The sequence below is a fragment of the Helicobacter sp. 13S00482-2 genome, from assembly GCF_002272795.1.
In the GTDB taxonomy this organism is placed as follows: Bacteria; Campylobacterota; Campylobacteria; order Campylobacterales; family Helicobacteraceae; genus Helicobacter_J.
The window spans coordinates 1-115343 of sequence record NZ_MLAT01000006.1 but is presented as its reverse complement, the minus strand read 5'-3'; the positions used below and the strand labels follow the sequence as shown (position 1 = coordinate 115343).

The 115343-nt window shown below is 34.2% G+C and carries 106 protein-coding genes, 1 tRNA gene, 3 pseudogenes and 1 CRISPR repeat array (1 of these 111 running past the window's edge); of the genes and pseudogenes, 57 read left to right on the top strand and 53 right to left on the bottom strand.

The features are described from left to right. Positions 1 to 4, top strand: partial view of a ribulose-phosphate 3-epimerase gene (rpe, locus tag BKH42_RS04625; protein ID WP_095295378.1) — the end only. It extends 635 nt beyond the left edge of the window; the window shows 4 of its 639 coding nt (coding positions 636-639); its start codon lies beyond the left edge, outside the window; it ends in the stop codon at positions 2 to 4. After that, a complete protein-coding gene (locus BKH42_RS04620) occupies positions 1 to 747 on the top strand; it encodes a 3'-5' exonuclease (protein WP_095295377.1) in 747 nt (248 codons plus the stop codon). Before rpe ends, BKH42_RS04620 begins: the two co-directional genes overlap by 4 nt. 3 nt (positions 748 to 750) lie before the next feature. Here BKH42_RS04620 and BKH42_RS04615 read toward each other — a convergent pair whose 3' ends face one another. The 12 genes from BKH42_RS04615 to hisF all read right to left on the bottom strand — a co-directional run bounded on the left by BKH42_RS04615 (position 751) and on the right by hisF (position 13113). After that, positions 751 to 1890, bottom strand: coding sequence for a glycosyltransferase (locus BKH42_RS04615; RefSeq protein ID WP_095295375.1), 1140 nt, complete (start codon positions 1888 to 1890; stop codon positions 751 to 753). Beyond that, complete coding sequence (locus BKH42_RS04610) at positions 1890 to 2870, bottom strand: class I SAM-dependent methyltransferase (protein ID WP_095295373.1); 981 nt, start codon at positions 2868 to 2870, stop codon at positions 1890 to 1892. Before BKH42_RS04610 ends, BKH42_RS04615 begins: the two co-directional genes overlap by 1 nt. 1 nt (position 2871) lies before the next feature. Continuing rightward, positions 2872 to 4968, bottom strand: a complete 2097-nt coding sequence (locus BKH42_RS04605; protein WP_095295371.1) for a hypothetical protein — start codon at positions 4966 to 4968, stop codon at positions 2872 to 2874. Then, on the bottom strand, positions 4965 to 5783 hold the full coding sequence (mreC, locus tag BKH42_RS04600) for a rod shape-determining protein MreC (protein WP_095295369.1): 819 nt from the start codon (positions 5781 to 5783) through the stop codon (positions 4965 to 4967). Before mreC ends, BKH42_RS04605 begins: the two co-directional genes overlap by 4 nt. Positions 5784 to 5799: 16 nt before the next feature. Next, positions 5800 to 6837 carry a rod shape-determining protein gene (locus tag BKH42_RS04595; RefSeq protein WP_095295367.1) on the bottom strand — a complete coding sequence of 346 codons (1038 nt, stop codon included), beginning with the start codon at positions 6835 to 6837 and terminating at the stop codon, positions 5800 to 5802. Next, a complete protein-coding gene (clpX, locus tag BKH42_RS04590) occupies positions 6837 to 8105 on the bottom strand; it encodes an ATP-dependent protease ATP-binding subunit ClpX (RefSeq protein WP_095295365.1) in 1269 nt (422 codons plus the stop codon). Before clpX ends, BKH42_RS04595 begins: the two co-directional genes overlap by 1 nt. Further along, positions 8098 to 8907, bottom strand: coding sequence for an acyl-ACP--UDP-N-acetylglucosamine O-acyltransferase (gene lpxA / locus BKH42_RS04585; protein ID WP_095295363.1), 810 nt, complete (start codon positions 8905 to 8907; stop codon positions 8098 to 8100). Before lpxA ends, clpX begins: the two co-directional genes overlap by 8 nt. 1 nt (position 8908) lies before the next feature. Next, on the bottom strand, positions 8909 to 9364 hold the full coding sequence (gene fabZ / locus BKH42_RS04580) for a 3-hydroxyacyl-ACP dehydratase FabZ (RefSeq protein ID WP_095295361.1): 456 nt from the start codon (positions 9362 to 9364) through the stop codon (positions 8909 to 8911). Positions 9365 to 9424: 60 nt separating this feature from the next. After that, the gene (locus BKH42_RS04575) at positions 9425 to 10585 is read right to left on the bottom strand and encodes an epoxyqueuosine reductase QueH (RefSeq protein ID WP_095295359.1); all 1161 of its coding nucleotides are present in this window, start codon (positions 10583 to 10585) and stop codon (positions 9425 to 9427) included. Between the two features lie 101 nt (positions 10586 to 10686). Next, positions 10687 to 11799, bottom strand: coding sequence for a 23S rRNA (adenine(2503)-C(2))-methyltransferase RlmN (gene rlmN / locus BKH42_RS04570; RefSeq protein ID WP_095295357.1), 1113 nt, complete (start codon positions 11797 to 11799; stop codon positions 10687 to 10689). After that, positions 11796 to 12341: a purine-nucleoside phosphorylase gene (locus BKH42_RS04565; RefSeq protein WP_095295355.1), complete on the bottom strand. Its 546-nt coding sequence runs from the start codon at positions 12339 to 12341 to the stop codon at positions 11796 to 11798. The genes rlmN and BKH42_RS04565 overlap by 4 nt, the downstream gene beginning before the upstream one ends. Before the next feature lies 1 nt (position 12342). Continuing rightward, complete coding sequence (hisF, locus tag BKH42_RS04560) at positions 12343 to 13113, bottom strand: imidazole glycerol phosphate synthase subunit HisF (protein ID WP_095295353.1); 771 nt, start codon at positions 13111 to 13113, stop codon at positions 12343 to 12345. A gap of 48 nt (positions 13114 to 13161) precedes the next feature. Here hisF and rsmA point away from each other — a divergent pair, with 48 nt between their 5' ends. Genes rsmA through BKH42_RS04540 form a run of 4 tightly spaced genes read left to right on the top strand, consistent with a single transcriptional unit; the run spans position 13162 to position 17262 of the window. After that, positions 13162 to 14019 (top strand): 16S rRNA (adenine(1518)-N(6)/adenine(1519)-N(6))-dimethyltransferase RsmA, encoded by an 858-nt coding sequence (rsmA, locus tag BKH42_RS04555; protein ID WP_257874270.1) that lies wholly within the window; start codon positions 13162 to 13164, stop codon positions 14017 to 14019. Then, the gene (locus BKH42_RS04550; RefSeq protein WP_095295351.1) at positions 14009 to 16042 is read left to right on the top strand and encodes a ribonuclease J; all 2034 of its coding nucleotides are present in this window, start codon (positions 14009 to 14011) and stop codon (positions 16040 to 16042) included. Before rsmA ends, BKH42_RS04550 begins: the two co-directional genes overlap by 11 nt. Positions 16043 to 16050: 8 nt before the next feature. Continuing rightward, entirely contained in the window at positions 16051 to 17013 is a 963-nt protein-coding gene (locus BKH42_RS04545; protein WP_095295349.1) for a KpsF/GutQ family sugar-phosphate isomerase, read from the top strand. Between the two features lie 9 nt (positions 17014 to 17022). After that, a complete protein-coding gene (locus BKH42_RS04540) occupies positions 17023 to 17262 on the top strand; it encodes a DUF2443 family protein (protein ID WP_095295347.1) in 240 nt (79 codons plus the stop codon). Here the strand turns inward: BKH42_RS04540 and BKH42_RS04535 are convergent. The 8 genes and pseudogenes from BKH42_RS04535 to ilvD form a co-directional block, all read right to left on the bottom strand. Then, complete coding sequence (locus BKH42_RS04535) at positions 17248 to 18687, bottom strand: TolC family protein (protein WP_095295345.1); 1440 nt, start codon at positions 18685 to 18687, stop codon at positions 17248 to 17250. The two genes, BKH42_RS04540 and BKH42_RS04535, sit on opposite strands and share 15 nt — an antisense overlap. Positions 18688 to 18689: 2 nt before the next feature. Beyond that, positions 18690 to 19751: an HlyD family secretion protein gene (locus tag BKH42_RS04530; RefSeq protein ID WP_095295343.1), complete on the bottom strand. Its 1062-nt coding sequence runs from the start codon at positions 19749 to 19751 to the stop codon at positions 18690 to 18692. A 19-nt stretch (positions 19752 to 19770) separates the two neighbouring features. Continuing rightward, positions 19771 to 21441 (bottom strand): MFS transporter, encoded by a 1671-nt coding sequence (locus tag BKH42_RS04525; protein WP_095295341.1) that lies wholly within the window; start codon positions 21439 to 21441, stop codon positions 19771 to 19773. A gap of 486 nt (positions 21442 to 21927) precedes the next feature. After that, on the bottom strand, positions 21928 to 22194 hold the full coding sequence (locus BKH42_RS09470) for a hypothetical protein (RefSeq protein WP_180673975.1): 267 nt from the start codon (positions 22192 to 22194) through the stop codon (positions 21928 to 21930). Between the two features lie 418 nt (positions 22195 to 22612). Then, positions 22613 to 22927, bottom strand: coding sequence for a hypothetical protein (locus BKH42_RS09465; RefSeq protein ID WP_180673974.1), 315 nt, complete (start codon positions 22925 to 22927; stop codon positions 22613 to 22615). Between the two features lie 57 nt (positions 22928 to 22984). Next, positions 22985 to 23122 carry a DNA cytosine methyltransferase gene (locus BKH42_RS09855; RefSeq protein WP_257874269.1) on the bottom strand — a complete coding sequence of 46 codons (138 nt, stop codon included), beginning with the start codon at positions 23120 to 23122 and terminating at the stop codon, positions 22985 to 22987. Then, a pseudogene (gene dcm, locus BKH42_RS04515) lies at positions 23106 to 23868 on the bottom strand (DNA (cytosine-5-)-methyltransferase). The gene BKH42_RS09855 and the pseudogene dcm overlap by 17 nt, the downstream one beginning before the upstream one ends. A gap of 48 nt (positions 23869 to 23916) precedes the next feature. After that, positions 23917 to 25608: a dihydroxy-acid dehydratase gene (gene ilvD, locus BKH42_RS04510; RefSeq protein WP_095295339.1), complete on the bottom strand. Its 1692-nt coding sequence runs from the start codon at positions 25606 to 25608 to the stop codon at positions 23917 to 23919. A gap of 131 nt (positions 25609 to 25739) precedes the next feature. On the opposite strand from ilvD, the gene glmS reads away from it, so the two are divergent. After that, positions 25740 to 27527, top strand: a complete 1788-nt coding sequence (gene glmS, locus BKH42_RS04505) for a glutamine--fructose-6-phosphate transaminase (isomerizing) (RefSeq protein WP_095295337.1) — start codon at positions 25740 to 25742, stop codon at positions 27525 to 27527. Between the two features lie 2 nt (positions 27528 to 27529). Here glmS and BKH42_RS04500 read toward each other — a convergent pair whose 3' ends face one another. Then, positions 27530 to 28240, bottom strand: a complete 711-nt coding sequence (locus BKH42_RS04500; RefSeq protein WP_095295335.1) for an outer membrane beta-barrel protein — start codon at positions 28238 to 28240, stop codon at positions 27530 to 27532. A gap of 593 nt (positions 28241 to 28833) precedes the next feature. On the opposite strand from BKH42_RS04500, the pseudogene BKH42_RS04495 reads away from it, so the two are divergent. The 5 genes and pseudogenes from BKH42_RS04495 to BKH42_RS04475 all read left to right on the top strand — a co-directional run. Then, positions 28834 to 29610, top strand: a pseudogene (locus tag BKH42_RS04495) (MlaE family lipid ABC transporter permease subunit); the annotation flags it as partial. Next, complete coding sequence (locus tag BKH42_RS04490) at positions 29607 to 30377, top strand: ATP-binding cassette domain-containing protein (RefSeq protein ID WP_095295333.1); 771 nt, start codon at positions 29607 to 29609, stop codon at positions 30375 to 30377. The pseudogene BKH42_RS04495 and the gene BKH42_RS04490, both read left to right, overlap by 4 nt. Beyond that, entirely contained in the window at positions 30362 to 31150 is a 789-nt protein-coding gene (locus BKH42_RS04485; RefSeq protein ID WP_095295331.1) for an MlaD family protein, read from the top strand. The genes BKH42_RS04490 and BKH42_RS04485 overlap by 16 nt, the downstream gene beginning before the upstream one ends. Beyond that, on the top strand, positions 31147 to 31713 hold the full coding sequence (locus tag BKH42_RS04480; RefSeq protein WP_095295329.1) for a hypothetical protein: 567 nt from the start codon (positions 31147 to 31149) through the stop codon (positions 31711 to 31713). The genes BKH42_RS04485 and BKH42_RS04480 overlap by 4 nt, the downstream gene beginning before the upstream one ends. Positions 31714 to 31717: 4 nt before the next feature. Beyond that, positions 31718 to 32149, top strand: coding sequence for a hypothetical protein (locus BKH42_RS04475; RefSeq protein WP_095295327.1), 432 nt, complete (start codon positions 31718 to 31720; stop codon positions 32147 to 32149). On the opposite strand, the gene recG is transcribed toward BKH42_RS04475, so the two are convergent. Beyond that, the gene (gene recG, locus BKH42_RS04470) at positions 32139 to 34025 is read right to left on the bottom strand and encodes an ATP-dependent DNA helicase RecG (protein WP_095295325.1); all 1887 of its coding nucleotides are present in this window, start codon (positions 34023 to 34025) and stop codon (positions 32139 to 32141) included. The two genes, BKH42_RS04475 and recG, sit on opposite strands and share 11 nt — an antisense overlap. A gap of 54 nt (positions 34026 to 34079) precedes the next feature. Between recG and queF the strand changes: the two genes are divergently transcribed. Then, complete coding sequence (gene queF, locus BKH42_RS04465) at positions 34080 to 34568, top strand: preQ(1) synthase (RefSeq protein ID WP_095295323.1); 489 nt, start codon at positions 34080 to 34082, stop codon at positions 34566 to 34568. Between the two features lie 101 nt (positions 34569 to 34669). Here queF and ybeY read toward each other — a convergent pair whose 3' ends face one another. Further along, positions 34670 to 35104, bottom strand: coding sequence for an rRNA maturation RNase YbeY (gene ybeY, locus BKH42_RS04460; RefSeq protein ID WP_095295321.1), 435 nt, complete (start codon positions 35102 to 35104; stop codon positions 34670 to 34672). A 113-nt stretch (positions 35105 to 35217) separates the two neighbouring features. Here ybeY and speA point away from each other — a divergent pair, with 113 nt between their 5' ends. Then, entirely contained in the window at positions 35218 to 37071 is a 1854-nt protein-coding gene (gene speA, locus BKH42_RS04455; protein WP_095295319.1) for an arginine decarboxylase, read from the top strand. A 15-nt stretch (positions 37072 to 37086) separates the two neighbouring features. Here speA and BKH42_RS04450 read toward each other — a convergent pair whose 3' ends face one another. After that, entirely contained in the window at positions 37087 to 38448 is a 1362-nt protein-coding gene (locus BKH42_RS04450; RefSeq protein ID WP_095295317.1) for an outer membrane family protein, read from the bottom strand. Positions 38449 to 38648: 200 nt separating this feature from the next. Here BKH42_RS04450 and BKH42_RS04445 point away from each other — a divergent pair, with 200 nt between their 5' ends. Then, positions 38649 to 39743 carry an alpha/beta hydrolase gene (locus BKH42_RS04445; RefSeq protein WP_095295315.1) on the top strand — a complete coding sequence of 365 codons (1095 nt, stop codon included), beginning with the start codon at positions 38649 to 38651 and terminating at the stop codon, positions 39741 to 39743. A gap of 74 nt (positions 39744 to 39817) precedes the next feature. On the opposite strand, the gene BKH42_RS04440 is transcribed toward BKH42_RS04445, so the two are convergent. The 3 genes and pseudogenes from BKH42_RS04440 to BKH42_RS04430 all read right to left on the bottom strand — a co-directional run bounded on the left by BKH42_RS04440 (position 39818) and on the right by BKH42_RS04430 (position 47362). Further along, positions 39818 to 41218 carry an outer membrane family protein gene (locus tag BKH42_RS04440; RefSeq protein ID WP_095295313.1) on the bottom strand — a complete coding sequence of 467 codons (1401 nt, stop codon included), beginning with the start codon at positions 41216 to 41218 and terminating at the stop codon, positions 39818 to 39820. 439 nt (positions 41219 to 41657) lie between these two features. Then, positions 41658 to 46533 (bottom strand): annotated as a pseudogene (locus BKH42_RS04435) (type ISP restriction/modification enzyme). 738 nt (positions 46534 to 47271) lie between these two features. Then, positions 47272 to 47362: transfer RNA gene (locus tag BKH42_RS04430), tRNA-Ser, on the bottom strand. 149 nt (positions 47363 to 47511) lie between these two features. On the opposite strand from BKH42_RS04430, the gene fabD reads away from it, so the two are divergent. From fabD to BKH42_RS04410, 4 genes are read left to right on the top strand one after another with little or no spacing between them, the layout of a single operon-like run. After that, positions 47512 to 48438 (top strand): ACP S-malonyltransferase, encoded by a 927-nt coding sequence (gene fabD, locus BKH42_RS04425; RefSeq protein ID WP_095295311.1) that lies wholly within the window; start codon positions 47512 to 47514, stop codon positions 48436 to 48438. Positions 48439 to 48449: 11 nt separating this feature from the next. Next, the gene (locus BKH42_RS04420) at positions 48450 to 49142 is read left to right on the top strand and encodes a 5'-methylthioadenosine/adenosylhomocysteine nucleosidase (RefSeq protein ID WP_095295309.1); all 693 of its coding nucleotides are present in this window, start codon (positions 48450 to 48452) and stop codon (positions 49140 to 49142) included. A gap of 10 nt (positions 49143 to 49152) precedes the next feature. Then, the gene (locus BKH42_RS04415; protein ID WP_257874268.1) at positions 49153 to 49596 is read left to right on the top strand and encodes a prepilin-type N-terminal cleavage/methylation domain-containing protein; all 444 of its coding nucleotides are present in this window, start codon (positions 49153 to 49155) and stop codon (positions 49594 to 49596) included. A 52-nt stretch (positions 49597 to 49648) separates the two neighbouring features. Next, positions 49649 to 50005: a hypothetical protein gene (locus tag BKH42_RS04410; protein ID WP_219349829.1), complete on the top strand. Its 357-nt coding sequence runs from the start codon at positions 49649 to 49651 to the stop codon at positions 50003 to 50005. Positions 50006 to 50090: 85 nt separating this feature from the next. Here the strand turns inward: BKH42_RS04410 and BKH42_RS04405 are convergent, their stop codons facing one another. The 7 genes from BKH42_RS04405 to BKH42_RS04375 form a co-directional block, all read right to left on the bottom strand. After that, the gene (locus BKH42_RS04405) at positions 50091 to 50660 is read right to left on the bottom strand and encodes a YceI family protein (RefSeq protein ID WP_095295305.1); all 570 of its coding nucleotides are present in this window, start codon (positions 50658 to 50660) and stop codon (positions 50091 to 50093) included. Positions 50661 to 50788: 128 nt separating this feature from the next. Next, positions 50789 to 51631, bottom strand: a complete 843-nt coding sequence (locus BKH42_RS04400) for an ankyrin repeat domain-containing protein (RefSeq protein ID WP_095295303.1) — start codon at positions 51629 to 51631, stop codon at positions 50789 to 50791. A 3-nt stretch (positions 51632 to 51634) separates the two neighbouring features. After that, a complete protein-coding gene (locus tag BKH42_RS04395; RefSeq protein ID WP_095295301.1) occupies positions 51635 to 52123 on the bottom strand; it encodes an HIT domain-containing protein in 489 nt (162 codons plus the stop codon). Positions 52124 to 52131: 8 nt separating this feature from the next. Beyond that, positions 52132 to 53616, bottom strand: a complete 1485-nt coding sequence (gene murF / locus BKH42_RS04390; RefSeq protein WP_095295299.1) for a UDP-N-acetylmuramoyl-tripeptide--D-alanyl-D-alanine ligase — start codon at positions 53614 to 53616, stop codon at positions 52132 to 52134. 18 nt (positions 53617 to 53634) lie between these two features. Further along, positions 53635 to 53907 carry an acylphosphatase gene (locus BKH42_RS04385; RefSeq protein ID WP_095295297.1) on the bottom strand — a complete coding sequence of 91 codons (273 nt, stop codon included), beginning with the start codon at positions 53905 to 53907 and terminating at the stop codon, positions 53635 to 53637. Further along, on the bottom strand, positions 53904 to 54617 hold the full coding sequence (locus tag BKH42_RS04380; RefSeq protein ID WP_095295295.1) for an alpha/beta hydrolase: 714 nt from the start codon (positions 54615 to 54617) through the stop codon (positions 53904 to 53906). The genes BKH42_RS04385 and BKH42_RS04380 overlap by 4 nt, the downstream gene beginning before the upstream one ends. Continuing rightward, positions 54617 to 55675 carry a D-alanine--D-alanine ligase gene (locus BKH42_RS04375; RefSeq protein WP_095295293.1) on the bottom strand — a complete coding sequence of 353 codons (1059 nt, stop codon included), beginning with the start codon at positions 55673 to 55675 and terminating at the stop codon, positions 54617 to 54619. Before BKH42_RS04375 ends, BKH42_RS04380 begins: the two co-directional genes overlap by 1 nt. A gap of 207 nt (positions 55676 to 55882) precedes the next feature. Between BKH42_RS04375 and BKH42_RS04370 the strand changes: the two genes are divergently transcribed. From BKH42_RS04370 to BKH42_RS04305, 14 genes are read left to right on the top strand one after another with little or no spacing between them, the layout of a single operon-like run. Beyond that, positions 55883 to 57049, top strand: a complete 1167-nt coding sequence (locus tag BKH42_RS04370) for a hydrogenase small subunit (RefSeq protein WP_095295291.1) — start codon at positions 55883 to 55885, stop codon at positions 57047 to 57049. Positions 57050 to 57059: 10 nt separating this feature from the next. Next, positions 57060 to 58796, top strand: coding sequence for a nickel-dependent hydrogenase large subunit (locus tag BKH42_RS04365; RefSeq protein ID WP_095295289.1), 1737 nt, complete (start codon positions 57060 to 57062; stop codon positions 58794 to 58796). A gap of 10 nt (positions 58797 to 58806) precedes the next feature. After that, positions 58807 to 59505 (top strand): Ni/Fe-hydrogenase, b-type cytochrome subunit, encoded by a 699-nt coding sequence (gene cybH / locus BKH42_RS04360; RefSeq protein ID WP_095295287.1) that lies wholly within the window; start codon positions 58807 to 58809, stop codon positions 59503 to 59505. Then, the gene (locus BKH42_RS04355) at positions 59502 to 60038 is read left to right on the top strand and encodes a HyaD/HybD family hydrogenase maturation endopeptidase (RefSeq protein WP_095295285.1); all 537 of its coding nucleotides are present in this window, start codon (positions 59502 to 59504) and stop codon (positions 60036 to 60038) included. The genes cybH and BKH42_RS04355 overlap by 4 nt, the downstream gene beginning before the upstream one ends. A 1-nt stretch (position 60039) precedes the next feature. Then, entirely contained in the window at positions 60040 to 61695 is a 1656-nt protein-coding gene (locus tag BKH42_RS04350; RefSeq protein WP_095295283.1) for a hypothetical protein, read from the top strand. 8 nt (positions 61696 to 61703) lie between these two features. Further along, positions 61704 to 62951: an EAL domain-containing protein gene (locus BKH42_RS04345; protein WP_095295281.1), complete on the top strand. Its 1248-nt coding sequence runs from the start codon at positions 61704 to 61706 to the stop codon at positions 62949 to 62951. Between the two features lie 25 nt (positions 62952 to 62976). Next, positions 62977 to 63342 carry an aspartate 1-decarboxylase gene (gene panD / locus BKH42_RS04340; protein ID WP_095295390.1) on the top strand — a complete coding sequence of 122 codons (366 nt, stop codon included), beginning with the start codon at positions 62977 to 62979 and terminating at the stop codon, positions 63340 to 63342. Position 63343: 1 nt separating this feature from the next. Next, a complete protein-coding gene (locus BKH42_RS04335) occupies positions 63344 to 63649 on the top strand; it encodes a YbaB/EbfC family nucleoid-associated protein (protein ID WP_095295279.1) in 306 nt (101 codons plus the stop codon). Next, on the top strand, positions 63649 to 64701 hold the full coding sequence (locus BKH42_RS04330) for a PDZ domain-containing protein (protein ID WP_095295277.1): 1053 nt from the start codon (positions 63649 to 63651) through the stop codon (positions 64699 to 64701). Before BKH42_RS04335 ends, BKH42_RS04330 begins: the two co-directional genes overlap by 1 nt. Beyond that, positions 64702 to 65568, top strand: coding sequence for a polyprenyl synthetase family protein (locus BKH42_RS04325; protein WP_095295275.1), 867 nt, complete (start codon positions 64702 to 64704; stop codon positions 65566 to 65568). 10 nt (positions 65569 to 65578) lie between these two features. Continuing rightward, the gene (gene surE / locus BKH42_RS04320; RefSeq protein ID WP_095295273.1) at positions 65579 to 66364 is read left to right on the top strand and encodes a 5'/3'-nucleotidase SurE; all 786 of its coding nucleotides are present in this window, start codon (positions 65579 to 65581) and stop codon (positions 66362 to 66364) included. A 51-nt stretch (positions 66365 to 66415) separates the two neighbouring features. Then, positions 66416 to 67057, top strand: coding sequence for a hypothetical protein (locus BKH42_RS04315; RefSeq protein WP_095295271.1), 642 nt, complete (start codon positions 66416 to 66418; stop codon positions 67055 to 67057). A gap of 9 nt (positions 67058 to 67066) precedes the next feature. Further along, positions 67067 to 67684 (top strand): 6-carboxytetrahydropterin synthase, encoded by a 618-nt coding sequence (locus BKH42_RS04310; RefSeq protein WP_095295268.1) that lies wholly within the window; start codon positions 67067 to 67069, stop codon positions 67682 to 67684. Beyond that, the gene (locus BKH42_RS04305) at positions 67681 to 68430 is read left to right on the top strand and encodes a 7-carboxy-7-deazaguanine synthase QueE (RefSeq protein WP_180673976.1); all 750 of its coding nucleotides are present in this window, start codon (positions 67681 to 67683) and stop codon (positions 68428 to 68430) included. The genes BKH42_RS04310 and BKH42_RS04305 overlap by 4 nt, the downstream gene beginning before the upstream one ends. A gap of 221 nt (positions 68431 to 68651) precedes the next feature. Here the strand turns inward: BKH42_RS04305 and gpmI are convergent, their stop codons facing one another. Both gpmI and BKH42_RS04295 read right to left on the bottom strand, forming a co-directional pair. Then, the gene (gene gpmI, locus BKH42_RS04300; RefSeq protein ID WP_095295264.1) at positions 68652 to 70130 is read right to left on the bottom strand and encodes a 2,3-bisphosphoglycerate-independent phosphoglycerate mutase; all 1479 of its coding nucleotides are present in this window, start codon (positions 70128 to 70130) and stop codon (positions 68652 to 68654) included. Positions 70131 to 70163: 33 nt separating this feature from the next. Next, entirely contained in the window at positions 70164 to 70868 is a 705-nt protein-coding gene (locus BKH42_RS04295; protein ID WP_257874267.1) for a hypothetical protein, read from the bottom strand. A gap of 57 nt (positions 70869 to 70925) precedes the next feature. Between BKH42_RS04295 and glyS the strand changes: the two genes are divergently transcribed. Next, positions 70926 to 72971 (top strand): glycine--tRNA ligase subunit beta, encoded by a 2046-nt coding sequence (gene glyS, locus BKH42_RS04290; RefSeq protein WP_095295260.1) that lies wholly within the window; start codon positions 70926 to 70928, stop codon positions 72969 to 72971. Between the two features lie 19 nt (positions 72972 to 72990). Here glyS and BKH42_RS04285 read toward each other — a convergent pair whose 3' ends face one another. Then, positions 72991 to 74388, bottom strand: a complete 1398-nt coding sequence (locus BKH42_RS04285) for a PhoH family protein (protein WP_180673972.1) — start codon at positions 74386 to 74388, stop codon at positions 72991 to 72993. A gap of 137 nt (positions 74389 to 74525) precedes the next feature. Between BKH42_RS04285 and tpx the strand changes: the two genes are divergently transcribed. Beyond that, on the top strand, positions 74526 to 75023 hold the full coding sequence (gene tpx / locus BKH42_RS04280) for a thiol peroxidase (RefSeq protein WP_095295256.1): 498 nt from the start codon (positions 74526 to 74528) through the stop codon (positions 75021 to 75023). On the opposite strand, the gene BKH42_RS04275 is transcribed toward tpx, so the two are convergent. Continuing rightward, positions 75024 to 76184, bottom strand: a complete 1161-nt coding sequence (locus BKH42_RS04275; protein ID WP_095295254.1) for a putative peptidoglycan glycosyltransferase FtsW — start codon at positions 76182 to 76184, stop codon at positions 75024 to 75026. It abuts the gene before it with no gap. A gap of 285 nt (positions 76185 to 76469) precedes the next feature. Here BKH42_RS04275 and BKH42_RS04270 point away from each other — a divergent pair, with 285 nt between their 5' ends. The 14 genes from BKH42_RS04270 to traF all read left to right on the top strand — a co-directional run bounded on the left by BKH42_RS04270 (position 76470) and on the right by traF (position 96539). Beyond that, positions 76470 to 81623, top strand: coding sequence for an autotransporter outer membrane beta-barrel domain-containing protein (locus tag BKH42_RS04270; RefSeq protein ID WP_095295252.1), 5154 nt, complete (start codon positions 76470 to 76472; stop codon positions 81621 to 81623). Positions 81624 to 81692: 69 nt separating this feature from the next. Beyond that, positions 81693 to 82910: a hypothetical protein gene (locus BKH42_RS04265; RefSeq protein ID WP_095295250.1), complete on the top strand. Its 1218-nt coding sequence runs from the start codon at positions 81693 to 81695 to the stop codon at positions 82908 to 82910. A 52-nt stretch (positions 82911 to 82962) separates the two neighbouring features. Continuing rightward, positions 82963 to 83400, top strand: coding sequence for a flagellar basal body rod protein FlgB (gene flgB, locus BKH42_RS04260; RefSeq protein ID WP_095295388.1), 438 nt, complete (start codon positions 82963 to 82965; stop codon positions 83398 to 83400). Positions 83401 to 83413: 13 nt separating this feature from the next. Continuing rightward, the gene (gene flgC, locus BKH42_RS04255; RefSeq protein WP_095295248.1) at positions 83414 to 83908 is read left to right on the top strand and encodes a flagellar basal body rod protein FlgC; all 495 of its coding nucleotides are present in this window, start codon (positions 83414 to 83416) and stop codon (positions 83906 to 83908) included. Positions 83909 to 83927: 19 nt separating this feature from the next. Further along, positions 83928 to 84230: a flagellar hook-basal body complex protein FliE gene (fliE, locus tag BKH42_RS04250; protein ID WP_095295246.1), complete on the top strand. Its 303-nt coding sequence runs from the start codon at positions 83928 to 83930 to the stop codon at positions 84228 to 84230. A 9-nt stretch (positions 84231 to 84239) separates the two neighbouring features. Further along, a complete protein-coding gene (locus tag BKH42_RS04245; protein ID WP_095295244.1) occupies positions 84240 to 86003 on the top strand; it encodes a penicillin-binding protein 2 in 1764 nt (587 codons plus the stop codon). A 58-nt stretch (positions 86004 to 86061) separates the two neighbouring features. Then, positions 86062 to 86766 (top strand): hypothetical protein, encoded by a 705-nt coding sequence (locus tag BKH42_RS04240; protein WP_095295242.1) that lies wholly within the window; start codon positions 86062 to 86064, stop codon positions 86764 to 86766. Positions 86767 to 86993: 227 nt separating this feature from the next. Then, a complete protein-coding gene (locus tag BKH42_RS04235) occupies positions 86994 to 89144 on the top strand; it encodes a TonB-dependent receptor (RefSeq protein WP_180673971.1) in 2151 nt (716 codons plus the stop codon). Between the two features lie 142 nt (positions 89145 to 89286). Further along, the gene (locus tag BKH42_RS04230) at positions 89287 to 91434 is read left to right on the top strand and encodes a TonB-dependent receptor (protein WP_095295238.1); all 2148 of its coding nucleotides are present in this window, start codon (positions 89287 to 89289) and stop codon (positions 91432 to 91434) included. Between the two features lie 159 nt (positions 91435 to 91593). Continuing rightward, entirely contained in the window at positions 91594 to 92796 is a 1203-nt protein-coding gene (locus tag BKH42_RS04225; protein ID WP_095295236.1) for an HD domain-containing protein, read from the top strand. After that, positions 92796 to 93560 (top strand): flagellar biosynthetic protein FliR, encoded by a 765-nt coding sequence (gene fliR / locus BKH42_RS04220; protein WP_095295234.1) that lies wholly within the window; start codon positions 92796 to 92798, stop codon positions 93558 to 93560. The genes BKH42_RS04225 and fliR overlap by 1 nt, the downstream gene beginning before the upstream one ends. Before the next feature lie 11 nt (positions 93561 to 93571). Further along, positions 93572 to 94798 (top strand): molybdopterin molybdotransferase MoeA, encoded by a 1227-nt coding sequence (locus BKH42_RS04215; protein WP_095295232.1) that lies wholly within the window; start codon positions 93572 to 93574, stop codon positions 94796 to 94798. A gap of 11 nt (positions 94799 to 94809) precedes the next feature. Next, positions 94810 to 95226 (top strand): universal stress protein, encoded by a 417-nt coding sequence (locus BKH42_RS04210; RefSeq protein ID WP_095295230.1) that lies wholly within the window; start codon positions 94810 to 94812, stop codon positions 95224 to 95226. 50 nt (positions 95227 to 95276) lie between these two features. Continuing rightward, positions 95277 to 96539, top strand: a complete 1263-nt coding sequence (gene traF, locus BKH42_RS04205; RefSeq protein ID WP_257874266.1) for a conjugal transfer protein TraF — start codon at positions 95277 to 95279, stop codon at positions 96537 to 96539. Positions 96540 to 96607: 68 nt separating this feature from the next. Here the strand turns inward: traF and rplS are convergent, their stop codons facing one another. The 6 genes from rplS to ffh all read right to left on the bottom strand — a co-directional run bounded on the left by rplS (position 96608) and on the right by ffh (position 100162). Further along, positions 96608 to 96964: a 50S ribosomal protein L19 gene (gene rplS, locus BKH42_RS04200; protein ID WP_095295228.1), complete on the bottom strand. Its 357-nt coding sequence runs from the start codon at positions 96962 to 96964 to the stop codon at positions 96608 to 96610. Further along, entirely contained in the window at positions 96954 to 97667 is a 714-nt protein-coding gene (trmD, locus tag BKH42_RS04195; RefSeq protein ID WP_095295226.1) for a tRNA (guanosine(37)-N1)-methyltransferase TrmD, read from the bottom strand. The genes rplS and trmD overlap by 11 nt, the downstream gene beginning before the upstream one ends. Next, entirely contained in the window at positions 97667 to 98230 is a 564-nt protein-coding gene (rimM, locus tag BKH42_RS04190; RefSeq protein WP_095295224.1) for a ribosome maturation factor RimM, read from the bottom strand. The genes trmD and rimM overlap by 1 nt, the downstream gene beginning before the upstream one ends. Beyond that, complete coding sequence (locus BKH42_RS04185) at positions 98214 to 98465, bottom strand: KH domain-containing protein (RefSeq protein WP_095295222.1); 252 nt, start codon at positions 98463 to 98465, stop codon at positions 98214 to 98216. Before BKH42_RS04185 ends, rimM begins: the two co-directional genes overlap by 17 nt. Before the next feature lie 2 nt (positions 98466 to 98467). Beyond that, on the bottom strand, positions 98468 to 98701 hold the full coding sequence (gene rpsP, locus BKH42_RS04180) for a 30S ribosomal protein S16 (RefSeq protein ID WP_095295220.1): 234 nt from the start codon (positions 98699 to 98701) through the stop codon (positions 98468 to 98470). 126 nt (positions 98702 to 98827) lie between these two features. Next, complete coding sequence (ffh, locus tag BKH42_RS04175) at positions 98828 to 100162, bottom strand: signal recognition particle protein (RefSeq protein WP_095295218.1); 1335 nt, start codon at positions 100160 to 100162, stop codon at positions 98828 to 98830. Between the two features lie 150 nt (positions 100163 to 100312). Here ffh and BKH42_RS04170 point away from each other — a divergent pair, with 150 nt between their 5' ends. After that, the gene (locus BKH42_RS04170) at positions 100313 to 100726 is read left to right on the top strand and encodes a transcriptional repressor (RefSeq protein WP_180673970.1); all 414 of its coding nucleotides are present in this window, start codon (positions 100313 to 100315) and stop codon (positions 100724 to 100726) included. Between the two features lie 34 nt (positions 100727 to 100760). Here the strand turns inward: BKH42_RS04170 and BKH42_RS04165 are convergent, their stop codons facing one another. Genes BKH42_RS04165 through hemH form a run of 4 tightly spaced genes read right to left on the bottom strand, consistent with a single transcriptional unit; the run spans position 100761 to position 107267 of the window. Continuing rightward, on the bottom strand, positions 100761 to 102779 hold the full coding sequence (locus BKH42_RS04165; protein ID WP_095295214.1) for a hypothetical protein: 2019 nt from the start codon (positions 102777 to 102779) through the stop codon (positions 100761 to 100763). A 14-nt stretch (positions 102780 to 102793) separates the two neighbouring features. Next, a complete protein-coding gene (gene ccsA / locus BKH42_RS04160; protein ID WP_095295212.1) occupies positions 102794 to 105664 on the bottom strand; it encodes a cytochrome c biogenesis protein CcsA in 2871 nt (956 codons plus the stop codon). 8 nt (positions 105665 to 105672) lie between these two features. Then, a complete protein-coding gene (locus BKH42_RS04155; protein ID WP_095295210.1) occupies positions 105673 to 106311 on the bottom strand; it encodes a thioredoxin fold domain-containing protein in 639 nt (212 codons plus the stop codon). Continuing rightward, positions 106308 to 107267: a ferrochelatase gene (hemH, locus tag BKH42_RS04150; RefSeq protein ID WP_095295208.1), complete on the bottom strand. Its 960-nt coding sequence runs from the start codon at positions 107265 to 107267 to the stop codon at positions 106308 to 106310. The genes BKH42_RS04155 and hemH overlap by 4 nt, the downstream gene beginning before the upstream one ends. A gap of 95 nt (positions 107268 to 107362) precedes the next feature. Here hemH and BKH42_RS04145 point away from each other — a divergent pair, with 95 nt between their 5' ends. Together BKH42_RS04145 and BKH42_RS04140 are read left to right on the top strand one after the other, a co-directional pair. Continuing rightward, complete coding sequence (locus tag BKH42_RS04145; RefSeq protein ID WP_095295206.1) at positions 107363 to 107776, top strand: hypothetical protein; 414 nt, start codon at positions 107363 to 107365, stop codon at positions 107774 to 107776. A 14-nt stretch (positions 107777 to 107790) separates the two neighbouring features. Continuing rightward, positions 107791 to 108462 carry a 16S rRNA (uracil(1498)-N(3))-methyltransferase gene (locus tag BKH42_RS04140; RefSeq protein ID WP_095295204.1) on the top strand — a complete coding sequence of 224 codons (672 nt, stop codon included), beginning with the start codon at positions 107791 to 107793 and terminating at the stop codon, positions 108460 to 108462. A gap of 367 nt (positions 108463 to 108829) precedes the next feature. Here BKH42_RS04140 and BKH42_RS04135 read toward each other — a convergent pair whose 3' ends face one another. Then, positions 108830 to 109057 carry a hypothetical protein gene (locus BKH42_RS04135; RefSeq protein ID WP_095295202.1) on the bottom strand — a complete coding sequence of 76 codons (228 nt, stop codon included), beginning with the start codon at positions 109055 to 109057 and terminating at the stop codon, positions 108830 to 108832. Between the two features lie 563 nt (positions 109058 to 109620). Next, a CRISPR array of direct repeats spans positions 109621 to 110117; the repeat unit is 36 nt; unit sequence ATTTTAGCATGAGAAGATTTAAGAACTGCCTAAAAC. Positions 110118 to 110155: 38 nt separating this feature from the next. On the opposite strand from BKH42_RS04135, the gene BKH42_RS09300 reads away from it, so the two are divergent. Next, the gene (locus tag BKH42_RS09300) at positions 110156 to 110554 is read left to right on the top strand and encodes a hypothetical protein (RefSeq protein ID WP_143428561.1); all 399 of its coding nucleotides are present in this window, start codon (positions 110156 to 110158) and stop codon (positions 110552 to 110554) included. A gap of 4 nt (positions 110555 to 110558) precedes the next feature. Beyond that, entirely contained in the window at positions 110559 to 111461 is a 903-nt protein-coding gene (locus BKH42_RS04125) for a hypothetical protein (protein WP_095295198.1), read from the top strand. A 23-nt stretch (positions 111462 to 111484) separates the two neighbouring features. Here BKH42_RS04125 and BKH42_RS04120 read toward each other — a convergent pair whose 3' ends face one another. After that, positions 111485 to 112108, bottom strand: a complete 624-nt coding sequence (locus BKH42_RS04120) for a hypothetical protein (protein ID WP_095295196.1) — start codon at positions 112106 to 112108, stop codon at positions 111485 to 111487. A gap of 140 nt (positions 112109 to 112248) precedes the next feature. On the opposite strand from BKH42_RS04120, the gene BKH42_RS04115 reads away from it, so the two are divergent. The 3 genes from BKH42_RS04115 to BKH42_RS04105 are packed head-to-tail and all read left to right on the top strand — an operon-like array spanning position 112249 to position 113435. Then, positions 112249 to 112665 carry a hypothetical protein gene (locus BKH42_RS04115; protein WP_095295195.1) on the top strand — a complete coding sequence of 139 codons (417 nt, stop codon included), beginning with the start codon at positions 112249 to 112251 and terminating at the stop codon, positions 112663 to 112665. Further along, positions 112658 to 113224, top strand: a complete 567-nt coding sequence (locus tag BKH42_RS04110) for a hypothetical protein (protein WP_095295193.1) — start codon at positions 112658 to 112660, stop codon at positions 113222 to 113224. The genes BKH42_RS04115 and BKH42_RS04110 overlap by 8 nt, the downstream gene beginning before the upstream one ends. A gap of 1 nt (position 113225) precedes the next feature. After that, on the top strand, positions 113226 to 113435 hold the full coding sequence (locus BKH42_RS04105) for a hypothetical protein (protein WP_095295192.1): 210 nt from the start codon (positions 113226 to 113228) through the stop codon (positions 113433 to 113435). A 1010-nt stretch (positions 113436 to 114445) separates the two neighbouring features. Here BKH42_RS04105 and BKH42_RS04100 read toward each other — a convergent pair. From BKH42_RS04100 to BKH42_RS09455, 3 genes are all read right to left on the bottom strand, one after another. Then, complete coding sequence (locus BKH42_RS04100) at positions 114446 to 114673, bottom strand: hypothetical protein (protein ID WP_095295190.1); 228 nt, start codon at positions 114671 to 114673, stop codon at positions 114446 to 114448. A gap of 130 nt (positions 114674 to 114803) precedes the next feature. Next, positions 114804 to 114995: a hypothetical protein gene (locus BKH42_RS04095; protein ID WP_095295188.1), complete on the bottom strand. Its 192-nt coding sequence runs from the start codon at positions 114993 to 114995 to the stop codon at positions 114804 to 114806. Next, positions 114985 to 115152, bottom strand: a complete 168-nt coding sequence (locus BKH42_RS09455; protein ID WP_180673968.1) for a hypothetical protein — start codon at positions 115150 to 115152, stop codon at positions 114985 to 114987. The genes BKH42_RS04095 and BKH42_RS09455 overlap by 11 nt, the downstream gene beginning before the upstream one ends. Positions 115153 to 115343: the final 191 nt, after the last annotated feature.

Sequence of the window (115343 nt, the reverse complement as noted above, 5' to 3'; positions counted from 1 at the left end):
ATGACTTATGATAAGCTTTATAATAAACTTAGAAATTCTCCAATTTCTAGAGAGGATTTTTTGAATTATGTTTCCGATATTGCTAGTTTCTGTGGGGATATTGAAGAAGAATTTGAAATGCTTAAAGCTTGTGGATTTCCGCTGAAAAAAGAAAATGAAAACATAGTTCTAAGCACTACTCAAACAAAACTTGAAGATGAGATTTTTTGTTTTGTGGATATTGAAACTACAGGTTCTAAGCCTGATCAACACTCTATAATCGAAATAGGTGCGTTAAAATATCAAAATGGAACAATCATAGATAAGTTTGAAAGTTTTGTGTATGTTGAAGAAATTCCAGAAAAAATCATTGAACTTACAGGTATTAGTACGCAAAATGTTTTAAAATCCCCTTCTTTAGTTGATGTGCTTAGGGATTTTAGAATTTTCTTGAGTGGGTGTGTTTTTGTTGCACATAATGTGAGTTTTGACTATGGATTTATCAGTTATCAAATGGATAGAATTGGATTAGGAGAAATCCTTAATCCCAAATTATGCACAATTGATTTGGCACATAAAACCATCCTTTCCCCACGTTATTCTTTGCCATTTCTAAATGAATTTTTAGGTATCAATACCCCTGTTTCTCATAGGGCATATGCTGATGCTTTGACCTCATTGAAGGTTTTTGAGATCTCTTTATTTAGCATTCCTGAATGGATAAATAGCACACAAGATTTATTGGATTTTTCTAAAGGCAAAAAGTAGATTTTACTTCAGTAACAGATCGATGATTTCCTCTAGTAGTTTTTTGTTGCTATTTAGATTTAGCTTTTTTGCAGCATCTGAGGAATTGTGTTTATATTTTTGAATCGTTTTTGCATCTAGTGTGTTGATTGCTTGTGCCATTGATTTGGCAGAGAAATCTTTGGCGATGATGGCATTGTGGTATTGTTGAACAAAAGGTATCATCTCTTCACTTGGGGTTATTGCCAAAGCGAGTCTAGCTTGAATGTATTCAAAAAATTTATTAGGCAAAGAGTGTTTGATGTTAAAATTTGATGGGGGAATATGATAAAGACCTATGTCATAAGAAGAACTAAATGGGATAATATTTTCAAATGATACAGGTGGAATGATCCTGATTTTTTTGCCTTTGCGTTGTTTTTGATGAACAATTTTTTTTAAATATTGCATGTACTCATTATCAGTACTGACCAGCATCATATCAAGGGAAAATCTATCATCTAGATAGTCAATTATCTTGATGCTCTCTTGAATCTTTCTGCTTGGATTGGCACTACCGTGATAAATCAGTTTAATATCTTCTTGGTTTGATATGCTTGGAGTTATTTTATGATAATTAGGGAGTGAGAAAAATAATTCACAATCCACTCCATAATCTTGTTTGTATCTTTTTTTTAATCCTTCTGAAACAGTGACAATAAAATCAGCTTTGGGGAGATATGTTTTGCAAAGATAATGATTGAAGTTCGCAAAAAGCAATCTCCATCTTAGGTTAGCACTGTTTTGAGCGGGATAGAATTCTCTTGCGTCAAATAGAACTTTTGCGTTTTGTTTGTGTGATAGCACAATGGGTAGAAGCACTAGATCATGGCAAATAATGACATCAAAACGATGAGATTTTAATACCTCAATAATCTTGAGACGATTGGGGGTGTGAATGAGCTTTTCCCATTTTTTCAAAATCACATTCAGATACAGTTTGGCTTCCCCAATCATATTTCGCTTTTTATAGGGCATATAGCTAAAAACCTCTACTTTTTCTATAGGGGTGGCATTGATACCCATTGCCCAAACCTTGTGTTGATGTTTTAATAATTCAATCATGCGGTTGGGTCTTGGATTGATTGCAGGGTTTGCTGCACAGAGCACTAGAACTTTTGCCATTATTTTTTAATCGCGTGAAAATAAAATATTTTCGAATTCTGATTGAGTTTGAGTTCAAAAAAATCTAAAAAGTCTATGATTGATTCATACCTTTTTTTGATTTCTTGAATGTCTTCAAAAATCCTTATATGGCTTTGTGAATAGAAGTTCGGGACTGATCCAATGATAGCAGTTTTAGGTTTGATTTTTGATAGAATTTCTATATCTTTATGAATGTGTTCTAATATTTCAAATATGATGATGTGCGTGTAGCTTTTTTCAAATATTTTGCTTTCAAAAATATTTTCTTTGATAAAGAAGTTTGCCCAAGAAGGGATATTTTTTCGGGCAATTTTTAAACCTTCATCGCTGAAATCAATACCCGTGTATGAGCAAATATGGTTTTCATAAAGCATCTTGGCAAATGCTCCATTTCCACAACCAATATCTACAATTTTTGCTTTTTTCAATCCATAGTCCTGAAGGATTTTTAAAGCATATTTCCAGCCTAAATAATAAGGACTTTGAGTATAGTCCTTGAAATACATTTCGTTTTGAGTATAAACGCTATCGTAAAAATTGACCTTCTCTTCTACTTTTGGTATATCCTCAAAAGCAATTTTTAAGATTTTTTTTAGTTCTGCTAAAAAGGCTGTGTCTTTTGACAAAAATTCAATCAAACTATGGGTAAAATATTTTTTGATGGAAGATTTGAGACAATATGAAGCATAAAAGCACTCTGTATAAAAACGTACTTTTTTTTCTTCTATTCCTAGTGTGATGGTTTTGATAAAAAAGTCTTCACGTAAAGATTCTTTGGCAGTACAAATCACCACAATATCACATTTTTTTAACTCTTTCTCATCTACTCCAATCATTGAACTGTTTGTGTTGGTTGAATAAAAATCATCATAGACATACACACAAGCATCTAAATCCTTGCACAAAGCATAAAAATTCTGGCCTACCTTGCCATAACCTAAAATTCCTATTTTATTCATTTTATTTGATAATCCTTAAAAAGGAATCAATACCCTGATTTTTACGAATGCCTTCATAAATACTTCTGATAAGTTCTTTATTTTGTTTTAGATTTTGCTTATCTTGTTTTGTAGCATTTAGCAATATAAACGCTTTGTTGAGATAATCATTTTCATCAAAGGCTATATAGGAAAGCTCTTTTATTAGTATTTTTTTGAAAAAATCCAATGTAATATTTTTATTTTTACATTCTGTTTCTATGGCCTTGAGATTGTTTTGTATCCAATTTTGAAGCCTTTTTGTCCTGTCTTGGAGATTTTCTTTAGAAAGAATCAGAAGCAATCCACCCTTTGCATTGAATTCAATCTTGCTTTCTCCTTGTTGCATCGGAAAGCTATCAGGCCAAAAATCAATAATGTGTCCATAAATTGCACTATTAACATAACCTGGAAAATAAAATCTTTCTGTCATATCTGGATTTATTGAGGTGATTTTTTCTTTGATTTGATGTACATTCCCATTTCCGCATGCCAAAAAGATTGTATTGGGATATTCTTGCATTATTTTGATGATGACTTTAAGATATGCTATGGAGTCGATTTTTGTTAGACGTCCTATGATTCCAATTATCAATTTGTCCTGAGGATATTTTTTACGTTCATTTTGAATTATTTCAGGGGGAATGAATGGATTGTAAAATTTATTATCCATTCGCACATTGATACCTATAAATTCAAAACCTTCGTGATGAATTATGGGTAAATTTCCACAAATATGAGTTAGTTTAAGGTCGATTTGAGGAACATCATAGACAAAATTTCCATGACTCCAAAAAATTTGAGTGAGTGCGACTCTACAAGCAAGAATAAAATCACTGATTCCATATCCATTGTTAGGACTGATGAGTATATCAACATTATCTGCTATCATCCTTTCAAGGATACATAAAGCCTTTGCTAGATGTGAATTATAATAACCATCACGATTAAAACTAGAAGCTATGTCAATGACCTCAATTCCAATATCTTCATAGCTTTTTTTAATACTAGAATCATCATCACTTTTTTCTATGAATGACATATTGTAGATTTTGATTTCATAGGATTGTTTGAACACACTGTTTTCTAGCAAATCTTTTAAAAAACTGTATTCAACTTTATAAGGAGAGTTTTCTACAAGTCTATCGCGTAAAAATGCAATAATTTTTTTTGGTTTTTTTATGGGTTTGGGTTTGGGCAGATTGAATGTATGTGAGAATTCTTCATAAATCAAACTTGCTTTTTGTGAGATATTTTTATTGAAATCTTTCCATTGTTCTTGCGATGTAAAGCTATTTCCACACATATGATAAATAAAAAAATGCACATATAGTGCCTCATCTATTTTCTTAGAATCTGAAGGATCTAGGAGTTCATAGAGTATCTTTTCCCAAAGAGGATAGAGTTTGAGCCAATCACGATGATTAAAAAAATGTTTTATATTCCAAAACACCTGTAATTGCCAGTTAAAAATTGATCGCCTACGTTTTGCTTCTAAGGACATAAAATAGGATATTTCTAGTAATTCGCTTAAAGCCTCTATGAGGAGTTCAAAAGGGATTTGCAATATGTCAAAAAAATTCAATATAAAACTAGCTGATTTGTCAGCAGAAGAAACTTGCATATCTATTAAGGAAATATTTTTGATGTAATATTTTATACCCTCATCTTTTTTTCCAGCTAAAATTCTAGCAATACTCCCTAGCTCAATGAGCATGATATTCTCTTCTTCATTGACCCCATTTTTTCCAAAGAGATGATTGTCTGCGATCTGAATGAGACTTTCAAATCTGTTGTCTTGTTTTTTGTCGATAAATAAATACACAATCATATATGCACTTGAAACGATATCCCCTTTTGAGAATATCAAATCATATATTTTGTCTCTGAAGAGTTTGCAAATGAGTTCTGTTTCTTGAGATTGAATTTTAAGAGTGTCCTGAATTTCTTTGATTGAAACATTGCTTGTTAAATTTAAAAGTTCATTGATAGCACAATCAATATGCTGCTTCTGATTAGAGTTGTGTAGAATGTTGGATACATTTTTAATACAATTTTGCACCAAGGGATTTGGATTCATTTCTCAGTGCCCTGATTGTCAAAACCAAAATTGCTTTGTATCTTTTTTGTGTCAATGAGCCACATATAACTCAAATCTTTTTTTTGTGCATAAGGAGATAGCTCTGCAGTATTGTAACCATAATTTTGCATCACAGATGTGATTTTGCCCACTTTGATATTGGGTGTAAAAACACCATCAAGGCCACTTGTGATGACCTCATCATCTACATTTACCTTTAACCACGCAGGGATAAAATCAGCTAGAATTTTTTGAGGATTTGAGCTATCATATCGAATGATTGCAGGAATTTTTTCTTTTCCAATATACACAGCGTAACTACAATTTTCATTTCCATTCAGTAGCCCCATCAGACGATTATTTTTGATAATTGCTATTCCTAATGCATTGCCATTTTGAACAATCCCAAAAATCTTATTTTTTGGATATGTGGAAATATCCAAATCCATCCAAATGCGATCATAATCGCCCATTCCAACATAAGAAAATGCCTTTGTAGGTATAAAATCTGGATGTTGATCATTTCTTTCTTCGCCTAAAAAATTAGATATTTGCTCTAGTTGGGTTTGCATAGCTTGTAATTGTAGCTCTAGCTTCCCGTAGTTTTTCAGTTTTTCTTGATATTTTTCAATGTTTTGTGCTTGATGGATATATTTTGTGTAAGAAAGTTTGATGTTTTCTTTTGTGTCAAAAAACCAAAATTTAATTTCGTCACTTACTTGCAAGGTCTGATGGCGTAAAAACTGATTTGAATCAAAAATGACAAACAACAGAGCCACCACAATAACGATAAATGACAGTGGCTTGTATCTCATTGTTTATCCTACCTACTCAAGAGAAATTAATATGGTGCAATAAATCAAGCTCTTCTATTGCTTTACCTGTTCCTTTTGCTACAGCCAATAGTGGCTCATTTCCAATATATACAGGAAGCTTGACAATATCAGATAGGTATTTATCTAGCCCTCGTATCAAAGCCCCGCCTCCTGTGAGAACAACTCCATTTTCTACAATGTCTCCTGCTAAATCTGGTGGAACAGATTCTAGCACACTCTTAAGTGCATTGCTTATTTCCCTGAGTTGGTCTTTGATGGCATCTCGTATATCTTCGCTAGTGAGTTCTACGGTATTAAGAAGACCACTAACTTGATCACGTCCTTTTACTTGCATCAATAAAGGAACTTCTAAAGGAGAGGCTGATCCGATTTGGATTTTAATTTCTTCGCCCGTACGTTCTCCAATTAGGAGATTGTATTTTTTTCGTATGTAATCCACAATGGCAATATCTAATTTATCTCCAGCAACCCTGATGGATTTACTGATAACTAGACCCCCTAGAGAAATGACTCCAATTTCTGTTGTCCCTCCTCCAATATCTACAATCAAGCTTCCCTGAGGTTCTCTAACGGGCAATCCAGCACCAATAGCAGCTGCCATTGGTTCTTCTATCAAGAACACTTCCCTAGCCCCTGCACTCATTGCAGATTCTTTGACAGCTTTTCTTTCTACTCCAGTAAGTCCATATGGTACGCAAACCATTACTCTAGGACGAATCAAGGTTTTTCTTTTGTGGGCTTTTTCAATAAAATAACGGATCATTTTTTCAGTCACATCAAAATCTGCAATGACTCCGTCTTTCATAGGGCGGATTGCTTGAATTCCTCCAGGTGTTTTCCCTATCATTTCCTTTGCTTCGTGTCCTACAGCCAGTATAGTCCCATCTCTATCATATTTATCTGTTTTTACCGCTACAATGGAAGGTTCGTTGATGATAATCCCCTGTCCTTTTAGTAAAACAATCGTATTTGCTGTGCCTAAATCAATAGCTATATCATGTGAAAATAGCCCTATTATTTTATCTAATACCATTATGCTCCTTTGTCTTTTTGAGAGGTTTTTTTCTTTTTAATCAAAATAGGTTCCCCTGTCTTTGTGATGCACTCTTTTGTTATTATAACTTCATAACCCTTTAAGTCAGGAAGATCAAACATAATATCTGTCGTGAATTCTTCTACGATGGCTCTAAGTCCTCTAGCACCAGTTTTTCTAGCTATTGCAAGTTCTGCTATATTTTCAATGGCTTCTTTTTGAAATACCAACTCTACCCCATCCATTTTAAATAACTTTTGATATTGTTTGATAAGGGAGTTTTTTGGTTTGATTAAAATATCAATCATGGCTTCTTTTGTGATTTCTTGGAGTGTTGTGATGACATGTAATCTTCCAATGAGTTCAGGAATGAGTCCATAACTTACTAAATCTTGAGGTTCTACAAGGCTAAGTACGTCATCTTGTTGAAGTTTTGTTTTTTTCTCGCTACCAAATCCTAAAATATTATTACCAGAGCGTTTTTTAATAATATCATTCAGACCTTCAAACGCTCCTCCGCAAATGAATAAAATATTACTTGTATCAATTTGTATAAATTCCTGATTGGGATGTTTCCTTCCACCTTTTGGAGGAATATTCACAACACTTCCTTCAACAATTTTTAAGAGTGCTTGTTGCACTCCTTCACCTGAAACATCTCTTGTAATAGATCTGTTTTCTGATAATCTAGATATTTTATCAATTTCATCAATGAAGACAATCCCCTTTTGGGTTTTTTCAATGTCCTCATCAGCAGCTTGAAATAACCTTGTGAGAATATTTTCCACATCTTCACCAACATAACCAGCTTCTGTGAGGCTTGTAGCATCGCATATAGCGATTGGTATATCTAGAAATTTTGCTAATGTTTGTGCCATCAGGGTTTTTCCACTTCCTGTTGGACCAATGAGTAGAATATTTGATTTTGATATTTCTACATCATTTTCCACATCCGCAACAATGTTATTTTTGCTGAATATCCTTTTGTAATGATTATATACGGCTACGGAAAATACTTTTTTTGCGTTTTCTTGACCGATAACATATTCGTCTAGTGCTTTTTTGAGTTCTTTTGGAGAGAGTGATTTTTCTAGAAAGACTTTCTCTGGTAATGGATTTAAATTGACCTTCCCAAAGATCCCATCATATAAACATTTGATGCAGTAATTGCAAATATGAGCTTCTTTGTTGGCTTGTATGCCATTAAAAATCAATCTATCCTCTGATTCTTTATTTCCGCAAAAATCGCAGATTCTTTTCTTATTCATCTAATACACCTTTTTTGATCGGAATGCCCCGTTGTGATTGTAGTATAAAATTGCATATTCTTAGCACATATTCATTTTGAGGGTTTTGTTCAAGTTCATTTTGTACCAATTCTCTCATAGGCGCAGAACAAGAAAAAATTCTTTTGTAAAGTTTGCTAATAAAATCAATATCTTCATGAGAAAAAAGTTTCCTCATTCTATGTTTATTCAAACCTCTGATGATTGCTCGATTGCCCTCAGCCATACAAAATGGCGGAATATCTTGTGTCAATACGCTTCCCCCAGCTATCATTGAACCATCCCCTATATGGACAAATTGATGCACAGGAGTCATTCCCCCAATATTGACATAATCCCCCATTTCAACGTGCCCACCTAATGTAGCATTGTTTGCTAGAATACAGTGATTTTTAATGATGCAATCATGTGCGATGTGAACAAACGCCATTAAGAGATTTTCATTTCCAATGATAGTCTTGCTACCCCCACCTTTTGTGCCTGGATTTATCATGCAATGTTCGCGAATAAGATTTTTATCACCAATGATGAGTTCAACTTCTTCCCCATCATATTTAAGATCTTGAGGAATTGTGCCTAGCACAGCATAAGGGAATATTGTATTATTTCGTCCTATTTTTGTATTTCCTAAAATAGTCACGTTGTTGTAAAGTTTGCTTCCCTCCCCTATTTCGACATTTTCACCAATAACACAAAAATCCCCTATTTCGACATTTTCAGCAATTTTAGCACCTTCTTTGATAATGGCAGTGGGGGCTATCACTTTTTTATGTTCAATTGCCATATTACTCCTTTTTTGCTTCTGTAACCATAGCTTTGATCTCAGCTTCTGCAACTAATTTATCTTCTACCATTGCTTTACATTCAAGTTGCCATACGGTTCCTTTATGCTTGATAACATTTATCTCATATTCTAGTCTATCGCCAGGTACCACAGGTATGCGAAATTTTACTTTATCAATAGTCATAAAATAAACAAGCTTGTCTTCTGCCATACTTAAATCATCTCCCCAAGTACTCACAAATGCTAATAATCCACCTGCTTGTGCCATTCCTTCTACAATCATTACTCCAGGATAGATAGGTTGATTAGGAAAATGTCCTAAGAATACTTCTTCATTGGCAGTGACATTTTTGTATGCTTTGATACTTGCTTGAGGTACAATATCAGTCACTCTATCGACCAAAAGCATAGGGTATCGGTGTGGAAGTATTTTTTTGATTTTGTTTATATCCATCATTTTTTCAAACCTCAATCTTTTATATTTATTGATTCACAATTTTAGCAAAATATATTTTAATTACAAATTTTGAATGACTCTAAAAATAGCCTCTTCTTGAAAGATGCATTTGATATTCACTTTGACACTCTCTGTATAGATTTCATCAATAACAATAATTGGATTGATACTATCATCTCCACATAGAAAATTTCTAAAAAAAATCTCATCACTGTATTTGGGTGGATTATATAAGAGTTCTTTAATATTTTTATATGAAGTTCCTAAAATTAGATTGAACATATCCAGATGAACAAACACGCTATCATCTTTTTTGCTATATCCAACTAAATATTTTTGAGTAGGAGCATTTTCGTATTTTAAAGCTTTCTGCTCAAGATTATAAAATTTTGATGTATCTTTGAATATATTTGGCTTAATCCAAAATATAGTTCCCGTTCGTGCATCTTTTTTATTCTGAGATTTTGCGAGGATATAGCTAGGCATATGACTCCCTCCTCTTTCAATTTTTGCACTTAATAATCTCCAAACTAAATATTTTCTCTGAGTGAGGATATACTCTTGGTTTTGTTTTTCAAGTTCATTTCGACGAGTGAAGATTTCCCTTCTTTCTTCAATGCTTCCAGGAAGAATTTGCGATCCGATATGACTCATCATTTCTAAAGAAAATCTTTTTTGATTATTTCTTTGTTGCTCAAGTGCAAAATGACACCCACAATAATTTTGTCTGTAAAGGTTATCTGTTTTTGCAAGTTCATTTTGTTTTTGGGTTCCTCCATTAGATCTTACGTCTATTTTGACAAATTCCAAAAATTCTTTTTCCGCGATAGAATCTCCTTGTGCATAAAGAATTTTTTGTTCTTTCATAGGGCTCGAAAGCAGAGTGGTGGTGAATTTTTTTTCTCCCAATTCCTTTGCCATAGAGGCAGTTTTAATCAGTCTGATATCAAAACATTGTATGCATCTATCTCCTTTTTCTGGTTCTTTCTCTAGCCCTTTGACTCCATTAAACCAGTTGTTTGTATCATATTCTCCTTCAATCAATTGAATGTCTAACATATCACAACTTCTTTTGACATCTGCAAGTCTTAAATCGTATTCGTTTTTTGGATGAATATTTGGATTATAAAAAAACCCTATAAATTTTTCATTTGGATAAATCTTTGTCAATTCATTTAAGAAATAATGACTATCAACAGAACAACAGATATGAACGAGCATTTTCTAATCCTTATTTTTTAGTACAAAATATATATAAGCACCTATTCCAATCACAAACACCAAAAATAAAAATACTAATAATAAAATATCTAAAAGATCCATCACAACTCCTTGCCAATTGTTCTACGTGGAACATTTTCATTTTCCAACAGTTCTTTTTCTCTTAGTTGTCCGCAAGCAGCACTTATGTCAATACCCTTTGATTCTCTAATAGTGCAAAGAAGACCTTTGTTGATAAGAAAATCCGCAAATTTTTTTACTTGTTCTATATCAGGTCTTTTGAATTGTGATCCTTCGTGTGGATTAAATAGGATAAGATTGACTTTTGCCTTAATTCCATCAAGAAGTTTTAGAAGTTTTTTTGCACTCATTAGATCATCATTTATATCCTTGATCACTAGATATTCAAACATCACTCTTTTTCGAGCATCAACAGGGAATGCCTTTACGGCATTGATGATACTTTGTATGTTGTATGCTTTATTCATTGGAATAAGTTGACTACGAAGTGTGTCATCAACTGCGTGAAGAGATATAGCCAACTGAACTCCTAGATTCATTTCTCCTAGCTTGATAATTTTTGGAGCAATACCGCTTGTAGATATTGTTTGTCTTCTTGCAGATATGGATAGACCTTCTAGGTCACTCAATATTTTTATGGCTTGACTTACATTTTGGAGATTATCAAGTGGTTCTCCCATTCCCATATAAACAATATTAACTCTTTTTTCAGGGAGTATATTGTTATCTTTTTTCAGTTGAACAACCTGTTCTACAATTTCGCCACTACTCAGATTTCGAACAAATCCTCCTTTTGCTGTGTAGCAAAAAGCACAGCCAACCTTGCAACCAACTTGACTTGATAGACAAAAAGTCCATTTTTCGCTTTCTGTAATTTTGCCATTTTCATCTTGTTTTTTATCTCTCATTTTTATGAGAACGCTTTCAAAGCTTAATCCATCTTTGGTTTTAAAGAGGTATTTTTTCGTCCCATCTTTGCTTGTTTGTATTCGGATGATTTCAAGATTTTTTATTTCATATTCATTTTCTAATTTTTCTCGCATATCTTTGGGTATATTTTGCATTTTAGAAAAATCATTTTCATATTTAACGTAAAGCCAATTATAGATTTGTTTAGCACGAAAAGTAGGCTTAAAAATTTGTTGTAACTCCTCAAGCATATAGTCATAAATATTTTTTTTCGATTCTCTCATAATGTGTAATTTTTCCTTATAAAATCTTCTAGAATTATTTTTGCTTTTTGATGATTTTGAATAAAATCTTGATGTGCATTTTTATCACAATAATTTGTAATGCAAAAGATGCCATAACATTTTATATCAAAAGCTTGTGCAACCTTCAGTACAGAAAAAAACTCCATATTTTCTAGCACAATACCTGCCTTGGATATTTTTTGTGATACTTCGAGATTTGTGTTGATATAATTACTTGAATTCACTACTACATTTTTTGTTCCACGTGGAACATCTTCAAAATCTATTTCGATTTGGTTATCAATTGGCGTATATGCATTTGAGTTGAGATAGCTCATCTCAATTTGAGTCGCTTTTGTGCTAAGGCAAATTTCAAATGGTTGAATGTCATAGCTATATGATCCAGCAGATCCAATGAAGATAATATTATCTATAATCTCTCGAGAACAGATCCTACTTAGATTAATAGCACTTTCTATCATTCCAATACCAATTGATTTTGCAAAACTAAAGCTTTCGATTTTCCCTGCACAAACAAACATATCATAGCCTTATAGGAATCTGATTCTGATGAAGATAAAATTTTAAATCTTTAATGCTGATTTCATCAAGATGAAAAATACTCGCCGCAAGAGCCGCATCTGCGATTTCAAGTTCAAAAACTTCTAATATGTGTTCTTTTGTTCCTGCCCCCCCACTTGCTATGATTGGAATATTCACAGCTTCATTCAGAGACTTAAGAGCTTCAATATCATAACCAGATTTTGTTCCATCAGCGTCCATACTTGTCAAAAGGATTTCTCCTGCCCCCATTTGAGAAATTTGCCTTGCCCATTCAATCATATCTTTGCCTGTATTTTCTCTCCCGCCTTGTATATAAACTTCCCATTTATTTTCCTGTGCAGAGTGTCTTTTTACATCTATAGCCACGACGATACATTGAGTACCAAATCTTTTTGCTCCTTCTTCAATCAGAGATGGATTTTTAACGGCGGCACTATTGAGGCTGATTTTGTCAGCTCCTGCATCAAGAAGGCTATAAATATTCTTCATATCTTTTATTCCCCCTCCAATAGTAAGTGGCATGAAGGTTACTTTCGCGACAGAAGAGACGATGTCGATCATTGTATTGCGTTCTTGATGTGAAGCACTTATATCCAAGAATACAAGTTCATCAGCTCCTGCATCGTTGTATTTTTTTGCCATCATAACAGGATCTCCCATATCCTTTAATCCAACAAAATTGATTCCTTTGACAACTTTGCCCTCATTAATATCAAGACAAGGAATGATTCGCTTTCCTAAATGACCCATTATTTCTCCATAATTTATAAGGGATTATAATATCTCATACCTTTAATTTTGCTATTTACAAATTGTCCAAAAATAGATAAAATAGAGGGAAAGTTTAGGAGACTGGCGATTCAGCACAGGGCGAAAAAAAGATTCGGACAGAATTTTTTAAAAGATTTTAGCTATGTCAATAAGATTGTCCAATCTATTCCCAATATATTTCGGGGTGAGAAAGTCATAGAAGTTGGGGTTGGCTTGGGTGATTTAACGGATAAGTTGCTTGAATGTTATCAGCTCAAGGCATATGAAGTTGATGTTGATTTATGTTCTTTTCTTACACAAAAATACAAGGCCGTTATTGATTCTGGAGATCTGATTCTTGTTTATCAGGATGTTTTGAAGCTTGTCTTCAAGGAAGGTTGGCTTGATGATGAAGAGTATATACTCGTCTCTAACTTGCCTTATTATATAGCTTCAGCGATCTTGTTGCGAGTCCTTAAAGATCCAAAATGTAAAGGCTTTGTCGTGATGACTCAAAAAGAAGTCGCACAGAAGTTTTGTGCTTTGAGTGGGGATAGGAATTTTTGTGCTTTGAGTGTGATAACCCAAACTCTCGGAGAGCCAGAAATGCTTTTTGATGTTCCTAAAGAGGCATTTGAGCCTATGCCTAAGGTAATATCATCGGTTTTTAGAATAAGAAAGAACAGCAATTCCATTCAACAAGACTTTGAAGAAATGCTTAGAGTTGCGTTTTGCTCCCCTAGGAAGAAACTATTGAGCAATTTTGCTAGTAGGTATGATAAAAAGATTGTGGAAAGCTTGTTTGAAGAACTTTCTATTGATCTAGATATCAGGGCACATCAGATTTCAGCAACGATATATCACCAAATATACAATAAACTAAAGGTAGAAAAATATGGAAAATAATAACGATAATATTAACCAAAACCCATCATCAACAGAGAGACAAAAGAAAAGGTTTTTTAAACCACGTTTCAAGAAAAATCCAGAAAATGCTGATAAAAATATCAACCCAAATTCTCAAAATAATTTGAATACTGATGATACACAGAAGCCACGTCCTAGAAGATGGGTAGGTAAAAATAAAAATACTCACACCAACCCTTCTCAGCCTCAAGATATGGGGGCTAAAAATGGAGTACGTGAAATTCAAAGTGTAGATGAGCGGGGTAATTTAGGATTTCACAAAGATCTCAAAAAAGGAGTGGAGGCAAATAATCGTATCCAAAAAACTAGTCTTAATCCTCATCATAAACTTAACCTAAGCACAAAGGCCAAAGTCCGTATCACTCCATTGGGTGGACTTGGAGAGATAGGGGGAAATATGATGGTGATGGAAACAGAAAATTCTGCCATTATCATTGATGTTGGTATGAGTTTTCCTGAGGAAAATATGCACGGAGTTGATATTTTGATTCCAGATTTTAATTATTTATATGCCATCAAAGACAAAATAGCAGGTGTGGTTATCACACATGCACATGAAGATCATATCGGGGCGGTTCCTTACTTATATAAACAGATGCAATTCCCTCTTTATGGAACCCCACTTTCTTTAGGAATGATAGGGAATAAATTTGATGAGCACGGTCTCAAAAAATTTCGATCATTTTTTAAGATTGTTGAAAAACGCCATCCTATAAAAATAGGTGATTTTGAAGTAGAATGGATCCATATCACACACTCTATTATTGATGCCTCTGCTCTTGGTATTCGAACAGAAGCAGGGATTATCGTACATACAGGAGATTTTAAGATTGATCACACTCCTATTGATAATCTGCCCACAGATTTGCATCGATTGGCTCATTATGGAGAAGAAGGAGTTATGTTGCTTTTGAGTGACTCTACTAACTCTCATAGAAGCGGAGTGACTGCAAGCGAGGCTAGCGTAGGACCTACTTTTGACTCTTTATTTAAGAGTGCTGAGGGGAGAGTGATAATGAGTACTTTTTCTTCCAATATACATCGTGTTTATCAGGCGATAACTTATGGTTTAAAGTATAATCGTAAGGTCGCAGTGATTGGTCGTTCAATGGAAAAAAATCTTGATATTGCCCGTGAGTTGGGCTATATAGATTTGCCTCATAATATTTTTATTGAAGCACACGAAGTGGCTAAGTATCCCGATGAAGAGGTCTTGATAGTCACTACGGGTAGTCAAGGTGAGACGATGAGTGCACTATATCGAATGGCGACAGATGAACACAGACATATTAAAATCAAACCGACTGATATGGTCATTATTTCTGCAAAAGCAATTCCAGGAAATGAAGGCTCAGTCTCCACAGTTTTGAACTTTTTAATGAAAGCAGGTGCAAGGGTTGCTTATCAAGATTTTAGTGAGATTCACGTGAGTGGCCACGCTGCACAAGAGGAGCAAAAATTAATGTTGCGTTTGATAAAACCAAAGTTTTTTCTTCCTGTGCACGGAGAATACAATCACGTTGCTAAACATAGAGATACTGCCATTAAATGTGGCGTTTTAGAAAAAAATATTTATTTAATGGAAGATGGCGATCAAATTGAAGTGAATCCGAGCTATATTAGAAAAGTTCGCACAATTAAAAGTGGTAAAACTTATATTGATAATCAAGTCAATAGACAAATTGATAGTAATGTTGTGGCTGAGAGGCAAGCTCTTGCGGATTGTGGGGTTGCTATTTTGAATATTTTTATTTCACCTAGAGATCAAAAAATTCTCAAAGAAACCAATATAATGTCTCTTGGAATTGTTAATATCAGGGAGGAAAAGGATCTTTGCAAAGAGATTGAAGTGGCACTAGAGATGTATGTCAAGAGTGCCAAAAAAGAAGTTTTAGAAAACAAAAAAACTTTAGAGAATGAGATTAGAAATATAGCTCGAAAGCTGATGTTTAAAAAACTCAAAAAATATCCAACCATTGTTACAAATATCTTTTTATCTTAGGAGGGATTGTGGATTTTAGGAGTATTGCCAAAAAAGTTCTCAAAGACGAAGCTAAGGAACTCAATCATTCGGCTATAAAATGTGAAGATATTCAATGGGAAAAAATTGTTGATATGATCGTTAATGCAAAGGGAAAATTGATTGTTAGCGGTGTTGGAAAAAGTGGTTTGATAGGAGTAAAAATTTCCGCGACACTTTCAAGCACAGGAACTCCTAGCTTTTTTCTTCATCCTACAGAAGCGATGCATGGCGATTTAGGTGCTATCAGTAAAGAAGATATTGTTTTGGCTATTAGTTATAGCGGAGAGAGTGCGGAGCTTGTCTCTATTATGCCACATTTAAAAAGATTCAGTGGAGGGGTTATCACAATGAGTAAAAGTGAAAATAGTTCTGTTTCAAGATTTGGGGATTATTTTATACCTATTGAGATTTCTGAGGAAGCTTGTCCATTAGGCATAGCTCCTACTAGTTCTACGACTTTAACATTGGCTTTAGGGGATGCTTTGGCAGTTTGCTTGATGGAAAAAAGAGGATTTAAAGAAGGTGATTTTGCTTCTTATCATCCAGGGGGCAGCTTAGGAAAAAAACTTTTTGTAAAGCTCAAAGATTTGATGCAAACAACTGATTTGCCTATCATTGATCCCAATATATCTCTAAAAGAAGCCATCATCAAAATGACTCAATCAAGGTTAGGAAATGCCATCATTGAACAAGATGGAAGATTGCTTGGGGTTCTGAGCGATGGAGATTTACGTCGAGCGATGATGCGTGAAGATTTTGACTTGAATCACCCTGTTATTTCTTATGCTTGTAAAAATCCAAAATATTGTGATAACCCAAATTTGTTAGCAGTACAGGCATTGAGATATATTGAAGATAATAAAATTCAATTTCTTGTTGTTACTGATAAGGATCAAAGAATACAAGGTGCTATTCATTTACATACACTTATTAGTGCAGGGATCGAATAGGAAATACAGATGTTTGAAAAAATTGATGAAATTTTTAGAAATGTTGAATCAATCAGAGATGAAATACAAATATTATTGAATATGGCAAACATTACTCTTATAGATTATATTATGATAAAAAGGGGTTCACAGGATATGCCAGAAGGTCTTAGCATGTCATTATTTTCTCAGCTTAATGAGCAAATTGACGCACTCAAAAAGCAGATTGATGCCTTAAATAAACTTAAAAGAGAGTTATTGGTTTTTTGATTCCTTGTTATTTTTGTTTTGTTTTTTACTGTCGGTAGGTAATTTGACTTCCTCGATATTGAATCCACCTCCAAGTGATTGATATAAATTGATAAGTGATTCAATATAGGCGGTTTTTAATATGATGATTTGTCCTTCAAGATCAAGTAAGGAACGTTGAGCATCTACAACCTCTAGATATGAAGAATAGCCATTCTCATATCTACTCTTTGCGTATTGTAATGTTTTTATGGCAGATTCCCGTTCATTTTGCAATAAGATTTGTTGCTCCGTGAGCCATTCAATACTCGCTTGAGCGTTTTTCACTTCCTTATAGGCATTCAAGACAATTTTTTTATAAGTGTAGGCTGCCTCATCTCTTTTTGCATTTGCTATTGCAAATTCGCCTTTAAGTTTTCCTCCTTCAAAAAGAGGTGCTAAAATACTCGTTCCAACTGCTCCTGTGAATATATGACCTGCTGTAGTAAAAAAATCAGTAAAACCTGCCACTCCTAGATTTGCTATCAGATTAAAATCGGGCAAAAAATTTAATCTTACTTTTGCCAAAGCTTCAGAACTTGCGGCAAGTTCAAATTCAGCATAGGCTACATCAGGTCTATTTCTTAATATTGAAGAAGGAATTTTTTTTGGCAGTGTGGGTTCATTTAGTTGATCAAGACTTTTGATTGTCTTGAGTTCTTTTGCACTGATTCCTGTGAGTTCTTCCAATGCATTTTCAGTTTTTTCTATGCTTAGCTTAGTTGATGGAATTTGAGCCTTTGTGGCTTCATATTGAATTTTTGCTTGTTGTTCATCATATTGACTGCTATAGCCTGTTTTTGCCTTGCTTTGTGCTATATCCAATTCAATTTTTCGAGCTTTTAGGGTATTTTCAAGCACGGAAAGCTTATCTTTTAAAGCAACGAGGTTGATGTAGGTTTTTGCTACTTCTGCATCAAGAGAGATTTTTGTTGCATATGCTTGGGCGATTATTGCTTGAGCTTGATAAGTTTTGTTCTTGCGTTCTTTTTTGTTTTTACCAAAAAAATCAAAATTATAACCGATGTTTAACGTTGGATCTATTGTTCCAATAGGTGTGTTGAATCCAAAAATGGGAGTGAGCATACTTTGTGTATATTGGGGACTCATTGTTATGTTTGCAGTTGGAAAGAGCGTTGATTTTGCAATTTTTAGTATCCCCATAGCCTGTCTTATTCTTGTTTGAGCGATTTGAATATCGCTATTGTAGGTTCTTGCTTTTTGAATTAGAAATATAAGGCTAGGATCATTGAAATTTTTCCACCAATTTTTTTGGATCTGCTGTTCTGAAACCTCATCTAAAGCTAGTGTGACTTTACTGTCTTTTGGCAATTCTTCAATTTTTGGCATACAGCCTACAAGTAAGATACCTAAACCAAATGCACCAAATGTACTACTCCAATGCATTTTTAATCCTTTTGAGTGTGAATAGTGGCTATGACGCTCATACCTGCTTTTAGATCTTTGAAGTGTGGATCATTAGGGTTAATTTTTATTCTAACAGGGATTCGTTGAATAATTTTTATAAAATTCCCTGTCGCATTATTAACTCTCACAGAACTAAATTCGCTTCCTGTAGCTGGAGATATTCTTTCAACAGTGCCCTGTAAAATTGCTCCACCTAGAGCATCTACGCTAAATGTTACTTTCTGACCAATATGCACATCCTTCATTTTTGTTTCTTTGATATTGGCTTCCACCCATTTGAGATCGGGTATTAAAAATGCAAGGGGAGTTCCCTGTGTCACCGCTTGGCCAATCCTTGCTCCAATTTGTCCAAGCACACCATCTACAGGAGCTTTTATCAATGAATATTCAAGATTTATTTGAGCAAGTTCCAAAAGTGCTTGAGCCCTTTTCACATCTGCCTGCAGGGCAGCTTTACTGATTTTGTATGCTTGGAGTTCTTCAATAGCTTTTTGATATTGGGCTTGTGACTGTGCGAGAGCGTATAGAGATTTTTTGAGAATGGTTTGAGTATCTTCATATTCTCTAGCACTCAAAGATCCTTTTTTGACAAGTTTTGAAACACGTGTGTTCTGACTTGTTGCATTTTCAAGTGTTGCCTTATCTGCATCAATGATTGCTTTTTTTTCATTCACGATTGCCTCTCTTAAGCGATAATTTTCATCATAAGCATCAAGTGAAGATTGCATACTTTGCAAATTTGCCTCAGCTTCATTGACCTTTTGAACAAAAATCCTTCTATCTATTTGTAAGATAGGATCTCCTTGCTTGACAGAACCAAAATCATGAACATATATATCTGTTACATATCCACTTACCCTTGGTGAGAGCAAGGTTGTTTTTGTTTGAATATAAGCATCATCTGTGCTTACAACGCCACGAAAAAAAGGTGGTAATTGCCAGGCATACAAAATAGACAAAATTCCACAAATAACAGCAATAATACTAATGATTGTCGCAATGAGTTGAGGTTTTTTAGGTGTCCAAGATTTTAAATAAGGCATAGGGATTCCTTTTTATGGATTAAAGATGCGTATCATTATTTTGATTTTCTTTTAGATTTCTTTTTTCTAACTCATCTAAGAAAGTTTTGGTTCGGAGGTTTGCAATAGCTGTTCTGCGGCCTAGTATCGCAAGTTCTCGATCAACAGCAGTTTTTTTACCAACTGCAAAATAGAGCCAATGCAACACCAAAAATAAAAAGATTCCAATTGCTATATAACCAACGATGCAAAATAAATCACTATAGGCCATCACCCCAGCTTGTTTAGTGATTTGGGTGATAAAATCAGGATTGATATTTAATGCTAGATTTGTTTCTGGAGTGTGATTGATAATATCTTGAAGTCTGCTAGCTGTACGAACTTTTATAAAATAGCTCACCAATGCAGATCCAAATTGTCCAAACACGCTTTGAGAAAAACTAAAAATAGCAATAAAAGTCAATACGTATCCCCCACCTCGTGAAAGCGAAACAATAATCCCTTCAGCAAATAAGGGTCCGATAAAAAATACACTTGCTGCAGCTATAAGAAACTGAGGAATATATAATTGAGCAGGAGTTATTTGTGGGGATAGGTTTGTAGAAGCAAAAGAGCCGACAATAAGCATTGCAAAAGAGAGAATCAAGATGATTGAAGTGCGTTTATATCCCATCACCACAATACAAGATAATCCACCAAACAGTGCACCTAAAGTCACAATCCCATAGTAATCTGCAAGTTGATAATCTGAATACCCTAAAACATTTCTAAACAATCCTGTGGCTCCTGTGGTTTGCTCAGTCAGACACATTCTAGCAAAAGCACCAGCAAGAGCAAGTTTGAATACTTGAAGTGTTCCTACGAAAGAAAAATTTATTAGAGGTCTGGTTCTGTTAATTTCAATCAGAAAAAATCCTACAATGCAAGTGACTCCAATACATGTTCCATATGCAATCCAAGGTTTATCCCACCAAATGATGGTTCCTAAGCTAAAAATCAAGCAACAAGTCGCTGTGCCTATTGCATAAAGACTCAAAGATGGAATATCCCTTATGGAAAAAGCTTTACCTAACTGAGAAGGAGGAAGCTCAATGAGTAAATATGCCGCTAGAACAAAAAGTGTGGTACCTGTATCAATAAATGCAACTAAGTGAGCATCTTCTCCTAACATTAAAAATGGATCTAGCCATCTTGCAAATGGAGAACCCACCTGCATAAGTCCTACACTTACGCACATAACAAGATAGGTCTTGGTTTTTGGAAGCATTTGCATGGCATAGTAGGCACAAAAAGTTGATAGACCGCTTCCTACGAGTCCATTAAGAAAACGACTGAATGCATAAACATAGAAATTATTGCTAAACATCTGTATGATATGTGCAATACACAACACAATTACGACGCCACCAAAAAAAACTCTCATTCCAAATTGTTGACGTATTTTAAAAAGCACCACGCTTGTCCAAGCATAACCCATATAATAACAAGCTGTTAATATAGCTCCTTCAGCAGGTGTGATACCTAAATAGCCTTGAATTTGATTGATATTTGCAATGGTGAGATTATTTTGTAGTCCAGCTGCAAATAGTGCAACCAACCACCCTAGTGCATATACAAGCTTTATTTTTGTAGGAAGCTCTGGTCTTGCTACAGATCCCCAAAAAGAAGGCATTTCGTTGGGTTTGAGGACTTCGTTCAAATTCTGTGGCATATCTTACCTCTGTTTTAAGAGTTTTTGCTGTATTTTTAAAATACAAATCGCACGATCAATGAATTAGAATCAGTAATATTAGTAAATTAGAACTCTAAAATTTCTTGTCAGAACATCTAGATGATTATTCCAAATCAAAGAAGAAAATCTGTTATTGTTGTTAAGAACAAAACAACATAATTAGTAATTGGACACATTATACATCTTTTTTATTAAATCAATGTGCTATTGATCCTTATTTTCGAACAAGGGATTTGAGATGGCATTAGAGGTATTGTGCTTATTTTGATACAGCTAATGATAAGATTATAGTGCTTTATGTCTAGTTCTGGTTAAAATCCTAATCAAAGCTCAACCCTGTTATCACAGATGATCCTGCAGATATGGCTTCATTGCTATAGATTGAATCTTTTCTGTATTTCTTTGAAAGAGATTGGCATTGTTAAATCATATTAAAAAGACATTGATGAAAAAATAAAAAATTATTTATTTTAATACTTTGAATTTTATTTCAAAACCATTAAATAAACTCTCAATTTCTTTTATCATGATACTTTTTAGTTTGTGGTTGTCAGGAACATTAAAGTATTTAACATAAGTTTCGTGGAGTTTGTAATCAAACTCATTGATTGTCTTCATAATAGTACGATTAAGTACAGATAGATCTAATGTAACGCTTCTCTTGCAGGATTCTATCAATTTTGTTCGATTGATTCTTATGCTATTACCTTCCCATCTATTGATAATGCTCAATAGCTCATCAACATTAGAAATTCTTTTGATTACTAGTATCTATCAGTTCAGAACCTTTAAAAAAATATAAATACAATCTATTTGTATCCTTTATAGCTAGGATCAAATCATCTGAAAAGATAAAACTAAACATCTTGGCAAATCGTTCTTCAAAAACTGCATAAAAACCATTATCAGAAATTTTTTGTAATAAATTTCTAAGTCTGGGAATTGAACCTAACCCAATTTCGCTCTCAGTTTTTCTTTCTGTAAGATAATGAGAGACATTAAGCCCATCAAATAGAACTTTTTTTCAAACGAACCCATGTTGATTTCAGAGTTATTCATCATGAGGGTTTTAAGAGATATTCCATATTTTTTGTCAAACAAGAGATCAATTTTCTCTCTCTTGTTCCCTGCTACTTTATCTTTTGATAAATTAAAATAAGCTGGAACTTCGCTTTTGATATTTTCCCTTTTTTTTATTGTCAGCAACCTCTCCATTAAATATTATTGCCAACAAATCTTCAAAAATTCTAGCAGAAGTCTTTCTTTTTGCAACGTCCTCATCAACTATGTATTGATTGATATAGTTTAGGATATATAGAGAATTGAATTTTTCTCTACTATCGGGACTTGATAGATATTTGAAAAATATATACAACTCATCAATATTTGATATTGTGCTTGAAATAACCCCTTTATTCTCTAAATAATCCCTAATCAGTTTAATCGAATAAAGTTCTTTGTGCATCATATATTCCTATAATTTTATTTTTGTATGGTAATTCCCAATCCAAATGATTGAAATTCATCTTTTTTTTCCAAATAATTCTCTAAATTCATTTGCAATAAAAAAAGACATAATCGGGGGAACTGCATTGCCAATCTGAGAATAACATGCTCCATTACTTCCCTTAAAATAAAAATTATCAGGAAAGGATTGCATTCTTGCACATTCTCTTTACGGCACCACCACTTCTACTTCCTCTGCCTGTAATTGTAGGAGATGGTTTATCCCAATCAAGATGCCTATTGCCAACATAGCCATTGATTTTAACTTTATGTTTATTTCCTATATGGTTTGGGATTGCTTGATTATGTTCTCTAGGTAAATCAAAAATAGCATCTCTCAATGTTATTTTACCTTGAAGATGGCAAGTTGGAAAACTAGGTTCAACAATAATATCGCTCCTTGTTCCAAAAATGATTATTCTTTTTCTATTTTGCGGGACTCCATAATCTGAAGCTGTTAGTATTTTATATTTTATTTTATAATCACCATTTGCCCCTGATTTTTTAAATTTTTCTAAAATAACATTATGGAAAAAATCATTAAACTCCCTGCCACTTTTAATTCCCGTGACATTCTCTACTACAAAATATTTTGGTTGTTTTGCTTTTAGCACCCTTGCATATTCTTGAAAAAGTTGATTATATTCGCAGTCTAAATTTCTGTTTTTTTGCTACTGTAAATCCTAGACATGGAAAACCACCTATTAATACATCCGCATCAGGTATATCATCTGTGTTGATATCATAGATACTCTTACAAACTATATGATTACCAATATTTCTCCTATAGCTTTCAGTCGCTTCTTTGTCATAATCATTTGCCCATAAAATTTTGAATCCAGCTTTAATAAACCCTAGATCTAAGCCTCCACACCCTGAAAATAGCGATATCGCTGTCACTTTCAAATCCTTATAATCTTGAAATGATGTTTTTGTGCTAGAACTTCTTTAGTCTAGCTCTGTTTTTAGCATTGCTCCATTGCTTGCATTTCCTACTAGCAAGGCATAACGTTTGAGCCATTTGCTTTCTATTTTCTTGCATTTAGGTTGCCATTTTTTTCTTCTAGCATCAAGAACTTCCTGATTTACGAGGAGTTCGAGTATTCCATTATTGACATCAATTTTGATTTGATCACCATTTTCTACTAGTGCTATTATTCCACCTTCTGCGGCTTCTGGACTGACATGTCCAATGCAAGCACCCCTTGTAGCTCCACTAAATCTCCCATCTGTGACAAGTGCTACAGATTCTCCAAGTCCCATTCCCATTATGAGGCTTGTGGGACTTAGCATTTCTGGCATACCTGGACCTCCTTTTGGACCTTCATAGCGAATAATAACAACATCCCCAGATTTTACCTTACCTGTTGAAATTCCTGTTATAGCTTCATCTTGAGAGTCAAAAACCACTGCAGATCCTGTGAAGTTTTTCATCCCTTCTACCATTGCACCAGCTTTAATGACAGCTCCTTCTTGAGCGAGATTTCCATAAAGTATTTTTAATCCACCTGTCTGCGAGTATGCAGTTTCATTTGTATGAATAATGGCAGTATCTTTGATAGAGGCATTTTTGATACGTTCTATCGTGCTTTCCCCGGTGATGGTTAAAGTGTCATAGATAATCCCACCCCTTTTATTCACTTCATTCATTACAGCACTCACGCCTCCAGCACGATTGATATCTTCCATAAATACATTTGTGACTGCAGGTGCTATTTTTGTGAGATGAGAAACATTTTTTGCGATTTCATTTATATTTTTAAGATTGAAATCCACATCCGCTTCTTTGGCAATAGCCAACATATGTAAGACTGTATTGGTGCTACCTCCCATTGCCATATCAACCACAAAAGCATTGTGAATGGCTTTGTGATTAACGATATTTTTCATTTTGAATTTTTCAGATTTTGCTTCATCAAGGGCAATTTCTACGATTCTTCTAGCTGCTTTTCTTAATAGTTCTTCTCTTTCCTTGGTAAGAGCAGGGATAGTTCCATTTCCAGGAAGAGCTATGCCCATCGCTTCACAGAGTGTATTCATAGAGTTAGCTGTGAACATGCCACTACAACTTCCTCCGCTTGGACAAGCTTTGCATTCAATTTCATAGAGTTTATCTTTATCTATTTTTTTAGCTTCATAAGCTCCTATAGCTTCAAATACCTGTGAAAGACCAATACGACTTCCATCATTGAGTGTTCCTGCCAACATTGGTCCACCGCTTACAAAAATAGTAGGAACATTTACTCTCAGAGCACCCATTAGCATTCCTGGAACTATTTTGTCACAGTTGGGAATACAGATCATTGCATCAAGCTTGTGAGCGTTCATAACTGTTTCTATGCAGTCCGCGATAAGCTCTCTGCTTGGCAAACTATAAAGCATTCCACTATGTCCCATTGCTATGCCATCATCCACTCCTATTGTATTAAATTCAAAAGGAACGCCACCAGCTTTGCGAATCTCTTCCTTCACGATTTTTCCATATTCAGGCAGAAAATAATGACCAGGTATAATATCAATATGGCTATTTGCTACTCCAATAAATGGCTTATCAAAGTCTTCATCTTTGAGCCCCACGCCTCTAAGCAAACTTCTATGAGGCGTTCTTGAATGTCCTTTTTTAATGGTATCGCTTCGCATTTTCTATCCTTAGTTTATAGTGTGGGAATATTATACTTAAAAAGGTTTCTGTTTTTTGAATAAATCTTTTTTTAAGAACAATAAATGAGTTTATTGTAAAATGCTAAAAATTGAAATTTTGGAGGTTTTGAATGTGTGGTATTGTGGGCTATATCGGCAGTAGCGAAAAAAAAGAAATACTCATCAATGGTCTCAAAGAGCTTGAATATAGAGGTTATGATAGTGCTGGTATAGCCGTTTTATGTTCTGATGAGCTTAAAACATTTAGAGCAGTGGGAAAGATCTGCAATCTTGAAAATAAATGTTCAGATTTTCTCTCCAAAGGATTTGGTGTGGGGATAGGACATACACGTTGGGCAACACACGGAAAACCCACAGAAACTAATGCTCACCCCCAAATTGCTGAATTTAGTAATATTGTTCATAATGGAATCATAGAAAATTATCAAGAAATCAAAAAAGATCTTGAGCAAAAAGGACATTCTTTTTTAAGTCAAACAGATACGGAGGTTGTCGTACGTTTATTTGAAGAATCTTTAAAACATACAGAAGATGGACTTGAAGCTTTTAAACAAACTATTCAATCTCTCAAGGGAGCTTATGCGATTTTACTTATCAGCGTGAAATATCCTGGCAGGATTTTTTATGCCAAAAATGGATCACCATTGGTTATTGGTAAAGGAGATGATGGAGTATATTTTGGAAGCTCAGATGCTTGTGTGATGGGATATGTTAATAAGGTTGTTTATCTTGAAGATGGAGATATGGGATATATGGATGTTGATTCTTTTGAGTCTTTAAAAAATATCAGATCTTTAGAGAAAAATAAAGCATTTGCACAAAAAGATGGTTTCAGGTATTTTATGGAAAAAGAAATCTATGAACAACATAAGGTTTTACTTGAAACGATGATGGGAAGGGTAAATGAAGAAGGGGTTGTATTAGAATCTATTCCTGAGGATTTTCTTGAGGGCATCAATGAGCTTACTATTTGTGCCTGCGGAACTAGTTATCACGCAGCTATGAGCGGAAAATATCTTTTAGAGAGAATTGCAAAAATCAGAACCAATGTATTGATGGCGAGTGAATTTAGATACGCAAATCCAGTGATGAAAAAATCCGAACTTTTTATTGTTATTTCTCAAAGTGGAGAAACTGCAGATACTCTAGAAGCACTTAAACTCGCTAAGGAAAATCGTCTAAAAACTTTAGCAATTTGCAATGTTGATAACAGTTCGATTGTGCGTGAAAGTGATGCAGTGATTTTAACTCGTGCAGGGATTGAAAAAGGTGTGGCTTCTACAAAAGCATTTGCCACGCAAATGATGGTTTTATGGATATTTGGGGTGTATATAGCAACTCAAAAAAACTTGCTTGATAAGGAAGGTTTCCAAAAGCAGTTCAAATCCATGGTACGAGCTATAAAGGCCACAGAGGTTGATCCTAAACTTCATGAAAGATTAAAACGTCTTTCAAAGAGATATTTGCACGGACATGGCTTTTTCTTCATTGGTAGAGATGTATTTTATCCTTTGGCTCTAGAAGGTGCATTAAAACTCAAAGAAATTAGCTATTTGCACGCAGAAGGCTATCCAAGTGGAGAAATGAAACACGGGCCCATAGCATTGGCTGATTCTTTGTTATTCACTATTGCCTTGGTGCCTCAACATTTGTTGAGTGAAAAAATCAAAAGCAATGTGGAGGAGCTTAGTGCAAGGGATTCTACGATTTGTGTTATCAGTTCACAAGAAGTACAAGCTGCTGATGATATGGTTTATATTAACCCTGCACAAGATTATATGGAAGAGTTTTTTTCTATGATGGTGGCATTGCAACTTTTGGCACTAGAGGTTGCCATTAAGCTAGGAAATGATGTGGATATGCCTAGAAATTTAGCAAAAAGCGTGACGGTAGAATAAATTTAGAATTTATAATTATACATTACATATGGCATCAGACTTGTTTGGAAATCTCCGTTGTTAAGTAGGCTTTTTGAAGTTGGAAGAACTTTTATCCCCAATTCTATTCGATGTTTCACAAAAATATCAAGCGTTACTCCAGCTTCAATAATAAGGCCTGCAACATAAATGGAATTTTTGATAAGTTTAAAATTTTGGTTATCTGCATAAATCAGTGCACCGCCACCAAGTCCAGCAAATGCTCCTAAAAAATGCTTGTAGCTTTGATTGAGAGGAAATTCAGCTATCACATCAATCCCTAGAGAAATCATAGCAAAAAACGAGTTGCTATGATCGGGTTCTAATTTGTAATTGGCAAATCCACTTGCCAAATCCAAACCAAAGAATCCTCGAATCCCTATATTTTTGTTAAAAAATGTTTGAGAGCCTGTTTTTAAAGACAACATTGCAGGGAGACCTTGCTGAATTTCTTGATCATATTTTTTTTTGATTTCAAAAACTCCTATTCCCACACCAATGTATTTTCCACTTTTTTTACGAATAAGTGTTTGTTTTTCTCTGATTTGAGTGACTCCATAGCCTTCGTTTTTATATTTTGTTGTTTGATTGGTTATCTGCATTGCTTTATCACTGGATAAATCTGGAGTTTCTTGGGCACATGCAAGAATATGAAAGAAAGCTAATACCACAGCAATTTTTTTAATTCTATTCATTTCTTGACCCTTAAATGAATGGTTGCTTATGCAACTTTTTTTGTTATAATCTTAGCAAAAATATCGAAGGAAGGACAATGTCAAAAACCTCTTTGAGAATGTTAAAAGATTCTCAAAAATTGATTGTTTGTCTTGATAGGGACTGGGATTTTCAAATTCACTCCCAAGATATACATGCGAGTATGCAAAATATCAAAACATCCTTTTCATCGCCATTGAGAATTATGGAAGATTCTCAAAGACTAATTATTTGTCTTGATGGAAATTGTAACTTTCAAACTCACTCTAAATATCTCAATGCCTTAAGATCTAATATCAAAAATACTTCAAAAGAGTTGATAATTGATTTTGAGCATACAGAAAATTTTGATTTTATGTTCGCAGTTTCATTGTTCAGGATTCTAAGATTTTATAATCTAGACACAACTTTCATCAATGCTTCTGAGAAGATTTGCAAAATTTTAGAGACCATATCTGCAGTTTTGCCAAAAATCCTTCAAAATAATCGCTTAGATACACACGCATCAAGCAAAAATCCTTCCCAAAATACCATAAAAAAGACATCAAAAATATTTTTAACTCCTATGGAGTCTTTGGGGAAGAGTATTTGTGGTGCTTTTACCAAGACATTAGATTTTTTTAATTTCACAGGAATAACGCTTTATTTTTTTTGCCAGTCTATATTGCATCCATCAAGAATACGCATCGCGCCACTTTTTTATCATATCAATCAATCAGGTTTTAAAGCATTGCCTGTAAGTATTTTAACAGCACTCATTGTGGGGTCTGCTATTACATTACAAGGAGCTATACAACTTCAGAGTATGGGAGTACCAATGATGAGCGTTGAAACCACAGCCAAGCTTTCGCTCCGAGAGATGGGTCCTTTTATACTTGCACTAGTGATTGCTGGGCGAAGTGCCTCTAGTTTTACAGCACAAATTGGAGTAATGAAGATTACCGAAGAGCTTGATGCGATGAAGACAATGAATTTTAATGTATTTGAGTTTTTGGTGTTACCTAGAGTTTTAGCATTAGTTATCGCAATGCCTTTAATGGTCTTTTTGGCTGATGGCTTTGCATTATTTGGAGGAATGTTGGCTATTAAATATCAATTGGGTGTTGGTTTTGGACAATATATTGATAGATTCTATGACACGGTAGGTTGGAATCATTTTTGGGTTGGAATTATCAAGGCACCATTTTTTGGTTGGGCAATAGCGATGGTAGGTTGTTTTAGGGGATTTGAGGTGAAGGGGGACACAGAAGAGGTTGGCAGATTAACCACCGTGAGTGTTGTGAATGCGTTGTTTTGGATCATCTTTATCAATGCAATCTTTTCAGTTATCTTCACAAAGTTGGCCATATGAAACCAATCATAGACATTAAAAATCTCTACACTGCTTATGGAAAACATATAATTCATAATAACATTAGTTTTGCAGTCCAAAGAGGAGAGATCTTCGCCATATTAGGAGGGAGTGGTAGTGGTAAAAGCACGTTGCTTCGCACTATGATATTATTGAATTATCCTAAGTCTGGAAAGATTGAGATTTTTGGTGAAGACATTTGGAGTCTCAAGGAAGACAAAAGAAGAATATTTTTGAATCGTTGTGGCATACTTTTTCAGTTTGGAGCTCTTTATAGTTCATTAACCGTTTTGGAAAATGTAGGCATTATGCTTGAAGAATATAGCGTTTATTCAAAAAAAGAAATTCAAGAGGTTTCTAAGATATGGCTAGAAATGGTAGGATTAAACAAAAGGGTGTATGATTTATATCCTTATGAACTCAGTGGGGGGATGAAAAAACGAGTGGGACTTGCTAGAGCAATGGCGATTGGTCCTGAAATCTTATTTTTAGATGAGCCAACAAGTGGTCTAGATCCAATGAGTGCTGGGAAGTTTGATGAACTCATTTTGAAACTAAAAGAAATGCTTAATTTGACGATTGTGATGATCACGCACGATTTAGATTCTATTGCTGATACTGTGGATAGATTTATACTATTAAAAGATGGTCATATTGATTTTGATGGAAATCTTAGAGAATTTAGTTTTAAAGCCAGGACAGAAGGTCTGACAGAAGACAACTTATTTAACTCAACACGAGGAGATAAATTTTGGAAAGAAATATAAATTATACGGTCATTGGAAGCGTATTTTTTGCCGTAGTTGTGTGTATGGTTATTTTTATATTTTGGATCGGTCGTATTGGGGTAAATGATAATAAATATCAAGCCTATGAGGTCTATACAGATAATGAAATTTCTGGCATCACTATAAATACACCTGTAAAGTATAAAGGAATCACGATAGGAAGTGTGAGTAGTGTTTCTTTTGATAAAGATAGACTAGGAACAGTAAAAATAGGACTTAATCTTTTATCTAATATTCCCATTCATAAAAATTCCTTCGTAACTCCAAATTCTGAGGGATTAGCAGGTCTTGGATATTTGGCTTTGGAGCAGAGTGATGATGCCTCATTTGTAGGTAAGGATGATCCGCATATTTTGAATTTCAAACAAAATTTTATGGGGAAAATAGCCTCTCAAGCTGATGAGGTGACTAAGGAATTGCTTGGCGTACTTAAAAATATCAAAGATCTCACCGACACTGAAAATATCAAAAGTGTTTCTAACATCATCAAATCCTTGGATTCACTATCTGAAACTCTTGTGCAAACAAAAGATGAAATCAATAGACTCTCAAAAAATTCTAATTTACTTTTATCAAATATCAATCATAAGCTTGAAAGCGGTGAATATGATGTGAAACAGATGTTAAATCCTGTTGTCATAGAGCTTGAAAGAAGCCTAAAAAGCATGAATCAATTTTTCCAAAAAGGTTCAGGAGTGATAGATAATTTTGATTCTAACCCCTACAATACACTATTTGGAGTCCAAAAATGAAAAAATCAACCACCTCTTTTCTTGTTGTACTTCCCTTGTTGTTTGCAGGGTGCATCAGTTTAAAGATAAAATCAGAATTACCAATCATCCAATCTTATGATTTTAATCCTACAGTTCTTCCTAATTCTTGTAGGGCATATAAAAATATTGCACTCATTGATATTGATAGTCTAGGTATTTATGATAGTAAAAAAATTATCATCCATGGTGATGATGGGAAAATATCGAATCTACAAGGCAAGGAATGGATTGATTTTCCTAAAAATATTTTCAAAGACTTATTTATTCAAGAAGCTTTTAAGCATTGTGTTTCAATTGATTTGCCTCCATTTGGGACACAACTTCCAGGAAATATTTTAAAACTCACCTTGCTTTCATTAGAGATTCGTGATGAACCCAAGCCTGTAGCTCAGATAGCTTTGAGTTATAATGTTCTCAAATCTGGAAAAAAGATGAATGGATTTTTGATACAAACACAAGAAGTCAAAGCTGATGAGGTGAAGGCACTCCAAGAGGTAACAAAAAAAATTATTGATAAATTAATTGGAATATTTGGAGAGTAATAAAATGCTGAATTCAAAAATATTGTTAGCGCTGCTATTAGCATGGATATTTTTATTAGGATGCTCAGATAAACAAAGTAGCGATGAAGGTCAAAGCGAACTCAAAGAATCTGCTAAAGCAAATTTTTTAAATGTTAAGTATATGATGAGCCTCACTGATACTTCTTGGGAAAAAATGCAATTAAATCAATTAGAAAACAATAAATATGTTTTAACATTTTCTCTTATCACGCCTTATGAGAGTAGGGATTGTATTTTTGAAGGAGAAGGAAAGCAAAAGGGGGATGAATTTTATTTTTTTAGTAAGAGTAATAATGTGAAAATTTTATTTAAACATGCTGATGATGGTATTGAAGTGAGCATAGATGAAGAGAAGATTGAAAATATTTGTGGGAAAGATCATCACATAAAAGGTATTTTTGCTATCAGTCAATAAATTTAGATCCTGCTACACGGCTTGTGCGATGGATGTGGTCTTTTACTTCAGATAAAATTTGCTCATCAGTGCTCATATTAAAAAATTTAAATTCTGCTCCACTTTGCCTCTCTCCCATCAAAAGATCCCCACTATTTCGGTATTTTAAGTCGAGTTCTGCGATGTCAAAACCGCTCAGATGTTTTGAAAAATCTTTGAGTCTTTGAGAATCCTTGGTGTTGGTGTATAAAAAACAGTATCCCTTTAAGCCGTTTCTGCTAACTCTTCCACGCAATTGGTGAAGTGTGGCAAGTCCTAACCTCTCTGGTGCTACAATCACAATACTAGAGAGTTTTGGAAGCGAGATGCCTACTTCTATTAGGGTGGTTGCTAGTAAGATATTGCCATTATCTCTAAAATCTTGTAAAATTTGTTCTTTGTCCTTATCTTGCCCAGAGGTTACATACACGTTTTTGAAATGTTTTTTCCAAAATATCATACCTTCCTTGAGTGAGAGATAATCAAAACTTTCACTCTCTTGTACTAGCGGATAAACAATTGCGATTTGCCTATTTTCATTGATTTCTGAGTGAATATGAGAGATTAGTGAAGGAAAATCATTTTTATCAATAATTTTTGTGGTGATGTCTTTTTTGAATGGGATATCTTTGATATAACTCACATCTATGAGGCTTGAGTTTAACATAGCCATTGTTCTAGGGATTGGGGTTGCAGAGAATTGTAATACGTGAGGCTTTTTAGTATGCTCAGAAGTTTTTTCTTCAGTACTCTTTTCTAGTTGATGGCGTTGTTTGGTTCCAAATCGGTGTTGTTCATCACTCATCACAAGGGCTAGATCCTCTGTTTGGAAATCCCTGTAAAGTAGAGCTTGGGTTCCAATGATAAAATGCACTTGCTCTCCAAAAATATCCTTGTGTATTTCAACATCCTTTGTGTCTGTGGTAATCAGTTTTGTTTTGATCTCTGCAGGGAGATATTTTTGGGCTTCTTCATAGAGCTGTCTAGCTAGAATAGTTGTAGGTGCCATCAATACAGATTTTTGAGGATAAGCCATCATGACAGCACTTAAAATAACTATTGTTTTTCCACAACCCACATCTCCCATAATCAAACGCTTGGCAGCAATAGGTTGTGCTAAATCTTTTGCGATGGTTTCTATGGTTTGGTTTTGTGCGGGAGTGAGAGAGAAGGGAAGGGATTTTATAAAAGTTTGATACTCTCCCTTACAAATATATTTGGCATTAAAATATCTTCGTTTTTTTGATAAATCCTTAAGATAACTATAGATTTCTACCCATTTAAGTGCGTTCATATATGGGGTTGGGAGGGAGATGGTTTTTTGATATTCTTTGAAGAATTCTTTTGTAGGGTGAAAAAGTATCTCGATTTTTTTAGCAATATTGCTAGGAATTCCTTCATTTATTAGATTTTTCTGGATAATAAGTTTTTGGGCAAGTTCAGAAATAACAGAGCTTTTTAAAGCAGTGCTTTTAAAAATAGGTACAATCTTCCCCACTTCGTCAGTGATTTTTGGTTGAACGATTGTATATTTATTGAATCTATATTCGATTTTTCCTAAGACATAGAGACTTTTTCCTGTAGAAAAAATATTTTTATGGAAGCTTTTTGCATTAAAAATCACCATCTCTAGAAATTTTTCAAATTTTGGCATAAAGGCTTGGATTTTTAGTATGTTTTTACCCCTGATAAAATCTAAAGAGTGAATCTCAACACTCACAGCCCCTATAGAGTTATTTTCCAAAGAATCCAACAAACATGTGTTGAGATAACTCTTGGGAACGTATATGGCAAAAGAAAGTAGATCCTTGCAACCTATTTTTTGGAGTTTTTGATGCTCAAGTGGTGTTATTTTCATAGAGATATTTTATTATAAAATTTGTATAATTCAGAAATTTTGTGGGAGCTAAAAATGGATAAAAAACATTTGGATAATATAACGCTTTTAGGAAATCAAAATACAAAATATGATTTTGATTATAATCCAAATATTTTGGAAGTTTTTGATAATAAACATTCTGAAAATGATTATTTTGTGAAGTTTAATTGTCCTGAATTTACAAGTCTTTGCCCCATCACTTCTCAACCAGATTTTGCTAGTATTTATATCAGCTATATTCCAGCAAAAAAGATGGTGGAGTCAAAATCTTTGAAGTTGTATCTTTTTAGTTTCCGCAATCACGGAGCTTTTCACGAAGACTGTATGAATATTATTCTTAAAGATCTTATCAAAGCTATGAGTCCAAAATACATAGAGGTGTGGGGGAAATTCACTCCCAGAGGAGGCATCAGCATTGATCCTTATGTGAATTATGGAATAATAGGCACAAAATATCAAGACATAGCAGAGTATCGATTAAAAAATCACGATCTCTATCCTGAGAAAATTGATAATCGTTGAATTTCCCATACCATAAAAACAATTCAGGCAAGTCATTGTGTGTGCCTTTATCTTTTAATGCACTTTGATAAAAACTTACGAAAACTTCAGAGATTTTGAGCTTATTTGCATTCATTCCTATCAATAAGACTTTTGGGTAAGTTAAATAAGCCCATCAACTCTTTTTCTTTTAGCCTATGTTCGCCATTGTCTTTTTCATGATCATAACCCAAAAGGTGAAGACTTCCGTGTATAAATAATAGAGCTATTTCCGACTCTAAAGGATGCTCCAATTCCTCACTTATTTTTTTCGCCATTTCTATATTGATAACCACGCTTCCTAATGGTAAATTTCCGCCAATGATACCCATATCATCAAACGGGAAACTCAACACATCTGTTGCATTATCTTTAGAGCGATACGTTAAGTTTAATTCTTTTATTCCTTCATTATCAGTGAGAATAAGTTCAATATCTCTTTGGCTTAAAAATAGCGATATTTTTTCCAAGATAGAGTGATTAAAATTGATATTTGTTTCATTGTTTAGATCTAACATTTTAAGCCTTAGAAATAAAATTTTCTAATTATATATCAGCTTACTAAGAGGAGCTATAAAATTCAATATAAATGCTATAATTTACCCAATATATCTAGCTTAGAGGAAAAAATATGGTTGATTATGGGATCAAATTTTGGTCAAATGATGATTTTATTATTGATGATGGAGTGGTGAAGGTAAATCATAAAAATAAACCCGCCCTTATTGAGATCGTGAATGATGTTAGAGAAAAAGGCTACAAAGGTCCTCTTTTGATCCGTTTTCCACATTTGATTCAAAAACAAATCGAAAAAATATTCACTACTTTTGAAAGCTCTATTCAGGAATATAAATACAAGGGAAATTTCAAAGCCGTCTTTCCTCTCAAAGTGAATCAGATGCCTAATTTTGTACTTCCTCTAGTGACTTGCAGTCAAGATAAATGCTATGGATTAGAAGCTGGCAGTAAGTCTGAATTGATTGTAGCAATGGCATATACAAATAAAGGTTCTCCTATCACTGTGAATGGTTTCAAAGATAAAGAAATGATAAATTTAGGCTTTGTGGCTGCCAATATGGGGCATGACATCACTCTTACGATTGAGGGTTTAAATGAACTTGAAACCATCATTGAAGTTGCAAAAGAAATGGGTGAACCTTATCCAAAAATAGGTCTAAGGATTCGTCTTCATAGTACTGGCACGGGTATTTGGGCAAAAAGTGGCGGAATTAACTCCAAGTTTGGACTTACAAGTACTGAGCTTTTGGAAGCTATTAAACTTTTAGAAGATTCTAATCTTTTGCATAAATTCACAATGATTCATTTTCATATTGGGAGTCAGATCAGTGATATTTCTCCTCTAAAAAAAGCTATTAGAGAAGCGGGGAATATTTATGCAGAGCTCAGGAAAATGGGAGCAACTAGTTTAACTTGTGTGAATATTGGCGGAGGATTGGCAGTAGAATATACCCAGCATGAAGGAAGCAATAATCGAAATTATACTCTAAGTGAATTTAGCGGAGATGTTGTGTTTTCGCTTAAAGAGATTGTGAAAAATAAAAAAGAACCCGAACCTGATATCTATATTGAATCGGGACGTTATATTTCTGCTAATCACGCTGTGTTAATAACTCCTGTTTTAGAGTTATTTTCTCAAGAATATGACGAAAAGGCTCTCAAACTTAAAGAGAAGAATCCTCCTCTTATCGCTGAAATGCTAGATTTATATCAGAGTATGAGCGAAAAAAATGCGATTGAATATTTGCACGATAGTTTTGATCATATGGAATCTTTACTGACTTTATTTGATTTAGGCTATATTGATTTGCAAGATAGGAGCAATACTGAAGTTCTTGTCCATCTTATTATTAAAAAAGTTATTAAACTCCTTAAGTATAAGAATCATAATGACATTATTCGTATTCAAGAACAAGTCCAAGAACGCTATCTTTTAAATTGTTCATTTTTTCAGAGTTTACCTGATTATTGGGGCTTAGGTCAGAGTTTCCCTGTGATGCCTTTAGATAGGCTCAATCGCAGACCAACAAGAAGTGCAAGTTTATGGGATATTACTTGTGATAGTGATGGAGAAATCGCGTTTGATTCTTCCAAGCCATTGTTTTTGCACGATGTAGATGTGACCAAAGAAGAATATTTTTTAGGATTTTTCCTCGTAGGAGCTTATCAAGAGGTTTTAGGAATGCGACATAATCTATTCACTCATCCAACTGAATTGAGTGTGATTTTTGATGATGATTTGAATAAGGGTTATGAAATAGAAAATCTTTTAGAAGCACAGACGATATTAGATGTATTAGATGATTTGGATTATGATACAAAAGAGATTGAACGCATTTTAAAACAACGCATTGAAGAAAATCAAGATATTGATGAAGAAACAAAGAAAGAAGTGATGGGTCAGCTCTACATAATGCTGAGCGAGAATGGTTATCTCAAAACAATCGCTAGTAGTGAGAAAAATTAACGCTCAATAAAAAAGCTATAAACGCACGATCAGGTTGAACATAAAATAACTCCTGTCCCCGAAGTTTTTTGGTGTGTCTGTTTTTGTGATTGGACCTCTTGCTTGAATGGGAACATCTTTGGTGGGTATCCAGAATCTAGAGTTATACCCTGCAAATGTCTCATCTAAATAATATGCTAAGATTCCCTTTAGTGTTATATTAGGCGTCCAATTATATGATGCCAAGATACCAGCTGTATTTTCAGTACTACGGTAAGACCACGTTCCTCTGTAAAACAACCCAAGAACTGTGTTTTTTAATACGGTAGTTGTGGTATTTAACAGAAAACTTTGAGAATCTTTAGCTAAAAAATCACTCAGCCATACGTTTGCATAATAGCTATTGTCATAGATTCCCACCATTCCTGGATTTCCATAAGTTCCAAGCATTGCATTGAAATTTCCAAAATTTTTAAAATAACTCAATTGGACTTGATAATTTTTTAAAAAACTAAAACTCTGAAGAATATAAATATTTCCAGCATCTTCACCGACATCCACATAAGGGAAAAGAAGTTTTGTATCACTAAAGTGGGCTTTGTGGTGAAATTTCTCATAAGAAGCCGTGATGTAGGTCTGCCATAAGAAGGTGTCTTTATCTCCTACATTTATTTTTAGTGAAAAACCTGGTATGGTGTAATAATCAGGAACCGAATAAATATAGGGTCGTACTTTGATTTTTTTATCTTGAGTGTGGTACTCCAAGCTTATTTGATAAAGACCATTTGGTATGCTTTTATTTTGAAAATCCCATACCCAAGCACCAAATGCGGTTGTTAGATCTGAAATCCCAAGCAATTTGACTAAAAAATTATCCCCGCTATAGATATACTGTGCACCTTGTGCGGTGGATTTTATCCAGTCATCATCTTCTACAATAAATCTCCCTATGCGAAGGAAATTATTAGGATCATCATATCCTATAAAAGCACGATAAAATAAAAAACGATGAAATTCGATGGCTTCAGGATTGTTCTTTTTTATATCATCAGGCAAAGGATAAGCGCCATTATATGTGTAGGCTACGCCACCAAAATATCCCAAAGATACTTTTAATTTTTTTTCGTCATTGATATTGTAATCGTAATCACCATAAAACTTCAAACTCGTATAAGCAAAGCTATCTTGAGGATATATCCCATTATTGGCATTCTCAAGACCTTTGATTTTGTCATTTGATCCAATGGTAGCAGGATGAGTGAACGCAGTCCTACTGAGTAAATTTGCCTCTGCTCCCAAAAAAAATTGATTTTTCCCATAATCCCCAATATTTTGCTCTGCATTTAAAAAGAGGGCGCATCCAAATATAAAAATCAGACTGAATTTTTTATGTAACATTTTTGCTCCAATTATGATTTAGTATTCAATTAAATCATATAAAAAATAAAGAGATAAATAAAAATTTTTTATTTATTAGAATATTTTTTTGTTTTAACATTACCAAAAGAAACAATATAGATAAAATACTTGATTAATGGTGAGTATATTTCATAAGGTTGGATATAAATAATCATTGAATATTTTTTTAAGGAGTTTTTATGAAGCGATTTTTTAGGATAGGTTTTAAGATTGTGCCTTTGTTTTTAAGTATGCTATTTTTAGCTCAGATTTCAAATGCAAAAGATGCTCCAAGTGTTGATAAATCTTTGGGTGAGAATCCAGATGCATTTTTGATATTACATGCCCCTTTTAATGATGAGAAAGTTTCAAAATTAGCCATTGATGAGAAAATGTATATAAAAATCAATGGAATTGAGCAATACATAATGATAAAAGGTGAAGATTTGCGCAATCCAGTACTTTTGTATTTGCATGGGGGGCCAGGTCTTTCTGGAATCACAAAAGAGCCCTTAATGAGGAATTTAGAAAAATTATACAATGTGGTTTATTGGGATCAAAGAGGAGCAGGGAAGACCTATGAAAGAAATCACCAATCCAAACAAATCTTAGATGCAAAAAATAAGCCCACCATAGATAATATGATTGAAGATACAAGGCAGGTTGTGGCATATCTCAAAAAGAAATTTCATCAAGATAAAATTGCTATTTTAGGACATAGTTGGGGGAGTGTGTTAGGGAGTGAATTTGTTTTGAAATATCCTAAAGATGTTCTTTATTATATTGGAGTAGGGCAGGTGAGTAATGCGATGGAAGATGAAAGGATTGTGTATGAACATCTCTATGATGTGGTGAAAAGAAGTGGCAACAAAGAAGATCTAAAAGCTTTGGATAAAATTTCTAAATATCCTTATCTCAAAGACGAAAATGAGATTTTTAAAGATCTCGTAATGATAAGAACTCTCCAAGCTAAGTATAAGATCATCAATATGATCATCAAGCCAACAACAAAGTCACAAGAAACCTATAACAGAAATGGTCCAATCTATAGCAATATTTATAAATATATGATGGGTTTTGATTTGTATAAAACACCCAATTATAAAATCCCTGTTTATTATATTTTGGGAATGGATGATTGGCAAGTCCCAACCGTGAATGCGATCAAGTATTTTTATAAAATCAATGCTCCGAAAAAAGAATTGTTTTTAATTCCAAACGCTGGGCATAGCACGATGACAGATCAGCCAAGAGCTTTTTATAATGCCCTTAAGGTATTAAGAGAGAGAAAATAACTTAACTAGATAAATCCATCATAAGCAAGGCCAAAATGGGAGTCACACACACCCTTTTTGGCAAAATATCAAGTTTATTTATTTGTTAAAAAATTATATTTCACATACACGGCTACATAACTTCTATCGGCAATATTCTCAGGGTTATCTGGAATAGGTCTAGATGATCCGACTTTATAGCCTTCTTTTGTTTCATCTCTAAAAAACTCGATAAATCCACCTATCAAAATACCCTCTTTTTTAAAGTTATATGAACCCCCTATTCTTAGTGCCTGTTCGTTGCTTCTTCTTGCATAAGTGAGTCTTCCTAGGACTGACCATTCAAAATTTTTGATACGTCCCCCGCCATAGATGTATGGAGTGAAGGCATCAGCTCCGATTGCATCAGATATTGACTGCCCGATGTCATAAACAGAAGCATCCCAAATATCTACAAGAAATACCGTATTTCCTCTATTTCCTAAGTATCCGTTTGCACTCCCAAAGTTTTTATGAAATCCAAATCCAACATTATAAATGTCGATATTGAAAGTTTGATTAAAGTCTATTGAAACTGCAAATTTATCAGGTAAATCTCCATAACGATAGCGTCCCACACCTCCAGGATAAAATCTAGCATTTTCGGCCTGAAAGGGGGTGAAGATTAAAAATTGTGTCTTTGATCCCCAGCGATTTTCTTCAAAGAAATCAGGACTGCTCTGGTAAGAAACTTTTAAAGAGGGAGTGTAATAAAGTGTGGGATAAAAATAAAAGTTTGGACGAATCACCAAACCATTTTTTCTGTAGTCCGCACCCAAAAAATACATACCTAAATTTGTCAATACCCCTTTTTTGGTTGTGATTGAATAAGGGGCATACCAATCATATATCCAACCTGCCCAAGAAGCATTTGCACGTCCAAAACTTGCTTCAAAAAAAATTCTAAAGTCCTGGTATTTAAATACCAAATCCACTCCTTGCGTGTAAGAAGAAAAAAGATCAGCATAAGATGCTGTGGGGACTGCATATCTACCTCCCCAAAATTCAAAGTATTCAGAGTTGTAATGTATATAGGTACTTGGAAAAACTACATTATGGACATATCTTCCAGCATCAAGAAATCCATAAGGTGCATCAAAAAGATATCCCGCCCAAAAACCAGCATAGTTATAACCAAGACCATCAGGGACGTATAATTTTCCATCAATTGTCCTATCAGACTTAGTGGAGTCATAAACCACCCCACCAAATATTCCTGCAAAGCCAAAATCAACAGAGGAGGAATTTCCTTTATAAAGCTGCGTATTCACTCCTAAAAACAAAGCCAAAGTGCTATAACTTTCTGTTGGATAGATTCCTTTGATAGGATCGACATATTCGGGGTTGTTGATATTAAAAGCCCTTTTATTCCAAGAGCCTATCCATCCATCAAATTGATAATCAATAGAGGCACTAAAAGAAACAATTGTTATTAATAAAATGAAAATTCTACACATATTTATACTCCATATATTGATTTATGCCTCTATTCTAAGATAGATTCAAATAAAACAAAGAACTTTAGAACATTTTTATGTATCAATATGATACAAAAAGTAATTTTATAAAATAAATAGTTACGTATCGTATCATAATTATAGATTCATAGATTTTTCGTGCTCACATCAAAAAGGCATTAATAAAATATCAATCAATAATAATTCACTTCTTCAATGTGATTTATTATAAGACTGTACGGATTTATTTTTAGCGTGTGATTGTAGCAGATTAAGCGAGATTGTGATGTTCTAGGATATTTTTTATCTCAAATAGAGATTTTCTGAGTCTTCTAAAACTCTCTTTAAAGAATTTATTTTTTACTCATTTATAAAGACAATATAACGGGATTTAATTTTTAGTTTTTAAGATTAAGATTCACTAAAAATTTAAATCCCGTTATATTTTCTCCAATCCTTCAAATTCATACGCGCTGATTTTTTTCATCAAATCCACGCTTTTAAGTGACATCACAATGATGCGGCATATGAGTTCAAACACATATTTCCCTCCAGCATAGTGGTTGGGGTTATTTTCGATCCCACTATCCTTGTCTATTTTTATAGCATAGCGATCAATGATCCAATCTACTGCTGTCTTACCATTGATTTTGTATTCATATACCTTAGGAGGGATGTTTTTGATGGTTATATTGCCATTATAGGCGATCTCTTTACCATCTTTGGATTTTTTCATTTTTATCACATCATAAAAGCCTTCAGATTCTTTGTTTGCTAATAGCCCATCTTTATACTGCACATCTTGCCACATCTCACTCTTTTCATAATCCAAATGTAGACAGGCTAATTCTCTGCCAAGCTCACTTAAAATCTTAAAGTCTTTACTGATGCCTACTCTTGGGGCTTCTTTGGCTAGTTCGCTTTTATATTTTTCTAGATATTTTTGATGATGAAAGATAGCATAGATATAATAAAAGATCTCATCTTTGCTGATGCTTGGATCTTTTAGGCTGCTTTGAAATCGTGATAATGCCCAATCAGTGATAGCGGATCTTTTTTCAAGCGACCCCCCCCCCTAGATCATTATTTATAGCTGTATTTTCTATGAGACTTGGTGCTTCATATGAATAGAGTGGATAAGCTTGAGCATCTCCTATGAAGTGAAGATCACAAATACTATCAGAAACTAGGGCTGAAAAACTCCCATTAGTGGTATTTATCAGTTCATTTTCATCCTTAGCGTCAGGGAATAGTTCGATAAATTTAGATCGTCTTTCATTCCAAGTTTTATTCCAATAGAGATTTTTTTTGTTAAAGGGACGATAAGAAGAGATCCTGATATTTTTTTCATCAAAATCTTCAATCGCTGTATTTTTTATAAAATCTTTTTTTAGTACCGTAGTCCAAGAGATTTTTGTTTTATCAGTGGTAATGTCTTGATCACTTAGTTTTTTGTATAACTCTGCTTTTTTGATATTGCTGTGTTCGGTTAGAAATTCTTGATGATTAAAGCGAGCTAGATTTTCTCTATATGTGTCGATGCATTTTGAGATTGCATTTTTGAGTGCTTGTTTTGAGAAGTTATAAACCCAAGCATCTCTATTGGTGCTTACACCAGAAGAATTGACAGCAAAGATACTTTCAAGATTTCTAGCGTTTTTCTTCAGGGCAATGAGTTTTTCAAAGTCTTCGCCCCTTTGATTGATCCAATCTCCCTTTTGATTGGGGTTGATGTTTTTAAAGGGTATATTTTTGATGCTTTGAAATGCTTTTAGTTTGGCAAATTTGTCTTCTTTGCTGAGAGAATCACCTATATCGTAGTAGTGGATTTTATGCTCTTTTGCACTAGTGTCTTTGATAAAAAAGATGATCGCCACGCCCGTTTGAATATCAAAGATATTGCCCCCCTCGCCTTGTTTTTTATTTTGCATTTGAGATCTGATATCTCCTCTTAGGTTGAGAACATATATATCGCTGAATTCTTTAGCGATGGTTTTCCTAAAGCCATCTGCTGAGTTGGCATCTATGAAGCTCCCATTGATTATAAAAGAGATAATGCCTTGATCTTCTAGCTTATCACTTGCCATTCTGATGGCGTGAATGAGAGTATCACGAGTATTTTTGGCTAACATAGCATTTGATTGTTTTCCATAGGTTTCCCTCACTCTTTTTTCCAAGAGTGGATGAGAGATATTGGCGTTATTGTCATTTTCTGAACTCGCACCACCTGAATAAGGGGGGTTACCTATGATGACTCTGATCTTTTGATTGGCGATGATGTCTTTGATGGCTTTGTTTTTTTCTAATCCTGAGTTAGTGAATAGGTCATGTCTTTTGCTTGTATTTTCTAGATAATCCAGGCTATCTGTGAGAGCGATATTTTTAAAGCTAGGAAGTGAGGCATCTCTAACTCTAGCACTTTGGGTGATATTGATAAATGCGATATAATAAGATAAAAGCACAATATCTTGAGCAAAAAGTGCGTTTTGAAATTTATCTTTGAGAGTGATGTCATTTATGAGATTATTCTCTTTACTGAGTAGTCTTGTGATAAAACTCCCTGTACCAGTAAAAGGGTCAAATACCTTTACATTACTATCATTAAAATCTGTATTGAAATGCATTTTTAAAAGATCATCAGTAGATTTTAGAATAAAATCCACTACTTCAATAGGTGTATAGACAATCCCTAATTTTTCACTTTGCTTTTTGAAGGCTGTTTTTAGAAAAGTATCATAGAGATTTTTGATGAGTTCTTGTTTGCTTTTTTGAGATTTCGCTATTTCTGCATTTTCTTTGACATTTTTATAGAGTGCATTCAAATAGATAGTTTCTTCGCCTTGTAATCCTAACTCTTGAATCTTCTCTAGTACCTCATCAAGAGCCTTGCCGATAGGATTGTCGTTCATATCTTTTCCAAAGATAGCATCAAAGATAGGCTTAGTGATGATATGAGAGCAGATCATATCAATGGCTTCATTTTCGGTGATGAAGTTATGGATATTTTCTCTTAAAGAAGAGAGAAAATTTTCAAGTATGCTAGGTTTTTTAGTAAAAATATCTCTTAATCTTATATTTAGAGTTTCTACAGTCTTTGCGGTTTTAGCAGAAAAGCTCTCCCAATAGCCTTTATCTCCTAGTTTAGTTGGTATCACGTTATAGACTGTATCAGCAATGTTTTTCAGAGTTATGCTATCAAAGAGGGTTTGTATTTGTTTTTGGTCTTTTTCTTGTTCTTTATCTCGTGAGTCATTTTTAAGAGCACTATCATCACTGAGGACAATTTTTACTTTTTCTTTATAGACTGCTTCATCTACTAGACTTGTGTCGTGGCTCCTCAGGGATTTAAGAATCTTCCAAATGTTTTTAAAACCACTATCATTCATAGCATTGTCAAGGTTACTGATCTCGCTATCAGATAAGGCAATAGGAAGAATGATATAACCCATCTTTTTATCAGGCGCTTTTCTCATCACTCGTCCTACTGCTTGGATAATATCCACCATCGCACTTCGTCCATCAAAAAAAACAATGCTATCTAATGCAGGCACATCAATACCTTCACTCAAACATCTTGCATTGCTTAAGATATTGCAAGTATTATCCTTGGGATTATTGAGTATCGTGAGTTTATCAAGACGGGTTTTGCTATTCATTGTCCCATCAATATGGTCAATACTGACTTCTAGATTTTTAAAACTCTCTTTTTTGAGTTCTTCATCATAACATTCAATGATAGTTTTAAAAGAATGGGTGATATTTTTACTCGTGGCAATGTTGCTACAAAAGCTGATCGCTCTTCTTGAAGGGGCATTATCAAATTCATCTTTAAATTCCATATCTTCTTTATTTTCAGCATCTAAAGTGATGAGATCTTGTTTTGCTAAGCCCTTGTGAGTGCCGATGATTTTGCAAATAAATTCACTGTCAATCTTCTGATTGTGGAGTTTTGTGCCTTCGGCTTTGAGTTTGGAGATAGCATTATTTGCGACACTAGAGAGATTTTCAGATCTTAGGGCTAAGATGATGACTTTATAATCTGAAAGAAGATCTTTTTTTATAGCTTGTTCAAAATTTAAAGTATAAATTTCTTCTCCAAAGATGCTTTTATCATCCATTGAAAAAATAGAATTATCACTCTCTTTGGCTTTAGTTTTAGCATTATCTTTATAAACTTTCGGAGTAGCGGTCATATAAAGACGTTTTTTGGCTTTGATATGTTCATCACTATGGCAAAGTGTAAAGGAATTCAAAGCCTCATCTCCCATATCTCCTAGCATCGCTTCTCTTTCATCTTTTGTTAGAGAATACATTGCCCCTACACTTCGATGAGCTTCATCGCAAACCATCAGATCAATCTCACCTAAACCCTCAGTTTGAGCGGATTTTATTTTCAAAGCACTCTGATAGGTTGAGAAGATAATAAAGCGTTTCTTTTCTTGTTTGCTTTTTGTATAGGCTTTGATTATATCCTCTGTGTTTGTAGATGGAGCTATAGGTAGCTCAATAAAATTCGTATCATCTTCGCTTTGTCCAGATTTGCTATCACTACAGACAATACAAGCAACAAATGGATCACTCTTTTGAGCACAATATTCTCTAAAAGTTTGCCCCACTAAAGCAATGCTTGGGGCAAGAAAAAGAACAATACCCTCTTTTGGTGTGAGACTTTCTAAGATCTGTAAAGAAGTGTAAGTCTTCCCCGTGCCACAGGCCATAATAAGCTTACCACGGGTATTGTTCGGATTACTAAAATATGATTTTGTAGCCTCTATGGCTTCTTTTTGGTGCTCCCTTGGCTTTTTCTTAAGATGTGTGGGGATTTCATCTTGGGGTTTAGTGGGATCGAGTTTTTCCCAATCAATGTTAGAATTCATAAAATCTTCTTCTGATATCAAATCAATAGGCTTAGTTTTTCTAATTTGTTCGATCTTTTCCATAGCGGTTGCACCAAGACTAGATGTATAGACAATGATACCTCTTGAAAATTTGATATCCCCTATGCCACCTAAAAACTCTGCAAAATAGGTAGATAAATCCTCAAATGAAACAGGCTTATCTTTATAAAACTTACATTGCACAGCTATGAACTCTCCGCTATGAGTCTCAATAACCAAATCAATCCCACAATCAGCTCTATTGCCCCTATGTTTCCAATCACTCCAAAGACTGATATCTTTATAATCCCCAGCTATGTCATTTTCTATAAGTAAATGTTTGGAGAGTTTTTCAAACATACTTCCTTTGGCACGATTGGACAAATCCATTGTTTGGATTTTTTTGGTGATGAATGTATAAGCTGAGATTTGGGACATTTGAGATCCTCGAGTGATAAATTGATCAAGTACCTTAAAATATTATTTTTAAAACCCTGCTTAATCTTATAACATATAAACTTATCTAAAACCAAAACTTGTGCTGACATCTTTTTATGATAGTGATTATTTGAGTTTAAATTCTTATGTTTTATTTTTATGCGAAACTATTTGGTTTAGAATGTATTTTGGAAATTTTATAATTATGTCTATTATGTATGGCATAAAAAATCACTCTTTTAAAAAGTTATTTTTTGTTTGGTGTATTTAATTGAGTTGCCCTATCTACGATAATCTACATAAGATTTTTCAACTTTTGCATACTCCTCTTTTTTTAAATCTATTTTGGATTTGATTATGTTTAAAGGCTAATTACGCCCTTTATTTTTATCAATAGTCTTTCAATATAGAATCAATAAGATTGCAACATAACAAGATCTGAGAGTTGTCTAAAGCTAGCACAATGCAATCAACCCTCTGTATAAGATTTAGGATAAGAAGATTTAAGAACTGCCTAAAACTCTAAGGGGGATTTACGATTGCAGTGCAATTTTAGCATAAGAAGATTTAAGAACTGTCTTAAACTCTACATGAAGGACAAGAAATGACGATGATTTTAACCCATAAAGTCATTAAGTTAGGAATGATTTTTTTTGGAATTACCTAAAATCTAAAAGTAACTAAAATTCGTTTATATAATGTTTTGTGAGGTTTTTTGAAAGAAGTTTAATTATATAATGGCGGACAGGGAGGGATTCGAACCCTCGGTAATCTTGCGACTACGCATCCTTAGCAGGGATGTGGTTTAAGCCAACTCACCCACCGGTCCAACGAAAGCCAAAATGCACTTGACAACTTAGCATCTTGTAAATATATCAAGAGCGTCATTTTAACTGAACGGATTAAAAAAATCAAGTAAAATATGTTAAAATCCTCTCCTCAAATTAAATATTCTAAATATTCAAACAAAGGTCATTTATGAAGTATGCTTTTATTTTCCCTGGTCAAGGAAGCCAAAATATCGGTATGGGTAAAGAATTCTACGATAATTTTAGTGTGGCCAAAGATCTGTTTGAAAGAGCTTCTCAAAGTATCAAAGTTGATATGAAAAAATTATTATTTCAAGAAAATGAACAGATCAATCAAACCGCATTCACGCAACCTGCAATATTTTTGGTGAGTTATATTGCCCATACCATATTACAGGAGGAATGCTCTTTATTGCCAGAAATTGCACTTGGTCATTCACTAGGAGAGATCAGTGCTCTAAGCATTGCGGGGGCTCTTAGTTTTGAAGATGCTATGGTTTTGACCCACAAAAGAGGGGAGTTGATGCAGAAGGCTTGTGAGGGTAAAGATGCTGGAATGATGGTCGTGGTAGGGCTAGAGGATGATAAGCTTCAAAATTTTTGTTTGCAGCAACAATCTAGCCAGAAGAGCATTTGGTGTGCGAACTACAATGGCGATGGACAGATTGTATTAGCGGGTATAAAAAAAGACTTGCAAGAAGCAGAGGGAGCTATAAAAGAAATGGGGGCAAAAAGAGCATTGCTTCTCCCTATGTCGGTAGCTAGTCATTGCCCCATTTTAGGCGAGATTTGCGATGATTTTAAGGTATTGTTAGAGGAATTGTTGGGCGAGGAGTTTTCTTTAAGCGTACTTTCAAATGCAACGATGGAAGCCTATAATACAAAACAAAGAGCCATTGAGCTTTTAAGTGAACAGCTTGTAAAGCCTGTTTTATATAAACAATCTATTAGGAAATTAAGTGATGAAGTGGATATGTTTATTGAATTTGGTCACGGAGGTGTATTGAAGGGATTAAATAAAAGACTAAGTGAAAAACCTACATTAAGTGTGGCCAATCTTGAATCTCTCAATGAAGTTATCACTCAAATAAAATAGAAGGAAAACAAATGAAAATTGGTATTATTGGTGCGATGGCCGAAGAAATCACGCCATTACTTGAGATATTTGGGAAATATGAGGAATTTAATTTAGGGGGCAATCGCTTCTATTGCATTTCTTATAAAAATGCACAGATCTTTATTGCCTATAGTAAAATTGGCAAAGTTCATTCTGCACTCACTGCTTCAAGTATGATTTTACACTTTGGATGTGAAAAAATCATCTTTAGTGGCGTAGCAGGAGGATTGAGAAGTGATTTAAAGGTAGGGGATTTGATGATCGCTACTAAACTTTGTCAACACGATGTAGATATAACTGCCTTTGGTCATCCATTAGGATTTATTCCAGAGAGTCAGGTTTATATTGAGACAGATGCAGAGCTCAATGACATCGCTAGAGCTGTAGCAAAAAAGCATGACACTTCACTCCAAGAAGGAATCATTGCCTCAGGAGATCAGTTTATTGCGAGTGCTGAAAAAAAACAATGGCTAATCAAAAATTTTTCTGCCGATGCTGTTGAAATGGAAGGGGCTTCTGTGGCAGTTGTGTGCAATTTGCTAAAAGTTCCTTTCTGCATATTCCGATCAATTAGCGATAGTGCTGATGGCCAAGCAGATGTTAGCTTTGATGAATTTTTAGATAGTTCTGCCCGTGTTTCTGCGAACTTTGTTAAAAATATGGTAGATACTTTACTTAAATAGGAGATTAAACTTGAAAAATGCATTCAGTATGATTGAATTGGTATTTGTTATCGTGATTATTGGTATCATTGCTGCAATAGCTATCCCCAAACTTTCAATTACTCGTAGCGATGCACAGTATGTGGCGGTACAGAGTGATATTCAGAGTATTTTAAGCTCCATTCAGGCTAAAAGCCTCACCGAAGATATAGATTCTAGTGCTCTTAATGGTGATTTTATAATGCAAACAGCGGGACTCAATCCTACTAGGTGGATACCAACTTCAAATGGTGTGCGTCTGGCAAAAGATGGGGCTTTGGATGATAAAAATAATTGTGTCCTCATAGATTTCTCTGGCAGTAATCTTGATGTAAATATTGATAAATCTGTGAATTCACCTTTGTGTCAAAAACTTGCTAAGATCTATAATAAGCCAATTTCTATTTCATTTAGCAATGGTAGCATCAAACTCTAAGGCATTTAGCTATATAGAACTTGTATTTACTATTGTGATTTTTGGAATAATTTTGACTTTTGCACTACCCAAACTTAGCTTTGATTCAAAAATATGCGAGATTAGCTTAAGCACAAGGTTAGCCAATATCCAAAATGAACTCTCTAGTCTTTTTACTCTTTCTTTGCTTTCATATAGGCCTGTTGAGAGAAGTAAAATTGATGCTGTGTTTTTTCGTTTTCAGCAGGATAATACTTCCAAGTGTGCCATCAAATTTGATAAAAAGACTTCTAGTATTCTTCTTATTTCTGGGGGCGAGAATGTGAGATTTTCTATTATTCCAAAAGATTTTTCTAGTAATCCCAAAATATTTTGTCCTCTAATAAATCCTCTATGCAAGAGATTAAACTATAAAACAAAGATGAAATAAGAAGTAGGAATTTTTGTTTGATCTGAAGAAGAGTTAGAAAGTTTATTAGAGTGAAATTGGTAGGAAATCTACCAATTTCAAAAGGCTACTTAATGTCTGCTTGAAAACCTATTTCTACATCAGTATAGGTTTGGTGCCCATGAAGTGCAGAAATCATTTTATCTGTAGATAGAGCCACATAAGATTTATTTAGATTGAAATCTTTAGACATATCAATTTTTCCCGAAGCTTTGAATTTACCATCAGCTAGAACGTATTTCATAGGGATTTCTTTACTCACACCATTAAAGGTTATTTTTGCTGTTAATTCACCTTCTGAATCATTCCCGTTTATTTTTAAAACCTCAGCTTTAATCTTAGAATCTTTGAGATTAGCGATAAAGGTTCTATGAATGTTATTGTCTCTTGTTTTATCTTTGGTGTTTTCTTTGGCAAAATCCGCAGTTACTTTGACTTTGGAAATAATATCAGAGATACTGCCTTGAGTTTTTGCAAAAGTAAAAACAACGCCATCGATGAAACCTGGAACCTTTGTCTTATTTTTGAGCTTGTAGCCCACAAAATAGATTTTTGCACTTTTACTATCAAGTGTGAGTGCACTTAGCGAATAACCCAATACACTTATAAAAGCAAGTGCTAGTAGAATTTTCTTCATTGAATTTCTCCATTTTTTAATGATAATGCGAGTTATTATAATATAAAATTGATATATGTAAGTAAAATCTAGTAGAAAATAACTGAATTTTTTATTTAACCCTCAAAAGGAACCATCCTTTTGGGGATTTACCATACTTGAATATCTACCCGAGTAGTTTTATACATACTCTTATTGCTCCCATTAATGGTATATTCAACGGCAAAGCCATATTTAATTCTTGCTATTCCTGATCGGTTGATAGAGATACTCCTATATGCATTATTGCTAATAGGCAATGATCCGATAGTGGCTGAAGCACTAGGAGGTAGAGTTCGGTTGAATTGAGATTCTGATACAAGATCGCCATCAATATATAGAGCTGCATAAGTGATGGTTATAAAATCAGGTGTGAGATTGGCTATAGAGAATCCTACAGAGCCTTGAGAAACCATAAAGGGACTTGATGCCAGAGAAATATTTTTATCATTAAATCTCACAGCAGGTACGCTTACGCGCGACAGGATATAGCGTGCTGGGGTATCCCCACTGTTATTTTTAATATACATATCTCCTCCATATTTCATTAATAAGGCTATCATATTGCTATCTTGCCTAGACACAGCATAATGAAGAGGGGTATTTCCTCTGATGCTATCTCTAATATTCACATCAGCCCCTTCTTTTAAGAGGATTTGTGCGAACTTTAAATTGCCAAATTGAACTACCTTATGAAGTGCAGTTTCGCCGTGCGAGATGGCATTCACATCAGCCCCACGATTGATTAGAAGATACAAAATATCCATATTATTTTTTCTAGAAGCATCATATAATGGAGTGCTTCCACGTAGGCGTGAATTCACATCAGCCCCCAAATCCACTCCCTTTCTCACATCTTTATAGTTATTGCTAAAAAGAAGATAATCATATTTGTTCCCATACAGATTTGAAAGTAGAACGCACAATATCCATAGCAAATAAAATTTTTTCATTTTTCACTCCTTGAAATATTTTTGAGCTAGTTCTTTAATCTTTTCATACACGATATCAAAATCTACCCCATAGGTTCTTCCTTCTGCGATTGTGGTGAAAAAATTTGTATCCCCTATATATCGAGGAAGTATATGCAAGTGAATATGCTCAGGAATCCCTGCACCTCCTGCTTTTTTGATATTCATACCGATATTAATGCCACTAGCTCCATAATCATATAATAGAGATACTGCTTTTTGTGAGAGCTTGTGTATATGTAGCCAATCTTTTTGAGTGAGCATATCAGGACTATCTGTGTGAAAATGTGGAATGAGCATAAAATGACCAGGAGTATAAGGATAGCGGTTCATCACGCCAAAGCAGATATTATCACGATAAAATACTCGGTTTTGCTCATCAAGTTCGGGGTGAGCACTAATTTTACAAAATACACAACTATCGTCTTTTGAGCCGAAATATTCACTACGCCAAGGAGAGTAGATTCTATCCATTTGTTTTCCTAAATATAGCTTGGAGCATCATTGGCAAAAAGTATTAAATCTTCCTTTTGAGTGCTACCTTGCAGAATGTTTTCTAATTGAGTTTTGTCTTTTAGAATAATTTTTTGAGGCCTCTGGATATATGCAGATAATATTTTTGAGTTGAGTTCACCTGTTATGATCGCAATATCAAAGACCTTATCAATTTCTTTTGCAAGTACGATATTAGACTCTGGGTCACTTTCAACCAATCCAGGAGTGATGATGATTTTTCGTTTATCATAAAGATTGGATAACCTGATAGCTTCAAGCATTCCTTTTAGATTTCCATTAAAGCTATCATCAATGATAATTTTTTGATTCACATTAAGAAGGTTGAGACGATGAGGTATGGCTTGAAGTTTGGAGACAGATTTTTGAATATCTTCAATAGGAACTTTCAAAGCATTTGCTAGTATTATAGCTACACTGATATTATCCACATTGAATTGACCCAATACTTTGGTTTTAAATAAATACCATTGTTTTTGAAGTTTTATTTCAAATGATGTGCCTTCTAAAGTAGCAGAAACATTTCTAATATCGTCTGGATAAGGTTGAATGAGAGCTTTTTTATCTGCTGATATGTATTCAGGAATAGGATTTTTTTCATAAACAAAAGCTTTTTTTAATCGTTTAGATTCCAATAACTCAAGCTTGGTTTGTAGTACATTATCAAAAGTCTTAAAATATTCCATATGTTGATGTCCTACTTCACCTATGATGGCATATTGTTGTTGCAATAATGATGCGATTTCTTTTATGTCTCCAGATTCTCTTGCACCTGCTTCAACAACATAGATGTCTGTCCCAAAATCAAGATTTTTATTAATATCATCAATGATTCCTTTAAATGTATTCACGCTTCTTGGAGTAGCATAGATGGTGTATTTATTTTGAAGGATCTGATAGAGAAAATTTTTGATACTCGTTTTTCCAAAACTTCCTGTAACAGCGATAATTCTCAGAGATGCCATCAAGGCGAGTTTATCTTTTGCCATCTGTGTATAACGATTCAAAAGTAATGTCTCATAAAGTTTAGAAAATATACATCCAAACAATAGGGGCAAAAGATATAAAAACCGGAGGCTTGGATCGAAGTTTTTTGATAAAACTGTCAATACTTCATTGAAAAATACGAATGCAAAACATATTGCAAAAAATCTAATCACTCGCTTTGTGAAGACTAGTTTTTTATCCAGCTTAAATCCCCATAATAGTATAAATGGGACTTCAATCACATACAGATACAGATAGAAAATAATATTTTGAGTATAAAAACCACAGATCAGAAATACGCAAATAGGGACTACAAAATGAAAAAAATGCCACTTTTGTTTATGATGTTTAGTGATCACGCGATACAAACTATAGTTATACCATTGAAGATTGGTGATCAAATAATAACTGATACAAAAAATAAAAATCCATCTTGAGACAATGTCAAAAATCTCTAACCAGCTCATACCTGCTCCCATTAATAATTATTGAATAATTTCAAAAACATCAGATGAAAAATCAGCGATGGTATGAAGCTCTACGCTTTGAACTTCTGATTTTAAAGGTCCAATTTTAAGGATAGAAATAAAATTTTCAATATCTTTTTCTTCTCCACAAGCATATATCTTAACACTCCCATCTGGTAAGTTTTGAGCTGATCCTTTGATAAGGAGTTCATCAGCTTGGATTTTAGAAAATTTTCTAAAACCTACTCCTTGAACAACCCCTTTGATAGTTATTTCAATAGCTTTTTTCATTGATTTTCCTTGTGATATTGTTTATCTATTGTTTTTGCTTGTTTGAGAAAAAAATAATGATCGCCCTCCAAAACAAAAAAATGATTATTGGGCATCAAACTTGAGATTTTTTCTCCACACCATAGGGGGGTGGCTTTATCATCTCTTCCCCAAAATATATAAGCTTTTTTGGAAAAATGAGCATATATGTTACTAAAATCTTCATTTACGACCTGTTTAAACACCTCATACATTGCTTCATTGAGATTATCAGCATCAGCACTACGGAGTTTTTTCGAATTGATTCCTAGAATTTTGAGTATTTTAGCACTAAATATTTTGAATTTGACCTTCAATGATTTGGGAACAACAATTCCCGCAGAACTGAGTAAAATAATTTCATCGCTATTGCACAACAAAGCCACCTTTCCCCCAAAGCTATGCCCTAATATGATATTTATTTTAATATCAAATGAATTGATGAAACTAGTGATAATACTGGCATAATCTTTGGTGGATATGATGAACTCATTAGGACTATTTCCAAATCCTGGCATATCAACATAATAATGGTTAAAGTCTTTAAAGCTGTCTTTAAAGGCTATTTCCATCAATTCCTTATTGCTTCCCCATCCATGTAAAAAAAGCATATTTTTTGAAGAATGATTATCCAAAAATATATAAGATATCTCAAATTTGTTATCTTCATAGCAAATTGATCTTTTTGCCACTATTTGCCTTTTGCTCGTTGGATTTTCTCTATGTATTGATAGGAGATTTTAATAGATTCTTTTTTGGGTAGATGTGAGCTTAACTCTAAGAGTGTACCTAAAAAATTATCAAAGAGATAATTTGCACAACTTCCAGGTACGGGGTTGATTTCATTTAGATAGACCTCTTCTTCAATCACAAAAAAATCACATCTTATCAGTGCTCCTTCAAATTTATTGGCATAAATTTTTTTGAAGGCATTTTTGATTTTTCTTTCTAAGTTTTCATTTATATCTGCTTTGAGAACTTGTTGTGTGCGAGAAAAATCGAGATATTTATTCTCAAAATCAAGCAAATCTTTTTTTTGAGGTTCTTCAATGATGGAAAAAATATACTCATCATCGCTATTATTCCCATCACAAATCTTGCAACCAGCTAGATTGTATTCCTTCACGCCTTTTATAAAAGGTTCGATAATAATTTCTTTGTCAAATTCAAATGCATTATCAAGAGCATAAAAAATCTCGTTTTCAGAATGAATGACAGATACCCCGATGGAACTTCCTAGCCTCACGGGTTTGATAATCAAGGGAAATTCTCCACTTGGTTTTTTAGTGTTGTGCTTTTGAATCACTTCAAATGGAAGTGTTTTGATACCCCTTTCTTTGGCATATAGTTTTGTGAGATATTTATTAAAGCTAAGTACGGATGCTTCAAGGCGTGGGCCAATAAAAGGTATCTTGTAAAAATCCAAGATACTAGCTAATACTCCATCCTCTCCATCAGCACCATGCACAAGATTGATAAGTATCCCAAGAGGAATAGATTTTTTCTTCAATATTCCTTGTGAAAAAAAACTTCCTATGCCAATGTGAATTTCTTTGCATTTTTTGTATTCTTGGGAGGAGAAAAATGTTGATTTCATATTTTCAGCGGGAATCAAATAAAATCGATGAGATGGATCTAAAAAAATAAATCCTTCTATGTTTTCACCCAGAACTTTTTTTAGCGAAATTGCACTCACAATGCTTATTTCGTGCTCCCAGCTTACACCTCCAAATAAAATGCTAAATTTCAAAATCTCACTCCTTTTTATCCTTAATAATAATTAATGGTTTTTGTGCGAGTTTATCCAAAAAATACTTAAAAGAGGGTAGTAACTAGCAGTTTGTTTTATGAATCTAGCTTCTTAATTTCTCATTTTATTGTTTTGTTATAAAAGAAGTTATATAGTAGCTCCACCAATTGATTTTAAACTAAACAAACCAAACACAAGGATGATTCTATGGAAGAAAATAATAAAGACAAACGTCTGTATGAACAGATTTCCCAAAGACTAAAAAGGCTCTCAAAACTCACTGCTCATAACCAAGATAAAAATCTCTCCACAGAGATGAACAAAAAAGGCATTGACAGAAGGGATTTTATGAAATGGGCAGGAGCTATGACAGCTACCTTGGCTCTTCCAGCTAGTTTTGTTCCTCTCACTGTAAAAGCAGCCCAGATAGCTAATCGAATCCCTGTGATTTGGCTACACATGGCAGAATGTACGGGTTGTAGTGAGAGTTTATTAAGAACAGAAGATCCTAGCATTGATAGCGTTATTTTTGATTATATTAATCTAGAATACCATGAGACAATTATGGCAGCCTCAGGGTATCAGGCGGAGCAGAATCTCGCAAATGCCATCAAAAAACACAAAGGAAATTATATCTTGATGGTAGAAGGAGGCATTCCGCATGGAACAGAATATTTTCTCACTATCGGAGCTGATGGACGTACAGGAGCTCAAGAGTGTAGAGATGCAGCAGAAGGTGCAGCGGCTATATTTGCTATAGGGACTTGCTCTAGCTTTGGGGGTGTTCAAGCCGCTTACCCAAATCCTTCAAATGCAAAACCTTTGAGTAAAATTATCTCTAAACCTATCATTAATGTGCCAGGTTGTCCGCCAAGTGAGAAAAATATCATAGGGAATGTGATGTATTTTATTATGTTCGGGACATTACCTGCTGTTGATGCATACAATCGTCCTACTTGGGCATATGGACATAGGATCCACGATCTTTGCGAGAGAAGAGGGCATTTTGATGCAGGAGAGTTTGTCCAGGAATTTGGAGATGAAAATGCGAAAAATGGGTATTGTCTATATAAGGTTGGATGTAAAGGACCCTATACCTTCAATAATTGCTCTAAGCTTCGATTCAATTCCCATACGAGTTGGCCTATACAAGCAGGACACGGATGCATAGGATGTTCAGAGCCAAATTTTTGGGACACAATGAGTCCTTTTGAAGAACCCATCGGAAATCGATTATTTCATACTGCTTATGATGGACTAGGTGCAGATAAGACCGCTAATACAATCGGAACTACTATATTGGCAGCAACAGCAGTGGGGATTGCTGCTCACGCAGTGATTTCGAGTTTTATAAAAAAAGAAGATGAGCAATAAGGAGTAAAAAATGACAAAACGAATCGTAGTAGATCCAATCACAAGAATAGAGGGGCATTTAAGAATTGAAGTAATCGTAGATGAAAATAATGTAATTCAAGATGCCTTTTCTTCATCTACTCTTTTTAGAGGGCTAGAAACAATCATTAAAAATCGCGATCCACGTGATGCTGGTTTTATAGCACAAAGAATATGTGGAGTTTGCACGTATTCTCATTATAAAGCAGGAATAAGTGCTGTTGAAGATGCTTTGGGGATCATACCTCCTTTGAACGCACAACTAGTGAGGAGCTTGATGAATATTGCTCTGATTTTGCACGATCACGTAGTGCATTTTTATACCTTGCATGGACTTGATTGGTGTGATATTACCTCTGCACTCAAGGCCGATCCTGCAAAAGCTGCTAAACTTGCATTTAAATACACAGACTATCCTTTATCTGTAGGTGAAGATGAGCTTAAAGCGGTTCAAAAAAGGGTCAGTGATTTTGTTAAACAAGGTGCTTTAGGGCCTTTTAACAATGGCTATTGGGGACATAAAACGTATCATTTTTCACCTGAGCAAAATCTAATTGTACTTTCGCATTATCTCAAGCTCTTGGAGATTCAAAGAGAAGCTGCGAAGATGACAGCTATCTTTGGAGCAAAGCAACCCCATCCTCAGAGCTTAACTGTTGGGGGCATTACTTCTGTGATGGACGTTTTAGATCCAAGCAGGCTTGCGGAATGGAAATTTAAATTCGAAAAAGTTGCAGATTTTGTCAATCGTGCGTATTGGCCTGATTTGGTGATGGCAGCTTCAGAATTTAAAAATGAACAATCGGTTACAAAAGGGTGTGGTTTGATGAATTTTATCGCTCACGAAGAGGTTCTTATTGGTAAAGGACAAAATCTTTTGAGTTCGGGCATTGTCTTGAATGGAGATATTAGTAAGCTACTTTCTATCAATGAAGATCTTATCAAAGAAGAGGTTACTAATTCTTGGTATACATATGAGAACACCCAAGAAGAACAGCTTCAACCTTATGATGGACAAACCAATCCAAAATACACAGGCTTCAAAGATGGACAAAGTATTGGCCCTGATGGAAAACTTATTGATACAAAATTACTTGATTTGAAGGGTAAATATTCTTGGATTAAATCTCCTAGATATGATGGAATGCCTATGGAAGTAGGGCCTTTAGCAGCGGTGGTTGTAGGACTTGCAGCAAAAAATCCTTATATCACACCTGTTGCTACTAGATTCTTGAAAGAATCAGGATTGCCTCTAAAGGCTCTTTTTAGTACGCTTGGAAGGACTGCAGCTAGATGTATTGAGGCAAAAGTTATTGCAGATAATGGATTAAAAGCCTTAGATGCACTCATAGAAAATCTCAAATCAGATAAAGAAACTTGTGCTCCCTATGTGATAGATAAGAATCAAGAATATAAAGGGAGATATATCGGTCAAGTTCCAAGAGGAATGCTGAGTCATTGGGTGAGGATTAAAAATGGTGTCGTGCAAAATTATCAAGCTGTTGTTCCTTCGACTTGGAATGCAGGTCCAAGAGATTCAAAAGGCCAAAAAGGTCCTTATGAAATGAGCTTGATTGGAACAAAGGTAGCTGACATCACAAAACCTTTGGAAATCATCAGGACTATTCATTCATTTGATCCTTGCATAGCTTGTTCTGTTCATCTGATGGACACAAAAGGAAATAAGATTAGCGAATACAAAGTAGATCCTGCATTCGCAAGAATCTAGGGAGGATAAAATGAAAAACTCAGTTCATTTAGTCAAAAAAGATTTTGAAGCCTACAAGGAGTTTTCAGGGCTAACTAGAATATTTCATTGGATACGTGCGTTTGGTATTTTTGGATTGATGTTCACAGGTTTTTATATTGCTTATCCATTTTTGCAAGCAGAAACCACTTCTATGCCTGTTCATTTTTTACAAGCTTATATCAGGAGTTGGCATTTATTTTTAGGGTTTGCTTTGATTGGAGTCTCTATTTTTAGGCTTTATCTTTTTATTTTTGATAGAGGTAGTCATCCTGAAAGAATTTCTTTTTCTGCGTGTCTTTCTCCTAAGATTTGGATAGATCAGATCAAAGTTTATTTATTTTTGGGCAAACATCCTCATATTAAAGGTGCTTACAATCCCTTACAATTCATAACTTATTTTGCTCTAGCAGTGCTTGTTTTGATTATTTCCCTTACGGGCGTTGTTCTTTACTATAATGTCTATCATAATGGCTTGGGTTCGTTATTGCAGACTTCATTTAAGTGGTTTGAAGTGATGTGTGGAGGACTTGCAAATATACGTTTGATTCATCATATTGCTACTTGGGGGTTTGTGCTCTTTATTCCTGTCCATATCTATATGGTTGTATGGAATTCTTTGAGATATCCAAATGGCGGAGCTGATGCAATGATTAGTGGCATCAGGTATAAAAAAGATCTAAAAATTTGAATATTTTAGTATTAGGGATAGGCAATATCCTTTTTGGAGATGAAGGAATAGGGGTTCATCTTTCTAATCTTTTAAAACTCAATTATGCTTTCAGCGGTGAGCACAAAGTTGATATCATAGATGGTGGAACGATGGCACAACTCCTCATTCCTATCATCACATCTTATGATAGAGTATTGATACTTGATTGTGTGAGCGTGGAAAATAATGAGATAGGGGAGGTATATTATTTTGATTTTGATAATGTGCCTGATTGTATCACGTGGGCAGGAAGTGCCCATGAGGTGGAAATGCTCCAAACATTAAAATTAACACAACTCCTAGGTGATTTACCTCCTGTAAAAATCATCGGTATTGTTCCAGAAGTCATAGGAGAGGATACTGCTTTTAAACTTTCAGATGAGATTTTAAGAGCATCTGTTTTGGCAGAAAGATTAGCTATAAAATATTTGCAAGAACTTGGAGTGCAGGTGGATAAAGTGGCTTGTAAAGATCTCCAACAGATTGCCAATTTTTCTTTTAAGGGCTATTAAAATGATATTTGAATTTATTTTTTCAATTTCTAAAATCAAATCTCATAGTGCTGATTTTGTTGTTATTTTGCATCAAGAGGCACATAAAAGAGGATTGTTATTTACAGATAAAATTGAAAACAATGATACTTCATATTCATTTTTTCTAAAATCTGATCCAAAAGAGGCTTTGAATTTTGCTGATAGTATTTCAAAAATACTCCCATCATCCATTCATTTTAACTTCATAGAGCTGAAAACTCCTCAAAATGTAGATATTAAAAAATGGCGTAAGGTTTGTAAAAAATCAGATCATTTTTTAGATTTTTTGACCATCACAAATATAACAGATAAAAATTCCTCAAAATTTTGTGATGTGTTTAAATGGGTCAAAAACATTCATTTTTTAGACAAACCCATCAATGATGCCTCTTCTCTTAAAAGAATCTTGCAAGATATTGCTAGAAAATTAAAAAATGGTGAAAGTATAGACATACAAACATCTAGAGGCTTTAAGCGATTATCTTTGAATCTTAAAACTCCTGATTTGATGTTTTGGGATATTTCAAATCTTTTTACTTATATGCGTGTAGATAAGATTCAAGCTGAGATTTTAGCTAGTTTTGAGAAGCCTGTGATGAGGTTATCCCCCAAGGAAGTATTTGCCTCTTCTTTGTTAGAGACTGAAGAAAATTTTGAACTTAAGGTGAGACTTCCCTTTGATTTGATTTTGGCACTTTTAGGAGTATTTGCTATTGAGCTTGAAATGGGGTATGTTTTTCTCACGGACATTAAAGATTCTTCTATGGGGTTGAACTATAAACATCATAAAATCCCTAAGGAAGAAGAAATTGTTGTTAGCAAAGATGGAATAATAATCAATACAAATATTTCAAGAAAATCTAGAAGTATCTTTGATATCATTGACAAACATTTTCAAGATCAAATTCAAGAAGAAACAAAAACAGAACTTCCAAAAACATTCTCTAAAAAAACTACCTCCCCTATCAATCATCAGAAACTCATTTTATTTTTGAGCAAGATACATCCAACAAGTATTCTCATAAAAGATGACAAAGGCGTCAAAAGTCTTTTTCCTATTGAGTTTGATAGCAATCCAAAAAATATCCTTGAGGCTATTAAAAAAAATTACGAAAGCGGAGATAAATTAGTTCAAAATTTTTCTCAAAGTTTTGAAACAACTTTTTCAAATATCAATTCTCTCAAAAATACTCCTGTAAGTACCCATAATCTCATGGATATTTTTTCGAGTGCATCCTTTATATTGGGCTATATGCAGGATTTTAATATCAAAGAAGAAAAAATCCTCAATAATGCAAAAAAATTTCTTCGAGATAAAGGTCCTAGAATAGACTTTAAACTCCAAAAAAATGACAATGGAGTCTATTTGGATTATCCTAAAATTTTGAGATCTTCTATGAGTTTTAGAATAGCTGGACTTGATGAAGCTACTTTAAGCTATGGGTTCATAGATTCTATGGCGGAGTTTTTAGGAAATTTTGTTAGAGATGTTGTGATGAACTTTAATGTCAAAAACGTTCTTGTTTGTGGAGATATGTTGGGCGAGAAGATTTTTTTGGATAGAATGTTGCATTATCTTCCAAAAAACATAGATCTTATACTCCCTCAGGAGGGTTATATAGACTATAAAAACTAAGGGTCATTGTGGATGCAAATAATCTAGGTTTTGCACAAAATCAAGCAGATGATATGGATCATTTTATCAAGCAAATCCATAGTGGCAACGTTGGAAATCTAGCAATCATAGAGATAGAAAATTTTAGTGGCATAGGTATTGTCTATGGAATCAAAGCCATCATTGAGATGACAAGAAATTTTGCTTTTCAAGCTAGAAATTTCTGTGATGAAAATTATGAGATATATGCTTTAGGGTTTGGTGTGTTTTCTATCACTACCAATTTGGAAGTTTCTCTAGATTCATTCATTGAAAAAATCAGTGCTTTCAAAGATTTTTTTATCAAGCACGAATTTCCTATCAATAAAAAAGTGAAAATTTCACTAGATCTTTACATAGGGATATCATCAAAATATACCCTTAATGGGGTATTAAAATATCGTTTTGATGTTTTAAAAGAGGCTTTTTGTGCTTTATTGGATACAAAAAATTCTCATCAACATTTGATTGTGTATGACAAAACTCAAACAAGCCTTAGAGACATTCAAGAAAATATCAAAATCACTAGATTGGTTTATTTAGCCTTTAGTGAAGACACATTAATACCTTATTTTCAACCTATTCTTGATGTGAATACGGGTAAAATCTTTAAATATGAAACTCTCATTAGAATCCATACTAATAAAAATGAAATTTTTTATCCAAAAGATTTTTTGCAGGTTTTAAAGAAGACTACGATCTACTCCCATGCGATCAAACAGGTCATAAAAAAATCTATCAATATGGCTATTTCGAAAAAGATTGATATTACGATCAATTTAGGAGCAATCGATATTGAATTTACCGATATTGGTGAATGGTTGCTTGAAGAAATACAAAAAAATAAGTTAGGTAAAAAAATTACTATTGAGATCACCGAGCAAGAGGGAGGTAAAAATTTCTCATCCCTAGCGAAATATTTCAATAAAGTTCGAGAAAGTGGCTCACAAATCGCTTTAGATGATTTTGGTTGTGGGTATTCAAATCTTGAGATGTTGATGCATATCCCGCTGAATTTCATCAAAATAGATGGAAGTTTTATCATAGATATTGATACTAATAGCTACAAAGCACAGATTGTTTCAGGGATTGTTAATTTTGCAAAGGCACTCAACATACAAACTATTGCTGAATTTGTGAGTACAAAACAAATTTATGACAAAGTGAAAGACTTGGGTGTGGATTATGTGCAGGGATATTTTATAGGAAAGCCCGTGAGGTTTGATGAAATATGTTAGAATCAGAAAAAAGGTTTGTAAAAATATGAGATTTCAAATGCTTCATAGCAAAATACATCGTGCTAGAGTTACTGATGCGAATCTTAACTACGTGGGTTCTATTACTATTGATTCCAATCTTGCTAAAAGTGCAGATATGTTTGAGGGAATGAAAGTAGAGATTTTGAATATCAATAATGGAGAACGTTTCAGTACTTACGTCATATTTGGTTCTCCTAACTCTGGAGAGATATGTCTTAATGGTGCTGCCGCTAGAAAAGTGCAGATAGGGGATATAATCATCATCGTAGCTTATGCGAGTTATGAAAAATTAGAGCTCAGCTCCTATCGTCCTAGTATCGTGATGGTAGATGAACAAAATAAAATATTATCCATAAAAAATGAGGTGTGAGATGTTTGATCCTGAACAACTAAAAGGACTTTTTGGGAATATGCAAAAAGAGTTTGCAGGTATGGAAGAAAAATTTAAAGAGACAACACTCACTTCCAAAAGTGGGGGTGGGCTTGTGAGCGTGAGTGTGAATGGTGCTGGAGAGTTAGTAGATATAGCAATTGATGATAGCTTACTTCAAGATAAGGAATCCTTGCAAATACTTCTTATGAGTGCTATCAATGATGCTTATAAAAGCGTAGAGGAGAATAAAAAATCAATGGCTCTACAGATGTTGAGCGGTTTAGGTTCATTTGGAAATAGTTAATGTATAAAGTCTTTTCGTGCAAATTTTTATTATTCATTGCTTTTTTTGGTGAGGTTTTTGGGCATGACTTTTCGCATTGTGTTACTTATTATAGTGAAGCGACTTCTGCAGTTGCGAATTCCCGTTCAGTATCCATAAAAACTTCAGCAGGAGATTTGGCACTTATTTTTTCTCCCACACCTCTAGAAGGTATTAAGATTATAAAAGCAGATCCCTTTGTAGGTTTGTATCTTGTACAGAGCAAAAAAACACGTTATTCTTATCATTTTAAACCTATTGATTCTTATGTTAAAAATATCGAGCTTTCAGGGATTGCATTGAAGTACTCCAAAAAAGGTCAAATATTAAAAACTCAAAAAGGCTTCACTCATTATGCAGAGTTTTCTTCCCCTATTCCCAGAAATGGTATTATTGGCAATATCTGCTATCAGATTTATGGGATTGGTGTGGGAGGAAAATATTTTATTGATAAGAAATATTTAGATAGATTTTTAAAAGAAAAATCTGCTTATTATGGAGATATTGGTATCAGAGTTATTCAAAAAGATAAATATATCCTTGTTAATCAGGTTGATCCCTTCTTTCAAGATAACCCATTTTTGAAAGCAGATGTAATTTTGTCTATCAACAACAAAAGCATTCATTCTTATGAGGAATTTGAGTGGATTGTAAGCAATCTGCCTTATAGAAAACCTGCTAGGATTGAACTTATACGAAATGGACAAAAACAAAAGATTGATGTTGTTGTGGATAGGCATTACGGAGGTTTTTTGCTTCCAGATACTTTTTTGGAGAGATTTGGTATCAGTTTTGATGAGTCATTGAATATTACAGATATTGATCAAGATTCAAAAAATAGCCTTGACTTAAGAGTAGGTGATAGGTTGATTTGGATTAATGATAAGCCTATTTTGAAAGATACTGACAATTCTATCGAAAAAGTAAATGATTCCTTGAGGACTGCTTTGAGTGATGCGGGAATAAATAAAAATATAGAAGTTTTGATTATGCGAAATGGATTAGAACTTCGCATTAAGTTACAGGAAAACTAAATGGATTTGAATTTTTATCACAAAATATGCGATGATTTTGAAGAGTTTTTGATACGATCTAGGCCAAAGATTGAAGGATTTCATCCTTATTTTGAAAATGCTTTTTGGGAAATGCTTTTAAGCGGGGGCAAGAGGTTTCGTCCCAAGCTTTTATTGGCGGTTGTTTGTGCAAATGCTCCTTCTTTGGCAAAAAATGCTTTTTTACCTGCTCTTGCCTTAGAGTGCTTACATACTTATTCACTTATTCATGATGACCTACCTGCAATGGATAATGCAGATCTAAGGAGAGGCCATCGTACGCTCCATAATCTTTACGATGAGACAGGAGCAATATTGGTGGGTGATGCACTCAATACATATGCTTTTTATCTTTTAAGTATAGCTCGTCTTGATGATGGAGTAAAAATCAAACTCATTAAGGAATTATCCCACAATGGAGGGATTGGAGGAATGATTATTGGTCAAGCGATGGATTGCTATTTTGAAAATAAAACTTTAGAATTAGACAAACTCAAGATAATACATCTAAATAAAACTGCCAAACTCATTGCCTCATCATTAACAATGGGTGCGATGATCTCAAATCAGCCCAAAAATTTTGAATACCAACTATATGAATTTGGTTTGAAATTGGGTCTTTATTTTCAAATACGCGATGATATTATTGATGTTACCCATTCAAAATCCCAAGCTGGTAAAAATACTTCTGTGGATGGGAATAAAAATAGTTATGTTAATTTATTAGGACTGCAGGGAGCCAAAGAAAACGCTCAAGACTTGTCTAATCAAATCGTTGAACATATGCAAGAGTTTGATGAAGTATTGAGATCAAATCTTAAGCATTTATTATCGGAATACCTTTTGTAAAAGGAGATCAATGAAAACAATATTACTCACCAATGATGATGGATATGATTCCAAAGGTCTTTTAGCCCTGAAAGATACGCTTTCTAAGATAGCTAAAGTTTGCGTTGTGGCACCGTGCAACGAAAAATCTGCTTGTGGGCACGGATTGAGCCTAACCAAGCCTTTAAGATTTATAAAAATTGAAGATGATTTTTATAAACTAGATGATGGAACTCCCGCAGATTGTATTTATTTGGCCTTAAATACCTTATATAAAGATAAACGCCCTGATCTGATTGTCTCTGGAATCAATCTTGGATCAAATATGGGCGAAGATATCACTTATTCTGGAACGGCCGCAGGTGCTATGGAAGGAGTAATTCACGGCATTCCTTCTATTGCTATTTCACAAGTTTTGAAAGATAAATCTTCTGTCGATAGATTTGATTTTGCCTTAGCGAAAAAGAGTATTTTTGAAGTGGTGAGTAAGATTTTTGAAAATGGTTTTCCCTTAGGCGATAGAAAATTTTTAAATATCAATGTCCCTCAAATATCCGTTGCGGAGTCAAAAGGCTATCAAATCACCCAAAAAGGTTACCGAATCTATGGCAATGAGGCACATTTTAACACAAATCCAAGAGGTCAGGGCTATTATTGGCTTGGACTTCATCCACTGGCTTGGAATGAGAGACAAACACCCATAAAAATGATATCTGATTTTGGTGCAGTAGCAAAGGGTTATGTTTCCATAACGCCTATAACTTTGGATATGACAAGTTATGAAGATATAAATTCTTTAAATTTGTGGGTAAAATAATTATTTTGTCGATATTATTCTATAATATTTTTTGTACTCTGGAGAAGCCCAATGAAAATTAAAATCTTTACTTTTTGTCTGTTTGTAATGGTTTTTTGGGGTTGTGCCAATAAACTCACGATGGGGTATTATTCTGTTTTGCAGAAGGACTACACCTTTAATGCAAACGCTCCAATTGTTGTTATCTACGACAAAAACGATTTGCTTTCAAGCGGGTATGTGAATGCAGTTGTCTATGGGTTACAAATGCAAGGATTCACGAGTGTGTATAAAGAAGGTGATATCCCTTTAGGACGTGCAAGAAATGCTGTTTATATGCGCGTGTTTCGAAGCATCATGCCTTATCCTAATGTGAATTTTTCTTACTCTGCAATTGATGATGGAATGTTGCAGTCTTGCTATTGGTATGGTAATCAGTTTTATTGCAGTCCTAAAGTTAATAAAACCATTGCTCTAACAGGTTATTCAGAAAGTCTTAATTATATTTCTACTTATCATTTCACGCTAGATTGGTATGATCTGAATATAAAAAAACGGGTTTTGTATGTCGATGGAAGTGTGAATGGAAAAACTTGTGGCTACAATATGCTTTTTAGGGATTTGATTTCACATACTATTTCTCGTATTGATTTTACTCGTCCTGAACGCTATCAGTATTATTCAGATTTGCCTTATTACTGGCCTTGTAATTAGGAAAAATAGATGGTTATCAGACGTTCTTTTGGATTTTGTGCCTCCCATATTGTTCGAAACTGTACTTCCAAAAGATGTTCGAGCAGTATTCATGGACACAATTATAAAGTTGAGATTTTTATAAAAGCAAATTCTCTAGATAGTGCTGGGATGATTCTTGATTTTGGGATCTTTAAAAACCAGATTGCTGATTTTGTTGATGGGTTTGATCATTCTCATCATTTTTGGGATGCCGAACACAGCGACTTCATTGATTTTATAACTACCAATTCTGCTAGATATGTGAAACTTTCAGTGAATCCAAGTGCTGAAAATTATGCACTTTTGCTTTTATTTTATATTGATAAGATCTTAGGGGCTACTGAGTTTGCTAATTCTGAGGGAGATATTTTTATTTCTTCTGTGAGGGTTCATGAAACCGATCATGGGTATGCAGAAGCTTTTAGTGAGGATCTATCCAATCCTAAATTGATGAAACACATTCATATTGATAGTATTTATTTTTCAGATGAAATAACAAAAGAGTGGAAAAATCCCTGCATGTTTGAAGAGCTCAAATCCTATTACTCATCTTCAGGGACAAAACCTTTCAAAAATATCACTCCCTTTCATCATATAAAAATATAATGTTAGCTGTTTCAGAAATATTTTATAGTTTGCAAGGAGAGGGCGAATTTGCAGGTACTCCTAGTGTGTTCCTTCGACTAGGAGGGTGTAATCTAAAATGTATAGGTTTTGGAAATCATTATCAAAATAGTGACATCATAGGTTGTGATAGCATCTATGCTGCCAATACAAAGTTTTCAAATGAATGGATTTTTTTTCAAAATTCTGAAAATGTGATCTCCCATATCCAATCTTTGAATCCTTTAAAATTTGATATTGTGATAACTGGAGGGGAGCCAACCTTGCAGTTTAAAAATCCCATTTTACTCAGAATCATCAGTCATTTTTTACAAAAAGGACATCGAATTTCTGTCGAAAGCAATGGGAGTGTGAATTTTGCTTTTGATGATAATTTAAGAGAGCTTTATTTTACCCTAAGCGTGAAGCTTAGCAATTCTGGCGAACCTTTTGAAAAGAGAATCAATCTAAAAGCAATCCAAAATATTATTGATAATGCTAAAAGTGTTGCATTTAAGTTTGTTTTAAATGCAAAAATGTGCGAAGATGGAAGTGGTATAAAAGAGATAAAAGATATTCTTTCAAACATTAAATTAAAAAATAACCGTATTTATCTAATGCCTCAGGGAATTTCTGAAGAAGAACTCGATAAAAATATTCAAAAAATCTACCCCATTTGTTTGCAAGAAGGTTTTTCTCTTACAGATAGGATCCATATACGGATATGGGGAGATAAAAGAGGGGTTTAATCTCAAAAAAGATGAATTGAATGCATAAATTTTATAAGATATTTTTAAAGATGCAAAATTCTTAGATTATCAAGCAACGGGCTTTGTTCAATCTTGTCAAAGAGAATATGAAAGCCTTTAGATACCTCATAGAAGCTAATTGGAAGTGCAAGGAGCTTATGAATAAATCATCAAAGTATTCATAAACACAAGAATATCAATATATTAACTCGAAACATCATCTAAAAGAGCGGTTCAGACATTTCATTAGGCTTTTTTAATCCCATCAATTTTAAAATACTAGGAGCAATGTTATCAAGTCCTCCATCTGCAATTTTATAGACATTATCTCCCATTACAAAACAGTACACATCACCGATAGTATGATTGGTTAGCATATTGCCTTCATCATCTTGCATTTCTTCACAATTTCCGTGATCGCTTGTGATAAGGAGGGCATAGCCAAGTTTTTTTGCAGCTTCTAAGATATTTCCAATCTCTCTATCAAGTGTCTCTACAGCTTTGATAGCTGCTTTTAAATTGCCTGTATGTCCTACCATATCGCCATTTGCAAAATTCACTACAATAAAATCAGTTCCTAGTTCCATAAATCCTAGTACGGCTTTGGAAACTTCTTTGGCACTCATTTCAGGGCAAAGATCGTAGGTATTCACTTTTGGACTAGGAATAAGCACACGACTTTCATTTATAAACGGTTCTTCTATGCCACCATTGAGAAAAAATGTGATGTGAGCATACTTTTCTGTTTCTGCTGTATGTCCTTGCGAAAGACCTGCATTTGAAATCACCTCTGCTAAAGTGTTATTGATCTTATCTTTAGGGAATAAAACAGGATAGGGAAATTTTTTATCATAAGGGGTCATTGTAACCATATGTACTTTAGGTTGTTTATCTCTAATAAACTCTTGAAATTCTGCATTTCCAATCGCATCAACAATCTCTCTAGCTCTATCGCTTCTAAAATTAGTTAAAACAAATCCTTCTGCATCATTGATTCCATTGTATTGATTGAAACACGTAGGCAATATGAACTCATCGCTAATATTCTCAGAGTACATTTTATCGATATACTCCATAGGTGAGAGGGTGGTTAGATTTTTCCCTTCTACAATGCTCTGATAAGCTAGTTTGATTCTATCCCATCTCTTGTCTCTGTCCATCACATAAAATCTTCCTCCTAAAGTAGCGATTTTAATATTTTCAGAACAAATGCAAAGTACTTTTTGAAGGTATTGTTTTATACTCTTAGGCAATACATCTCTTCCATCACTGATAAGATGGAGCCAAACTTTTTTCCCTAAATTTTCAAGTAATTTAGCCATTCCTATGAGATGATCTAAATGAGAATGCACCCCTCCATCGCTAAGCAAACCACATAAATGAACCGTCTGTGAATTTTTATCAAGGGCTTTAAAGGCAGGATTTTCTATGATTTGGTTATTTTCAAAAGCAAGAGAAATTCTTACCAAATCCTGATACAAAATCCTTCCTGCACCAATACACATATGACCAACTTCAGAATTACCCATCTGCCCTTCTGGCAATCCCACACTCATTCCGTAGGTTTTTATTAGTGAATAGGGCAAATGCTCAAACATCCAATCATAAGTAGGTTTTTTTGCCTGATAAAAGGCATTGTATTTTGTTTTGGGACTATAGCCCACTCCATCAGTGATAATTAAAATTGTTTTTTGTCCCATCAAGTCTCTCCTGTTTTTTTGGCTTATTTGTTTTTAAGGCTCTGGCATAATGAAGATTTTATCTTTACTCTCTATTTTTTTAATCGGGTTTTTTTGCTGTTTTCTAGAATCTTGAATGTCTTTGAGTGTGTTTTTAATATTTTGATTTTTATCTTCAAGTTCAATTTTGAGTGAATTGTTGTATGCCTTCGTATATTTGGGGATATAACTGCGAAGTTTGAGTACTTTCATACGAATATCTTGATAGTATGCTTCTGCAGATTTATTTTTACTTTTATTTTTTTCCCAGCTAAAACCCTTGTTGTAGGATTTTATTATTTCCTTATAGTTTCCCTTACGGTTTTTTTGCCAAAATAGAAGATTTTCTAAAGCTACCTTTGAAGCAAACTCGTTATCACGCATCAAAAGCTCACCTATAAAATTCCGCACAAAACTAACATCTTTGTATTTGGTGTATTTTTTGATGACTCCAGGAATGTGGGCGTGATAGATTCCCGCACTCGGATCAGAAAAATTGACCATATATTCCCCTGCACAGGATTCTTGCCACGCAATTGCTGCCATTGTATAACCCAAACCTTTTGTGCTTCCATAATTATACGCATACAAGATGACTTTTTTTTGTTTGGTATTAAAATCTTTGGGATCCCCACACTTGGCCTGTATTTTATCTAAAGGAATAGATGCAGATGCTAGTAGTGTGTGTATCATTAAAAATACAAATAATATTCTAATCAATAGTGCCCTTTATTTGCTAAAATTCTATGAAGCATTATACAAATTAAAGGAATAAATTTGAATACAAAAGATTTGTTAGTTGAGATTCTTGTGGAGGAACTTCCTGCGATCCCTTTTTTGAAAGAATTTCCAAATATCCCCACTAAGTGGGATATGGTGGTGCAAAAATATGATTTGAAAACAAAGCCCTCAATATTTTATACTCCTCGCAGAATTGTTATCATAGATGAATCTTTTCCCATCACAACTCAGGAAAAAACAGAAGAGTTTTTTGGCCCTCCTGTTTCTATAGCTTATGTAGATGGAGATAAAACAAAGGGTTTAACCAAAGCAGGAGAGGGATTTTGTAAAAAATCCCAGATCTCTTCAGAAGACATACAAGTAATTTCTAGGGATGGTAAGGATATTTTATATTATTCAAAACAAAAACAAGGGGTTGCTTCCGTAGATATTCTACCTAAGATAGTGGAAGAATTTATAGCAAGTTTGAATTTTGGCAAGTCGATGCGTTGGGGTAGCTTGAATGAAAGTTTTATCAGACCCATTAGAAATATTTGCATTCTTTTAGGAGAGAGTCATATTCCTATAAGTGCTTATGGTCTAAATGGTAAATCTGCTACCAAAATCCATACCGACATTAGTTTTGAATGGATTGAGATTAGTAATCTCAAGCAATATCTTGAAGTCCTAACAAAGGGTTGTGTTATTCTTTCTCAAGAAGAACGCAGGGAAAAAATTCTTCAAGAAATCGCTCAAATCCAAAAAGATAAAAATATTCAAGTTGAAATTGATGAAGAACTTTTGAATGAAATCATCTCTATCACGGAGTACCCAAAAGCTCTTTATGGAGAGTTTGAAGAGCAATTTTTAGAACTCCCTCAAGAGGTCATCATCACTTCAATGAAAGAAAATCAAAGATATTTTGCTACTTTTGATAAAAATACCCTTCATAATGGTTTTATTGTCGTGAGCAACTCTACTGCAAATAAAAGCGATAAAATCATACTAGGAAATCAAAAAGTCCTCAAAGCCCGTCTATCTGATGGAATGTTTTTCTATCATAATGATCTTAGAAATACTCTCAATCCTAGCAAACTTCAAGAAGTTACTTTTGTGCAAGGTCTTGGGAGTATGGCACAAAAAATTCATCGTGAGAAAGAAATTGCCCATTTTTTACTTAAGAAATATCATCATTTGCTTGAGTTATCCAACGCAAAGCAGTTGATGGAAGAGGCAATTAGTTTAGCAAAAGCGGATTTGCTTACAGAGATGGTTTGTGAATTCCCAGAATTACAAGGTTTGATGGGATATTATTATGCAAAAGCTGAAGGCAAAGATGAAAATGTCTGTACAGCTATCAAGGAGCAATATCTTCCAAATGGTGAAGATTCCGCCCTCCCTTCGACTGTATTTTCTTCAATATTGGCTTTAGCAAATAAACTTGATAGTATCTTTGCTCTTTTTAGTATTGGCAAACTCCCCACAGGATCCAAAGATCCCTTTGGACTCAGAAGAGCTAGTAATGGAATTATAAAAATTGTTCTTGATAAAGGTTTGGCTTTTGATTTGGACACAGACATAAGAGATCTTTTTCAAATAGGCGGTTATGCTAGTTTTGATACTAAAATCATTCAAGATTTTTTTATTGAACGTTTAGAAGGCATCATTGCTGTGAATCCTTCAATTCTAAGGAGTGTGCTTTATAGCAATGATCGTGATGTTTGCTCAATAATTGCTAAAGCAAAAGCCCTCAATAATTTTTTTGAAAAATCTGATAAAGAGGCTTTTATAAGCACATTTAAGCGTGTAGCTAATATCACAAAGGATATGAAAAATATCCAGAAGATAGATGAAGAGATACTCAAACTCCCTGAAGAAATAAAACTTTATAACGCTTATAAATCAGTGATGAAAAAAGAATTCCATTTCATTGATGAGAAAATTCAAGCTCTATTTTCACTCAAAAAACCTCTCGATGAGTTTTTTGATAATGTAATGGTGAATGATCCTGATGAAAAAAACAAAGAAAATAGGAAAAATTTAATCTTCAGTATTTATCGCAAATTCTTAGAAGTGGGAGATATCAAAGAAATTGCTTTTTAGCATTTTCTCAAATTTCAGGCTAAAAGCTCTCTCCAAAATACGCAGCTATATCGCTACGAATAGTCTGAGTGAGTTGAATTCCTGCGATAATATCATCTTTGAGTGCCTTTTGCAATAAACTCACCGCCCCATTACGGAATTTGCTTAAATAGGGGTGATCTATCTGTGCCCAATCTCCCAAAAACAAAATCCTACTTCCTTCTCCAATGCGAGTACCAATGAGTTTTATTGTAGCATTTGAAGCGTTTTGCACTTCATCAAATATCACAAACTTTCTCCCGATAGTGATTCCCCTAGCATGAGCAATATCGACGACTTCAATATTATGTTTTTGTAAGAAATATTCTGTGGCATCTTTTTTTTCAATCGTATTCACATCTCCTCGATACTCGATTCTTTTTGCTATGGATTGTTCTTGGAGTCTATCAATAGTAAAATTAATCGCACTATAAAGTGGATACATAAAATAGCCAAGCTTTTGGGATTCATCGCCTTTTCTAAATCCTAGTTCAGATTCTTTATCTGTTGCTGTGACTGTATTACGCATATAGATGATGCCATCTACGATTCCTTTTTTTACCAGATGAATACCTGCTTGAAGTGCAATGAGTGTTTTCCCGCTTCCTGTAGATCCTGTGGCGATACTGACTTGATTTTTTGGATGGATGAGCATTGCATAGAGCATTTTTTGCTCTAAATTGATAGGCTTGATGTAGGGGTTTGATTCTTCTAATATGTTATCTAATTTTAATTCTTCAAACTCTCCATCTAATTTGATTCCAAAATGTTTTTTTCCTGTGAGATAAAGCGAATTATCGGTATTATCTTGCTCATTGATTTCAATAAGGCTCCAGTTTTTGAGTTTTCTAAAAATTTCATCTTCTTTCAGTGAAGAAAAATTACTGTCTTTATGCATATCAAAAGAATGCCAAAAATCAATATCGCTTGGATTTTCCACCCTATCACGAAAAAGTGACTGCGTTGAGATTCCTCGTGCTAGAGAGCGTATTTTGAGTGAAATATCATTACTTAAAAGAATAAAACCATAATCACTTGCGATCTCTGCGATTCTAGTATCATTAAGAGAATGTTCATTTTGTGCGGTTTTGTATTTTTGTCTATAAATCAGAGTGATAGGGATTGTGTGTGAGTTTTTTGAGAAATGAATCTCTTTGAAAAAATCCCCTTCTATATTTCTTACTTTATGATGAGACTTTATCACATTATCGGTATTGATAGATCGAAAAAATTCACGAGCAAAATACCCTGTCTCATTTTGGAGCTCTTTTTTCTTATCTAGTTCATCAATAACGATATCACTGATAAAAATATGGTTGTGTCCATTTTGATACAGATGAAGGATATTTTCTACATCATCAAGAATGACAGAAGTATCTAGGAGATAAGATTTTTTCATCAATATAACACCTTACATAGTTTGATATATCCAATTTTAACAACTTTTGTTTAAAACCCTTCATAAACAAGCATTTAAATAAATCCACTAAAATAACGTAGTCCAAATAGGATATAAAAAATATTAAAGGAAAAAAAATGTCAGTTAAATTCAAAGGAACTCCAACCAGTTTAAGTGGAAAACAAATCAATGTCGGTGAAGATGCCCCTGAGGTGATATTAGTAGGAAAAGATTTGAATGAAGTAAAAGTTGGTGGTGCTAAAGGCAAGTATCAGATTATCAATGTTGTGCCTTCATTAGATACAGGAGTTTGTGCCACCCAAACTAGAAAATTCAATGAAAAGGCCGCTTCTTTACCCAATGCTTCAGTTTTTGTTGTTTCAGTAGATCTTCCATTTGCACAAGGACGATTTTGTTCAGCTGAAGGGATTGAAAATCTCGTAGTAGCAAGTGATTTTAGAAACAAATCATTTGGTCAAAACTATGGTGTTTTGTTAGCAGGAAGCCCTTTAGAAGGTGTTTTAACAAGAGCTGTTTTTGTTGTTGATCCAAGTGGAAAAATCGTTTATAAAGAAATTTGCGAAGAAATTACCCAAGAGCCTGATTATAATAAACCTCTAGAAGTTATAAAGTAATCAAATCCTTGCTTGTCTTGAGAGACTTAAAACCAATCCTATGGCGATGCAGTTGGCTATAAGCGAACTGCCCCCATAGCTAAGAAACGGTACGGCAATCCCCTTGATAGGCGTGATACCACTCACACCAAATGAATTGATAATGAGCGAAAAACCTATCAATAAACTCACTCCTATACAAAATAAAGAGTAGGATTGGTTTTTGAGCCTATTTGCTATTTTGAATATCCGATAAATAATCCCGCAAAACAATCCAAGACAAACAAGCAATCCTACAAAACCTAATTCTTCAGTGATACCCGCTAGAACCATATCTGTATGCACTTCACTTAAAAACCCTAGCTTGATGAGGCCTTCTCCAAGCCCTTGTCCAAAAAAACCACCGTTATAGATTGCATTTGTGGCGTGATGGATTTGATAAGGTTCTGGGAGATTATCCACACGAATAAAATCAGCTACTTTTTGAGGCAAAATCGCGAGGATAGAATCTTGAGCATTTGCCCACCAGAGCTTCACACGTAAAATCCTATGCGAACTTGTGATGATAGTGAGTGTTCCTATTCCAATCACTCCAAAAAATAAAATCCCAAAAAGTTGCAAACTCCCCCCTGCAAAAATCAACATCAAACCAAGCGTGATAGCCAAAAGCACCACTTGTCCCAAATCGTTTTGCATCACTGCTATGAGAAACACCACCACCAAAAAAACCCCCAAGTACGGTAAGAGTATCAAAAACTCTTCTTTCACAGAATGCTTGGTTCCAAAAGTAAATTTTCTAGAAAAACTCCACGATAAGAAAAAAATAAATCCTAATTTGAAAAATTCAGATGGGGCGAGTGAAAATCCCGGTAGTCGTATCCATCGTTTCGCACCCCCTGAACTACTCGCAAGACTATCAGGTAAAAATGGCATTATCACCATCAAGCCCAAAGTTACCAAAAAAAGAAAAAATCCTATTTTGATAAAGTTTTTATCAGGATCAACTTGTGAGAGTATCCACATCAGTAATATCCCTATGATTGCTGAAAATAATTCTCTAGCTAGGAAATGAAATTCACTATAGTTGTAAATGATGATGGTGTATGCAGAAAGCGAGTAGCTCATGATCACGCCAATAGTGATAAGCACAGTTGTATATAAAAATAATCTTGTATCAGCCATATAACCTCGAATTATTTCAGACTTTGGTCATATTATCCTATATTTTTACTAAAAATTCCCTAACCTTTTGGCTATTGATGATTTCAAAAATACATTTCAAACCCTTCAAAATGATATTGATAGATTCCCAAAGTATTCACAAATAGCTATTGATGAGCACTAATTATAAATGAAGACATATTTAAAATTAAAAAAACATTAATTGAGATATAATTAAAATTATTATACAATGACCTAGCAATGCTAAGTATTTCTTTGTAATTTCTTTAAAATTAAGGATATATTATGACAACAACGCACAAACAGACTACATTATTTTCTTATGTGTGTAAAAATATAATCAATATTTTTACACGTATTAAAAATGATGCATTAGCTTACTGTCTTCAAATTTTCTTCCATAGAAATTTTGCTCAAAGAATCTTTTTGATTCCCTCAGTTTTTCTTATCTTTATTCTTATGTGTTCAAACGCATATGGGGCAAGTGGAACTTTTGGCGATAAGGATGGTTGCACTGCAGCAACTGAGAGTTGTATTGCTGGGAATTACACCTATGATGATGCTAAAAATGTAAGTGTAAAATACACAACCATCAATGGAAATGTTGTTTCATTCAAATTCACAGGACCTGGTTCATATATTGATTCTTTGGAGATCAAAGGAAAGGCCTTGAGTTTTTCTGCTGGAAGTAGTTTTGATGTTTCAGGTATCAAGAAAGGTACTTTCACAGATGCTTTACTCATTGGAGATTATGTAAATTCACCTGGAACAACTCAATCCACCCTTGTTAGCGAAATGAAATTTACTGGTAATGTTAAAAAAACCGATGAAGACTATGCCTTCATAGGAAGTGTCAAAAACTACAACGGAGAAGTTCATCTTGATTTTAGTGTGAATACAGATGGACAAGGAGATAATAGCAGAGGTGCAAATGTCTTAGGAGATCTCATCGCAGGTGCAGGGAGAGATACCTATGGTTATAATAAAGCAGTGTTTGGTAGATTCATAACGATGAAGGGGAATATCATCAATCAAGCCAATCCTGGTGAATCAGATCCAAGCAAAAAAGGCAGTGTGATTGGAATCTATGGTTTTTCAGAAGGTAGTAATCTCATCGGAGATATATCCACAAGTGTTGGTTTTATGCAAGTTTTATTCGTGGATGCTTTGATGCAAGGAGATATCAATATTAGCTCAGATGGAAGCTATGATTCACACCCTACAATAAACACATTACCAAAAAATCTTCAAGGTCAAATTCCCGAGCCTATAGATGATGTAGTTAAAAGAGATGGCACCACTTCCATTTCTTTTTTAGATGGTCAATTGACAGGAGATATCAATAAAAGCAACACGGGCAAAGCCACTGTTTCATTTAGCTATAGCAAAGCATTTCAACCAGATTATGCTTTCAAAGGGACTGCCAAGAACACAGGAGGAGAATTGGTATTAAACTTTGTAGGCGATACATCTGGAATGGGAGATGGAGATGATGATAGTAGTAATAAAATCATCTGGAAAGGATCTGAAGAAACCAATATCGCCCTTTATAACGCCGCTGATACCACCGTGAATTTAGATAAATCTTCAGTGCAAGGTGATATCATTAACACTGATGGTGGCACATTGAATATGATTTTTAAGTCTTCTGATCATGGTGGGATGTTCAATCTGATGGGAGGGGGTACGACCATCAATGCTTCTGCTGGTTCTTTTTTGGGAAGCTTTAGTGGTAGCGGGAAGCTTGATTTGACCTTAGATGTATCTTCAGCAGGGGATATCATCAACTCCAATGATAGCTCCACTATCAAATTAGTGGCATCCACTACTGAGACTCTTGAGTTAGGAAATATTGATTTTAAAGGCATCATCACTGGGGATATCAATAACTACAGAACTGGGGATATCAACAATCACAATCAAGATGGCAGTACCTTTAAGATCATTAATTCAGCGGTAGGCAATATTACTGATGTGAAAAATCTCGACATCAGTTCTTCTAGCGTGGGAGATATCAGCAATAATGATAGCACTGCTACCCTCAAACTTCACGATATAGTTGGGCGTACTATCGGGAATATAATCTTTGGAGGTACTTTAGAGGCGGATTTTGACAATAATACTGTAGGGGATATCACTATCACAGGTGGAAATGCTAAATTTAGTCTTAAAGTTACGAACACTATAGGTATGATAAACACACTAGGTGGTAAGAATAGTATTGTGGATGACACCCCAAAAGGATCGGATCCTGATATCACGATAGCAGGTACCAATACAAGTGGTGGAGAATTCACCTTTCTAGGAAAAGCGACTGTTAGTGGTGATATTCTCACCACAGGTGGAACTTCTGCACTAGGTTTTATATCTGGTGGTAATGCTAGAGGAAACATCATCACGCAGGGTGGAGAATCTAATGTTATATTTTTTTCAAAAGTAGATAGTTCAGATGCACATATTGTTGGTGTTCCTATTGACCTAAGTTCGGCTCATTTATTTAGCAGTTTTACTAGTGCTGATGCTGAAGAGAAACACTCCATGCTCTCTTCACTCACTTTTTCTGAACTCAGTGATGCCTTAAGACAAGCAAATATATCTAATTATGGTGGGGAAATCATCACTTCTGGTGGTGAAACTGGAGTTAAGTTTATTGATAGTCTTTTTCTTGGAGGTTCTATTGATACAGATGGAGGCACTGCGAATGTTGTACTAGAACTTTCTGAAGCTTTTGTTTCCAAATTAAAAGCTGATGAGCTGATGAACACCTTGTTATACCAAGGAGATGGACCAGAATTTAGCGTGAATACTACTTCTAATGGAACCAATAATATTGTTTTGCAAGGCAATGTAAAGGGGGTAGCACATTTCAACTATCTAGGAGGGGACACTCGAATTGTTTTTGCTGATAGTTTAAATGAACTCAAAGATGATGATTCTTTAACTGACTTTAACGATAAAAACTCTTTTGATATGAATTCAGCTGATGAGACCAAAAGAGTTGTTAAATTCTATGGTCATAGTTACCAAGATGGAATTTTTGTTCAGCTTGATGCTAATAAGGCAAATTCAATCCTCTCTTCTTATAGGAATATCTTTGGAACCAATACCACAACATTCAAGGTGGATAAAATAAGTGATCCTTCTGTTTATAGTGCTACGATCTCTGGAGTACTTGTTGGTAGCGTATATTCTTTGAATAAATCAACCTCTAGCACTCCAAAAACCTATGAAGCATTTTTTGATAAAAATGCTGCTTTTATCGGGGATCTAAATATCACTGATACTAATACTCATATCACTCTCTCACAAGGCTCTAAATTGGTTCTATCAAGTGATTCACATATCACCAAACTCTCTGGCACTCAAGATAGTGCTCCTATTGATTTTGGTAATATTATCGGAAGCACCTTAGAGCAGAGAAATACCGTGATTGATCTAGCAGGTATTTCTCTAGCTCAAGGAGATCTCAAATCTTCATTTTCTACCTTGAAAATTGATGAACTGAGTGACCTTGGCAACACCATGTTTCGTTTGAGTTATGATCCTAATGTGGATGCAACTGATGCCATCTCTAAAAAAGCTGATCACATCATCATCTCCAAAGTAAATGCTCCAACAGATGGTAGTCTTTTATCAAACTATATTCAAGTATTTCAAAATTCAAAAGAATTTGCCATAGGGGATTTGAGTCATAAAAATATCCTTGTTCTATCAGTAGCTAATAATCCAACTACAGGTAAAAGTGATATTTTATTTAACAATAAATCAAGCATACAGCAAGGCTATGATATTATCACCACTGTATTTGAGAAAAAAGAGGAAAACTCCTCAGATGGTGATGTAGCCCCCCCCCCCATTGATTCTTCAGCAGATTCTAGTGCAAGTGGCTCTGCAGTAATAGCGGGTGCAGAACCTAGTGATTCTGAACCAAGTGCGGATAGTTCAGATCTCAAACCAAATGACAGTGACTCTAAACCAAGCGATTCTTCTAGTTCTGATTCTAGTTCTTCTTCTGGTGATAGTGGCGACTCTTCTGATTCTTCTTCCAAACCAAGTGATGATGCTGATCCTTCTAAAATGTTTGCTTGGACAAACTACTACATCAAATCCGCTCATGCAAGCATCATGAAAGGTGCTCAAAATGGCACACAAGCAGCCATCAGCAATAACTATTCTATTTTCTTAGCCAATATCAATGATCTCAACAAAAGATTGGGTGAATTAAGAGGTAATACAAATGCTCAAGGTGCTTGGGGAAGGATATTTAATGGAATGAGTACCACCAATAGGGGCGAAGAAGTTAATATCTATTCCACTACCATCCAAGCAGGATATGATTTTTCTATTCCTCATGATTGCGCGAGATCTTACTTTGGAGGCGCGTTATCTTATGGTTATAATGTAATCAATGGAACTGATTTTAACGCAAAAGCACAATCCATTGAATTGGGTGCTTATTATTCGTTTGTGAGTGAAGAAGGTTTTTATACAGATACTATCTTAAAATATAGTTTTATCACAGATAAACCCTCAATCCCTAAAAATCAAAGCACTGATGAGGCGATAAATTCTTCCACAGTTTCTTTGGGCGAAGAGTTTGGTTATAGATGGAATTTTTTACTCAAAGATGTCCAAACTGCTAAGCATTCTTTATACCTTGAGCCTCAAGCTGAATTTATATTGGGATATATAGGGAATGGAACACTCAATCAGGTCAATGGAAATTCGTATTTAAATTCAAGCATTGATAGTATTCTTGCTTTTAGAGCAAGAGTAGGCGGGGTAGTAGGCTATGCACTCAAAACCGCTAGAAATCAAACTGATTTTAGACTTGGACTCTCATATGTAGGAGATGTCGCAGGAGGTGGGGATATTATCTTAAAAACCAACTTTTCACAGTCAAAAGCAACAACAACATCAAATCATATGGGTATGTTCAGCGTTGGTGTGAATTCTATTCTCTCTGAACAATGGAGAGTGTATGCAGATGTGGATACCTCTTTTGGTGGGAAATATTACAATCAAAATTATTTGATTTCTGTTGGGGGTAGGTATGCCTTTGGTAAAACATCTAAAGTCAGACAAACCATTAAAACAAACCAACCTGAAGAAACCAATCAAGAACAAAAACAAAACCTTTCTGGTGATGCAAAACTTCCATCGGGATATTATTGGGTGGTGTATGCTCTTCAAGGCAATTCAAACCTAAACTCACAACAAGAAGAGTTGCTAAAAAAATATCCTCATAGGATTTCTTATGAATATCAAAACACTAGAAATACTTCAGGAAAAACAAATAAAACTGCGATTAAATATTATCTTTTAGGAGAATTCAAGACAAAAGATGGGGCTTTGAAAAATCAAAGCGTTGCAGATGAAATTGCGGAGATTTTAAATGAGAAAAAGAATATCAAAGCCGTGCTCAAAGAAATAAAATAAATTTTTCATTCAAACATCTCGTCCTTAGATATAATGCTACTAAAGTAATTTTAAATTTGGAGAGATGCGATGGAACTGAAAAAATCACCAGGATTAGTGTTTGAGGATTATGATGCAAATAAAGAATTCTTTTCTCTTGAAGAGGATTCAGCTTTTAGTATCAGAACTCAAGAGATAAAAAGACTTGATGATCCACGACCTTTAGGGCTCAGTGGTCATTTACGTGTAAAAAATGAGAGCTATAGCGTCGCACAAGCCATAGAAAGCTCTATTCCTGCACTAGATGAACTCATCATCACTGTTCAGCCCTATATCAATGATAGCGGTATAGATGAGACTTATGAAATCTGTAAGCAAAAAAAGCAAAAATACACAGATAAAATTAAATTATTTTATTACACCCCTGAAGTGGCTACTATTGAGTATTTTAAAGATACCGATATGTATAAGACCAATGATTTAGAAGATGACATCCCAAACAATTCTATTCATAGCTTTTCTCATTATACTAATTTTGGTTTGAAGGAAATTTCATACAAATACTATACCAAAATTGATGCAGACCAAATTTATTTAACTGATAAGCTTAGAGAATTAAGAGATCATATCTTGTATGCAGACAGATTTGCTAAATCTCATCGTAGCTTTATGAACAAGGTTTTCGGGAAACTTTTGAGACCTTTTTGTAATCTTTTTTATTTGATATTGCCATCTAGGGTTTATATTTGTCTTTTAACCTTTATCAATAAAAAATGTGCGTTTGGCATGAGTGGATTTCAGCTTACTTTGCGGGGGGGGGGGCAAGAACTTGATGCAAATAATAAGACCTTGTTGGCTCTAAACCCTGCTAATTATAAAAAAGAACTTCTAGATTATTTTATTCCTTTATCACTTCATTATAATCGTTTTTATTGCACAAATGGCGGAATGGATACCTGCATATTTGCTCCAAATTCTAACAATCTATATGGCTATTTTAAAGATCACAGTGTTGAGATGCAAAATCTAGTTGGCAATGCGGGTTTTAGAAATCTAGGATATTTTTGGTTTCATTTAGGAATGATCAAGCGAAATTATTTTGTTATGGGAGAATATGGTAAAGACTACATCAGTTTGAGAGATTTTTTAAAGACTTCTTTTGCCAAGCTAAAACCTAAAATACAAACCAAAGCAGTTTATAAAAGCGACTATAAAGGATTTTGGGATAATCTTGCTTTGAATTTTGAAAAAGATAAAGCCTATATTAGAAAATTTCTCAAGCAATCTAAAGAGTCTTCAAAATCATAAAAAATGGAATAAAAAATGCTTGATTAGATTCATTAAAACTATGGAGTTTGTGATGAATTCATCTTATTTTGAATCTTCTAACATCTATCCTCTAGTGTATAAAGCACTTGATTATAGGTCGATAAGACAAGATTTAATCGCTAGTAATATTGCAAATGTGGATACTCCGTTTTATAGACCTAAAGATATTGATTTTGAATCTTATTTAGCTAAAGAAGAGGCCAAAATCATTGAAAATAAACCAGATTTAGAACTCAAGATGGCTGAAACTTCTCCAAAACATCTTCAAGGAAAGGCTTCTGAAGACAACAGAGCCTCAATGTTTTTTCGTGATGGGCATTTAGCAAGAAATGATGGCAATAGTGTGGATTTAGATGTTGAAACTAGCGAGATGGGTAAAAATAGCGTGATGTATCAAGCCATCACAGTGGCACTTAAAAAACATAAGGGAATTTTCGCTTATGCGATTGATTCAGGAAAGAATTTGTAATGAGGAGATTTTGATGGCATTTTTATCCAGTTTTGATATTAGCGGGTATGGACTATCTGCACAGAGGTTTCGGGTCAATGTTATTTCTTCAAATATTGCTAATGCCAACACCACTAGGACGGATGAAGGTGGCCCTTATAGACGTCAAGAAGTCATACTTAAGGCTTTTGATTTCAATAAGGTATTGAATGAAAAACTTGCTAAAAATAACAATAATGCAGAGTATGAAGATCCTCTTGATGAAGGGGATTTTGGAAAGTTGCCAAAACCTGCTATAATGAGTGTGTATGTAGATAAAATTGTTCGAGATGACAGAGAGCCTTTGATGAAATATGATCCTAGCAACCCTGATGCCAACGCTGAGGGTTACGTGGCATATCCCAATGTGAATCCAGTCGTTGAGATGGCAGATTTGATTGAGGCTACTAGAGCATATCAGGCCAATGTAGCTGCATTTCAAAGTGCTAAGAATATGGCCAGTAACGCTATTGTGATGTTACAAGCCTAAGAATTTTTAAGGAAGCAAAATGGAAAATATCAAAAATGATATCTCTCTTAAGAAGCCACTCTCAGGTGTTTCTACTAGTTCGCCTGTGAAATCAGGGGATAGTGGAGAATTTTCCAAGCTTTTGAAAAAGTCTATTGATGAACTCAATCAAGCTCAGGAGACTTCTGATAAGGCACTCGCTGATATGGCAAGTGGTCAAATAAAAGACTTGCATCAAGCTGCAATTGCTATTGGAAAAGCAGAGACAAGCATGAAATTGATGTTAGAGGTTAGAAATAAGGCTATTAGTGCATACAAAGAGATATTGAGGACACAGATTTAAGCTTGATAAATGGATGAAAGATCAAGAAAATCAGAAAAAATCCTTCTTGTATTTCTAGTACTTCTATTGTGTTTTGGCATTTTCGCCATTATTGTTTATACTAAGATTGTCATTCCCCGTAAGATTCCCACCCTTGTTGTTACAAAAACCGATGTTGCCACTAGAGGATCTATTTATAGTCAAGATGGCTTTGATCTTGCCTCTAGCAAGAAGCTTTATAAAGTGAGCGTTAATACCGAATCCATTGATCCAGATAAAAAACAGCTTTTTGTGAATCTTTTTTCAATTTATAGTGATATTCCTAAATCTATCATTTTAGAAAAAATATCCCAAAAGGGTTATATTGTCATTTCATATAATATCACTCCCAATACAGCTGCAAACCTAAGAGAGCTGAATTCTAAGCTCTTGGCCTATGATGTTTTTAGAGAGTATGAGGATAAAAAGGGGCGTATTGTTCAAAAAATGGGTATTGGTATTGAAGTGAGTGGGGTGAGTCGAATTTATACTTATGGAAATATCCTTGAGCCTGTTATTGGCTATACAAAAAAAGTTGAAGATGGAAGAATTACAACAACAGAGGGCGTGAAGGGCATAGAAAAATATCGTGATGGTATCTTATCCCCCAAGCAAGATGGAAAACTTGAAGGAAAACGTGATATAGGCTTTAATATCATTCAAAACAAGGATTCTAAATATAAAGTTCGTCAAGATGGTTTTGATGTGCAGCTCAGTATCCCTTTAAAACTCCAAAAAAAAGTGGAAGAAATTTTAGATAACGCCAATGAAAAATATAAATCCAAAGAAATTGTGGTGGGTATCATCAACCCAAAAACAGGAGAGATACTTTCTCTTGCAACCACAAAACGTTTTGATCCTAAGAATATCAAAAAATCAGATTATTCTTCTTTGAATGTTGATGCTATTGAGAGTTCTTATGAGCCAGGTAGTACTATAAAACCTATCGTGTATTCAATCCTCTTAGATAAAAATCTTATCAATCCTCTTAAAAGTATTGATCTAAACAAGGGATTGTATAAACTTGGGCGATATATTATTCGTGATGATACTATTCCTATGAAAAACCCCATTATTGAAGATATATTGATTCGTTCAAGCAATGTAGGAATGATTAAAATCAGTCAAAGGCTTAGTGGTAAAGAATTTTATGATGGTTTGAAAAGTTTTGGATTATCTGAGAATACAGGCATTGACTTGCCTTATGAAAAAAATGGATTGATTCCCAATGTAAGATTATTGAGTGGAGAGACTTATAAAGCGAGCACTTCTTATGGTTATGGATTGAGAACAACCTTTATGCAACTTTTAAGGGCATATAGCGTATTTGCTAATGGAGGCTATCTCATCACCCCTCATCTCACACAAAACCTCAAGGCTCCCAATGGCGATATTTATATACCAAAACTTCCTCCAAATAAGCGAGTTATCTCTTCTAGTACGGCTCAAAAAATGCAAGACACCCTTATTAAAGTGGTGAATGTTGGAACAGGCAAACCTGCAATGGTGGAAGGGCTTATTGTGGGAGGAAAAACAGGAACTGCTAGAATTGCCAAACAAGGCAAATATGATACTTTATATAACGGATCATTTTTTGGCTTTGTCAAAGATAATGAAAATGTCTATACAATCGGGGTAGTAGCATTTGGATCTCATCAAAATGAGGATTATTATGGAGGCAAGACAGCTGCTCCAATTTTCAAAGAAATTGTAGAACTTCTAAAATCTCAAGGTTATCTCAAACCGCTGAAATAAATTCTTAGTTACCAAGATTGAATATAATCTTAATATATCAACATAAAAAAGGAAAAAAATGAAAAAAGTTTTAATGGTTTTTTTGTGCATCAGCCTCTCTTTACTTTATGCAAATCTCCCCATAGAAAAAACTATCAAAGAAGATCAGGGCATTGATATCAAGGTTATTGATTCTGTTCCTAGTGGAATTGGTGGGATGAATATCACCATACTTGAACAGCCTAATGGTTTTCGCACCCCTGTTCTCTCAAGCGAGGATGGAAAGACTATACTAGGAATCCCTGATTTATTGATTTCTGGAAATGAAAAATTCAAAGACACCTTGCAAAAAATCTATCAAGAAATCACTCAATATAATGATAGTATGAGGGAAAATAGAGTGTTGGAAGTTTTCAAAAAATACGATGATAAGGTACTCAAGCTAGAAGGAAAAAATAAATCAAAAACTACTTATATAGTGGTTGATCTTAATTGTCCGTATTGCCATCAGGAGATTCAAAAACTTGATCGGGATCTAGAAGATTCAAATGTCAATGTGCTTGTTGTTGGTGCATTGGGTATGGATTCGGTAAAAAAAGCCGCAAGTTTTTCCGAAGAGTTAAAAAATAAAAAATCACAACAAGACAAAATAGCATTCATTAAGGCTGCCTTTGAGAAAACCTATAAAGCAAGGCAGGATGTAAATACTGCCTCCATAATAAATATCGGCAAAGAACTTGCACAAGCTGGATTGGACGCTGTCCCTTATATCATAAAAAAATAATCTAGATTGGTTGGTTTAATCTGTTTAGGCCAACCACTTTCCAAAAATATCACTAGTTTTAAAAAATGCCATCATTCATTTTGAATTTTTTACTCTAGAATCTATAAAACTATCTGATCGTTTCTTATTATTATTGATATTTTATTCATAATTTATTGACTAATTAATTTGATTGTAAGAATTGTTATAATAGTATCCGCTCTTATTAATTCTGAATGGAGTATTTTATGAAAAAAATAGTTATGGTTATTGTTATTGGTTTTATATCTATCTTGTTTGCTCAAGACGACATTCCTGGTACGGAAACTTATACACTTGATAAATCTGTGGTGTCTGCAAGTGGTTTTGAACAAAATATTCAAGAAGCTCCCGCTAGTATTTCTATTATCAGTGGCAAATCACTCACTCAAAAGCAGTTTTTTGATTTAGCGGGTGCGATTAATGGCGTACCTGGTGTGGATATTGGCACAGAGATGGGCAAAACAGGAGGATTGAACGTTAGTATTCGTGGAATGCCTAGCGATTACACACTCATAATGATGGATGGACATAGGCAAGATGCTGGAGGCAATGTTGCCACGGATAATGTGGGTTGGTCACAGGCTTTTAGTAGTTTTATCCCTCCCACATCATCTATTGAAAAAATAGAAGTCATTAGAGGCCCTATGAGTACGCTTTATGGGAGCGATGCTATTGGTGGAATAGTGAATATTATTCTCAAAAAGCCCAATATGAGTCATTTTGAAGGAGCAATGAATCTCTCTAGTGTCCAAAATCAACATTTTGAAAAGTATGGTTCACAATACTCTCAAGACATGTATCTATCTGCTCCAATTATTAAAGATAAACTCTCTTTTTCACTCAGAAGCAGAGAATATTTTCGCACTGCTTGGGATACTAGCGTTTCATATACTAAAGGAGGGGAAACACTCATCAGGCAACCTACCACACCTATTTATTTAGGATTGCCTACAAAATCAAATATCTATGATATTGGTGGACGTCTAGCTTATCAGATTGATGATAAAAACTACACTTATGTTGATGCTCAGTATTTTTATGATGATTATGACAACTCTGATGGCCAATTAGGAGGAGCACTAAGTGCTACAAAAGATTATGTGAATGCTAGAGCGAATTTTATCTTAGCACATCAAGGGAATTATGATTTTGGTAAATGGGACACTTCTATTCAATATAATGATACAGCAAATAAGGGACGTATCATTGGCCATAAGCCTGGTAAAGCCAAAAATTATAATAACAGGGGACTAGAAGGTCGAGATGTGGTTGTTGATACCAAACTCGTATCTCCTCTTGGGAAAGATTGGTATAGCAATAATCTTACCGTGGGTGGGAGGTATTGGTTTGAGTGGATGCGTGATTTGATAGTTGATCCTGAAGAGTTTGCCCAAAATACTGGAGCACTATTTATAGAGGATGAATGGGATCCTTTAGATGTGCTTTCTATCACACTAGGACTGAGATATGACTATAATCAGACTTATAAATCAAACTTTTCTCCTAGGGTTTATCTCGCTTACACCCCCTATGAATTTTTCACTATTAAAGGTGGTGTCTCTACAGGCTATAAAGCACCTTATATTAATGAACTAGTCAATGGCGTGAATGGATATGGAGCGCAAGGAGCATTCCCCTATATAGGCAATCCAGATCTCAAACCTGAACATAGCCTGAATTATGAAGTTTCTGCAGTGTTTGATATTTCAAATGTTGGACAAGCAAGTTTCACTTATTTTTATAATGATTTTAGCAATAAGATCGCAAAAATTTCAGTGGATCCATCTCAAAATTCAGCTTGTGTGCCTTATGATAAAACATCTTTTAATTATTGTTTTAGTTATGCAAACCAAGACAAGGCTTATGCTCAGGGCATAGAAGTGTATTTTAGCTCTCAGAGTTTTTATGGCTTCTCTCTTCAAGCTTCTTATACATTTTTGGATAGTCATTATAAAAGTGGTGTGTATGAAAACTCTCCACTTGTAGATACCCCAAAACATCAGTTATATGGAAAACTTGATTACACATATAAAGCATTTGATATTTATTTTGTGGGCAATTATAAGTCTTCAAGGGCTATTTTGCCAACCACCTCAGTTATAAATGGTGCAAAAGGATCAGAGATAGCAGCAACTATAGGACATTATAATCCTTATGCGGTATTTGATTTAGTTGCTAGTTATCAGTTTAGCAAGGAATTAAGAGGGAGTTTTGGTGTTTATAATCTCTTTGATCAAAGTTTTCAAGATTATACTTATGTCAAACAAGATGATAAAGGTCACGATATTATTGTGAATCGTTATAATGTGACTCAAGAGGGGCGAAGATTTTGGATTTCCTTGAGCATGAATTTTTAGATAGTCTGTGCGATTTTAAATAAGAATATTTTTGGGGTTTAAAAGATATTTTTAAAAATAATGATGCAGTTTTAAACTGATATTAATTTTCATTTTTATAGTATTTCAAAATTAATTATCAAAATCAACTTTAAGGATTTATATGAAAATTAGACTGATGTTATTAGCTTCTTTATCATTGGCTTTCGTAAATGCTCAGGATTCCACAAAGGATTACACACTTCAGAAAATCGAAGCTTCGGCCGAGAGAGCTGATAGTGCGCCAGAGAGTTGGAATTCTGAAGAAGTAAAAAACTATACAGGTTCTAGAACTGTTATTTCAAACAAGCAACTCAAACAAGCAGCTAATCAAACTGTGGATGAGGCGTTGCAAAATATACCAGGTGTTCAGATTAGGGATTTCAGCGGGACGGGTGTATTGCCAAAGATAAGCTTCAGAGGATTTGGTGGGGCTGGAAATGGTCACAGTAATACAGGAATGATTCTCTTAGATGGTGTTCCTGTTTATGGAGGACCTTATTCTAATCTTGAATTGGCTATTTTCCCTGTTACTTTTGAAGCAGTTGATCGTATTGATGTCATTAAAGGTGGCGCAAGTGTGCAATATGGTCCCAATACCTTTGGGGGTGTTATTAATATCATCACTAAAGATATTCCCAATGAATGGCAGAATCAAATTTCTGAACGAATCACTTTTTGGGGCAAGGATACAGGCTCAACTTTTCGAAAAAATGGTGAACCCGTAGCTAACAATATGCTTTATGATACTTATCTCAAAACAGGTGGGATGATAAATGATCATTTTGGAATCCAAGCAGAGGCAAATTATGTGGGTGGTCAGAGCTTTAGAGAATCTAGTGACACACAAGTGCAGAACTATATGCTTAAAGGTATCTATAAAATCAATGCAGAAAACAATATCAAAATGTACTATCAGTATTATAGTTATTTTGCAAAAACACCAGGTTCTTTGAGTGCAGAAGATTATGCCATTGATAGATTTCAAAATAGGCGTCAAGATGAAAGTAGCGATGGTGTGGCAAAACGATTTGGGGTAACCTACACCAATTATTTTGGGGATACAGATCAAATCGGTGGGAATTTTACCTTCACTTATTTTAATCACGATATGACTAGAAATTTTACCGTGAATGATAGATATAATACTATCGCTACAGGTTATGATAAGTCTAGTTCAGCTACAGACAATATCCGCCGTTTTGTGGTTAATGGCGTAGAACCTAAATTGAATATGAGTATTAACTCTGGTGTTTTAAAGCAAAACATCATCGCAGGAGCGAGATTTTTAACTGAGGACATTTATGGCCACGGCTATAAAACAACTTATGCCACAGGAATTTTAGAAGATCCTAAGCCTTATGTTTTGCGTAACAACTATACAGCACTCTATCTCAGTGATGAGTTCAGCTTTTTAGAAGGTATGCTTAGTATTACTCCAGGACTACGTTATGAGTTACTCAATTACACCAAAGATCTTACAGTGAAAGCCACAGAAAAAACAACCACTACTCATCGTCTTGATAATCAGTTTAATCCCGCTATAAATATTGGTTTTAAACCTATTAAAGATTTGATTTTGTACGCCAACTATACTAGAAGTTTCCTTCCTGCTCAAACAGGAGATATTGATGGCACAGATAAAAATTATGTAACGAATTTCCAAACTCTTGAAGGTGGAGGAAGATACGCTATCAATGAAATGTTTAGCATGAATGCAAATTATTTTGCGATTTTTGCAGATAATTATAAGATTGGAAAATTTGCCACTGAGCCTGTATCGGCAATTTCTCAAGGTGTGGAGCTAGAGGCTTATTATTCACCTATTGAAAACTTGACTTTTCACGCTGCTTATACCTACACCAATGCGGTTATTGCCAATGATAAACAAACCAAAAGTGGTGTTGCTATAAAAGGTAAAGAGCTTCCATATGTATCCCCTCATCAGTTTGTATTGGATGGAATCTATACAATAGGGAAGACAAACTTTGGGGTTTCAAGTTATTTTTACAGTTCTTCTTATACTGATATCTTAAACACTGTAGATGAGAATACTGCCCTAACAGCAGGAAAACTTCCTTGGTATTGGGTATGGAATGCACAAGTGAGCAGGACATTATGGAAATCTGGCCGACAAAGCATCCAAGGAAGTCTTGCGATGAATAATATTTTTAATATGAAATATTATTTTAGGGGGATTGGAGTCTCACCAGCAGGAAGACAACCCGCACCTGGAAGATCTGTTAGTGTGTATGTGAGTTATAATTTCTAGATGCTTATCAACTGCTGTAAGTCTCCTAGCCTCTTTTGCTAGTGTGACTGAGTTATGATTTATAAAATCTTTTATAAGGGGGTTCCTCCCCTTTTTCTTTCTCCGTATATTGGACTGAAACTATGGTAAAATTAAAAACATCTAAAATGCGGAGATAAAATGCAATCTTCAAAGCCTCGTTTAAAATCAAAGCTCTTACGCCGTCTTTTTGTCGCAGCTTCTATTCGTAGATGGAATGATCAGGCCTGTCCTGTGGAATTTGTTGAACTTGATAAACAAGCTCATAAAATGGTTATCTCTTATTTATTGGCAAGATATGAAGAACAAGAAAGAGGGATATGTATTGATTGGGAAAAACTCATTGAGTATTTTTGTTTTGAATTCTTTGCTCGTGTGGTTCTTACAGATATCAAACCCCCTGTTTTTCATCAACTCCAAAAACATCATCAAGCTGAACTCGCTCGTTATGTGATGGCAGAATTACAAGAAGAACTTGGTGAGTATGATTTTTTTCCACAAATGGAGCAATACTTAGCTACTTCCACAAGTTCTATTGAGATTGAAATTCTAAGGGCAGCCCATTTTTACGCTTCTAAATGGGAGTTTGATATTATTTATAATTTCAATCCTCACATGTATGATATGCGAAACATCAAAAAAATAATTGATGATGAGGTGGAAGAATATTATCATCTTCGTGGCATACAGAAGATTGTGATGTTTGAAAAAGTTCGTGAGCTTGTTACGATGTTTGGACAACTTAGGTTTCAAAAACGTTGGAGTCAAACTCCTAGAGTTCCTGCCACAAGTGTTTTGGGGCATACTCTTATTGTTGCAATCAGTGCTTATTTATTGAGTTTAGATATTAAAACTTGCAAGCAAATGAGAATCAATCATTTTCTAGGAGGGCTTTTTCACGATCTTCCAGAGATACTCACAAGAGATATTATTTCACCTATTAAGCGCAATGTAATGGGGCTTGATGAGCATATCAAAAAAATAGAAGAAGAAGCAGTGAAGAGCAAAATACTATCCATCGTTCCACACAATATCGCTGAAGATATTGTGTATTTCACTCAAAATGAATTTAGCAATCGCTATAAGGTGGAATGTTTTACTAAATTTGTAAAAGATGGAAAAGATTTGATGCAAAATTATAATCAAGATGAGTATAGCCCTGTTTATGGAGAGTTTTTAAAAATATGTGATAACTTGAGTGCTTTTTTGGAAGCAAAGATATCAATCTCTCATGGAATATCTAGCTCTGAGCTCACTGAAGGAGCAAAGAGTATTTTTGAAAAATGTTCAGGTCATATCATCAATGATGTGGATATAGGATCTATTTTTAGAGATTTTGAGTAATGGAGCTCATAAGTACCCTTACAGATGGGAATGTAGGAAATTTTCTTTTACTATTGTTAAGATTTGCAGGGGTTTTTACTTTTTTCCCATTTTTTGATAATCAATTAGTTCCGCTTTATGTTCGTGGAGCATTGACATTTTTTATGACAGTGTTGTTTTTTCCTTTGATTCCTCATTCAGTATTCACTTTTACAATTGATACATTCATTATAGCTGGTGCTATGGAGATACTTCTGGGGTTCGTGGCCTCACTAGCTTTACAGATTGTCTTTGTTGCCATTAACTTCGCAGGAGATTCCATCAGTTTTTCTATGGGGCTCACGATGGCAAGTGCATATGATCCTATGTCAGGATCTCAAAAACCCATTGTAGGTCAAGGGATTGCCCTTTTAGCCATAGTGATTGCTTTGAGCGTTAATTTTCATCATTTTGTTTTGATGTTTATCGCTCATACGCTTTCAAGTGTTCCGCTAGGGGGATTTGTGCTTAGCAATGATGTGGTATCTTATCTCACAAAGGCATTTGGAGATATGTTTTTAGTTGGTTTTGCGATGGCATTTCCTATTTTAGGGTTGGTGCTTTTGAGTGATATTATTTTTGGTATGATTATGAAAACCCATCCGCAATTCAATCTTCTTGCTATTGGGTTTCCTGTCAAAATTGCCATTGCTTTGGTGGTCATCATTCTCATCATACCTGCGATTATAATCCGTTTTAAAGATGAATTAAATTTGGCATTTTTAGCATTGAAAAAATTGTTTTAAAAGGACACAATATGGATCCAATTTCTTTTGAAAAAGCACAAGATATTCATTTCTCTCTCAATCTTCCTGAACTTAAGATAATACAAAAAAGTATTTATAAAGCTTTTGGGGAGATTTTAGTAGAGGATATTTTTTGTAAAAAATCCCTTCCAGCTTTTGACAATTCTGCAATGGATGGTTATGCACTTAGACTTTCTGATTTAAAAAAAGATATCAAAATCAAAGGAAGGATTTTAGCAGGAGAAAATGCACTTGGTTTAGAGATTTTAGATGGAGAATGCATGAAGGTGATGACAGGAGCGATGATACCTAAAGGCACCGAAGTTGTTGTCCCTTTTGAAAATGTGCAACTTAAGAATGATGAATATATAGAGGTTTTAGGCGATTTTAAATCAAATGCAAATATTCGATTCAAGGGTGAAGAAAAATCTATCGGGGAAATATTGGCAAAAAAGGGAGACAGACTCACGCACGGACTTATTGGACTCATAGCCTCTCAAGGTATTAATAATGTGGAAGTTTATCAAAAAGTAAAAATTGCTGTTTATTCTAGCGGAGATGAAATCATTGAGCCTGGAGAAAATGCTCAGGAACATCAGATATACAATATAAATGCGGTTTCTATAATAGCTTTATTGCACTCTTATGGATATGACGCTCAGTATCTTGGTGTTTTAAAAGATGATTCTGATATGTTGCAAAAGGCAATCCAAACATTTCATCAACATGATATTGTGATAACTAGTGGTGGGGCTAGTGTTGGGGAGGCAGATTTTTTTGAGAAAGCTCTGAAAAAATGCGGTGCAGATATCAAATATCACGGTATCAATATCAAGCCTGGTAAAGCGATTATGCTCGGTACATTGAAACAAACTTTTATATGTTCTTTGCCTGGTAACCCACTCAGTGCAATCATCAATCTCAATACAATGATTTTACCGATGATTCAAAGACTCTCTGGAGCAAATAGATTCTATCCAAAACCTATTTTTGCAAAGCTAAAAAATCCCATTAGAGTGAAAAATGGAAGGGTAAATATGATTTTAGGTAGATACAGCAATGGAGAGTTTGAAGCCTATAAGGGTGGAAAATATGGCTCAAATGCTATTAGCACTATTGAAGAATGTGATAGTATTGCCATCATAGGAGAGAAGGTTTCTGAAATCCAAGAGGAGTTAAAAATTTTGCCTTATGTTATGGAATTTTCTGATACAATGCTTGATATTATCAATGAATAAAAGGAGCTCAAATGGTGAAACTATTATTTGGTGTGAGCGATACAGATGAATGCAGAAGGGCGATAAAAACAATTACCAACATATTTGGCAGTCAAGATAAAGTTGCCCTCACGCTTTTGCATGTAACTCCTGAAGTTTTAGTTTATGCTGAAAGTGGAATCGTGGATTATGGCACAATCGAAAATATCGAAAAAGAGAAATCCAATGAAATTCTTGACGAGTTTGAAAAAACCTTTGAAAAAGAAGGTTTAAAGTGTGAAAAAATACTCAAAACAGGAAATCCTATTGATGTGGTGCTAGAAATTGCTAATCAGTATGATTTATTAGTGATAGGAGCAAGTGAATCTTCGTTATTGCATCGAATATTTAGCTCTCATCAAAATAGCTTTATCAATTCATCACCGATTCCTGTTTTGATAGCAAAATAGGTTTGATAAAACCTTAGAGGGTGTTTGAAGCATATATGCGGAGGCAGTCATTGAAAAAAACCATTGTGTTTTTAAGTGCTTTAGGCGTATTACTCCCAAGTGTTGATGGTCTTGAGTTTGGGGGGATGGGGAATGTTTCTGCTGGTATGGGTGGTGCAGGGGTAGCCTTGAGTTCTTCCCCATATGGCGTTTATTACAATCCCGCGCTCTTGAGTGCTGATAATAAAACAAAGTTTGGTTATACAGTTGGTATCCAGTATAGACAAAAAAATATAGATAAACTTGCCAATGTGGATTTTACGAACATCACTTCTTCCAATGAGAGCTTAGAGTCCTTTAAAGACATCATCACTGATAATAATCTGAGTATGATAAGTCAAAATGGGATTGTTTTTCAACTTGGTTCTTCTGTTATTAGAGGAGAGTTTGGTGTTATTTCTCTAGCGTATTTTGGTTCTGTATATGCTAGTCTTTCTGTTCAGGCGGATCCAAATCGTATGGATTTGATTGTTAAAAATGGAAGTGATTATGAAAAATTAACTTCAAACACAATGGGTGGTTATGACTTCACACCCACTTCCCAAGCTGATTATGAAGCACATTCGCTTGTTTATGCTCTTGAACAAGGAAATGCACATAAACTTATCACCTCCACCTTTTTGCTCTCTGAAATACCTATTGGCTATGCTAAAACCTTCTATCTTAAAAACTCTAATTTGAATTTTGGGATAGCTCTTAAATTAATGAATGGTCTATTTTCTGTCCAAGACATTTATTTGGGAAGTACGCTTAGTCAAGATCATTTTAAAAATCCATTCTCTAAAAGCGCTTATGAGTCTTCTACAAACTTTGGAGTGGATTTGGGAATGATGTATGAGATTGATTTTCCAAAATTTCGCTATCTCACTTTTGGTGTGGTTGCAAAAAATGTCAATAGCCCTATGTTTAAATACTCTAGCAGGAATATCACGGTAAAACCTCAATATCGAGTCGGAGTGGCCTATAATGAACGTTATTTTACCCTTGCATTAGACGCGGATATTTTGCCTAATGAGCTACTCAATTTTAGTTATCAAAAACAGCAAAGTCAGATGATTGGCGGGGGGATAAAATTTGATTTAGAGTTTCTTGATTTGAGAGCAGGGATAATGAAGGATATTAGACAAGATGATGGCCTGATACTCACAGCAGGAATCAATATATTAGGGATTTTTGATATCGCACTTCAAAGCGGAACAAGACTAGGAGAAGCCAAAGGCTATAAGATACCAAAGTACTTAGATCTGAAAGTGGGAGGAAGTTTTTCTTTTTGAGTAAAGACTCTAGGGAATTCTATGGCAAACAAAGAATTCAGGAATACTTTTTTGCCAATAGATTTGTTTTACTTTCGTAACTCTTTTATTCTAGCAGATTTGCCTTTTCTATCTCTGAGGTAGTACAGTTTAGCTCTTCTAACTCTACCTATTCTTAAGACTTCAATTGTGTCAAGACTTTCGCTATATATGGGGAATGTTTTCTCTACACCGATATTATTGGCTCCCATTTTTCTAACGGTGAATGTTCTATCCACGCCATTTCCTCTGATAGCAATACAAATGCCTTCAAAATATTGGATACGACTCTTTTCGCCTTCTTTTATTCTGATACCCAATTTTACAGTATCCCCTGCTTTAAATATAGGGATTTTCTTATCTCCAATCTGAGCTTTTTCAAAGCTTTCGATGTATCTATTTTTCATTTTCTACCCTTTGTGTGGCTTTCCATTTTTGGTATAAATCTGGCCTAAAGTATTTTGTCTTCAAGATTGCCAAATTATTTTTTAGGTCGGCAATTCTACTATGATTTCCCTTTGAAAACTCTGAAGGTGGAATAAAATTTTCAAATTTCTTTTCTAAATTCATCACTCTAGAAAAATTGGGTGCTTCTAAAAGATGAGATTGAAAACTTTCTCTTATGAGTGAGTCTGGATTACCTAGCACTCCTTGTATCTGTCTAGAGATGCTATCACATATACATAAAGCAGGTAGCTCGCCTCCTGTGAGGACAAAATCACCTATAGAAAATATCTCATCAGCTCTCATTTCAATAGATCTTTCATCAAAACCCTCATAGCGGCCACAAAGCAGAACAATATGAGATTTTTGAGTCAATCTAACAGAATCATTATGAGTGAATGGTTTCCCTACAGGAGATAAGAAAATGACATGTTTTGGATTTTTCAAGTCATTGAGTGCATCTTCAATCACATTTGGAGATAGAACTTGCCCCGCTCCTCCACCAATTTGAGCATGATCGGCTTTTTTGTATTTATCTTTGGCATAATCTCTGATGTTGATGGTATTGATTGTGATAAGTTTTTTACTGATGGCATTTTTTAAAATAGAATCTTCAAAGTATGAGTTGATAAGACTTGGAAAAAGTGTCAGAAAGGTAAAGTTCATCAACTTGCTTCCAATATGGATTTTGCCCCTTTGACAAAAATATTTCTATTCTCCCTTGAAGTTTCTATGATGAATACTTCAATATAGGGTATCAAGAATTTTTTTGCCAGTTTTTTGCAGATCAGTTCTTCTGAAGTGCTTACTATAAGATAATCGGTAGTTCCAATGCGTTCAATATCGGTTACTTTTCCTAATATTTCCCCATTTTCAATGATGTCATAATCAATAAGCTCAAACCAAAAAAATTCATCTTTAGATAATTCGCACATTCTTTTTGTGTCTTCAATGCTAACGTATGCAATCGCATTTGTGAGAAGTTTTGCCTGAGTTATATCATCAACATCCTCAAAAAAAATAACTGAATTTTTTGGATTAAAACTTTTGATGATGTGACAGTGAGTGGAAGATGAAAATTTACTGAATAACTTTAGGGTAAGATGAAGACCTTTTTGAATGCTTTGAGGGAAGTCTGTGTTTGATATAAACTTCAAACCACCATCAAGCCCGATTGTTCTGCCTATTTTTCCTATTTGGACTAAAGATAAATCACTTTTTGGAGTCATCTGCTTGAACAACTATTTTATAGGTCAATCCATCTTTTGCTTTTGCCCCAGATATAAATGTTTTCAAAGCACTGATCATTTTCCCGTCTTTGCCAATAACTCGACCAATATCAACAGGAGAAGTGTAAATAACGATGCTTTTACATCCATTAATGATAGGAGTACCAGAAATTCTTACTTTATGGGGGTCTTGAACTATTTTTTTTACATAGTTTTCTAAGAATTGCTCTACCATTTTTATTTACTTGAGGATAATTTTGCTACTCTCTCACTCATTTTTGCACCCACGCTCTTCCAGTAATTTAATCTTTCTGTATCGATTTTTACGACTGCGGGTTCTTGCAATGGGTTATAAAAACCAATAGATTCTATCCAGCCACCATCCCTTCTTTTTCTAGAATCTGTAACAACCACACGGTAAAATGGTTTCTTCTTCCTTCCCATTCTTGTTAATCTAATGACTGTTGCCATATTTTCTCCTTTTGAACATTTTTAATGATATTTGATATTTTTTAGAGTTTGCATGATCTACCCCAAACGTTTAAAAAACCTTGATTATACCGAAAAAGAACTCTATTTTAAATTAAAATTCCTAAACTATCTGATTTTTCCTTTCATTTGTCCCATCATGCTCATTAAATCTTGCATCCCACCTTTTGAACTAAATCTTTTTGCCATTTTAGCAGCATTGTCAAATTGCTTGATAATGCGATTAATATCACTCACTTCTAACCCACTACCAAGTGCAATTCTCTTTCTGCGGCTTCCATTAAGTAAATCAGGATTATCTCTTTCTTTTGGAGTCATAGAATTTACCATGGCCTTTATTTTTTTAACTTCGCTAGAGTTGTCTAAATCTACATTTTTGAGTGCTCCTGCCATATTTCCAAGACCTGGAATCATTGAAACAATAGAACTCATTGAGCCGAGTTTTTTGATATTTTCTATTTGTGCTAAAAAGTCAGTGAATGTGAATTGTCCTTTTTTGATTTTTTTGCTAAGGACTTTTGCTTCCCCTTCATCTAATATAGTAGCTGTTTTTTCGGCTAAAGAAGCGATGTCTCCAGCTCCCATCAACCTAGATATAATCCTATCAGGCATAAAAATATCAAGATCGGGGATTTTTTCTCCATTACCAATAAAACGTAATGGAATACCAAGTTGATATGCAATAGATAAGGCAACACCACCTTTTGTGTCACTATCAAATTTGCTCAAAATCACACCAGTAATGTCTATTTTTTGATTAAAAGTATCAGCACTCCTGATGCCATCTTGACCACTCAGAGAATCTGCTACATAAAAAGTCTCATAAGGATCAAGTTCAGTTTTAATGCTTTTGAGTTCATCCATTAATTCTTCATCAATGGCCAATCTTCCTGCCGTATCTACAATCATCACATCATATTGTCCTGTGATAGCCTTTTGCTTAGCTGCTTTGGCAATTTCTAATGCACTAGCACTTTCAAGATAGAAAATATCCACTTGAATTTGTGACGCTAATTGTCTGAGTTGCTCTACTGCTGCCAAACGAGCTAGATCGCAAGCTACAAGTAAAACTTTTTTATTTCGCGTTTTTAGATAATGGGCGAGTTTCGCAGAGGTCGTGGTTTTTCCACTTCCTTGCAATCCTGTGATTAGCACTATAGTTGGGGGTTTGCTTGAATAGTTGAAACCATAATTCCCGCTAGATTCTAAGATTTTGGCAAGTGCATTTTGAAGGGCATTGAGGAAATTTTGTTTTCCGATACCCATTTTTTTGGTCTGTATTTCAATATCTTTTAACAAATCTTTGGTTGCTTTATGATAGACATCGTTTCTCAAAAGAGATCTTTTTAGTTCCTCTAGTGCTTTTGAAAGAGACTTTTCATCGTCATTAAAGCGGATTTTATTCAGTGCGGTTTTGAATGACTCACTCAGTGTATCAAACAACTTAAAACTCCTTAGGTATTACAATTTTGCAGTTGTAACCATTGTACAAAAAAACAACTTGTAAAAATCTAAAAAATCCATTAAAAATTTTTTGATACAATCATCAATATCTAAAGTAAAAATTTGATTTAATTCAGTGAGGATATAATTATGGACTTTGAAATCAGCTTAAAAGAGAAAAATCTTAAGGTTACTCCGCAAAGAATGGCTATTTTGAGAGAGATTCATAAAAATGGCCATATTACGGTAGATGATATTTATGAGAATATTAGGATAGATTATCCTTCTATATCCCTTGCAACTGTTTATAAAAATATTGCTGCGTTATATGAAGTGAATATTTTACGTGAGATTAAAGCTCCTGCCCAAAAACAACGTTATGAACTTAGTTATGATCACCATTTACATGTAGCTTGTGAGAGATGTGGCAAATTAGAAGACATTAGAGTGGATGTTTCTGATATTTCACAACAATGTTCAAAAATGACTGGTTACATCTTGCATGATGCTTCAGCGGTTTTTATTGGGGTGTGTCCAGAATGTGCGGCTAAAAATAAAAAATAGATTATTGAGGATCGGGATTTTATAAAGTTAGCAATTAAAGCTTCTTTGATATTTTATCTAGGAGCTTTTTTGCCTCTTGTTCTTTTTGTGGGGGAATGATTTTATTGAGTATCTCACCTATGTTTTTCTGTATTTTTTTCATCCCCTCGCTTTTTATCAGCGTATTGGCATCTAGTTGTGTTTTAGGACCTTTTAGGTTCCCATCTATGGTCACATAGATATAATCCTTACTAGAAGAGAATTTAACTTTTGAATGGATTGTATTTTTAGGGATATTTATTTTCAAGTATTCCGAACTTATTTTTATTTGATTGCTTTGCATTGTCAATTCGGCATCAAGATTCCCTTTATCAATATTTGAGTTGAAATTTGCTATTTCAAAAACTTGTAAATTTATATCAATCCCACTGTATTTTTTGAATATATCACTTATTTGTGTGTGAGCGATTTTCCCATCTTTTATAAAAGCAGAGATTTTTCCTTTTTCTGAGGTCAGATCGTAATTTAGCTCTCCACTTGCACTACCATTTAAGACCGTGCCAATTTGAAGAGTTTCTAGCAATCTTTTCACATTTATCTCATTGAAATTCACATAGAAATTTTTGGGATTGAATCTTCCTTGAGCTATTCCACCTAAGCTCGTGGTTTGAAAATCAATATCTATAGCCTTGTCATATTTTATATTTCCATTGGCTTGTAGTTTGCCATTGAATTGTTTTTTGGTGAATCCTTCTAGCTTTGATAAATCACGCACAAGCAGATCGTATGTACCATCTACATAAGGTTTTTTTAGATTAATATTTCCATTTTTAAAACGAAAATACCCGAGTCCTGATTCAATATTAAAATCAAAATTTCCTGTTCCATCAACAATCATAGCTCCTGTTTGGATGATGAAATAAGCATCAGGAACTTGTATTTGCGAGTATTTTTTGATGATATCAGGATTTGTATTAGCCTTTGCTCTTCCAGAAATGCTCAAACTTTTAGAATTATTCATATTTCCCATAAAAGTTGCTGTACCATTTAGATATTGGGGTTGATAAAACATCCAAAAAAGTTTCTCAATAGAAATTTTTTTGACATCAAATCTGAATTTTTCAAGTCGGAATTGGTTTAAACTCAATAAGTATTTGCTATTAGAGTTTGCAATGTCGCTATAACCCATCATTTGAAGGTTATTTTTATCGCCTTTTAAAACCCCCTTAGATTTAAAGCTACCTCTTATGTTTTTAGATAATAAAATTCCTAACGGTGCTATGTTGAAGAGGGAAATATCGTATTGATTGTTGATTTGAAGGGTTGGAATTTGCACTTCACCTTTTGTTTTTATATCTCCAAAGTTGGAGATGAAATTTAGCTCATCTTGGATGATTTTATCTTTGAAATCCGCTTTTAAATCAAGTGAAAAATCATTTTTCGGTACATTGATATGGAGGTTATTTTTCACTAGTTCTGGATTGATTAGGCCTTTTTGGATTTGGGCATTTAATTGGCCATTGATTGAAGTATTCCAATTTCCTTTTAGATTTGCATTAACATCTAATTTTCCACTCACATAAGGAGGTTTTTTTAGCAAAATCAAGAGTTCATCAAGTTTTAATCCAGTCACTTTGGCTTGAAGCTCTTGAATTTTAAATGATTTTATTTTTGTCTGAATCGAAGTGTTGGAGTTTGCAATATCACTATTTGTATTGATAAAAAAATCATAAATGTTTCCTTCAAAGCTAGAATTGATATTGAAAGTTTTTGCTTCAGGAGTGAGAGGGTTTTTAAGTTCGGCGATGAGGTCACCTCTAAAATTTTGATGCCAAAGTGAAAAATGAGCTTTTAATTTAATATTTAAGGAATCCTTGTGAATCGCAGAAATATTCAATTCAGATATTCTTAAGGAAAACGTTTTTAGTTCCAGAGGAACGGGGGAGTATTGATTTATTTTTGATTGAACAAGAGGCTTTAAAAGATTGTTACCTATTTGGGTGAATATTAAGACATAGCAAATGCCTAATAAAACAATCAATACCAGCAATATGAAAAAAATGGTTTTTTTCATTCAATTTTTACCCATCATCCAATCTTTGGCATGTCTAGTTTTCTTTTGAAAAAAGCTAAAAGAATTAAAATGATGGTTAAAGCTACAAAATAATACAAGAATACAGGTACAGGTACAGGGTCACCTGCAGCATAACTGTGCATACCAGATAGATAATAATTCACACCAAAATAGGTCATCAAAACAGAATAAAATCCAATCACGCTAGAAGCTGCCAAAACATATGGCATAAATTGAAATCTTAAAAATCTCAAATGCAAGATGATCGCATAAACACCAATAGAAATCAATGCCCACGTCTCTTTTGGATCCCAACCCCAGTATCTTCCCCAAGACTCATTTGCCCATATTCCTCCTAAAAAATTCCCTACAGTGAGCATCAATAATCCAAGTATCATACTCATTTCGTTGATAGCATTGAGTGATAAAATGGTCGAATCAAGATTGGGATGTTTAGGGTTTCTGAAGATAAACATCACTAGGGTGATCACACCTAAAATAAAGCATAAACCCAAAAATCCATAACTTGCGGTGATAACAGAAACGTGAATATTGAGCCAATAAGATTTTAACACAGGGACGAGATTTCCAATTTGAGGATCCATAAAGCCAAGATTGGCTACAAAAAGAGCGATTCCTGCTAAGAAACTTGCTGCACATAATGCAAGGCTAGATTTCCTGAAGAATATCACACCTGCTATTCCTGCTGCCCAAGCTATGTATAGCATTGATTCATAAGCATTACTCCAAGGCGAATGCCCACTGATATACCAGCGTAAAATAAGTCCTATGCTATGAACACCCACACATATAGCGATGAGTGTGTATGCCAAACGGAAAAACCAAATATTCATCGCTTTATCTCGTAATATGCTCACAAGAACAGCAACAAAAAGAATCACGCCTAAAAGAATATAAGGCAAGATGAGTTTATTAAAAAAGTTAATGTGATTTAAAAAAATCTCTGAATTAACTTTTGATTTTGGAAGATATAAATCTTTGCCGTGAGTTTCTTGATATTTTGCTAATTTATCAAGAGCAATATCTGCACTTTCCCATTGATTTTTTTCAATCCCAAGATCAAAACCCGTATAAATATCATTCAAGATGCTTTGAATTTCTTTGGCAACAGAGGGAGAAGAGTTTTCTAATGCCTCTAAAGGAGCTAGCCATTTATGGGAGTTCTGATCAGGAAATATTTTTAAAACTTGTCCTGTAAATACCATAAACGCGAGATTCACACGTTCATCAACTTGTAAGACATCATTATCAAAAGTGCCTCTTTCATTGGGTTTTTTGCGATTAGCTTCTTCGACGTAGTTTTGCAGTTTATAACCAGTAGAATCAAAAATATCGCTAAAAGCAACGTATTTTTGATTCGTGGGCGTACCTAAGACTTCCCTTATTTTGGGAGTTTTTGTGTAGATGATTTTAATATCTCTCCAATCATCAGGATAAAGCATCATTCCTAAAAATACTTGATCGTTGCTGAGTCCTTTGAAATCATCAGATTTGGTAATTTTGTGAATGATATTCATAGCGACGGTATCTATGGGTTTTATTCTGCCTCCAAAATCCTGAAGCTGAAGTTGAGAAAATTTCCTAGTATGTGTTAAAGAATTTTTTCTAAGATCATTGAGTCTTTGGAGAATCAGCTCTTTTGAATTCAGTGGAGCAGTATTTTCTTGCATCGCTGATGTGTTTAAATCTGATGAGTTTGGGAGAGTTTTAGAATCTGCTGATCCGTGAGTGTCTATCTTGACTTCTTGAGCATACAGTCCTGTTGTGGCTAGACCCAAAAACATCACAACAATAAAACTAGCTATTTTTTGATTTCTTAGAAAATGAGAAAGTTTTTTGAATCTTCCTTCTCTTGCAAACAGCATCCAGATTGCTCCTAGTATCAACATTGCATATCCGATGTAAGTTGGACGTTTTCCAGGATCTTTATTTACAGAAAGAATGGTTCCTTTCTCATCTAAATCATAAGAGGATTGAAAAAATCGATATCCTTGATAATCAAGCACATGATTCATATAAATTTTATAAGGCATGATGGTATTTCCTTGCGTATCTAACACATCAACTTCAGAGGCATATGAAGATGGACTATTAGAACCTGGATAACGTTCTAGATCAAATTTATTTAACTTGAGTGCAAATGGCAAATGGATTGTTCTCACTCCCCAATTTATAGAGATGAGAGTATCTCCAAATGAGATTGTCACATCGTTGCTCTCTATACCTGCTCCTCCAATAATATTATAGGTTTTTGAGATACCATTGTAGGTAGCTTGAATAACTAGATAGGACGTATTGTTATTTTTATCTGTGGTTGTTTTACACGCTGTTATGAACTCAAGTTTAAGGGGCCTATCAAAGATCTGTATAGATTTTGCAGGATAGCCCAAAAGAGGTTTTTTTGAAGCATTTTTTGTATTGCAATTCAAATGGCTAAAAATAGGATTTTTTAGAAATATCTTCTGGATTTTTTCATCCGAAGAAATCCCAGTGATGTTGATAGTGCTATCAGCGCTTTTAATCACTGAGCTTGATTGTCCCTCTCGAATATGCATTGTTCCTTCAAAACCAAAAAATCGAGTCACTCCTGCACCAAAAATAATCACCACAAAAGAAGAATGGAATAAAATACTTGCGTATTTTTTACGTTTCCAACTTTTTGAAACAATCAGCGTTCCTATCAAAATCATGAAAAGATAAATGTGAATAAAATTAAACCACCAAGTGTCATATACAAGTGCTTTTGCAAACCCAGTCCCATAGTCATTTTCAACAAAAGTAGCAATAGCACAAGCAATAGCATATATCGCTAATAAGGGAATTGCAACCCAAAATGAACAAAAGAGCAATTTGAATGTTTTCATAAAAACACCTACGAATTGGATTTTTTGAAAATATATTCTTGCAGAAGTTTATTGATCTCTTTTTGAGTTTTTGCTTTTTTCCACTCACCAGTACCTACAAACTCAAGCATTGCCATAAATTGTTTCTCAGGCATATATCCAGGAAATTCAAGGATTGTTTTGCCATCAGAATCTGAAAAAACAATTGTCGGAGTTGGTCTTATGTCATACATACGGGAAAGTTGAGCTGTTGAAACTTGAATTTCTTTTGGATCGCTAGGAGATCCAACTTTGAAATCGTGTATTTTTGAGTAACTCATATTTACATAATAAGCAGTGAAATTATTTTGAATGTATTTTTTTAAATCAGGATTATTCTTGATATCTTTTTTCAGAGCTTCGCAATAGCTACATCCATTAGCACCAAAAACCATCATCATATATTTTCCATTAGGGCTTATGATTTTAGTATCATTAAATACATCTTCAAGCCCAGCGTAGCTATTTTTGTCTAATTTTTCACTCTCTTGTAGTGTTTTTGCTGATGTGCTAGTTCCATCAGAAATAATCCCCGAATCTACCTGATTATCGCTTTTACAACCAGATATACCCATCCCAAGAATACCCAGTATCACAAAAATAGGTACAGCTAAAAATATCTTTCTCATTTTAATCCTTTTGTATTGGCTTCTACATATTCTAAAATCATTTTAGCAAATGAATCTGAATTGTTCAAACAAGGACACACAATATAGTCTTTTATTCCCAATTCTTGTGCAAGTTGCTTGTATTGAATGCAAAGTTCATATTTTGTTTCTGAGTTGTCTATGGTGAATGAAATTGGGTAAATGATAACTTTGCCATTTTTACATTTTTGTATCACTTTATCTGTATCAGGGCCGATCCATTTCATAGGACCAACTTTTGATTGATAAGAGAGAATAATATCTTTGAAAACTATATTTTGCTCTTGGAGTTTATTTTTGATGATTTCAAAGTTTTCTTCACATTCTTTTTGGTATGTATCGCCTTTTTGTACCACTTTTTCAGGAATCCCATGTGCGGATAGAATCAGTGTAAATTCGGTGCTATCTTTTCCATCTAGAGCTTTTTTTATATCTTCTAATATGGCTTGATTGAACATATCGTTTTGGTAAAATCTATCAATGACTCTAACATTAGGGCTATAGCTCAAAGCTTTGAGCGAATCATAAATGTCTGTGATTGAGGAGAGAGTTGTTGTGGTGGAATATTGAGGGTACATACTCATGAGTACTAATGATTGAATGCCTTTGTTCTTAAGATCTTCTAGAACCATTTTGGAATAAGGCGGGGTGTAACGCATCACATAGGTATATAGTCTAGTTGTATCTAGTTTTTCAAGTTTTTGAGTTAGAGAAAAGGTAATCTCAGTAATAGGGGACTTCCCTCCGATGGCGGCGTAGATTTTTTTGGATTTTTCAGATCTTTTAGAAACGATGAAATTGCCTATCATTTTTCTAAAAAAGGTATTTCTTATCGAAAGAATATGTGGATCATGAAACATGTTAGTCAAAAACACTTCCACTTCATAAAGACTGCTAGGACCCCCCATATTCAATAGCAACACTGCTTCTTTGGCCATTTGGTACTGATCCTTTAGTTTGTTGAGTAGCGTATAATATTCAAATAAAGTTAATAATGCTAGAATACGCTATAACAACATATTTAGGAGTTTTTATGGAGGAAGTAAATATGATCGCAAAAGCTTTCAATGATTCAGTGTTTTTTCATAGCTTTTTTATGTATTTTATGCCAGTTCCATTTATCATCAACCTTTATACGCTTTTCAATCAAAAAGAATATATCAGAGTGAATAGAAAAATTTGGTTTGTGATGCCTATTATATTCTTTTTGATTGCAGTGGCTTTTTTTACAGGTATTTTTTTATTAGCAATGGGGCATTTTATTATTGATGCGAAAATCATTATGATGATTGTCGTGACTCTTTTTATCTTTTTGGGCGAAATTTTTCGGATAAGACGATTGAAAATTGCTAAAACAAAAGAGGAATTTATGATTTCTTATTTGAAAATTTGTAAGATTTTGTATTTGATTGATTTAATTCTTTGTCTTCTTCTTATATTTGGGTAATTTTTGGGGGTTTGATGCGTTTTGTTTATCATTCAGATGCGGGAAATGATACTATAAGTCTAAAAGGAGATCTTTATAGCCATATATATCAGGTTCGTCGCACTAAATTTGAAGAAAATATTTTACTAAGAAATCTCAAAGATGATAATATCTACACTTATGCACATATTCAAATATCAAAAAAACAAGCGGATTTAAAACTTTTAGAATGCTCACATAACCCCAATCCCTCCACAAAAAAAATCCATCTGATTTGGGCGATTATCGAAACAAAAAATATCGAAAAAAATCTTCCCTATCTGAATCAGCTTGGCGTATCCAAGATCAGTTTCTTCTATGCTAATCGTAGCCAGAAAAATGAAAAAATCAATCTAGAGAGATTGTATAAAATCCTACTTCATTCCTGTGAGCAGTGTGGAAGAACAGATTTGATGACTTTAGAGATAATTTCTAATACTTCTGAAGCTTTAAGGCTTTATCCAAATGCTTGTTTATTTGATTTTGGTGGTAAAAATATTACTGAAGGTAAGCTAAATTTTGCAGAAGGTATTTTTTTAGGGCCAGAAGGCGGTTTTGACGATAAAGAAAAGATATTGCTAAATAATCAAGTGTGCTATAGCACAAAAGATAATTTTGTTCTCAAAAGTGAATGTGGGGCATTATTTCTTTCAAGTCTTACATACTAGTTTATTTTGATAGAACAAACAAATCATTGAGTATTGGAAGATAAATTTTATTTCAAACTTTATCAAAAAGATGATTTTCTATACTAGAATAAAATCCCAATCATGTATTAAAAAAGACATAAATTCAAAAAATTAATGAGTAGTATTAAATAATTATTTGATTATTTGTGTTTATCTGTGTTATTTCACTGTTATTTAGAAACTAGCTCATCATACTTTGAAAATTTGCAATAAAAACAAATCTACAACAAGTTACCATTCTTGTTGATGTCAAACTTATTTCAACTCTCTTAATTCTATAATCTCAACAGAAGTGAAGTTATCACAACAAAGAATGGCTATTTCAAAAGAAAGTACTCAAGAGCTACTAATTTAAATCTCTCAATTCCCTGATTTTTTTCACAATCATGCTAACGCAAATAACTATCGTGACTCCAAAAATAAAAATAGCACCTGAAAGAATTCCAATTCCAATTGAATTCAATTCATCAATATTCATAAATAGATAGGCATTGACAATCAAAAGACCGATAATCAGGATAATGAACATATTTTTTAAAAAACTAAATATTGTCTTAATTGATTCAAGTTTCATTTGATTCCTTTTTTGATTTTATAGTTCAGTTATTAGATATTAATAAAGTATAATACATAACTATACTTCATTAATCATTAAAATATTTTGAATTTAGATTTTTAAGCTTATGATTTAGTAAAATTTATTGCGTATTTGTTTTCATTGATTAGAATTCTAGAGAATTTTAGGCGTGAGTAAGAGATTATATTTGATATAGAGTGTGGTTTTGAGTTCTAGCGATTCCATAGGGATTAAAAAAGATACACTGGATTTGATTCTACCTGCCAAAGGAAATATTAGGGCACTGATATTGACTGAAAAACAATTTGACCATATGAGGTTATTGCTAGGAAGAAAAAGTGAATTAGAAGAAGCAAGGAAACCAAGACAGCTTGTATTGTTTTAAGATATTTTTGTAGTTGTTTTGATATATTTTAGGGTTTTTGGGGGATTGTAACCCCGCACGGAACCCAATAACCGTTTATTCTAGGCAGTTCTTAAATCTTCTGATGGAATTTTAGCATATTTCAATGCTATTTATCCTTAAAATTCCCACAATAGACGGGAAATCAAGAGGGTCTATTTTAGCATGAGAAGATTTAAGAACTGCCTAAAACGACAAAAAGAGAAAATCGCTTTTGATGTGGATTTTAGCATGAGAAGATTTAAGAACTGCCTAAAACATGTTCCACGTCCGTTAAACAAAAATCCTATTTTAGCATGAGAAGATTTAAGAACTGCCTAAAACTTTTCTGAGGTGAGTTGATGAAAGTATTCTAATTTTAGCATGAGAAGATTTAAGAACTGCCTAAAACGAAGGTCAAGATAAAATACAAGCCCAGTTAATTTTAGCATGAGAAGATTTAAGAACTGCCTAAAACTGCTTAATAAGAAATTGCAATAGCTTTCCCATTTTAGCATGAGAAGATTTAAGAACTGCCTAAAACATTCAATGGGTGAGGTATGTATAATATTAGATTTTAGCATGAGAAGATTTAAGAACTGCCTAAAACTCATCTGGAAAAATGATTGATCCTTTTAAATTTTAGCATGAGAAGATTTAAGAACTGCCTAAAACTGAACTGGTATAACTATAGAAATTTTGAGCCAAAGGATATGAGTAATTTAGGTATAGGGTATCACTATAGCCCTTTTAATTATATAGACACAAACTCTTCTGCAAATAACTCTCCACTCACAAGAACGCCCAAACATGGATCTACATTCAATCCAAATAGTTATGCCCCATATGCTCAAAATGGCAATAGTGGTACTTGGTATGGCAAGGCCTGGAATGCTACCAAGCCTTTTTTGCCTCAGAGTTATGCAGAAGTGGGATCACTCCTAAGTGGAGTAGGCTCCATATGGGGTGCTATCGCAGGTGCAAAAGCAGCAAAAGATGCCAATCAAACAGCTAAAGACAATCTAGATGAAATCAAAAAAAGAAATAAAAAAATAGATGATGATAATGAAGCTCTTGTAAAATCAATCAATAGCGTTTGGGATAGGGAGTAGAGAGATGGCCAATAATAATGATAATAATCAGCAAGAGAACCCAAAACTAATAGCTATTGCTAAAAAAGCGACATTTGATGATCTTGATGATTTTCAGAAAAGTGACGCAAACGATTTTAACTCAAAACTAGAAAGTTTTCGAAAAAAACATCACTTTTTAGGACTTCCTGAAGATTTTAAGGCCATATTATCAAAAGCTATAGATCCTAAACATGGTGGAAAACTACCTAATAATCCAGAACCCCCTATAGGTGGGTTTAACAATAATTTCATCAATCAAGGAAATGCTTTTTCTATAGGTTTTGGCACCAATGGTTTTAGATTTTATGTTAACCCAATAGCTGTAATAGGAATCGGTATAAATCTTTTTTCTCAAAGCTATAATAAAAATACCAAAGAGTTAGAAGAAGAAACTGCAAGAGAAACAGAAAAATACAATCAAAAAAGACACAAGCATAAGGATTTGTTTTTTGATATTGTGCGAAGCAATCAAACAGGTAGAATTTTTGCTGGAGGAGACCTTTATAATGCAGGAGCTGGAAGCAAACAATACGATCCTTTGAGTGTGTATGAACCCTACAAGTATTTTATGGAACAAAGTGATATTTCACTCCAAGACATCACAGCAATATTAAAAGATGATCTTCCAAAGGCAGGAAAAAGGAGCTACTATCCTGGTGTGGATAGCAAGATCGACTGGGCAGGACAGAATAAAAACATCAAATCAAGCCAACTATTACTCAATACCTCGCTCAGAGTGACTTATCAGAAATTCAAAGAAGCCAGTAAGTGGTGGGGAACAGGAAAAACCCTTCAAAGATCTTTAATATTCAACTACAATCTAAATGATCTGTTAAAGAGGCGTACGAAAGCCTTGATAACAGATTTTAAACTTAAAAATAAGTAAAAAAGCCTTTTTAAGGCTTAATCTCAAAGCTTGAAAAAATAAGAATACATCACGGAAACAATCACGCCAGTATAACTCTTATATAAAGGAGTTTCATCACTATCATATACAGTTGTTTCAAATAGTGGAACTTTTAGATTGAGTCCTATGGCTTGTTTTTGTGCTCTGTATCTAACACCTAGATTCCACTTGACTATAGGATCTTTATAATACCAGGAAGGATAGAGGTATCCTTCTTTGGTTTCATCAAAATATTTTCCTATATCAAATCCACTCATAAAGGCATATTTATCTTTACCTGTGAATTCATACACATAGTTGGCTCCTAAAGACCATTGATGTGCTTCTACATCCATAAATATATTAAATCCATTGCCATTTTTGAAGATAAGCTCTGGGGCTATCATCGCATCTGCGGAAAGATAAATTGGGGTTAGGCTTTCAAAACTTATCGAATATGAGGGGCTACCAAATCTCATACCAAATCCAACTCCACCAAATATTCTCCAATCAAACATCGCTTCTTTTTGAGGTTGTATCATAGGAGTATTCACTCCTTTTACTGGTGCATTTTCTGCTTCCAAAAAATAAACACACAGGCAAACCATAAAAACACTTTTTACTACAAAATGAATATTTTTAATCATATTCTCTCCTGATTTTTTTTAAATATTGTATTTTATAAAAAATAACTTAAAAAAATATTAGATACATTATTATCAAATCAAAAAAACAAAACCAAAAAAGCGACCTTTTTTTAAAACTCAAAAAAATCTAAAATTCACGTATGAAAAAGCGAGAAGTCAAATTTCCTATCAGTACCACATTGACCCTATTAGATGCTTATGGAAATCCTAGATTTTCCACAGAAGTATTAGAGAAAGAACCTGTACTCATTCCTGTGCCATTTAAAAGAGAGGTTTATAAAGATAGCGAAGGAAAACTCTATTATATCTATGAAGGTAAGGGGATTTTAGAAGATACAGACATTGCTATTGCTTATTTTACACTAACTCAAGAGATGATTGATGGCTTTGATAGGTTTCTTATCTGTAATGAATGTGAGGATACAGATAGGGAGCTTTATCGTGGTATCTATAAGGTTTTAGATTTGAATATGCAAAAACAAGACTACATCATTCACCCTCAAATACAAGCATTGCAGGAAGCTATCATCAAAAAAGCAGGAGTGAAGAGTGCTTAGCGAACTTATAAAAGATTTTATTGATAAATCAGAAAATTTACAGCAAAACATTGATGCTCTTATGGAATTAAAAGAGCAAATAAAGCAGAGTTTGCAAGAAGAGAATCTAAAAGATAAAATCGACTCTACGCCCTATTTGCATAGCAGTTCTTTTTATGAACAAGTAGCTAGTAGCCTTCCTTTAGAAACGCTAGTACAGAAAATCCCCCAAGAAAAGCTACAAAACACTCTTATAGAAGTTATAAACAATCTCTATAGCCCTGAAGTTTTAGCAGAGGCTATATTTTCAAATCAAGATTTCAAAGAAGCCTTTCATAATCGCTTGTCTATAGAAACCAAAAGGGCTATCACAAGAGAAATTATCTTAAAAGAATTCCAAAAAGCCCTAAAAGAACAAATCACAGAACTCACAAAAGAGGCTCTAAAAGAAAATAAAATCGATAAATACCGCTTAGAGAGTGCCCTTAGCTTATTTATCATAAGGATCCATACCAAGCTTATTTTTATGCAGGATTTTTATGATGAGATCTTTAAAAGAAATATACTCAAAAGGATATAAAATGAAAAAAGATTTGATAGAAAAAATTGACCTCTCGCTAGATAAAAATTCTGATTATAGAGAAATGACGATCTTGACTCTAGAGAGTGCAAAAGAAGTGTTGCAAATCTATATGAATCTAGAGAGTGATTATGTGGCTTCGCAAAAAACACTTGATAATGAAATCGCCTCTTTTAGGGATAGAACACAAGAAGATTTAAGAACTGCCTAAAACTCAATTTTGATACCAAAACGAGTTTTGAATTGTATTGAGATTTTATTTAATCGTGTTTGTATTGATAGGAGATTTTTAGAACCATCACCTTCAAAAGGGCTTTCTCCATAAAGAATCACACTACTTAAGATTAGCTTTCAATATAAATCTGAGTGGTTTTAATATGTTTTACAAGAAATAAATAAAAATTGCTAATATTACCCCCTCCCCAAGTTCCTATGATGACAACGTGGCTCAATCGGGTATTAACGGGGGGTTCAAGCTTGAAGATTTCTCAAAGTGTTCAAACAATAAAATGATGTCTTTAATCAAAAGGATTCAATCCAGAATCAGATTCAATATCAATTTTAGATTTAAAACAAATCAAACAATTCAAATTCAAAACTAATTCAAAATCAATTCAAAACCAAAATTAAAATTAAAATCAGATTTAGATTCAGCTTCAAAACAAATCAATCAAAATCAAAATCAATTTTAGATTTAAAACAAATCAATCAATTTCAGATTCAAATCAAACCAATCAGATTCAATTCAACTCCAATTCAACTCCAAATTAGAATAGATTGAGATCATTCAATCCAAATCAATCAGATTTAGATTCAGATTCAAATCAAACAATCAAAATGAGATTTAGATTTAAATCAATCAATTCAAAACTAATTCAAAACCAAGTCCAAATTAGAATAGATTCAATTTAAAATCAATCAGATTTAAGATGAACTGGATTTAGACTCAAGATCAAATCCAAAACAACTAAATCAAATCAATCAAAATCAATTGGATTTAAGATCAAATTCAATTCAAATCAGATTTAGATTTAAATCAAACCAATCAGATTCAATATCAATTTCAGATTTAAAACAAATCAATCAGATTCAGATTCATTTCAATCTAAACCAAACAAACTCAGTTTAGATGATGCAATCAGATTCATTTCGCACGTGATAAACAATCTGATCCATCATCAATGGGGGTGGATTTATCACAAGTTCTCTTTTCACCTCCTTTTATTGGTTCTTTTTGCTTCCTCTTATGTTGTTGGCATTACCATCATCAGCTTTCAGGTTATTGGCATGGTTGCCATTGGCATTACTTGGTATTGGTATTACTTTGATTCCATTGGCATCAGTTTTGACTCCATTAGTATTACCATCATCAGCTTTCAGGTTATTGGCATGGCTACCATTAGCATTACTCATAACATTGCAACCATTGATGGTATTAAAGGTTGCCATTGCTGATTCCTGGTATTGGCCTTCTTGCCATTGCTATTGTTGCCATCAGTTTTGATTTCATTAGCATTACCCTTCATGCCTACTTTCTCTTAGCTTACCATCATCAGGCTTGGCATGGTTGTCGTTGCTATTACTTGGTATTGCCATCAGTTTTGATTTCATTAGCCTTAGTATTCCCACCACCATTGCTATTACTCATAACATTACAACCATTGATGGAATAAAGGTTGTCATCAACCTTAGTATTCTCACCATTGTTCCTCTTAGCCTTAGCTTTGATTCCATTGCCATCAGTTTTGATTTCATTAGCATTACCCTTCATGCTTACTTTCTCTTAGCTTACCATCATCAGGCTTAGTATGGTTGTCGTTGCTATTACTTGGTGTTGGTATTACTTTGACTCCATTAGCATTACTCATATGGTTACCATTAGCATTACTCATAACATTACAACCATTGATGGTATTAAAGGTTGTCATTGCTGATTCCTGGTATTGGCCTTACCGTTCCTGCCATCACCATTATTTGGTATTAGCTTTGTTGTCATCAACCTTACCATTCCCATCATCAGCTTTGACTCCATTGGCCTTACCATTCCCATCATGAGCTTTGACTCCATTGAGATCAGTTTTGACTCCATTGGCCTTACCATTCCCATCATGAGCTTTGA

Excerpts from the sequence above, each read along its gene's own strand:
- BKH42_RS04120 (WP_095295196.1), bottom strand. The coding sequence starts at position 112,108 with ATGATTAAAAATATTCATTTTGTAGTAAAAAGTGTTTTTATGGTTTGC.
- BKH42_RS04450 (WP_095295317.1), bottom strand. The coding sequence starts at position 38,448 with ATGTTACATAAAAAATTCAGTCTGATTTTTATATTTGGATGCGCCCTC.
- BKH42_RS04575 (WP_095295359.1), bottom strand. The coding sequence starts at position 10,585 with ATGCTCGTTCATATCTGTTGTTCTGTTGATAGTCATTATTTCTTAAAT.
- BKH42_RS04245 (WP_095295244.1), top strand. The coding sequence starts at position 84,240 with ATGGATGAAAGATCAAGAAAATCAGAAAAAATCCTTCTTGTATTTCTA.
- BKH42_RS04165 (WP_095295214.1), bottom strand. The coding sequence starts at position 102,779 with ATGAAAAAAACCATTTTTTTCATATTGCTGGTATTGATTGTTTTATTA.
- BKH42_RS04610 (WP_095295373.1), bottom strand. The coding sequence starts at position 2,870 with ATGAATAAAATAGGAATTTTAGGTTATGGCAAGGTAGGCCAGAATTTT.
- BKH42_RS04445 (WP_095295315.1), top strand. The coding sequence starts at position 38,649 with ATGAAGCGATTTTTTAGGATAGGTTTTAAGATTGTGCCTTTGTTTTTA.
- BKH42_RS04170 (WP_180673970.1), top strand. The coding sequence starts at position 100,313 with ATGGACTTTGAAATCAGCTTAAAAGAGAAAAATCTTAAGGTTACTCCG.
- BKH42_RS04270 (WP_095295252.1), top strand. The coding sequence starts at position 76,470 with ATGACAACAACGCACAAACAGACTACATTATTTTCTTATGTGTGTAAA.
- mreC (WP_095295369.1), bottom strand. The coding sequence starts at position 5,783 with ATGAGATACAAGCCACTGTCATTTATCGTTATTGTGGTGGCTCTGTTG.
- BKH42_RS04535 (WP_095295345.1), bottom strand. The coding sequence starts at position 18,687 with ATGCATTGGAGTAGTACATTTGGTGCATTTGGTTTAGGTATCTTACTT.
- rlmN (WP_095295357.1), bottom strand. The coding sequence starts at position 11,799 with ATGAGAGAATCGAAAAAAAATATTTATGACTATATGCTTGAGGAGTTA.
- BKH42_RS09465 (WP_180673974.1), bottom strand. The coding sequence starts at position 22,927 with ATGCACAAAGAACTTTATTCGATTAAACTGATTAGGGATTATTTAGAG.
- flgC (WP_095295248.1), top strand. The coding sequence starts at position 83,414 with ATGGCATTTTTATCCAGTTTTGATATTAGCGGGTATGGACTATCTGCA.
- BKH42_RS04405 (WP_095295305.1), bottom strand. The coding sequence starts at position 50,660 with ATGAAGAAAATTCTACTAGCACTTGCTTTTATAAGTGTATTGGGTTAT.
- BKH42_RS04370 (WP_095295291.1), top strand. The coding sequence starts at position 55,883 with ATGGAAGAAAATAATAAAGACAAACGTCTGTATGAACAGATTTCCCAA.
- BKH42_RS04125 (WP_095295198.1), top strand. The coding sequence starts at position 110,559 with ATGGCCAATAATAATGATAATAATCAGCAAGAGAACCCAAAACTAATA.
- rplS (WP_095295228.1), bottom strand. The coding sequence starts at position 96,964 with ATGAAAAATAGATACATCGAAAGCTTTGAAAAAGCTCAGATTGGAGAT.
- flgB (WP_095295388.1), top strand. The coding sequence starts at position 82,963 with ATGAATTCATCTTATTTTGAATCTTCTAACATCTATCCTCTAGTGTAT.
- BKH42_RS04565 (WP_095295355.1), bottom strand. The coding sequence starts at position 12,341 with ATGTTTGTTTGTGCAGGGAAAATCGAAAGCTTTAGTTTTGCAAAATCA.
- BKH42_RS09300 (WP_143428561.1), top strand. The coding sequence starts at position 110,156 with ATGAGTAATTTAGGTATAGGGTATCACTATAGCCCTTTTAATTATATA.
- fabD (WP_095295311.1), top strand. The coding sequence starts at position 47,512 with ATGAAGTATGCTTTTATTTTCCCTGGTCAAGGAAGCCAAAATATCGGT.
- BKH42_RS04350 (WP_095295283.1), top strand. The coding sequence starts at position 60,040 with ATGATATTTGAATTTATTTTTTCAATTTCTAAAATCAAATCTCATAGT.
- BKH42_RS04145 (WP_095295206.1), top strand. The coding sequence starts at position 107,363 with ATGGAGGAAGTAAATATGATCGCAAAAGCTTTCAATGATTCAGTGTTT.
- BKH42_RS04365 (WP_095295289.1), top strand. The coding sequence starts at position 57,060 with ATGACAAAACGAATCGTAGTAGATCCAATCACAAGAATAGAGGGGCAT.
- BKH42_RS04285 (WP_180673972.1), bottom strand. The coding sequence starts at position 74,388 with ATGAAAAAATCTTATCTCCTAGATACTTCTGTCATTCTTGATGATGTA.
- lpxA (WP_095295363.1), bottom strand. The coding sequence starts at position 8,907 with ATGGCAATTGAACATAAAAAAGTGATAGCCCCCACTGCCATTATCAAA.
- BKH42_RS04230 (WP_095295238.1), top strand. The coding sequence starts at position 89,287 with ATGAAAATTAGACTGATGTTATTAGCTTCTTTATCATTGGCTTTCGTA.
- BKH42_RS04105 (WP_095295192.1), top strand. The coding sequence starts at position 113,226 with ATGAAAAAAGATTTGATAGAAAAAATTGACCTCTCGCTAGATAAAAAT.
- BKH42_RS04440 (WP_095295313.1), bottom strand. The coding sequence starts at position 41,218 with ATGTGTAGAATTTTCATTTTATTAATAACAATTGTTTCTTTTAGTGCC.
- BKH42_RS04620 (WP_095295377.1), top strand. The coding sequence starts at position 1 with ATGACTTATGATAAGCTTTATAATAAACTTAGAAATTCTCCAATTTCT.
- BKH42_RS04330 (WP_095295277.1), top strand. The coding sequence starts at position 63,649 with ATGTATAAAGTCTTTTCGTGCAAATTTTTATTATTCATTGCTTTTTTT.
- BKH42_RS04115 (WP_095295195.1), top strand. The coding sequence starts at position 112,249 with ATGAAAAAGCGAGAAGTCAAATTTCCTATCAGTACCACATTGACCCTA.
- BKH42_RS04240 (WP_095295242.1), top strand. The coding sequence starts at position 86,062 with ATGAAAAAAGTTTTAATGGTTTTTTTGTGCATCAGCCTCTCTTTACTT.
- BKH42_RS04310 (WP_095295268.1), top strand. The coding sequence starts at position 67,067 with ATGGTTATCAGACGTTCTTTTGGATTTTGTGCCTCCCATATTGTTCGA.
- queF (WP_095295323.1), top strand. The coding sequence starts at position 34,080 with ATGGATAAAAAACATTTGGATAATATAACGCTTTTAGGAAATCAAAAT.
- BKH42_RS04210 (WP_095295230.1), top strand. The coding sequence starts at position 94,810 with ATGGTGAAACTATTATTTGGTGTGAGCGATACAGATGAATGCAGAAGG.
- BKH42_RS04275 (WP_095295254.1), bottom strand. The coding sequence starts at position 76,184 with ATGGCTGATACAAGATTATTTTTATATACAACTGTGCTTATCACTATT.
- BKH42_RS04615 (WP_095295375.1), bottom strand. The coding sequence starts at position 1,890 with ATGGCAAAAGTTCTAGTGCTCTGTGCAGCAAACCCTGCAATCAATCCA.
- cybH (WP_095295287.1), top strand. The coding sequence starts at position 58,807 with ATGAAAAACTCAGTTCATTTAGTCAAAAAAGATTTTGAAGCCTACAAG.
- panD (WP_095295390.1), top strand. The coding sequence starts at position 62,977 with ATGAGATTTCAAATGCTTCATAGCAAAATACATCGTGCTAGAGTTACT.
- trmD (WP_095295226.1), bottom strand. The coding sequence starts at position 97,667 with ATGAACTTTACCTTTCTGACACTTTTTCCAAGTCTTATCAACTCATAC.
- BKH42_RS04540 (WP_095295347.1), top strand. The coding sequence starts at position 17,023 with ATGTTTGAAAAAATTGATGAAATTTTTAGAAATGTTGAATCAATCAGA.
- BKH42_RS04490 (WP_095295333.1), top strand. The coding sequence starts at position 29,607 with ATGAAACCAATCATAGACATTAAAAATCTCTACACTGCTTATGGAAAA.
- BKH42_RS04095 (WP_095295188.1), bottom strand. The coding sequence starts at position 114,995 with ATGAAGGGTAATGCTAATGAAATCAAAACTGATGGCAATGGAATCAAA.
- ybeY (WP_095295321.1), bottom strand. The coding sequence starts at position 35,104 with ATGTTAGATCTAAACAATGAAACAAATATCAATTTTAATCACTCTATC.
- hemH (WP_095295208.1), bottom strand. The coding sequence starts at position 107,267 with ATGGCCAAAGAAGCAGTGTTGCTATTGAATATGGGGGGTCCTAGCAGT.
- rpsP (WP_095295220.1), bottom strand. The coding sequence starts at position 98,701 with ATGGCAACAGTCATTAGATTAACAAGAATGGGAAGGAAGAAGAAACCA.
- BKH42_RS04385 (WP_095295297.1), bottom strand. The coding sequence starts at position 53,907 with ATGAAAAAAGCTATTGAAATAACTATCAAAGGGGTTGTTCAAGGAGTA.
- BKH42_RS04550 (WP_095295351.1), top strand. The coding sequence starts at position 14,009 with ATGGAAAATAATAACGATAATATTAACCAAAACCCATCATCAACAGAG.
- BKH42_RS09455 (WP_180673968.1), bottom strand. The coding sequence starts at position 115,152 with ATGACAACCTTTAATACCATCAATGGTTGTAATGTTATGAGTAATGCT.
- ilvD (WP_095295339.1), bottom strand. The coding sequence starts at position 25,608 with ATGCGAAGCGATACCATTAAAAAAGGACATTCAAGAACGCCTCATAGA.
- BKH42_RS04140 (WP_095295204.1), top strand. The coding sequence starts at position 107,791 with ATGCGTTTTGTTTATCATTCAGATGCGGGAAATGATACTATAAGTCTA.
- BKH42_RS04225 (WP_095295236.1), top strand. The coding sequence starts at position 91,594 with ATGCAATCTTCAAAGCCTCGTTTAAAATCAAAGCTCTTACGCCGTCTT.
- BKH42_RS04235 (WP_180673971.1), top strand. The coding sequence starts at position 86,994 with ATGAAAAAAATAGTTATGGTTATTGTTATTGGTTTTATATCTATCTTG.
- murF (WP_095295299.1), bottom strand. The coding sequence starts at position 53,616 with ATGAGCTGGTTAGAGATTTTTGACATTGTCTCAAGATGGATTTTTATT.
- glmS (WP_095295337.1), top strand. The coding sequence starts at position 25,740 with ATGTGTGGTATTGTGGGCTATATCGGCAGTAGCGAAAAAAAAGAAATA.
- fliE (WP_095295246.1), top strand. The coding sequence starts at position 83,928 with ATGGAAAATATCAAAAATGATATCTCTCTTAAGAAGCCACTCTCAGGT.
- rimM (WP_095295224.1), bottom strand. The coding sequence starts at position 98,230 with ATGACTCCAAAAAGTGATTTATCTTTAGTCCAAATAGGAAAAATAGGC.
- BKH42_RS04420 (WP_095295309.1), top strand. The coding sequence starts at position 48,450 with ATGAAAATTGGTATTATTGGTGCGATGGCCGAAGAAATCACGCCATTA.
- gpmI (WP_095295264.1), bottom strand. The coding sequence starts at position 70,130 with ATGGGACAAAAAACAATTTTAATTATCACTGATGGAGTGGGCTATAGT.
- BKH42_RS04395 (WP_095295301.1), bottom strand. The coding sequence starts at position 52,123 with ATGGATAGAATCTACTCTCCTTGGCGTAGTGAATATTTCGGCTCAAAA.
- fabZ (WP_095295361.1), bottom strand. The coding sequence starts at position 9,364 with ATGATGGATATAAACAAAATCAAAAAAATACTTCCACACCGATACCCT.
- speA (WP_095295319.1), top strand. The coding sequence starts at position 35,218 with ATGGTTGATTATGGGATCAAATTTTGGTCAAATGATGATTTTATTATT.
- BKH42_RS04480 (WP_095295329.1), top strand. The coding sequence starts at position 31,147 with ATGAAAAAATCAACCACCTCTTTTCTTGTTGTACTTCCCTTGTTGTTT.
- BKH42_RS04605 (WP_095295371.1), bottom strand. The coding sequence starts at position 4,968 with ATGAATCCAAATCCCTTGGTGCAAAATTGTATTAAAAATGTATCCAAC.
- tpx (WP_095295256.1), top strand. The coding sequence starts at position 74,526 with ATGTCAGTTAAATTCAAAGGAACTCCAACCAGTTTAAGTGGAAAACAA.
- BKH42_RS04155 (WP_095295210.1), bottom strand. The coding sequence starts at position 106,311 with ATGAGAAAGATATTTTTAGCTGTACCTATTTTTGTGATACTGGGTATT.
- BKH42_RS04185 (WP_095295222.1), bottom strand. The coding sequence starts at position 98,465 with ATGGTAGAGCAATTCTTAGAAAACTATGTAAAAAAAATAGTTCAAGAC.
- hisF (WP_095295353.1), bottom strand. The coding sequence starts at position 13,113 with ATGGGTCATTTAGGAAAGCGAATCATTCCTTGTCTTGATATTAATGAG.
- clpX (WP_095295365.1), bottom strand. The coding sequence starts at position 8,105 with ATGAATAAGAAAAGAATCTGCGATTTTTGCGGAAATAAAGAATCAGAG.
- BKH42_RS04325 (WP_095295275.1), top strand. The coding sequence starts at position 64,702 with ATGGATTTGAATTTTTATCACAAAATATGCGATGATTTTGAAGAGTTT.
- BKH42_RS04530 (WP_095295343.1), bottom strand. The coding sequence starts at position 19,751 with ATGCCTTATTTAAAATCTTGGACACCTAAAAAACCTCAACTCATTGCG.
- BKH42_RS04135 (WP_095295202.1), bottom strand. The coding sequence starts at position 109,057 with ATGAAACTTGAATCAATTAAGACAATATTTAGTTTTTTAAAAAATATG.
- surE (WP_095295273.1), top strand. The coding sequence starts at position 65,579 with ATGAAAACAATATTACTCACCAATGATGATGGATATGATTCCAAAGGT.
- BKH42_RS04315 (WP_095295271.1), top strand. The coding sequence starts at position 66,416 with ATGAAAATTAAAATCTTTACTTTTTGTCTGTTTGTAATGGTTTTTTGG.
- BKH42_RS04500 (WP_095295335.1), bottom strand. The coding sequence starts at position 28,240 with ATGAATAGAATTAAAAAAATTGCTGTGGTATTAGCTTTCTTTCATATT.
- recG (WP_095295325.1), bottom strand. The coding sequence starts at position 34,025 with ATGAAAATAACACCACTTGAGCATCAAAAACTCCAAAAAATAGGTTGC.
- BKH42_RS04100 (WP_095295190.1), bottom strand. The coding sequence starts at position 114,673 with ATGGCAACCTTTAATACCATCAATGGTTGCAATGTTATGAGTAATGCT.
- BKH42_RS04265 (WP_095295250.1), top strand. The coding sequence starts at position 81,693 with ATGGAACTGAAAAAATCACCAGGATTAGTGTTTGAGGATTATGATGCA.
- fliR (WP_095295234.1), top strand. The coding sequence starts at position 92,796 with ATGGAGCTCATAAGTACCCTTACAGATGGGAATGTAGGAAATTTTCTT.
- BKH42_RS04335 (WP_095295279.1), top strand. The coding sequence starts at position 63,344 with ATGTTTGATCCTGAACAACTAAAAGGACTTTTTGGGAATATGCAAAAA.
- BKH42_RS04215 (WP_095295232.1), top strand. The coding sequence starts at position 93,572 with ATGGATCCAATTTCTTTTGAAAAAGCACAAGATATTCATTTCTCTCTC.
- ccsA (WP_095295212.1), bottom strand. The coding sequence starts at position 105,664 with ATGAAAACATTCAAATTGCTCTTTTGTTCATTTTGGGTTGCAATTCCC.
- BKH42_RS09855 (WP_257874269.1), bottom strand. The coding sequence starts at position 23,122 with ATGCAATCCTTTCCTGATAATTTTTATTTTAAGGGAAGTAATGGAGCA.
- BKH42_RS04595 (WP_095295367.1), bottom strand. The coding sequence starts at position 6,837 with ATGGTATTAGATAAAATAATAGGGCTATTTTCACATGATATAGCTATT.
- BKH42_RS04525 (WP_095295341.1), bottom strand. The coding sequence starts at position 21,441 with ATGCCACAGAATTTGAACGAAGTCCTCAAACCCAACGAAATGCCTTCT.
- BKH42_RS04475 (WP_095295327.1), top strand. The coding sequence starts at position 31,718 with ATGCTGAATTCAAAAATATTGTTAGCGCTGCTATTAGCATGGATATTT.
- BKH42_RS04400 (WP_095295303.1), bottom strand. The coding sequence starts at position 51,631 with ATGAAAAAATTTTATTTGCTATGGATATTGTGCGTTCTACTTTCAAAT.